90 protein-coding genes, 1 other RNA gene and 1 riboswitch (1 of these 92 only partly in view) are annotated in these 93,425 nt (G+C 37.0%); of the genes, 39 read left to right on the forward strand and 52 right to left on the reverse strand.

Annotated elements, in window-relative coordinates; genetic code table 11:
* The 7 genes from A9996_RS05495 to A9996_RS05525 all read right to left on the reverse strand — a co-directional run.
* Nucleotides 1–829 carry the 5' end (the start) of an NADP-dependent isocitrate dehydrogenase gene (locus A9996_RS05495; protein WP_066432013.1) on the reverse strand. The gene continues 1,409 nt to the left of window position 1, outside the view, so only the first 829 of its 2,238 coding nucleotides appear in the window; the start codon lies at nt 827–829; the stop codon falls past the left edge of the window.
* A 94-nt stretch (nt 830–923) separates the two neighbouring features.
* Nucleotides 924–1,496 carry a pentapeptide repeat-containing protein gene (locus A9996_RS05500; protein WP_066432015.1) on the reverse strand — a complete coding sequence of 191 codons (573 nt, stop codon included), beginning with the start codon at nt 1,494–1,496 and terminating at the stop codon, nt 924–926.
* 703 nt (nt 1,497–2,199) lie between these two features.
* Complete coding sequence (gene rplS / locus A9996_RS05505) at nt 2,200–2,550, reverse strand: 50S ribosomal protein L19 (protein WP_066432017.1); 351 nt, start codon at nt 2,548–2,550, stop codon at nt 2,200–2,202.
* Between the two features lie 194 nt (nt 2,551–2,744).
* Nucleotides 2,745–3,422 (reverse strand): tRNA (guanosine(37)-N1)-methyltransferase TrmD, encoded by a 678-nt coding sequence (gene trmD, locus A9996_RS05510; protein WP_066432203.1) that lies wholly within the window; start codon nt 3,420–3,422, stop codon nt 2,745–2,747.
* 103 nt (nt 3,423–3,525) lie between these two features.
* Nucleotides 3,526–4,143, reverse strand: a complete 618-nt coding sequence (locus tag A9996_RS05515; protein ID WP_066432021.1) for a tRNA (guanine-N1)-methyltransferase — start codon at nt 4,141–4,143, stop codon at nt 3,526–3,528.
* A 143-nt stretch (nt 4,144–4,286) separates the two neighbouring features.
* A complete protein-coding gene (locus tag A9996_RS05520; RefSeq protein ID WP_066432023.1) occupies nt 4,287–5,735 on the reverse strand; it encodes a glyceraldehyde-3-phosphate dehydrogenase in 1,449 nt (482 codons plus the stop codon).
* A 172-nt stretch (nt 5,736–5,907) separates the two neighbouring features.
* Nucleotides 5,908–7,323 carry a trypsin-like peptidase domain-containing protein gene (locus A9996_RS05525; RefSeq protein ID WP_066432025.1) on the reverse strand — a complete coding sequence of 472 codons (1,416 nt, stop codon included), beginning with the start codon at nt 7,321–7,323 and terminating at the stop codon, nt 5,908–5,910.
* A 177-nt stretch (nt 7,324–7,500) separates the two neighbouring features.
* Here A9996_RS05525 and dapF point away from each other — a divergent pair, with 177 nt between their 5' ends.
* From dapF to A9996_RS05550, 5 genes are all read left to right on the forward strand, one after another.
* A complete protein-coding gene (dapF, locus tag A9996_RS05530; protein ID WP_066432028.1) occupies nt 7,501–8,274 on the forward strand; it encodes a diaminopimelate epimerase in 774 nt (257 codons plus the stop codon).
* Nucleotides 8,274–8,798 carry a GNAT family N-acetyltransferase gene (locus A9996_RS05535; RefSeq protein ID WP_066432029.1) on the forward strand — a complete coding sequence of 175 codons (525 nt, stop codon included), beginning with the start codon at nt 8,274–8,276 and terminating at the stop codon, nt 8,796–8,798. Before dapF ends, A9996_RS05535 begins: the two co-directional genes overlap by 1 nt.
* Nucleotides 8,799–9,842, forward strand: a complete 1,044-nt coding sequence (gene mltG, locus A9996_RS05540) for an endolytic transglycosylase MltG (RefSeq protein WP_066432036.1) — start codon at nt 8,799–8,801, stop codon at nt 9,840–9,842.
* A 2-nt stretch (nt 9,843–9,844) separates the two neighbouring features.
* Nucleotides 9,845–10,756 carry a DUF2279 domain-containing protein gene (locus tag A9996_RS05545; protein WP_066432038.1) on the forward strand — a complete coding sequence of 304 codons (912 nt, stop codon included), beginning with the start codon at nt 9,845–9,847 and terminating at the stop codon, nt 10,754–10,756.
* A gap of 197 nt (nt 10,757–10,953) precedes the next feature.
* Nucleotides 10,954–11,532: a peptidoglycan-binding protein LysM gene (locus A9996_RS05550; RefSeq protein WP_248912321.1), complete on the forward strand. Its 579-nt coding sequence runs from the start codon at nt 10,954–10,956 to the stop codon at nt 11,530–11,532.
* Here the strand turns inward: A9996_RS05550 and A9996_RS05555 are convergent, their stop codons facing one another.
* From A9996_RS05555 to dnaA, 4 genes are all read right to left on the reverse strand, one after another.
* Nucleotides 11,533–12,249 carry an SAM-dependent methyltransferase gene (locus A9996_RS05555; RefSeq protein WP_066432044.1) on the reverse strand — a complete coding sequence of 239 codons (717 nt, stop codon included), beginning with the start codon at nt 12,247–12,249 and terminating at the stop codon, nt 11,533–11,535.
* Nucleotides 12,249–13,652, reverse strand: a complete 1,404-nt coding sequence (locus A9996_RS05560) for a PQQ-dependent sugar dehydrogenase (protein WP_066432048.1) — start codon at nt 13,650–13,652, stop codon at nt 12,249–12,251. The genes A9996_RS05555 and A9996_RS05560 overlap by 1 nt, the downstream gene beginning before the upstream one ends.
* Nucleotides 13,653–13,712: 60 nt before the next feature.
* A complete protein-coding gene (locus tag A9996_RS05565; RefSeq protein WP_066432050.1) occupies nt 13,713–14,165 on the reverse strand; it encodes a low molecular weight protein-tyrosine-phosphatase in 453 nt (150 codons plus the stop codon).
* Between the two features lie 98 nt (nt 14,166–14,263).
* Nucleotides 14,264–15,691, reverse strand: a complete 1,428-nt coding sequence (dnaA, locus tag A9996_RS05570) for a chromosomal replication initiator protein DnaA (protein ID WP_066432052.1) — start codon at nt 15,689–15,691, stop codon at nt 14,264–14,266.
* A gap of 191 nt (nt 15,692–15,882) precedes the next feature.
* On the opposite strand from dnaA, the gene A9996_RS05575 reads away from it, so the two are divergent.
* Complete coding sequence (locus A9996_RS05575) at nt 15,883–16,293, forward strand: acyl-CoA thioesterase (protein ID WP_066432053.1); 411 nt, start codon at nt 15,883–15,885, stop codon at nt 16,291–16,293.
* On the opposite strand, the gene A9996_RS05580 is transcribed toward A9996_RS05575, so the two are convergent.
* From A9996_RS05580 to ribD, 4 genes are read right to left on the reverse strand one after another with little or no spacing between them, the layout of a single operon-like run.
* On the reverse strand, nt 16,290–16,910 hold the full coding sequence (locus tag A9996_RS05580; RefSeq protein ID WP_066432055.1) for an IMPACT family protein: 621 nt from the start codon (nt 16,908–16,910) through the stop codon (nt 16,290–16,292). The two genes, A9996_RS05575 and A9996_RS05580, sit on opposite strands and share 4 nt — an antisense overlap.
* Before the next feature lies 1 nt (nt 16,911).
* Nucleotides 16,912–17,775: a DMT family transporter gene (locus tag A9996_RS05585; protein WP_066432057.1), complete on the reverse strand. Its 864-nt coding sequence runs from the start codon at nt 17,773–17,775 to the stop codon at nt 16,912–16,914.
* The gene (locus A9996_RS05590) at nt 17,772–18,383 is read right to left on the reverse strand and encodes an HAD family hydrolase (RefSeq protein WP_066432058.1); all 612 of its coding nucleotides are present in this window, start codon (nt 18,381–18,383) and stop codon (nt 17,772–17,774) included. The genes A9996_RS05585 and A9996_RS05590 overlap by 4 nt, the downstream gene beginning before the upstream one ends.
* Entirely contained in the window at nt 18,376–19,428 is a 1,053-nt protein-coding gene (ribD, locus tag A9996_RS05595) for a bifunctional diaminohydroxyphosphoribosylaminopyrimidine deaminase/5-amino-6-(5-phosphoribosylamino)uracil reductase RibD (protein WP_066432059.1), read from the reverse strand. Before ribD ends, A9996_RS05590 begins: the two co-directional genes overlap by 8 nt.
* 23 nt (nt 19,429–19,451) lie before the next feature.
* On the opposite strand from ribD, the gene A9996_RS05600 reads away from it, so the two are divergent.
* Together A9996_RS05600 and prmC are read left to right on the forward strand one after the other, a co-directional pair.
* Nucleotides 19,452–19,943: a GNAT family N-acetyltransferase gene (locus A9996_RS05600; protein ID WP_066432061.1), complete on the forward strand. Its 492-nt coding sequence runs from the start codon at nt 19,452–19,454 to the stop codon at nt 19,941–19,943.
* Complete coding sequence (gene prmC, locus A9996_RS05605; RefSeq protein WP_066432063.1) at nt 19,943–20,818, forward strand: peptide chain release factor N(5)-glutamine methyltransferase; 876 nt, start codon at nt 19,943–19,945, stop codon at nt 20,816–20,818. The genes A9996_RS05600 and prmC overlap by 1 nt, the downstream gene beginning before the upstream one ends.
* On the opposite strand, the gene A9996_RS05610 is transcribed toward prmC, so the two are convergent.
* Nucleotides 20,819–23,221 (reverse strand): beta-mannosidase, encoded by a 2,403-nt coding sequence (locus A9996_RS05610; protein ID WP_245905293.1) that lies wholly within the window; start codon nt 23,219–23,221, stop codon nt 20,819–20,821.
* A 439-nt stretch (nt 23,222–23,660) separates the two neighbouring features.
* Here A9996_RS05610 and ligA point away from each other — a divergent pair, with 439 nt between their 5' ends.
* The 3 genes from ligA to A9996_RS05625 all read left to right on the forward strand — a co-directional run bounded on the left by ligA (nt 23,661) and on the right by A9996_RS05625 (nt 27,654).
* Nucleotides 23,661–25,655 carry an NAD-dependent DNA ligase LigA gene (gene ligA, locus A9996_RS05615; RefSeq protein ID WP_066432067.1) on the forward strand — a complete coding sequence of 665 codons (1,995 nt, stop codon included), beginning with the start codon at nt 23,661–23,663 and terminating at the stop codon, nt 25,653–25,655.
* 125 nt (nt 25,656–25,780) lie between these two features.
* Nucleotides 25,781–26,332, forward strand: coding sequence for a hypothetical protein (locus A9996_RS05620; RefSeq protein ID WP_157487184.1), 552 nt, complete (start codon nt 25,781–25,783; stop codon nt 26,330–26,332).
* A gap of 563 nt (nt 26,333–26,895) precedes the next feature.
* Nucleotides 26,896–27,654 carry a hypothetical protein gene (locus A9996_RS05625; RefSeq protein ID WP_066432075.1) on the forward strand — a complete coding sequence of 253 codons (759 nt, stop codon included), beginning with the start codon at nt 26,896–26,898 and terminating at the stop codon, nt 27,652–27,654.
* A 7-nt stretch (nt 27,655–27,661) separates the two neighbouring features.
* On the opposite strand, the gene A9996_RS05630 is transcribed toward A9996_RS05625, so the two are convergent.
* The gene (locus tag A9996_RS05630) at nt 27,662–28,573 is read right to left on the reverse strand and encodes a bifunctional metallophosphatase/5'-nucleotidase (protein ID WP_066432076.1); all 912 of its coding nucleotides are present in this window, start codon (nt 28,571–28,573) and stop codon (nt 27,662–27,664) included.
* A gap of 33 nt (nt 28,574–28,606) precedes the next feature.
* Nucleotides 28,607–29,365 carry a 5'-nucleotidase C-terminal domain-containing protein gene (locus A9996_RS05635; RefSeq protein WP_066432079.1) on the reverse strand — a complete coding sequence of 253 codons (759 nt, stop codon included), beginning with the start codon at nt 29,363–29,365 and terminating at the stop codon, nt 28,607–28,609.
* 67 nt (nt 29,366–29,432) lie between these two features.
* On the opposite strand from A9996_RS05635, the gene A9996_RS05640 reads away from it, so the two are divergent.
* The 13 genes from A9996_RS05640 to A9996_RS05700 all read left to right on the forward strand — a co-directional run bounded on the left by A9996_RS05640 (nt 29,433) and on the right by A9996_RS05700 (nt 42,179).
* A complete protein-coding gene (locus A9996_RS05640; RefSeq protein WP_066432081.1) occupies nt 29,433–29,951 on the forward strand; it encodes a DUF6913 domain-containing protein in 519 nt (172 codons plus the stop codon).
* Complete coding sequence (gene dapA, locus A9996_RS05645; RefSeq protein WP_066432084.1) at nt 29,951–30,829, forward strand: 4-hydroxy-tetrahydrodipicolinate synthase; 879 nt, start codon at nt 29,951–29,953, stop codon at nt 30,827–30,829. The genes A9996_RS05640 and dapA overlap by 1 nt, the downstream gene beginning before the upstream one ends.
* Nucleotides 30,830–31,036: 207 nt before the next feature.
* Nucleotides 31,037–31,852, forward strand: a complete 816-nt coding sequence (locus A9996_RS05650; protein ID WP_066432204.1) for an outer membrane protein assembly factor BamD — start codon at nt 31,037–31,039, stop codon at nt 31,850–31,852.
* Between the two features lie 13 nt (nt 31,853–31,865).
* Complete coding sequence (locus A9996_RS05655; protein WP_066432087.1) at nt 31,866–32,198, forward strand: DNA-directed RNA polymerase subunit omega; 333 nt, start codon at nt 31,866–31,868, stop codon at nt 32,196–32,198.
* Between the two features lie 5 nt (nt 32,199–32,203).
* Nucleotides 32,204–33,415 (forward strand): bifunctional phosphopantothenoylcysteine decarboxylase/phosphopantothenate--cysteine ligase CoaBC, encoded by a 1,212-nt coding sequence (gene coaBC, locus A9996_RS05660; RefSeq protein WP_066432088.1) that lies wholly within the window; start codon nt 32,204–32,206, stop codon nt 33,413–33,415.
* The gene (porD, locus tag A9996_RS05665; protein ID WP_066432089.1) at nt 33,408–34,295 is read left to right on the forward strand and encodes a type IX secretion system protein PorD; all 888 of its coding nucleotides are present in this window, start codon (nt 33,408–33,410) and stop codon (nt 34,293–34,295) included. Before coaBC ends, porD begins: the two co-directional genes overlap by 8 nt.
* A 96-nt stretch (nt 34,296–34,391) precedes the next feature.
* Nucleotides 34,392–36,044 (forward strand): DNA repair protein RecN, encoded by a 1,653-nt coding sequence (gene recN / locus A9996_RS05670; protein WP_066432092.1) that lies wholly within the window; start codon nt 34,392–34,394, stop codon nt 36,042–36,044.
* Between the two features lie 247 nt (nt 36,045–36,291).
* Nucleotides 36,292–37,107 (forward strand): enoyl-ACP reductase FabI, encoded by an 816-nt coding sequence (locus A9996_RS05675; RefSeq protein ID WP_066432094.1) that lies wholly within the window; start codon nt 36,292–36,294, stop codon nt 37,105–37,107.
* 145 nt (nt 37,108–37,252) lie between these two features.
* Nucleotides 37,253–38,263 (forward strand): glycosyltransferase family 2 protein, encoded by a 1,011-nt coding sequence (locus tag A9996_RS05680; protein WP_066432096.1) that lies wholly within the window; start codon nt 37,253–37,255, stop codon nt 38,261–38,263.
* Entirely contained in the window at nt 38,253–39,224 is a 972-nt protein-coding gene (locus A9996_RS05685) for a YbbR-like domain-containing protein (RefSeq protein ID WP_083993861.1), read from the forward strand. The genes A9996_RS05680 and A9996_RS05685 overlap by 11 nt, the downstream gene beginning before the upstream one ends.
* Before the next feature lie 3 nt (nt 39,225–39,227).
* Nucleotides 39,228–39,821 (forward strand): dephospho-CoA kinase, encoded by a 594-nt coding sequence (gene coaE / locus A9996_RS05690; protein ID WP_066432098.1) that lies wholly within the window; start codon nt 39,228–39,230, stop codon nt 39,819–39,821.
* Between the two features lie 69 nt (nt 39,822–39,890).
* Nucleotides 39,891–41,465, forward strand: coding sequence for a sensor histidine kinase (locus A9996_RS05695; RefSeq protein ID WP_066432100.1), 1,575 nt, complete (start codon nt 39,891–39,893; stop codon nt 41,463–41,465).
* 3 nt (nt 41,466–41,468) lie between these two features.
* On the forward strand, nt 41,469–42,179 hold the full coding sequence (locus A9996_RS05700; RefSeq protein WP_066432102.1) for a response regulator transcription factor: 711 nt from the start codon (nt 41,469–41,471) through the stop codon (nt 42,177–42,179).
* Nucleotides 42,180–42,248: 69 nt separating this feature from the next.
* Here the strand turns inward: A9996_RS05700 and A9996_RS05705 are convergent, their stop codons facing one another.
* The 9 genes from A9996_RS05705 to A9996_RS05745 all read right to left on the reverse strand — a co-directional run bounded on the left by A9996_RS05705 (nt 42,249) and on the right by A9996_RS05745 (nt 51,921).
* Complete coding sequence (locus A9996_RS05705) at nt 42,249–42,440, reverse strand: cold-shock protein (RefSeq protein WP_066432104.1); 192 nt, start codon at nt 42,438–42,440, stop codon at nt 42,249–42,251.
* Nucleotides 42,441–42,551: 111 nt separating this feature from the next.
* Complete coding sequence (gene miaA, locus A9996_RS05710) at nt 42,552–43,460, reverse strand: tRNA (adenosine(37)-N6)-dimethylallyltransferase MiaA (protein ID WP_111625855.1); 909 nt, start codon at nt 43,458–43,460, stop codon at nt 42,552–42,554.
* Between the two features lie 24 nt (nt 43,461–43,484).
* Nucleotides 43,485–44,348 carry an ion transporter gene (locus tag A9996_RS05715; RefSeq protein ID WP_066432106.1) on the reverse strand — a complete coding sequence of 288 codons (864 nt, stop codon included), beginning with the start codon at nt 44,346–44,348 and terminating at the stop codon, nt 43,485–43,487.
* Nucleotides 44,349–44,372: 24 nt separating this feature from the next.
* Nucleotides 44,373–46,328 carry a DUF3858 domain-containing protein gene (locus A9996_RS05720; protein WP_066432107.1) on the reverse strand — a complete coding sequence of 652 codons (1,956 nt, stop codon included), beginning with the start codon at nt 46,326–46,328 and terminating at the stop codon, nt 44,373–44,375.
* A complete protein-coding gene (locus tag A9996_RS05725; protein ID WP_066432109.1) occupies nt 46,325–47,692 on the reverse strand; it encodes an exonuclease domain-containing protein in 1,368 nt (455 codons plus the stop codon). The genes A9996_RS05720 and A9996_RS05725 overlap by 4 nt, the downstream gene beginning before the upstream one ends.
* Nucleotides 47,693–47,827: 135 nt before the next feature.
* The gene (locus A9996_RS05730) at nt 47,828–48,496 is read right to left on the reverse strand and encodes a YggS family pyridoxal phosphate-dependent enzyme (protein WP_066432209.1); all 669 of its coding nucleotides are present in this window, start codon (nt 48,494–48,496) and stop codon (nt 47,828–47,830) included.
* A gap of 70 nt (nt 48,497–48,566) precedes the next feature.
* Nucleotides 48,567–49,805, reverse strand: coding sequence for a DUF1015 domain-containing protein (locus tag A9996_RS05735; RefSeq protein ID WP_066432112.1), 1,239 nt, complete (start codon nt 49,803–49,805; stop codon nt 48,567–48,569).
* A gap of 85 nt (nt 49,806–49,890) precedes the next feature.
* Complete coding sequence (locus tag A9996_RS05740) at nt 49,891–50,778, reverse strand: 3-hydroxybutyryl-CoA dehydrogenase (RefSeq protein WP_066432115.1); 888 nt, start codon at nt 50,776–50,778, stop codon at nt 49,891–49,893.
* Between the two features lie 183 nt (nt 50,779–50,961).
* Complete coding sequence (locus tag A9996_RS05745; protein WP_066432117.1) at nt 50,962–51,921, reverse strand: Gfo/Idh/MocA family protein; 960 nt, start codon at nt 51,919–51,921, stop codon at nt 50,962–50,964.
* 201 nt (nt 51,922–52,122) lie between these two features.
* On the opposite strand from A9996_RS05745, the gene A9996_RS05750 reads away from it, so the two are divergent.
* The gene (locus A9996_RS05750; protein WP_066432119.1) at nt 52,123–52,764 is read left to right on the forward strand and encodes a protein-L-isoaspartate(D-aspartate) O-methyltransferase; all 642 of its coding nucleotides are present in this window, start codon (nt 52,123–52,125) and stop codon (nt 52,762–52,764) included.
* A gap of 284 nt (nt 52,765–53,048) precedes the next feature.
* On the opposite strand, the gene A9996_RS05755 is transcribed toward A9996_RS05750, so the two are convergent.
* Complete coding sequence (locus A9996_RS05755; protein WP_066432121.1) at nt 53,049–55,529, reverse strand: DUF5686 and carboxypeptidase regulatory-like domain-containing protein; 2,481 nt, start codon at nt 55,527–55,529, stop codon at nt 53,049–53,051.
* A 226-nt stretch (nt 55,530–55,755) separates the two neighbouring features.
* A complete protein-coding gene (smpB, locus tag A9996_RS05760; protein WP_066432214.1) occupies nt 55,756–56,214 on the reverse strand; it encodes an SsrA-binding protein SmpB in 459 nt (152 codons plus the stop codon).
* Between the two features lie 89 nt (nt 56,215–56,303).
* Between smpB and A9996_RS05765 the strand changes: the two genes are divergently transcribed.
* Nucleotides 56,304–57,065 (forward strand): DUF6503 family protein, encoded by a 762-nt coding sequence (locus A9996_RS05765; protein ID WP_066432127.1) that lies wholly within the window; start codon nt 56,304–56,306, stop codon nt 57,063–57,065.
* On the opposite strand, the gene A9996_RS05770 is transcribed toward A9996_RS05765, so the two are convergent.
* The 5 genes from A9996_RS05770 to clpB all read right to left on the reverse strand — a co-directional run bounded on the left by A9996_RS05770 (nt 57,058) and on the right by clpB (nt 62,623).
* Nucleotides 57,058–57,567 carry a SixA phosphatase family protein gene (locus tag A9996_RS05770; RefSeq protein ID WP_083993862.1) on the reverse strand — a complete coding sequence of 170 codons (510 nt, stop codon included), beginning with the start codon at nt 57,565–57,567 and terminating at the stop codon, nt 57,058–57,060. The genes A9996_RS05765 and A9996_RS05770 overlap by 8 nt on opposite strands.
* 25 nt (nt 57,568–57,592) lie before the next feature.
* Nucleotides 57,593–58,291 (reverse strand): purine-nucleoside phosphorylase, encoded by a 699-nt coding sequence (deoD, locus tag A9996_RS05775; protein WP_066432130.1) that lies wholly within the window; start codon nt 58,289–58,291, stop codon nt 57,593–57,595.
* A 29-nt stretch (nt 58,292–58,320) separates the two neighbouring features.
* On the reverse strand, nt 58,321–58,983 hold the full coding sequence (deoC, locus tag A9996_RS05780; RefSeq protein ID WP_066432132.1) for a deoxyribose-phosphate aldolase: 663 nt from the start codon (nt 58,981–58,983) through the stop codon (nt 58,321–58,323).
* 464 nt (nt 58,984–59,447) lie between these two features.
* Entirely contained in the window at nt 59,448–59,831 is a 384-nt protein-coding gene (locus tag A9996_RS05785) for a hypothetical protein (protein WP_066432134.1), read from the reverse strand.
* A 182-nt stretch (nt 59,832–60,013) separates the two neighbouring features.
* Complete coding sequence (gene clpB, locus A9996_RS05790; RefSeq protein WP_066432135.1) at nt 60,014–62,623, reverse strand: ATP-dependent chaperone ClpB; 2,610 nt, start codon at nt 62,621–62,623, stop codon at nt 60,014–60,016.
* A gap of 344 nt (nt 62,624–62,967) precedes the next feature.
* Here clpB and ytxJ point away from each other — a divergent pair, with 344 nt between their 5' ends.
* Entirely contained in the window at nt 62,968–63,357 is a 390-nt protein-coding gene (ytxJ, locus tag A9996_RS05795) for a bacillithiol system redox-active protein YtxJ (protein ID WP_066432138.1), read from the forward strand.
* Nucleotides 63,358–63,508: 151 nt separating this feature from the next.
* Here ytxJ and A9996_RS05800 read toward each other — a convergent pair whose 3' ends face one another.
* Nucleotides 63,509–64,684, reverse strand: coding sequence for a hypothetical protein (locus A9996_RS05800; protein WP_066432144.1), 1,176 nt, complete (start codon nt 64,682–64,684; stop codon nt 63,509–63,511).
* 187 nt (nt 64,685–64,871) lie between these two features.
* Entirely contained in the window at nt 64,872–66,167 is a 1,296-nt protein-coding gene (gene fahA / locus A9996_RS05805; RefSeq protein ID WP_066432147.1) for a fumarylacetoacetase, read from the reverse strand.
* A gap of 235 nt (nt 66,168–66,402) precedes the next feature.
* Here fahA and A9996_RS05810 point away from each other — a divergent pair, with 235 nt between their 5' ends.
* The gene (locus A9996_RS05810; RefSeq protein WP_066432148.1) at nt 66,403–67,674 is read left to right on the forward strand and encodes a serine hydroxymethyltransferase; all 1,272 of its coding nucleotides are present in this window, start codon (nt 66,403–66,405) and stop codon (nt 67,672–67,674) included.
* A gap of 135 nt (nt 67,675–67,809) precedes the next feature.
* On the opposite strand, the gene A9996_RS05815 is transcribed toward A9996_RS05810, so the two are convergent.
* The 4 genes from A9996_RS05815 to A9996_RS05830 all read right to left on the reverse strand — a co-directional run bounded on the left by A9996_RS05815 (nt 67,810) and on the right by A9996_RS05830 (nt 71,926).
* A complete protein-coding gene (locus tag A9996_RS05815; protein WP_066432149.1) occupies nt 67,810–69,372 on the reverse strand; it encodes a hypothetical protein in 1,563 nt (520 codons plus the stop codon).
* Nucleotides 69,373–69,561: 189 nt separating this feature from the next.
* Entirely contained in the window at nt 69,562–70,272 is a 711-nt protein-coding gene (locus A9996_RS05820; protein ID WP_066432150.1) for a carboxypeptidase-like regulatory domain-containing protein, read from the reverse strand.
* A 134-nt stretch (nt 70,273–70,406) separates the two neighbouring features.
* Nucleotides 70,407–70,796, reverse strand: a complete 390-nt coding sequence (locus A9996_RS05825; RefSeq protein ID WP_066432152.1) for an acyl-CoA thioesterase — start codon at nt 70,794–70,796, stop codon at nt 70,407–70,409.
* 95 nt (nt 70,797–70,891) lie between these two features.
* Nucleotides 70,892–71,926: a glutaminyl-peptide cyclotransferase gene (locus tag A9996_RS05830; protein ID WP_066432154.1), complete on the reverse strand. Its 1,035-nt coding sequence runs from the start codon at nt 71,924–71,926 to the stop codon at nt 70,892–70,894.
* Between the two features lie 88 nt (nt 71,927–72,014).
* On the opposite strand from A9996_RS05830, the gene ffs reads away from it, so the two are divergent.
* The 4 genes from ffs (at nt 72,015) to fsa (ending at nt 74,202) form a co-directional block, all read left to right on the forward strand.
* An RNA gene (gene ffs / locus A9996_RS05835) (signal recognition particle sRNA small type) lies at nt 72,015–72,113 on the forward strand.
* A gap of 108 nt (nt 72,114–72,221) precedes the next feature.
* On the forward strand, nt 72,222–73,025 hold the full coding sequence (locus A9996_RS05840; protein ID WP_066432156.1) for an SDR family oxidoreductase: 804 nt from the start codon (nt 72,222–72,224) through the stop codon (nt 73,023–73,025).
* Complete coding sequence (locus A9996_RS05845) at nt 73,022–73,429, forward strand: putative Ig domain-containing protein (RefSeq protein ID WP_066432161.1); 408 nt, start codon at nt 73,022–73,024, stop codon at nt 73,427–73,429. Before A9996_RS05840 ends, A9996_RS05845 begins: the two co-directional genes overlap by 4 nt.
* 119 nt (nt 73,430–73,548) lie before the next feature.
* A complete protein-coding gene (fsa, locus tag A9996_RS05850) occupies nt 73,549–74,202 on the forward strand; it encodes a fructose-6-phosphate aldolase (RefSeq protein WP_066432163.1) in 654 nt (217 codons plus the stop codon).
* 53 nt (nt 74,203–74,255) lie between these two features.
* Here fsa and A9996_RS05855 read toward each other — a convergent pair whose 3' ends face one another.
* Nucleotides 74,256–75,683: a TlpA family protein disulfide reductase gene (locus A9996_RS05855; protein ID WP_066432216.1), complete on the reverse strand. Its 1,428-nt coding sequence runs from the start codon at nt 75,681–75,683 to the stop codon at nt 74,256–74,258.
* Nucleotides 75,684–75,922: 239 nt separating this feature from the next.
* Between A9996_RS05855 and A9996_RS05860 the strand changes: the two genes are divergently transcribed.
* A complete protein-coding gene (locus tag A9996_RS05860; protein ID WP_066432165.1) occupies nt 75,923–77,548 on the forward strand; it encodes an ABC-F family ATP-binding cassette domain-containing protein in 1,626 nt (541 codons plus the stop codon).
* 48 nt (nt 77,549–77,596) lie between these two features.
* On the opposite strand, the gene A9996_RS05865 is transcribed toward A9996_RS05860, so the two are convergent.
* Nucleotides 77,597–77,836: a putative signal transducing protein gene (locus tag A9996_RS05865; RefSeq protein WP_245905292.1), complete on the reverse strand. Its 240-nt coding sequence runs from the start codon at nt 77,834–77,836 to the stop codon at nt 77,597–77,599.
* A 191-nt stretch (nt 77,837–78,027) separates the two neighbouring features.
* Here A9996_RS05865 and A9996_RS05870 point away from each other — a divergent pair, with 191 nt between their 5' ends.
* Nucleotides 78,028–78,612 carry a fasciclin domain-containing protein gene (locus A9996_RS05870; RefSeq protein ID WP_066432168.1) on the forward strand — a complete coding sequence of 195 codons (585 nt, stop codon included), beginning with the start codon at nt 78,028–78,030 and terminating at the stop codon, nt 78,610–78,612.
* A gap of 204 nt (nt 78,613–78,816) precedes the next feature.
* Nucleotides 78,817–81,072 (forward strand): catalase/peroxidase HPI, encoded by a 2,256-nt coding sequence (gene katG / locus A9996_RS05875; RefSeq protein ID WP_066432170.1) that lies wholly within the window; start codon nt 78,817–78,819, stop codon nt 81,070–81,072.
* Nucleotides 81,073–81,234: 162 nt separating this feature from the next.
* Here katG and A9996_RS05880 read toward each other — a convergent pair whose 3' ends face one another.
* The 7 genes from A9996_RS05880 to A9996_RS05910 all read right to left on the reverse strand — a co-directional run bounded on the left by A9996_RS05880 (nt 81,235) and on the right by A9996_RS05910 (nt 87,223).
* A complete protein-coding gene (locus tag A9996_RS05880; protein WP_066432171.1) occupies nt 81,235–81,924 on the reverse strand; it encodes a T9SS type A sorting domain-containing protein in 690 nt (229 codons plus the stop codon).
* 37 nt (nt 81,925–81,961) lie between these two features.
* On the reverse strand, nt 81,962–82,546 hold the full coding sequence (locus A9996_RS05885; RefSeq protein ID WP_245905291.1) for a phage tail protein: 585 nt from the start codon (nt 82,544–82,546) through the stop codon (nt 81,962–81,964).
* A gap of 104 nt (nt 82,547–82,650) precedes the next feature.
* Entirely contained in the window at nt 82,651–82,908 is a 258-nt protein-coding gene (locus A9996_RS05890; RefSeq protein WP_066432174.1) for a DUF6952 family protein, read from the reverse strand.
* On the reverse strand, nt 82,889–83,203 hold the full coding sequence (locus tag A9996_RS05895) for a thioredoxin family protein (protein WP_066432176.1): 315 nt from the start codon (nt 83,201–83,203) through the stop codon (nt 82,889–82,891). The genes A9996_RS05890 and A9996_RS05895 overlap by 20 nt, the downstream gene beginning before the upstream one ends.
* A 93-nt stretch (nt 83,204–83,296) precedes the next feature.
* Nucleotides 83,297–83,941 (reverse strand): peroxiredoxin, encoded by a 645-nt coding sequence (locus tag A9996_RS05900; protein WP_066432177.1) that lies wholly within the window; start codon nt 83,939–83,941, stop codon nt 83,297–83,299.
* Nucleotides 83,942–84,123: 182 nt separating this feature from the next.
* Nucleotides 84,124–85,626, reverse strand: coding sequence for a Na+/H+ antiporter NhaC (nhaC, locus tag A9996_RS05905; RefSeq protein ID WP_066432178.1), 1,503 nt, complete (start codon nt 85,624–85,626; stop codon nt 84,124–84,126).
* A 394-nt stretch (nt 85,627–86,020) separates the two neighbouring features.
* Nucleotides 86,021–87,223, reverse strand: a complete 1,203-nt coding sequence (locus A9996_RS05910; protein WP_066432179.1) for an aminotransferase class I/II-fold pyridoxal phosphate-dependent enzyme — start codon at nt 87,221–87,223, stop codon at nt 86,021–86,023.
* Between the two features lie 167 nt (nt 87,224–87,390).
* On the opposite strand from A9996_RS05910, the gene A9996_RS05915 reads away from it, so the two are divergent.
* From A9996_RS05915 to lpdA, 3 genes are all read left to right on the forward strand, one after another.
* On the forward strand, nt 87,391–87,849 hold the full coding sequence (locus A9996_RS05915; protein ID WP_066432184.1) for an Lrp/AsnC family transcriptional regulator: 459 nt from the start codon (nt 87,391–87,393) through the stop codon (nt 87,847–87,849).
* Nucleotides 87,850–87,853: 4 nt separating this feature from the next.
* Nucleotides 87,854–88,480 (forward strand): CPBP family intramembrane glutamic endopeptidase, encoded by a 627-nt coding sequence (locus tag A9996_RS05920; RefSeq protein ID WP_066432186.1) that lies wholly within the window; start codon nt 87,854–87,856, stop codon nt 88,478–88,480.
* 117 nt (nt 88,481–88,597) lie between these two features.
* Nucleotides 88,598–89,998 carry a dihydrolipoyl dehydrogenase gene (gene lpdA, locus A9996_RS05925; protein ID WP_066432188.1) on the forward strand — a complete coding sequence of 467 codons (1,401 nt, stop codon included), beginning with the start codon at nt 88,598–88,600 and terminating at the stop codon, nt 89,996–89,998.
* 62 nt (nt 89,999–90,060) lie between these two features.
* Here the strand turns inward: lpdA and A9996_RS05930 are convergent, their stop codons facing one another.
* The 3 genes from A9996_RS05930 to A9996_RS05940 form a co-directional block, all read right to left on the reverse strand.
* Nucleotides 90,061–90,651: a hypothetical protein gene (locus A9996_RS05930; protein WP_066432190.1), complete on the reverse strand. Its 591-nt coding sequence runs from the start codon at nt 90,649–90,651 to the stop codon at nt 90,061–90,063.
* A gap of 134 nt (nt 90,652–90,785) precedes the next feature.
* The gene (locus A9996_RS05935; protein ID WP_245905290.1) at nt 90,786–91,502 is read right to left on the reverse strand and encodes a LytR/AlgR family response regulator transcription factor; all 717 of its coding nucleotides are present in this window, start codon (nt 91,500–91,502) and stop codon (nt 90,786–90,788) included.
* Nucleotides 91,503–92,555 carry a sensor histidine kinase gene (locus tag A9996_RS05940; protein WP_066432192.1) on the reverse strand — a complete coding sequence of 351 codons (1,053 nt, stop codon included), beginning with the start codon at nt 92,553–92,555 and terminating at the stop codon, nt 91,503–91,505.
* 191 nt (nt 92,556–92,746) lie between these two features.
* On the opposite strand from A9996_RS05940, the gene A9996_RS05945 reads away from it, so the two are divergent.
* Nucleotides 92,747–93,157, forward strand: a complete 411-nt coding sequence (locus tag A9996_RS05945; protein ID WP_066432193.1) for a MotA/TolQ/ExbB proton channel family protein — start codon at nt 92,747–92,749, stop codon at nt 93,155–93,157.
* A gap of 45 nt (nt 93,158–93,202) precedes the next feature.
* Nucleotides 93,203–93,295: riboswitch (TPP riboswitch) on the reverse strand.
* Between the last annotated feature and the right edge of the window lie 130 nt (nt 93,296–93,425).

Here is a 93,425-nt window from a genome sequence, read left to right on the forward strand (position 1 = left end):
TAAAAAATACTTCTACCGCATGACCAAATATGATAGGATCAGACACCTTCATCATAGTCGCCTTTAAATGCAAGGAATAGAGAATGCCTTTATCTTTAGCTTCTTTTACAGTGTCTTTTAAAAATGAAATTAGTGCTTTTTTGCTCATTATTGAGGCATCAATAATTTCGCCATCCTGCAATTTTAAATTGTCCTTTAAAACCTTTGAGTTGCCATCTTTTCCAATGAATTTTATGCTGACAGTATCTGCCTTTGATAGGGTCAAAGATTTTTCAGTATGAAAGAAATCCCCTTCAGCCATGGTCGCTACTTCAGTTTTTGAATTAGGAGACCATTCTCCCATAGAATGCGGATTTTTCTTGGCGTAATTTTTTACTGCCTTCGGGGCACGTCTGTCTGAGTTACCTTCACGGAGTACTGGATTGACGGCACTTCCTTTTATTTTATCATAACGTGATCTGATGTCTTTATCTTCCTCTGTTTTAATGTCATCAGGAAAGTTTGGGACATTAAATCCTTGAGATCTCAACTCAGCAATTGCTTCCTTAAGTTGTGGAACGGAAGCACTGATATTTGGCAATTTAATGATGTTTGCTTCAGGGTTTTTAGCAAGTTCTCCCAATTCGGCCAAAGCATTTGGTACTCTTTGATCGTCCTTTAAGAAATCAGGAAAAACGGCTAAAATACGTGCTGCCAAAGAAATGTCTTTAGAAACAATGTCAATGTTTGATGACGCCGTAAATGATTTTATGATTGGTAGTAACGAGCGTGTTGCCAATGCGGGTGCTTCGTCCGTTTTTGTGTAAATGATAGTGGAAGTTTTTGCCATAGTACTGTGAATTTAATTTTTAAGGATTCGCCCTAAATTAGGCTGTGCAAATATACAAAATTGAGATTAGCATATAAAGCCAAAAAGCAAGCAATTAAACAATACTAATTTGATACTGCTGCAGCAATCCCAAGACATTTTCTTTTGAAAATATGGCTTTTGTGATCGTATTTTTTTCCGGATGTATACTGAAGTTTTCTGAAGAGCTCAAATTGGCATTTTTTAGATTTGTTTTTTCAAATATGGCATGCTTAAAATCGCAGTTTTCGAATAGTGAACCCGTAAAATCTGCTTCCGTGACATTTGAATGATTTAGATTGCAGTTGATGAACTTGGTTTTCTTGAGTTTCAATTTGTAAAATGACGAGAATTGCAATTGGCAGTTTGAAAAGGTAAAGGACAATAAAAATGGATTGCAATCCTGAAATTGAAGTCCTATTAGTTTGCAATCGATAAAATCTGTTTGTCTTAATACAGTATGTTTTAAAGAGGCATTACTGAAGTTGCAGGTATCAAATTGGCATTCTACAAAAGTGATGTGCGACAGATCAGCATCTGTAAAGTTGCAGTTTGTAAACGTGCAGTTGTCATATTCTGCTTTTTGAAGTGGGTTCTCTGTAAAATCAGTAGTATTATAATCTTTCGAATCAATAAAGGGTAGTGTCATTGGTTGTAATAAAGGAATGTAAATGGAAAGTTAAGCGGAATGTATTTAAAAAACAAAAGCCATATCATTGTAGCTAAACTACCTTGACATGGCTTTCTTTGAAATAGTAACATGATCTTATTAGCATTTCTGCTAAATTAGCCGACTAAAACTCACATTTTACAATCGTCTTTTTCAATTCAAGATGTACTACTTCAATAAAACATTTTCTAACTGTCAAAATGTATTGAACTGTTAGTCAAATGTTTCAGTTTGACGTTTTTCTTGATGAATTCTCTTTTGCAATTCGCTTTCACAACTTACAAAATCCAATACATTGCTCCCTACATTAGTATTCACTTTCGTTGCTACCATCTTTGGAAACTTTCAACTTTATTAGTTACAACCTGCCTAAACATGTGGCACTTTTTAAAGTATCATGATTTTTTATCTGTACACGTTTGAACGTGACCTTTAAAAAACCTCAAAAAACAATCTATAAAGAACGTTACTTTAAGCGATTTAAATTAAGTTCAATTTTTGAGGTTGAAACCAACACTGGGGTTGTTATCAAATCGTTTTACTAATTTACAAAAATAGACCTATAATCCAAGGATTTCAAGATATTAGTTTCCAACAGGTTATGAACTTAGGTTATTAACATTTGTTCATAAAAAAAAGCCTTGATGATCTCAAGGCTTCTTTTACTGTATGTTTAAGGATTCTATCCTCTTCTTTCTTTAATTCTTGCTTTTTTACCAGTAAGACCTCTAAAGTAGTAAATACGTGCGCGTCTCACTTTACCTTTTTTGTTCACTTCAATTTTTTGAAGTGCAGGAAGGTTGATTGGGAAAATACGCTCAACACCAATTGTCCCTGACATTTTACGGATTGTAAACGTCTCTGAACTACCAGAACCTTTGCGTTGCAATACGACACCTTTAAAGAACTGTGTACGTTTCTTCTCGCCCTCTCTAATTTCGTAGTACACTGTGATTGTATCACCAGCGCCGAACTTAGGATATTCTTTTTTTTCTACAAATTCGTCTTGTACAAATCTTACTAAAGAATTCATTTTTTTAATTTTTAAGATTGATCCAAACCAACATTCACGGAGATCGCCAGAGGTTAATCTGAAAGTGGATGCAAAAGTAATGAATAATTGATAATTAACAATTAAGAATGAAAAAAAATTTTTGTTGTTTGATGTTAAGTTGGTCGATGGAAGACCGAAGACCGAAGACTGAAGACTGCCAACTGAAGACTAACTCAATCCTCTAACAAATCAGGACGTCGCTCTTTTGTGTGCTGATACGCTTGGTCCTCACGCCACTTTTCAATATTGGCAAAATGACCCGTGAATAAAATTTCAGGAACTTTCATGCCTTTATATTCCCGTGGTTTGGTATAAATGGGTGGTGCCAGTAAATTATCTTGAAAGGAATCTGTAAGTGCCGATGTTTCATTTCCCAAAACTCCAGGGATCAGTCTTATTATAGCATCACATAACACCGCTGCTCCCAATTCGCCACCAGAAAGCACGTAATCTCCAATGGAAATCTCTTTGGTGATAAGCAGATCTCTGACACGTTGATCTACGCCTTTATAATGTCCACAAAGGATAATAATATTTTCTTTTAACGATAGGGTATTGGCAATGCCTTGGTTTAACGTTTTGCCATCAGGAGTCATATAGATCACGTCATCATAGTCACGTTCTTGTTTCAACTTAGAAATACATTTGTCAATAGGTTCTATCATCATCACCATTCCTGCGCCACCGCCAAATTGCGTGTCATCAATAGATTTGTAATTGTCGGTAGTATAATCCCGTAGGTTATGAAAATGAACTTCTACTAAACCTGCTTCAATGGCACGTTTCAAGATAGAAGCCTCAAAAGGGCTTTTAAGTAACTCTGGTAAAACGGTAATAATATCTATGCGCATGGTATTGTATCTACGCTGCAAAGATGCGAAAAAAGTACTCAGTTTTTTGTGTTCAGTTGGCATAAAAAAATCTGCAAGGTTGATTGCAGTATTTTTTCGTAAATTACTTTGTAGTTTTTTGTTTATTGATTTCGTCCTGCAGTTGACGTCTTACTTTTTGTTCGCGCTCTAAGGCCGTGCGGCGATGTTCTTCAAATTCTTCTTCCGTTTCGACTAAAGTTACTTTTGCAAGTTTGGTCACTGAATTACTATTTCTAAATTTATAAATAAAGAACAGCAATAATGCAAACAATGCCCCAATAATACTCCACATTAATACATTGTAATTGCTTTTGCTCATCTGCAACCCGAACAAAGCCATATTATCCTTCTCTTCATTAGTATCTGTCAACGTGGATTTGGTCTCAGAGAGGTTGCTTTTTAAGCTGGTGATTTCCGTAGCCTGATTATTTACAATGGCCTGCGTGTCCAACAAATTCTTCTGGATTGCCTTTAAGGAATCTATAGTATGGGATTTTAAAGTATAAAGCCAAGTTTTCTTTACAACTTTATAATCTTGGTAGTCGTTAGATTTTTGAATCACATATTCAAACTGGTTGTCAATAGATCCTTCTGTCAAGGACAGTGTGTCATCTTGATCGTTTGCAGCTTCTTGCGCGTTTACAACGACAAAAATCAGGCATGAAACAAGGGTGAAGGTTAGTGTTTTTAAAGAATACATTCGATTTGATTTTCTGATAGGTTTAAATTTCGGACAAGATAAAAAATTAAATGTAGATGGTTGCTACTATTTAAAACAAATAGCCTCACGTTTAGGAGGCTATTTTATATACGATTGAAGTTTTAATTTAGATGTTCGGTTTATTAATAATATGTATAACGTCTCACTTTTGATATGTATTTTGCCAATCGGATGACTTGGTGGCTATAGCCATATTCATTATCATACCAAATGTACAGAATGGCATTTTTGCCATCAGGTCTTACAATCGTGGCCTTACTGTCATAAATTGAGGGGGCTGAACAGCCCACAATATCGCTAGACACTAACTCATCACTCAACTCATATTTTATTTGCTCTACAAGATGGCCTTCTAAAGCGTACTTTTTCATGATTTTATTGATTCCATCGATTGATGTTGGTTTTTCCAATACTAAATTCAAAATTGCCAAAGAGCCGTTCGGAACCGGGACACGAATAGCATTTGATGTCAATTTACCTTCCAGAGATGGCAATGCTTTTGCAACGGCACTTCCTGCACCGGTTTCAGTAATCACCATATTTAATCCTGCAGCGCGACCACGACGGTATTTGTCGTGAAAATTATCAACTAAATTCTGATCATTGGTATACGCGTGAATGGTTTCCAGATGGCCATATTTCACACCCAATGTCTCTTCAATGGCCTTCAATATTGGAGTGATTGCATTTGTTGTGCAAGATGCTGCTGAAAATATATCAATTTTATCAGGATCGTGCTCCAAATGATTCACACCGTGTACAATGTTGGGAATGCCTTTAGCGGGAGCTGTTAACAACACTTTACTAACACCTTTTGATTTAAGGTGTCTGCTCAACGCTTCATGATCCCTGAAGGCACCTGTATTGTCAATCACGAGCGCGTCTTTAATTCCGTATGCAGTATAATCAATATCTTCAGGAGCATTGGCTGAAATGATATTCACTGTAGTTCCATTAATTATTAGGGCACTATTTTCCAAATCGGCAGTTACAGTTCCAGAAAAGTCACCATGTACAGAATCGTTACGCAACAAGGAGGCTCTCTTTTCTAAAACGGTTTGGTCAATCTTCCCGCGGGTGACGATGGCTCTTAGTCGCATTTGACTGCCTTTACCAGTTTTGGTCATCAATTCTCTAGCTAACAATCTGCCAATCCTCCCAAACCCGTAAAGAACAACGTCTTTAGGTTTTATGGAGTCATTCTTACTAGCACCTTTAAGTTTGTCAGCTACAAAGGCGGTGGCATTGGAATATTTTTGATCTTCCAAATGGTACTCATACGTAAGTTTTCCAATATCTAATTTTGCAGGCGGTACATCTAGGGTTTTGATGGCCTGTGCAATTTCAACGGAATCGAAAATTGAAATTGGTTTTTGAACAAATTCACCTGCATATTCATGCAAATTTAGAATCTGACTGACATTCTTATCAATTAACTGATTTCTAAATAATACCAGCTCAATAGATTTGTCATACCAAAGGTCGCTTACTATTTTAATAAATTCAACTGTTGCCTTTCGTCTATCTGCTTGAAAAGCCAATTCGTTCTCATAAGTTCCGTTCAAACTCATTATGTAAAGATTTAGTGTCTGCGTTATTAACAGAGTGGTTGTTTGTCTCCCCCGAACTTTCGGGTGTGCAAAAGTAATATATTTCAATCGTTTTCGTAAAGTTTTCCTTCAATAAAAAACCCTTCGGAAACGTATTGTGCCAAAGGGTTTAAATTATCTAAGTGGGTGGAGCTTACCTAAAAATAAAACTTTCTTTTTGTCCTGAACTTGTTATAACAGATAGTTTTTTGATGTTCTCCTCCAAAGCGTCCCCATACTTAAGTTTTAGTTTCATTACATCATCTACATTTTTAATAGTCTGATCGTTGATTGCTGTAATAATATAACCTGTGTTGATTCCTAAATTCTTATAAAGTGCATAGTTTCCATTTTTGATAACCGCGACACCATTGCTGATATTACTGCTTTCTTTGACATCATTAGGAATGTTTCTCAGTTGCATTTCTAAAAATTCTATGGTGAGAATTTCGCTTTTAGACAAGGTTACCGGGATGTTCTTTTCGGATCCATTTCTTATGACCATCAAATTAACTACATCTTTAGGTCGTTTTGTGCTCAAATAACCGCTCAAATCAGAGAATTTTGAAATGGTAATATTATCAATTTTCTTGATGATATCTCCTTTCTTGATACCCGCTTTTTCTGCTCCAGAGCCTTCTTCAATTTCGCTTACATAAAAGCCTTGCGTAGCATTTACCTCAAAGGACTCAGCAGATTTACTATTCAGTTCACCACCTCTAACGCCCAAGATACCGTTTTGGACATTGCCAAACTCCATAATATCTTCAACAACTTTTCGCGCAATGTTACTAGGTACGGCAAAAGAATATCCTATGTAAGAGCCAGTTTGTGAGGATATGGCCGTATTGATGCCAATTAGCTCTCCACGTGTATTGACCAGTGCACCGCCTGAATTTCCTGGGTTTACGGCAGCATCTGTCTGTATAAAGGACTGCGAGTTGATACCTGATAAATCTCTAGATTTGGCACTAATAATTCCTGCAGTTACTGTAGAGGTTAAATTGAAAGGGTTTCCTACTGCCAGTACCCACTCACCAACTTTGGCCTGATCTGAATCTCCAAATGTTGCAAATGGTAAATCGTCTCCTGCGTCAATTTTCAATAATGCGATATCGGTTTTTTCATCGGTCCCAATAAGTTCAGCATTATAGATCTTATTATTATTTAAGGTGATGGAAAGCTGTTGAGATCCATTAATAACGTGGTTATTGGTAATAATATAGCCATCTGGTGAAATGATCACACCACTTCCTGTGCCCACTTGAGCGCGCTCTGGGCTTCTACCCATATATAAATCTTGTAGCGTCAATGGCGCTTTGCTAATTGTGGTATTCTTAACGTGCACCACGGCATGAACAGCATCCTCAGCAGCTACCGTGAAATCTGGAGCGGTCATGTTGCCATAAGTTGTTACCGCCTTGTTGCTTGTTTGAAAATAAGACAGTGCAGAATCAGAGTCGGTAACAGTTACAAGGCTATCTTGTTCTTCTAGAAACAATTTGTAGGTAGAGAGTGTCATGACTCCACCTAGTGCAGATGCTAAAATTAGGGTTAAAATTTTTTTCATTTTAAATATAGTTTACTAATGATTTATGAAATTAAGTGAATTTGAATGTCTATCGTTAACGATTAAAAATAATTTTTTATTGAGTGTCAATTCTTCTTTTAACGATATTTAACGCCAACTTTAACGCTGGTTTAACACTCCAAAAAACCATCAAGTTTTCTTATATTTGCCAAACTTATGAAACAGACCTTTTACAAATATCAAGGAACTGGAAATGATTTTGTGATGATTGATAATCGTCTCTTAACATTTGACAAAAACGATGCCAGACATGTTGCGTTTTTATGTGATAGACGATTCGGGATTGGTGGAGACGGTTTGATCCTCCTTGAAAACCATAGTGAGGTCGATTTTAAAATGGTTTACTTTAATGCAGATGGAAATCAGAGTTCTATGTGTGGCAATGGCGGAAGATGTATTGTGGCCTTTGCGAAATTTCTCGGTATCATTGAAAGCGCCACAACCTTTGAAGCTATTGATGGAAAGCATCACGCTGAGGTTGAGAAAGAAGCTGTAAAACTTCAAATGCAAGACGTGAAGGTGCTGGAAAAATTTGATTCGCATGTCTTTTTAAACACGGGATCGCCGCATCACGTGCAACTGGAAGATGATTTGCGAAATCTCGATATTAAGGCCATAGGCAGCAAGATTAGATATGGAGCCCCTTATAATACCGAAGGAAGTAATGTCAACTTTGTTTCCAAAATTTCAGAAGATGTCTTTTCTGTCAGAACATATGAACGCGGTGTTGAAGATGAAACATTATCTTGCGGCACTGGCGTAACCGCTGTAGCTTTAGCCATGAACTATATGGGGCAGACTGATAAGAATCTGATCACCCTCGAAACCGAAGGCGGAACGCTTGTGGTATCTTTTGAGAAAGTAGGACAAGGGTATAAGAATATTTGGTTAACTGGTCCTGCTGTTCAGGTGTTTAAAGGAGAGCTATAATGGAGACTTTAAAAGGAAAACAAATTTATTTACGTGCTTTGGAGCCTGAAGATTTAAGTTTTCTGCACAGTATTGAAAATGATGAACGGATTTGGGAACTGAGCAATACCCAAGTGCCATATTCGCACTATATCCTGAAACAGTATTTGTCAAATTCACATAAGGATATTTTTGAGGTGAAACAGTTACGTTTAATCATTTCAAACTATCAGGGAAAAGCTTTGGGGATGATTGATCTGTTTGATTTTGATTTTAAAAACAGTCGTGCAGGGGTTGGAATTTTGGTTCAGGAGCTTGAAGACAGACAGCAGGGTTATGGAAAGGAAGCCCTTCAGCTATTGATTGCCTACAGCTTTACACATCTTAATCTCCATCAACTCTATTGCAACATTACGGAAGACAATCAAGCCAGCATTGAATTATTTACCAATCAGGGATTTGAAATGATAGGGCTGAAAAAAGATTGGATTTTCAGTAATAAAACTTATAAAAACGAATACCTTTTCCAACTTATCAATAAATAAATGTATTTCAAAAAAATCTTTGTTGCCATCGCGCTTATCGGTTTAGTTGTGGCTGCCGTCATATCATACACCATCTATCAAACCATGTTTGTATCTAATACAGCCTTTAATAATGATAAGGCTTATGTGTATATCCCTACCAATTCCAATTATCAGGATGTGAGAGAACAATTAAAGCCTCTTCTAAAGGATATTGATAAGTTTGATGCACTTGCTAAACGTAAAAAGTATACAACCAATATCAAAGCCGGTAAATATGCCATTAAGAATGGTATGAATAATAATGATATTGTTAATTCTATCAGAAGTAATAATATTCCGGTCAAGCTGTCTTTCAATAACCAAGAATCGTTAGAACGTTTGGCAGGACGCGTCTCTATCCAAATTGAAGCCGATAGTTTAGAACTGTATAAAGTCATGTCTTCTCCTGAGTTTTTAAAGGCGAATAATTTTTCAGATAAGACAGCTTTGGGAATGTACATTCCGAATAGCTACGAATTTTTCTGGAATACCTCTGCAGAACAGTTTAGAGAACGCATGCTCAAAGAATATAATCGGTTTTGGAATGCTGAGCGTTTGGCAAAAGCAAAAACCATTGGGCTAACTCCTGAGAAGGTTATGACCATGGCGTCCATTGTGCAAAAGGAAACTGCCAAGGTAGATGAGCGTAAAAGAGTGGCTGGCGTATACATGAATAGAATAAATATTGGCATGCCGCTTCAGGCCGACCCGACGGTTATTTATGCCATCAAGCATACGTCAGGTGATTTTGACCAGATCATCAAACGTGTTCTATATAAAGACTTAGTTATAGATTCGCCTTATAACACCTACAAATATGCAGGATTGCCGCCGGGGTTGATTGCCATGCCGGATATTAGCTCCATTGACGCCGTGTTAAATTATGAAAAACACGATTATTTCTACTTTGTGGCCGATGTAAAGAACTTTGGCTATCATAAATTTGCAAAGACCTTATCGCAGCATAATGTCAATAGACAGGAATATGTACGCTGGATCAATCAGCAAGGTGTAAATAGGTAATAATGGTCCGGTTTAAATGCATTCTAATTGTCCTCCTAACCCTTGCCTCACAGGCCTTTTCCCAATCAAAATTTGAAAGTTTTCTCCAACCTAGTGACACCTTAAATACGTCAAGGAGAACTTCGGTTTACATCTCTGAAGCTGCTATTGGCGGTCTGACCTTAATAGGACTGCACCAATTGTGGTATGCAGATTATGAACAATCTGACTTCCATACGATAAATGATAGTAAAGAATGGCTACAGATGGATAAGATAGGCCATGTGTTTTCATCTTACCAATTGGGAAAAGTAGGGGCGAACGCCTTAAATTGGAGTGGCGCCAGTAAAAAAGAACAGCTGCTTTATGGGGCAACGCTTGGTTTTACATTCTTAACTGCCGTTGAGGTTTTTGATGGTTTTAGTAAAGAATGGGGTTTTTCTTGGGGAGATATGCTTGCCAATGCTTCAGGAACCGGACTTTATATTGGACAAGATTTGCTGTGGGAAGAACAGCGCATCACCTTGAAATATTCCTTTCATCAAACAAAATATGCAAGGTTGCGTCCTGATAAGTTGGGTGATGGATTTTTGGAAGAAGTTTTAAAAGATTACAACGGCCAAACCTATTGGCTCAGTTTTAATGTTCATTCCTTTATTAAATATGACCATATTCCTAAATGGTTGAACCTAGCCCTAGGCTATGGAGCAGATGGCATGGTCTTTGCTAACAGTGAGCCTGATAACATCTTTAGTGCCCGTAAAAACAGAAAACGACAGTTCTATTTGAGTTTGGATATAGATTTGTCGCGCATTGAAACACAATCACATGTGTTGAGATCCGTTTTTGATGTTTTGAACGTAATTAAAGTGCCTTTTCCAGCTTTGGAGTTTACCGATAAAAACGGCATAAAGTTCCACGGCATCTATTTTTAGAGAGCTTAAACGATTAATTTTGAGGGTTTAATAAATAGGGGTATCTTTGCAGGCTGAAATTTAAGTCTGTTTTGAAGATTAAAGGCTTTAAAAAAAATTAGGAAAAATAGTTAAAAAAGATCACTAATTATTTTGTCATCCCTTTTGCAATTTGTGTCATTTTAGTGACGGCACTTTTTCCAGAAAAAACGGTGGATATGACAAACTTCTCCACAGAAGGATTGGAATTAAACTATACAGTTTCTGAAGACATTGCACTTTTGGCTACCAACGAAACAATGGATCACAATATAAGTTACGATAGATACTTTCCGTATTTGGGCAAATCATACTTAGGGTTCAGAGAAGCACTCGCTTTTAAGGAGTCTCAAGGTAATTATTTTACGGTAAACGATTTGGGGTATTTAGGGAAATATCAGTTTGGTGCTGAAACCTTAAAGCTATTGGGGGTTTACAATCCTCAATTCTTTTTGTACACGCCGGAATTACAAGAAAAGGCATTTTTGGCAAATTCTGAGCGTAATAAATGGATCCTCAGGAAAGACATTTCTCGTTTTGTGGGTAAGGAAATCCACGGTATTACCGTTACCGAATCTGGAATTCTTGCTGCTGCCCATTTGGCGGGGCCTGGAAGTGTGAAGAAATTTTTAAGAAGCTTCGGAGAATATAATTTCTCTGATGCTTACGGTACTTCCATCTCTTCTTATATGAAGCGTTTTTCAGGTTATGATACGTCCTTCATAAAACCCAACCAAAAAGCTAAAGCCAATTTATAATCAGTCTTTGTGAATGATAAAAATGGCCGGGCGTTTGTGCAAGTCTACTTTGATATGCTGCCAATCGTTAGCTGAATAGGTTTTTATGTATTCTGATGGCAATGTAAGATCACATGCTACACAAATTCTGGTATGTGGATGCAGGGTAGCGTACAAATCTTCCAACATTTTATTATTCCGATAGGGAGTTTCAATAAAAAGCTGACTCTGGTTATGATCCTGTGACAGCTTTTCCAGACGTTTTATTTCTGATTTTCGTTCCTGTTTATCAATGGGCAAATAACCGTTAAAGGCAAAGCTTTGTCCGTTCATTCCTGAACCCATTAATGCCATTATAATTGAAGATGGACCAACCAGTGGCACCACTTGAATGTTATTCTGATGCGCCAGTTTTACAATATCAGATCCAGGATCAGCAACAGCAGGACATCCCGCTTCTGACAATAGGCCGATAGGTTTTCCATCCTTACAAGCGTCTAAAAACGATACTTTCTCAGAGTCTTCGGTAAATTTGTTGAGCAATAGTAACTTTAAAGAAGGTTGTGATTTTTCTGGATGGATCTGTTTTATAAAGCGACGCGCTGTTTTCTCATTTTCCACGATATAATCATCAGTGAAATCTATTATTTTTTTTATTGAAATAGGCAAAACCTCCCATACAGGGTTGTCACCTAAATCTGTTGGGATTAAATAAAGTTTACCTAATTGGTTTTCCATTAATTTTTGACGAATTTTCGGGTAGTTTTCTGTCCATCTGCATTATAAATCTCCATGAGATACATGCCCTTAGCCAAGTTCTCTGTGGAAATTTTTGACAAGTGGCTTTCAAAGGTAACCAATGTTTTTATTTGTTGTCCTTGAATGTTGTAAATATGCAATTTGGATATTGGGTTATTTTTACTTCCAAAATCTATAATAAGCTCTGCACCAGCAGGATTTGGATAAAGTTTCATATCAGGCAAGTCGGACTGCGCTATATGTAAATTAGGGTCTTTAATTTTGTATATTGATCCTGAATTGATAGCGCCAATATATAACTCGCCTTTGTTATCTTCTCCAAACGTCGTCCAGTTATTCCCTTGAAAGGCTTCAGAAAAAGCCATGGTCCATACACCTTCTTTTTCTGTAAGCATTCCTATTTCAGAACTGCAAAAATCAGCAAAAAAATAAATTCCTGTAAAATTAGGCTGAGCTACACCTCTATATCTATACCCCCCCGTAATAGAGCATTTTGGAACTCCACTGTTGATGTGTGAATATCCGGTAATGGGATACGTTAACGCGTCAACGTCTGAGCATTCTATGTCTGTATAAAATTCGTTTCCTTCGTAACAGGGCCATCCATAATTGAGGCCTCCTTCTGTAGCAGAAACGTTATTGATTTCTTCGGAATTGCTCTGTCCTACATCTGCAATCCAAAGTTCATTGGTGACGTGATCAATAGAAAATTTCCAAGGATTTCTCAGCCCATATGCCCAAATTTCATCCAAAGCGTCAGGGTTGCCTACATAGGGATTGGTGTCGGGAATGCCGTAATTTTTCCCATCTTCTGGTTTATCGACATCTATTCTCAAAATCTTTCCTAAAAATGAATTGAGGTTCTGTGCTTTTTTATCGGGATCACCATCACCTCCGCCATCACCAAGTGCGATGTAGAGCAGTCCATCAGCATTAAAAACCAATTCGCCACCATTATGATTGCTGTAAGGTTGTGGGATGATCATTAAAATGAGTTCTGAATTTGGGTCTGCCATTGAAGGATCTGCAGTGCTGCTAGTGAACCTGGAAATGATGGTTTCTAAATTTCCATTGACATAATTAACATAAAAATAACCGTTTGAGGTGTAATTGGGGTGAAAAGCCAAACCTAGCAGGCCGCGCTCATCTTGCGCATCACTTACCCTATCTTTGATATCTAAAAAGGGAGCGTCGTTGACTTTACCATCCTCATTGATGATGTAGATGAGACCACGGAGATCCACAATAAATAATCGAGAATCTCCCGCGTGCTTAATACTAACTGGATTAGGAACTCCCGAAACAAACAACTCAATTTCGATTTCCTGAGCAAAGCTATTAACACCACATAAAAAGCCAATAAGGAATATAATATTTTTCATAGTCTTAGTTTTTAAATAGTTAAGTCTAAGCTACAAAAAAAATTGACGATGAATAGAAAGTCACTGAGTTAAATTTTTTGCTATGTTTTCACAAGCATCATTCAAAAGCGTGAAGACCTCATCAAAATCTTCAGAAGTACCCCAATAAGGATCAGGAACCTCTTGTGAAGACGAGGAAACATATTTTAGAATCAACTGGACCTTTGAGATATCATCTGAGTTTCTTGCCAATTTCACCACATTGTCATAATTGGAGTGGTCCATGACATAAATAATATCATACGTGTCAAAATCTGATCGTTCAAATTGTCTACACCTTTGACCGGAAATATCGATGCCATTGGCTTTTGCTGTAGCAATAGAACGGTGGTCAGGTAATTGCCCTATATGATAATCTCCTGTACCAGCAGAGTCTACCGTAAATTTATCAGAAGAAAGTTTAGATTCAAGAATGCCATGTGCTAATGGAGATCGGCAGATATTACCCAAGCAAACCATTAGTATTTTTGTCATGATACTTTATTCTTTGTTAACGTTTAGAATCTATAGAAAATTGATGTTCACATAATAAGCGATGCACATAGGCCTCGGTTTTCATTCAATACTGTTTTCTAAAGGGCTAATTTTTTGGAAATATCCTCAACATATTTTCTAAACTGTTTGTCAGTAGAGGAGAGGTTGTCAACCGTTTTGCAGGCATGAAGTACTGTTGCATGATCACGTTTGCCAATTTGCGATCCGATACTCGCTAAAGATGCTTTTGTAAATTTTTTCGCAAAAAACATCGCTAACTGTCTTGCTTGAACAATGTGCCTTTTTCTGGTTTTGGATTGTAAAGTGTTGACATCCATTTGAAAGTAGTCAGAAACTACTTTTTGGATATAATCAATAGAAACTTCACGCTTAGTGTTCTTAACAAACTTCTCAACAATTTCCTTAGCAAGGTTTATCGTAATCTCTTTTTTGTTGAAAGACGATTGTGCTATTAAAGAAATAATGGCGCCTTCCAATTCCCTAACGTTGGTTTTGATGTGCTTGGCAACATATTCAATAATATCATCCTCCATTTCAACGCCATCACGATACAGTTTGTTTTTCAAAATAGACACGCGGGTCTCAAAATCAGGACTCTGTAATTCAGCTGAGAGTCCCCATTTGAATCGGGATAATAATCGCTGTTCAATATCCTGCATGTCTACAGGTGCCTTATCACTTGTTAAAATAACTTGTTTGCCGTTCTGGTGCAGGTGGTTAAAAATATGGAAGAATACGTCTTGCGTACCTGATTTTCCCGATAAAAATTGAACGTCGTCAATAATGAGGACATCAATAATTTGATAGAAATGAATAAAATCATTTCTGTTATTCTTCTTTACAGAATCGATATACTGTTGTGTGAATTTCTCAGCAGAGATATAAAGGACTGTTTTTTCAGGATATTTATCTTTGATATCAATACCAATGGCATGTGCCAAATGGGTTTTACCAAGACCAACACCACCAAAAATCAATAGGGGATTGAATGAAGTGCCACCAGGTTTGTTGGCTACCGCCAGTCCAGCATTTCTCGCCAAACGGTTGGAGTCACCTTCTAAAAAGTTTTCAAAACTGTAATTAGGATTGAGTTGCGACTCAATCTTTACGTTTCTGATACCCGGAATGACAAACGGATTCTTTAGTTCTGGATTCTTGTTCTTTAAAGGAATATCAACATCTTGTGATTTTAAGGTACTTCTATTTGAGCTTGGTATTTTTTCTGTAAACGGTTGCTTATTGCCATAAGTGTTTTCCATCTTAATAACATAAACCAGTTTTGCCGTCTCTCCAAGTTCTTTATTAAGGGATACTTTTAAGATCTTGACATAATGTTCTTCAAGCCATTCGTAAAAGAATTTACTAGGGACTTGAATACTTAAAGCGTTGTCAGTAAGTTTGACTGCTGTAATAGGTTCAAACCAAGTTTTGTATGCTTGGGGTTGTATATTGTCCTTTATAAAAGACAGACAATTATTCCAAACCGATTGCGCAGTTACCTCCATTATAAAAAGTTAATTTTTTGTTTGTAAGTCAGATTAGTAAAAAGAAGAGAAATTTGTGCTTTCCCTTGAATATTTTCTGAGACAAATATGTGAACAAAATTCTGAAAAAAAAAATCAAAAGCTATTGAATATCCAGTATTTTTTTCCCATGTTTAAATCTTGATGAAAGTACGAAAAATAAATTAAAAAAAATGTCAATTCCTTTATATTCCGATGAAATTGAACTTCGAGTTCGTTATGGTGAAACTGATCAAATGGGTGTCGTTTACCACGCTAATTACGCCCAATACTTTGAGGTTGGGCGTGTTGAATGGTTAAGGAAATTTGGAGTTTCTTACAAGCAAATGGAGGCCGACGGACTGATGCTGCCCGTGATAAAATTAGCTATAGAGTTCAAAAAGCCAGCCCTTTATGACGACTTAATTAAAGTGAAAACCCAATTGGTAAAATTGCCATCTGCCCGTATTGAATTTGACTATGAAATCACGAATAAATCTGGAGAAATTTTAACCTTGGGAAGCACCGTTTTGGTGTTTATGGATGTTAAACAGAATAGACCTACAAGATGCCCAAAATATCTTTTAGATAAACTGCAGAATTAATCGTTCAAAACTTTTGCATCAACCCCGAAAATGGCTTCAAAAGCTTTCAAAACATCTTTCGCTTTTTTTAATCGGACAGAAATATTGATCGTGCAATCCAATTCTAAAGTTTGATTTTTGATCTTTAATTTTTTTTCTTTGATGATTCGCATAACCTTATTCATGTCTTTGTATTCAAATTTCAGTTCTATGTCTTGATTTATAGTTCTTGTGACAATTTTTGAATGTTCCAAGGCCAATTGCGCTGCCGTTTTATACGCCGAGATAAGTCCACCAACACCCAATTTCACGCCTCCAAAATACCTGACCACAACAATCAGCACATTGGTGACTTCAAAGGATTGGATTTGTCCGTAAATAGGCATGCCTGCGCTATTGTTGGGCTCACCATCATCATTGACCCTAAATTGGTAGTGGTTTTCTTGGGTTCCAATTTGATAGGCATAACACCAATGTCTTGCAGAGTGGTGCTGCTTTTTGAGAGCTTCAAGATGAATTTTGACAGCATCTTCAGAGGTTACGGGAAATGCATAACCAAAAAACTTGCTGTTTTTTTCTTTGTACAAGACGTCATCAGAAGGTTTGGATAGGGTTTTATAGGTGTCTTTTTCTATCATCTTATGCAAACGTCACCAAATATATTGAAATTAAGGCTAAACCAATCCCAGCCCAATTTTTTTTGCTTAACTGTTCTTTGAAAATTAAAAGACCTATTAATGTGGAAACCATAACAATGGCAACATTGTTTATTGTAAAAAGCGTTGAGCTTTCTGTATTGGGTAAGTTGAGGGCTTTAATAATAAAAAACAGAGACGCATAATTGACAATGCCCAAAGCTATACCACCAAGAATACTTTTGGGGTCAAATTGAAATTCTTTTCTAAAGAATTGAACGGTCAGGATTCCAATTCCAACAACTGCTGCAATTAAGAAGATAGATGCTGAAAACAGAGAAATAGTATCTTCAGGAACATAATTATTCTGTAAATATTTGATGGAGGTATCAATAATTCCTGAGCCAAAAAAGAGTACCACAGGGAGCAGTAGATTTTTCTTGAAATTAACACTGGTCTTTGATTTTGCTGAGACTAGGTAAACGGAAATTAAAGCTAAAACAATTCCAATTATTTTCTGAAAGCCAATACTTTCCTCGTACAAATAGATGCCAAAAATAACAGGAATAATCACGCTCATCTTTGAAGCTACAGAAGCTACGGAAAGACCATTTTTTTGGGCGGTCCACGCCATAATATTAAAGATGCCTATAAACATGACTCCCAAAACAATACTGCCCAGAAACCATTGGGCTTCAAAAATACTTTGGATTGCTACAGGTTTTTGATTGATGAGCATACCACATGAAAAAGCCACTAAGTAATTAACCACAATGGATTGGAGCGTATTGACATTGAATTTCTCCAATAGTTTAAATACCACAAAAATCAGTAAGGAAGCAGTAATGCTGAGGATGAGGTATATCAAAACAATTCACTTTTAGCTGAAAACAGTGTGGTGATGTCTTCAGTTTCCGGATTAATATGCCAGGTGTGAATGCCTAATTTGGCAGCTGATAGGATGTTTTCTTCGGTATCATCAATAAATAAGGATTCCTCAGCGTTCATATTATTTTCCTTCAAAACGAATTCATAAATGTTCGCATTTGGTTTCCGTAATTGGATTTCGTGGGATAGGTAAAAAGCGTCAAAATTAGCTCTGAATTCTTCATAGAAACCTATATTTTCTTTGATCCAATTGATGTGCATTTCGTTGGTGTTGCTCAGTAAAATAAGTTTATACTTTTTATCGGCAGCCAGCTGTTGCACATATTCCAATCTGTGATTTGGAAAATCTCTCAAAATATAATTCCATGTACCAATAATTTCATCTCTGTCAAGGTTGGGGAAATTGTCCAAATAGAATTCCAGAAATTCGTCGGTAGACATCAATCCTTGTTCATAAAGTGCATTAATGGCATGAATTTCATCAGACAGCATATCCGTTCCAAATAGATTGAGTGCTCTGTCCAAGGCGCCTTTTTTATCAAGGTTAATGAACACATCGCCAAAATCAAATATCAAATTCTTAATCATTTACATATATTTTTAAAGTATCGTCTATAATTTTTTCCTCTGAAATCAAATGTCCTGCGCATTCGGGCGCTTTTGTGCCAGCACCAAATTTTGCAGGCCCTGTGAAAATCCTAGCTTCATCCCAAAGATTTTCATCAATAAAAGTTTGAAGCGTTTGACGACCACCTTCAATAATAACGGAAGTGATATCATTGTTAAACAGGATTGCACAGATTTGTTGGGCAATTTTTTCATTCGAATCCCAATTCAAAAAGTCAAAATTATAATCTAGCCTCTCCTTGTGTCTTGCATGGTGCCGATCACTTATTATGATTGTGGTTGCTTTTTGATCAAAAACAGCAGCATTCTTTGAGAGTCGTGAATTTTTATCCAAAACAATGCGTATGGGGTTTTTACCAGTCCAGTCCCTAACTGTCAAACTAGGATTATCTGCAATAACGGTGTTGGTCCCCACTAAAATGGATTGTTCTTCCGTACGCCATTTGTGAACCAATTGCCGAGAAATTCGATTGGTAATCCACACTGGCTTACGTTCATCTCTTGATTGAGGTGCAATAAAACCATCCGCAGTTTCTGCCCATTTTAAAATGATGTAGGGCCGTTTTTTATTGTGAAACGTAAAAAAACGCTTGTGGTGTGCTTTGACTTCATCTTCCAAAACGCCAACTATCACTTCACATCCTGAGGATTTTAATTTTTCAACGCCTTTTCCACCCACTTTACTGTGCGTATCAATAGTACCTATGACAACTTTTGGGATTTTAAATTTGAGTATGGCGTCAGCACAAGGTGGTGTTTTTCCAAAATGTGAACAGGGCTCTAAGGTGACGTAAAGTGTGGCCTGGTCCAATAACGATTTATTTTTGACATTATTGATAGCATTTACCTCGGCATGTGCGCCTCCATACGGACTAGTATATCCTTCGCCAACAATTTTTTGATCATGAACAATAACACAACCCACCATCGGATTTGGAGCTGTGGTGCCCAATCCATTTTTGCCAATGTCAATGCAGCGTTTTATGTATTTTTCATGTATATTCACGACTGCAAAAATAACATAATATCGTGAGCAAAAACCCTATCCTGATCAGAGAAATTAAAACTGAAGATGATGCACAAGTTGCACAGGTCATTCGTGATGTGTTGGTTGAAATGGGTGCCCCAAAAGTAGGTACTGCCTATGCCGACAAAGCGCTGGATGAAATGACAGCTACTTATAATAAGGACAATGCCACTTATTTTGTGGTAGCTGATGGCGGTAAAATCATCGGAGGTGCGGGTATAGCTCCACTGGAGAATTATGAAGGGAGTATTTGCGAGTTGCAAAAAATGTACTTTTTACCCGAAGCTAGAGCTAGAGGCTTAGGGGCTGAAATGATGGCGGTATGCTTAAAAAAAGCCAAAGCTCTTGGTTTTGAAAAATGCTATTTGGAAACCCTGCCGTATATGAAAGACGCCACAAAACTTTACGCTAAAACAGGTTTTGAAAATTTGGATGGCCCAATGGGAGATACAGGACATTATTCCTGCAATGTTTGGATGATAAAATCTTTATAATGCTATTAAAAACTCTACGCGACCAATTTTATACGGAATTAACGGAACACTATCCGGAAACGGAAATTCAGTCTTTTTTTAATTTATTATCCGAATGTTTTTTAAAAATGAAAGGTCACGAGGTGTCTTTAAATTTGTACGCCCCCATTTCAGGAAAGAAAACTGAAAAGTTTGAAAATGCTATCAAACGACTCAAAAAGCATGAGCCTATTCAATACATCATTGGTACTACTGAATTTTATGGACTACCTTTCAAAGTTACAGAAAGTACGTTAATACCCCGACCTGAAACGGAAGAGTTAGTACAGTGGGTGACAGACGTATCAACATCTAAAACTGAAAATTTTTCCATTCTTGATATTGGAACAGGATCAGGATGTATTGCTATTTCTCTAGCAAAAAGCAGCCCTAATGCCACCGTATACGCTATAGATGTCAGTAAAAAAGCGTTGATTATTGCTAAAACCAACGCAAAATTGAATAAGGTAGACGTGGAATTTGTTGAATTGGATATCCTGAATTGGCAAAATGAACCTTGGAATATGGAATTTGAAGATGTAAAATTCGACATCATTGTCTCCAATCCGCCGTACGTTAGACAATTGGAAAAAGCTCAAATGAGTGCCAATGTATTGCGGCATGAACCTGGTCTCGCATTGTATGTTGAAGATGATGAGCCACTTGTTTTTTATAAAACCATAGCTGAATTTGCAACAGCACATCTTAAAGACCAGGGGCAACTTTTTTTTGAGATCAACCAGTATTTAGGTACTGAAATGATTGAATTCCTCGAGGGCTCTAATTTCAAGGACGTTGTGCTCAAAAAAGATATCTTCGGAAATGACCGCATGGTTTCTGGAATCAAAATGTCTTGATTACAAATCCTCTTCTGGCTGTGTAAACTCATTCAACGTTTTAATTTTCAAATCTTTCAAAGAAGAGGCGTTGGTTTCAAAATCAATTTTCACTTTTTGATTAGGCAAAAGATCAAAAAAGTTATCGCTGAAGTGTCCTTTTTCTTTAGTGAATAGAAACACCCCTTTTTGAAGCGATGCAGAAGACAGTTCAATAGTAAATCCTTTCTCAGATTTCATAATTGTTTTTTGAACACTTGCTTTTCGGAGATGGAGATCTTTAGGTCTTGCTAAATAAAAATAAGAAGTTTCCTCATTGAATGTGGAAACAATCACAACACTATTCCTGTCCAATTGCAAACTGTTCAAATTTAAAACATGCTTGATTTCGCTACTGTTTTTAGTAACCTTGATCTCTTTTGAAACCGACCACAATTCATTCCCGTTAAAATCTAAAATTTGAATGTTGAGCTTGCCGTTTTGCGGCTTTAGTTCGTCATTGATGATAAAGGTTTGTAAGGTGTCATTTTTGACATAAGAAGAAATCAAGACATTTTCAAATGCTTTTCTCGCCGTGTAATGCAGCGCTTTCCAATTGCCTAAATAATCAAGACTTGCCCACGACACTGAAGGCCAAACATCATTGAGTTGCCAATATAGCGTACCCATGTTATAAGGTCGGGCACGCCTATGTGCTTCAAAACCTTTGTTCATTCCGTAGGCTTGCAATAATTGACTCATATACACATAATCTTCAGGTTGATCAGGCACGGGGAAGTCTCGTTGCATGTATTCTTTGATCAATTCAAAACCTTGGTTGTGCTTTTGATGGGATAAAAACCCAGTAGAAGAGATGCTAATGTCTTCCGATTGGTTAACAAAACGGATCGCTTCATAACTTGGAAATCCTTGAAACCCGAATTCGCTCATAAATCGCGGGACATTCTCTTCCAGATACTCAAACGGATACGCACTATGCCAAAGCCACCAATCATGTGCGTCACCTTCTGTTTTGTATAAAGGGTTGAGGCGTCCGTGTTTTGGTGAGCTTTCCCAATAATCTGTTTTTGTATAGTTTTTTACAATGTTTGGCAATAGGGTATCAAAAACTTTGAGGTAATTGTTCCATATTTCTGTTTTTTCCTGTGTTGATCTTCCAGCTTGCCAGCCCCAATTATGCCATGCTTCGTTGTTTTCATTATTGCAGCACCAGAGCGCTATGGACGCATGATTGCGTAACCGTTTGACATTGTCAATGGCTTCGTTTTTTACGTTTTCCAAAAATTCAGGATCACCAGGATACATAGCGCATGCAAACATGAAATCCTGCCAAACCAAGATGCCTTTTTCATCACATAAGTCATAAAAAATGTCATTCTCATAAATACCGCCGCCCCAAACGCGGAGCATGTTCATATTGGCATCCACAACGTTATTTATAATTTTTTCATAATCTGCTGTCGTCACCTGATCTTGTAAGCTGTGTTGTGGGATGTAATTGGCGCCTTTCATAAATACGTCTACACCGTTCACCTTAAAGTAAAACGATTGTCCAATACTGTCCTTTTCAGAAATAAGTGCGATGGTACGAATCCCTTTTTTTACTAAAATGGTATCTAAAATATCATTTTTTTGTTTTGCGATGATTTTGATATCATACAGATAAGGCGTGCCCAAATTATGAGGCCACCATAATTTGGGATGTTCTATTTGAAAGGTGATTTCTGAGGAATCACTTTTAGAAACTATAGCATTCAAGGTGTCGTTCACATAAATTTCATAGGATATTGGGGTTTTAATATCAGAAGAGACTTCCAAATCGACACTAAATGTTGCTAAATCTTCAGTGAGTTCTGTTTGCTCAATATAAGCATCACGTATTTTATAATCATTATAAGCGCTAAGGGTTATCGGTTTCCAAATTCCTGAGGTATTGAGCACGGGTCCCCAATCCCAACCATATTGAAACTGTGCTTTTCTTGTAAATATGCGGTTGCCTTCAGGAAGCTCATAAGGCAATTTAGCTTTTTCAATGGCTTCATAAGTGGACGTTTTCTCAAAAATGATGTGCAGATAATTGTCTTTTTTTAGAAGTTTCGTCACATCCACAGTAAACGTCCTGAACGCGTTGCTGGATTTAAGAATAATGCTGTCATTTAAATACACGGTGGCATAGGTGTCAAGCCCTTCAAAGTTGAGCTCAATATGTTTTTTACGCAACATTTTTTTAGGAATTTGAAATTCTGTTCTATATTCCCAATCAGTGTTAGAAATCCACTGTAACTCTAAGGCATTGCTGCCAATAAAAGGATCCTTGATTAAATTGTTCCTCAATAAATCAGAATGGACATTGCCTGGAACAATGGCTTTAGACCAAATAGAATCGGTATGGTTTTTAAATTCCCAGTGGTCGTGTAAGGTCAATGTTTGGGGTTGATTTTCTTTTTGACACCCATAACATACTAATAAACTGAGAAAAAAGGATAAGCGATTAATCATTGATGAGCTGGAGCATTGAGGTGATCATTTCTATATTGGAGGCCATCTCTTGGCCATTATTTAAAAACTTAGGGGTGTTCATAGGTATTGGAGCCGTCGTTTGAACTAGTGGCAAAAGTACGTCAGAACAATGGACTTCAGTAACCCCCCCCGCGCTTAAAAATTAAAAGAGTATTAGGGTTGACTCCAGATGCCGGAAGAATTAGGACCTTAGCCTCCGCCATCTTTTTTAAATGATTAAGGATTATTTAAAGGATTACAACGGCATAAAAACTATAAACGTGAGTGTTTTCTTGATAAGCATTTTAGTATATTAGAGCCCTTAAATATAACCCAAAGAGATAACTTACTCGTCAATAATTTAATGAATATACAACAACATATTTTACAGCTTCGCGACACCCTCACTCAGCATAATTACAATTATTACGTTCTAGATCAGCCCACTATTAGCGACTTTGATTTTGATGTTAAATTGAAAGAATTGCAAGCTTTGGAAGATGCGCATCCAGAATTTGCTGATGAGCATTCGCCAACCAAGAGGGTAGGCGGCGCAATTACTAAAAATTTTGAGACTGTAGTCCACGATCATCGCATGTATTCTTTAGACAACTCTTATTCCAAAGAAGATGTGTTGGACTGGGAGACCCGAGTAAAGAAAGTGATTGATGGCAAGGTGCAATTTGTGTGCGAATTGAAATATGACGGTGCTTCTATAAGTCTCACCTATGAAAATGGCATACTACTTAAAGCGGTGACAAGAGGTGATGGTGTGCAAGGTGATAATGTGACGGCAAATATCAAAACCATCCGGTCAGTGCCCTTGCGTTTAAAAGGCGATTATCCTCCAAAATTTGATATTAGAGGTGAGATTGTACTGCCTTTTGAAGGTTTTATTAAAATGAATGAAGAGCGTGTTGAGATAGGAGAGGAGCCTTACCGAAATCCGAGAAATACGGCCTCAGGAAGTTTGAAACTTCAGGACAGTGCTGAGGTATCCAAACGCCCTTTGGAATGTTTGCTTTACAACATCACCGGAAACAATTTAAATAGTGACACGCAGTTTGAAAGTTTGGAAAAGGCGCGAGCTTGGGGATTTAAAGTACCAAAGGCTGCGGCTTTAGTAAACTCGATAGACGATGTGTTCGAGTTTATTGACTATTGGAATATCCACAGACATGATTTGCCTTATGAAACCGATGGTGTGGTGGTCAAAATAAATGACTTGCATCAACAGGATGAATTGGGATATACAGCCAAATCGCCACGTTGGGCCATCGCTTATAAATTTAAGGCGGAACAAGTGTCTACACGGCTAAATGAAATCACCTACCAGGTTGGACGTACGGGTGCCATAACGCCGGTTGCCAATTTAGAGCCTGTGGAGTTGGCAGGCACTACTGTTAAGCGTGCGTCATTGCACAATGCTGATCAAATTGAAAAATTGGACATTAGGGAAGGGGATGAAGTTTTTGTTGAAAAAGGCGGTGAGATCATTCCTAAAATCATTGCGGTAGACTTGACAAAGCGTCCTGCTGATTCACGGCCCACCCATTATATTGAAAATTGCCCAGAATGTGGTACAGCACTCGTTAGAAATGACGGCGAAGCGCAACATTATTGTCCTAACTACAATGGTTGCCAACCTCAAATTATTGGTCGGATTCAGCATTTTATTTCGAGGAAGGCGATGGATATTGAGGGTTTGGGAGGAGAAACCGTCGCCTTGTTGGTCAAGGAAAATCTAATTACTGATTATTCAGATTTGTACACCCTTACTAAAGCAGACGTGATTCCTTTAGAACGTATGGCCGAAAAAAGTGCCGATAATTTAATCAATGGTATTGAAGCTTCTAAAGAAATTCCTTTTGAACGTGTGTTATACGCATTGGGTATTAGATATGTGGGTGAAACTGTTGCAAAAAAATTAGTAAAACATTTTAAGAGCATTACGAATATAGCAGACGCTACTTTGATTGATTTAGTAACTGTTGATGAAATAGGAATACGTATTGCTGAGAGTGTCGTCGATTTTTTCAACTCAGAGCAGAATCAAATAATTGTGGAGCAATTGAGGGACTGTGGAGTGCAAATGGAAATTTCTGCTGAAAAATTGGCAAATCAAACCAATAAACTGGAAGGACAGGCATTTGTAGTTTCTGGTGTTTTTGAATCGCTGTCAAGGGATGAACTGAAGAAAATGATAGAAGACAATGGCGGAAAGGTATCGAGCTCCATATCTTCAAAAACAAGTTATCTGATTGCAGGAGATAATATGGGACCGAGCAAAAGAACGAAAGCAGAAAAATTGCAGATTCCTATAATTTCAGAGGCTGAGTTTAAAAAAATATTGAAATAGAAATCTTACAAATCAATGAACTTCGTCGATTAAAAGCTTATTTAATCGCCTAATAGTTAAATTTATATATATTTGTCTGAGGAATAGATTCTTTAATATGATTTTAACCAAAAATTTTAATAAGCTTGTTGATCGCGCTTTCAGTGGTTTTTATTGGCTTGCAAGTGTATCAAATGGAAAATGAAGCGGCCGGTTTAAGAACATTATTATTTGTGCTTCTAACCACTCTCTACTATGTAAGGGTTAAAAATAAGCGCGTTTTTTTCTTTTCATTTTTGATAACGTTCACCATTGCCGAAATTTTGAATTTTCTGAGCTTTTTTGTTGATGTGCCACAATTGAACGACAGTGATACTATGTACTACCTAGTTAATTCTGTATATATCATAGCATATGCGCTACTTATAACTCAAATTTTGAGTGCAATGAATGTGATAGAGATGGTGAAGAAATATCCCTTTCACTTACTGATATTAATTGTACTTGATGTGTTTTGCGTGGTTGTAGTGACCAACACTGCCATTGGCAGATTGACTTATTACGCTTACTTTGTTGAACTTATTTACAATGCGGTAATTATGATTTTGTTGACGGTTACCTTAATTAATTATTTACATAGAGAAGATAAAAAAGCGATTAACTTGTTGATTGGTGCTATTTTTATATTTTTTTCTTGAGGTATTGCAATTGGCTTATTTTTACATTTCCAGTATCAATATCCTTAATGTTGCTTGTTCAATATGCTTGGTACTTGGATTTGCATTTTTCTATATGCAGTCAATATTGTCTTACGAATGGCGTGAAGAAATTTCATATAAGGACATAGCCGTCTAACCCGTGGTGTGAGTAATCCATATTTTTAAGTTTTAGTCTTTTAAAGCAGATGTGTCTCTTTGCAGATGATATATCTCTTCCCTTGCGTGCATTTCTATGCATTGATTCTTTCATTCAATTTTTTGCGATTCATTTGAATTTTACTTCTATGGATGCATCGTTTTACAAGTGATCTTACATTCCAAAGAGCAGACAGTCCTCTTACTTACTAGACTTCTTTATTGACATCAATAAAATTTCAATTGTAATGGCTATCAGATATATTGAAGGTTCCAAGATAATCAGAGGTCATAAAAGCATGATCTACAGTATTATTTTAACAATTAAATCGATGAAGCGCACGAAATATGCGTTTAAAGTCGTTTTTTTTTGTTATGTTTGTCATACCTACTTATACCAATCTATCATGAAAATATGGCACGCCTTAATGCCCAACTGGGTAATATCAGTACTGTTGGCCCTAATCATTTCGCTCAACCTTATTTCTTTCCTCAATGGATTTCCACTTTTATCTAAAGTGACGGCGTTGATTGTGATTCCAGTGCTATTGGTCTTTTATTTTTACAAACAAAAATTAATGGCGACGGTTTTTTTTACGATTTTAATGCTCGCTTTTCTCAGCATTCTTTTTAGATCTTTTGATGGGTATGACTTACTTTCTAAATTTTCTGAATCAAGCATTTTAGCGGCCTATGTGTTAATCATATTCGTTATGCTTGGGAAGTTTAAGGATATAAAGTTTGAAGGACTCGTGTCCTGGTATCTCGTGCTGATATTATTGGTAAATACCTACTTGATGTATGCCATGTTCTCCTCAGTTAAAGATAGCTTTCAGGATAGTGTCATTTTAACATTGACAGTTAGTAGAGGAGTTGCTTTATTGATCATGGGGTTTTTAGCTTTTGCCATTTATCTCAGCCAAGAGTCCGCGCAATCCATACTTTTCTTAACGGTAGTGTGCTGTTTTGTGTTTTCTGATGTGTTGGGCTTTATCACTACCATGTACGTTGATTTTTGGGCCTTTTCCGCAATACATGAAATTCTTCAAGCTACAGGACTTTTCCTCTTTGTGTTGTATGTCTACAATCATCAGCAAAAATCAAAAGTAACTGTAGCGAGTAATGAAGCAAACGTTACTGTTCCCGCTAATCACGTCACAACGTAAGGAAATCTTAAACTAAAATAGAAACGCCTTCTGCCGATGTGTTCTTGTTATTGCCAAAATAGAAGTCTATTTTACCAAGGTTAATCCCATAACAGCCCACTTGATTGACCAATACATTTTGATCCACACTATTTTTAACAATCGTAGGTTGTGGAAGAAAGGTATGTGTATGGCCTCCAATGAATAAATCAATATCCTTGGTGAGTTTAGCAAGTGAAAGATCACTAGGCTTGTCTTCATTATTTCGATAGTTATACCCTAAATGAGACAGACAGATAATCAAGTCACATTTTTCATATTCCTTCAAAACACGAGACATGTCTTGGGCAATTTCAACAGGATTGAGATACACCGTTTCCTTGTACATGTTTTTGTCAACTAAACCTGCAAGCTCTATTCCTAAACCAAAAACGCCTATTTTGATACCATTTTTTACAAAGGTCTTATACGGTTTTGCATGTGTATCCATTATGGTGTTTGAGAAATCATAATTGGCACTTACAAAATCAAACTTGGCATGTGGCAATTGTGCGTACAGCCCCTCAAGTCCATTATCAAAATCATGGTTTCCAATGGTTGCTGCATCATATTTGAGCATGCTCATCAGTTTGAATTCCAATTCTCCACCGTAATAATTGAAGTAGGGCGTGCCCTGAAAAATATCACCGGCATCCAATAACAAGGTGTTCGGGTTTTCAGCCCTAATACCTTCAATCAACGTCGCTCTTCTTGCAATACCACCTTGGTTTGGGTTTCTACCATCTTCAGGACCAAAAGGATCAATATGACTGTGCACATCGTTGGTATGTAAGATGGTAATTTTTTTTGGGGCGCTTGAAAATGATTGCAGGCCAAAACCTCCCAATCCAACCAATGCTGTGGCTGCCGTTGTTTGTTGAATGAATTCTCTTCTTTTCATAACTTCAAAAAATTTTGCTTCTAGGATGTGGAGTTAATCCTTTAATTGAATAAATCGGTCATCCATTACAGGGTTCAGAGTATCTGTTTTCATAAAATAATCAATTAATGCATTTCTTATTTTATAGTCCAACACAATCACCTCTTCGCTGGCCTTAAAAAAGTCCATCCCATCACCACCGTTAATAAGGTAGTCATTGGTGGCAATATAATAGGTCTTATTGAAATCTATCGGTAGTTTCTTTATAGAGCTCTCAACCACATTGGCATCTTTGTCCAAAACTATTTTCAGTTGGGAGATAGGATGTGCACGTTTGGCCTTAGCTAAATAGTCTAAAAGTTCCTTTACCTGAGCTCCTGGTAATTTTGAAACCACGATTGAGTTTTCAAAAGGCATCATTTCAAAAGCAGTTCTTTTGGTAATTGGTCCTTTAGATATAATAGAACGGATGCCACCATGATTTAATAGAACAAAGTCAATATGGGCTCCAGTTCTTTTAAAAAAGACAGGATCTGCTTCATCATAAACCACATCGGCCATCAAATTTCCTATAGCCGTGTTTAGATGTCCGTCACTTTTGGAATAGGTGTCTACTGCATAAGCTAAAATGCTATCCAGGTCTTTGTTAATATTTTCTCTGTACGGTTTGATGAAACTTTCAATACTCGGTTTAGCTTGTATACTATCATTGACATTTACGTTTTTACCTTCAATTTTGTAAACATCTGAAGGTGTTTTACAGGAGAAGCTTAAAAGCAGTCCCAAAACCAGAAAAATATTTTTAAATTTCATTGAATAACTCGTAAAATGTTAATGGATAAATGTAGCGTGTTTACTACCTTTGCCAAAACAAAAGTAAATGATTTTAGAGGCTTTTAAGGAAAAATCCAATCAAAAATTCATTAATAAACTGTTAAACTCTAAAAATGTTGCCATCAGTAACAGGAAATTAGAATCAGTTGGTGTTATTATTGATGCGAGTGAATTTTCTGACGCCGAAGCATTTAAACATTTTTTCAATGAATTGGGTGTTCAATTGCCAAAAATTAAAATCATCGTTTTTGTTGAAGACGAAAAAAAGACAGAGAAATTGTGGGGCAACTTTTTCAGCAAAAAAGATTTCGGATGGCGTGGTGCTATCAAACACGCCGAGCTGAAGATGTTTTTGGATACTGAATTTGATGCCCTTGTAAGCTTCCATAAAAATGACGCCTTAGAATTGAAAATGGCAGCAGCAGTCTCAAAAGCCAATTTCAAAATTGGACTATCCAATGTAGATGACAGATTGTATGATTTTATATTGGACGTGACCACCAAAGATTTTGACGTGTTTAAAACAGAACTAAAAAAGTACTTAACCATATTAAACAAAATATAATGACAAAATTTCTTGGAACAGGTGTTGCCCTAATTACACCGTTCAAATCTGATTTGAGTGTGGATCATGAAGCGCTTGCTGACATTGTTAATTACAATATTGACAATGGCACTGAGTATCTGGTTATTTGTGGAACTACTGCAGAAAGTGTGACGCTCACCAAACAGGAAAAGAAAGACGTTACCAGTACTATAAAGCAAGCAAATAATGGACGATTGCCATTGGTCTTTGGTATTGGAGGCAGCAATACTGCAGACATTATTGAAGAAATCAAGACTACAGATTTAGACGGAATAGATGCTATTTTATCAGTATCACCCTATTATACCAAGCCCACACAAGAAGGTATCTACCAGCATTTCAAAGCAATTTCAGAAGTGTCACCAAAACCGATCATCCTTTATAACGTTCCAGGGCGTACCGCCTCTAATATGTTGCCGGCAACCACCTTACGACTTGCCAATGACTTTGAAAACATTATTGGAATCAAAGAAGCAGGAAATAACGTGGGGCAATATTTACAATTATTGAAGCACAAACCAGATGGGTTTTTGATTATTTCAGGAGATGATGATTTGGCTTTAGGTGTTGTTTTGGCTGGTGGTGCAGGCGTAATTTCGGTACTGGGTCAAGCGTTCCCTAAGCAATTTAGCAAGATGATCCGTCTTGGATTGGAAGGCAACGCAAAGGAAGCATATCCAATTCATTTTAAGCTAATGGATGTAACAGCTCAAATATTTGAAGAAAACAATCCTGCCGGAATCAAGGCTGTTTTTGAGGCACTTCAACTGGCAATGGATACGGTGAGATTGCCCTTAGTTGTGGCTTCAGATGGCTTGAAGGAAAAAATCAGGAATAGTGTAGCGCGTCTCAAATAAAGCAAGAAACGTTAAATATTACTTAAACGTCCACTTAGCCTTAATGCATCTGTTATTTTAGCTTAAAATTTTTTGTTTTATAATACGTTATAAATGTGTACTTTTGCATTCTGTTTAAAAATGATCAAGTGCCATTAAAACATTCTATCTATGACTACATTTAATCAGGCATTCCATTTTAAAAACATAAAGAAGAACAATTTTTGGATGAAAAACATTTGTTATACGTTACTGATCGCTCTACTATTCTCCTCTTGTAGTGAATATCAAAAGGCCTTAAAATCTGAAGACATTGCCACGAAATTTAAAATGGGTACAGAACTTTTTGATGCTGGTAAATATAGTAAAGCCAATAAATTGTTTGCACAAATTGCACCACAATATAGAGGCAAGCCACAAGCAGAAAAATTGATGTACATGTATTCCACTTCATTTTACAAAATGAAGGATTATTATTTGGCCGGTTATCAATTTGAGCGCTTTGAAGATCAATATCCTAAAAGTGAAAAGGCTGAAGAAGCTGGTTTTTTAGGAGCGAAGAGCTTTTACTACTTGTCACCTGTTTACAGTAAAGAGCAAAAGGAAACCGTTACGGCCCTTGAAAAGCTGCAACTCTTTATCAATAAATATCCGGATTCAGAATATTTGCCTGAGGCCAATAAACTGATTCAGGAATTGGACTATAAATTGGAAAGGAAGGCTTTTGAAATTGCGAAACTTTACAATGAAATTGCCAATTTTGAGTCTGAAGATTATGAAGCGTCAATAAAAGCCTTTGATAACTTCCTTTTGGAGTATCCAGGAACAACTTTTAGGGAAGACGCCATGTACTACAGATTTGACGCTGCCTACAAATTAGGAATCAATAGTATTGAACGTAAGCGTCAAGACCGTTTAAATACAGCCTTAAAATATTACAATGCTTTTTATAAGGCATATCCAGAATCTCAGTACACTGCTGAGGCATCACTAATGAATACTGAATTGCAAACAGCAATTCAAAACTATACTACAAAAAGTTAATTTTATATACACGATGGATTTAAAAAAGACCAATGCTCCAGTAAGTTCTATAACTTACAACCGTAATGAAATTGATGAGCCAACAGGAAATATCTATGAGGCCATCTCTGTCATAGCCAGAAGAGCGGAACAAATCAATACAGACATCCGTAGAGAACTTGTTGATAAGCTTGAAGAATTTGCGACTTATAATGATAGCCTTGAAGAGATCTTTGAAAATAAAGAGCAAATTGAAGTGTCTAAATTTTATGAGAAATTGCCAAAACCACACGCGCTGGCAGTTCAGGAATGGATAGATGACAAAATTTATTTCAGAAATACTGAAGACGATATTACAGAAGCATAATTAACATGTCAATTTTAAGCGGCAAAAATATACTCGTAGGCGTTACTGCCGGTATTGCTGCTTATAAAACAGCAAACCTTGTTAGGTTATTTATAAAAGCAGGCGCTCACGTAAAGGTCGTGATGACGCCTGCTTCTAAAGACTTCATTACACCTTTAACACTTTCCACGTTATCTAAAAATCCCGTTTATTCTTCATTTGTCAATGACGATGATGAAAACGCCGTATGGAACAACCATGTTGAACTCGGGTTGTGGGCAGATCTTTTTATTATTGCACCTGCAACCGCAAATACCATGGCTAAAATGGCCAACGGCGTTTGTGATAATTTGTTAATGGCTACCTATCTTTCAGCTAAATGTCCTGTTTATTTTGCGCCTGCAATGGACTTGGACATGTACAAGCATCAAAGTACCATCGCTTCTTTTGAAATTTTAAAAAGTTTTGGTAATACCATGATTCCTGCAACTAGCGGTGAACTGGCAAGCGGTTTGGTGGGAGAAGGTAGAATGGCAGAACCTGAAGATATCGTGACTTTTATTGAACACGATGTTCTAGAGCAGTTGCCCTTAAAAGGAAAGAAAGTGCTGATTACTGCTGGCCCTACTTATGAAGCTATTGATCCGGTCCGTTTTATTGGTAATCATTCCAGTGGAAAAATGGGGTTTGAAATAGCTAAAGCAGCAGCCAATCTTGGTGCTGAGGTGATTTTAGTTTCTGGCCCAACACATGAAACAGTTGTACACAGTCTTATAAAAAGAATTGACGTTGTGAGTGCTTCACAAATGTATGAGACCGTACATGACCATTTTGATGTGGTTGACATTGCTATACTGTCTGCAGCAGTGGCTGATTATAGGCCTAAGAAAGTTTCAGACCTGAAAATTAAAAAGAAAGAGGCTACCTTTAGTATTGAGTTGGAGAAGACTCAAGACATTCTGAAGTCATTGGGAGCTATTAAATCACATCAATTTTTAGTTGGTTTTGCATTGGAAACCAATAATGAACTAGAGAATGCAAAAGGAAAATTAAATGCAAAGAATTTAAATTTAATTGTATTAAATTCGTTAAACGATCAAGGAGCCGGATTTGGAAGTTCAACCAATAAAGTGACTTTTATAACTGACGCACAGGAGATCATTCAACACGACTTGAAATCAAAAAGAGAAGTGGCGGCAGATTTAATGAATCAAATTATAAAACAAATCCATGCGTAAATTTATTTTCACACTTTTCTTAGTCTGCAATACCGTTGTTTTTTCTCAAGAATTGAATTGTAATTTAGTGGTTAATGCACAACAAACAGGAAATGAAAATGTACAGGTTTTTAAAACTTTAGAGCGGCAATTGACTGAGTTTGTCAATAACACACAATGGACAGATAAAATTTTTAAACCTCAGGAGCGTATAGATTGTAGCATTATCATTAATGTGATTGACTACAATAGTGATGTGTTCCAGGCTACCATTCAAGTGCAGTCTTCAAGACCTGTTTTTAATTCCTCCTATAGCACTCCAGTTTATAATTTTAATGATAAAAATTTCACCTTTCAATATCTGGAGTTTCAAAATTTAGTGTACAATCCCACACAATTTGAATCTAATTTGGTTTCAGTACTGGCGTATCATGTATTTATGATTTTAGGATTGGATGCGGATACCTTTGAATTGAACGGCGGAGATCCTTATTTTAAACAGGCGCAAACAATCACCAATTTCTCCCAGCAAGGAAATTTTAAAGGCTGGAAATTGGAAGACGGACAACAATCACGTTTCGCACTTATCGACAATGTGCTGTCTCCTACATTTAAAGAATTCAGAACGGTCATGTATAATTACCATCGGAAAGGTTTGGATGTCATGGCAGACAATGACAAAATTGGAAAAGAGGCCATTGCTGGAGTTTTTGACAATTTGAGTACTATGAACAACAGAAGGCCAAACTCATTTTTGATGCGTGTGTTTTTTGATGCCAAGGCCAATGAAATTCTCGATATTTTTAGCGATGGACCAAAAGTAAACGTCACGCAAATTAAAGATGTTCTTAATAAGATAGCGCCTACACATGCCGATAAATGGCGTGAAATCAACTTCTGATATGTAATGTAGAAGCACTTTGGTGTAATTCCAAAAACTAATTTTATTACTAAACTGATATCTCAAACCTCAAACCTCAAACCTCAAACCCAAAGCATGCTCATAGCACTTTCCATAAAAAATTATGCATTAATTGATAGCCTCCAGGTTAATTTCAATAATGGCTTGACCATTATTACTGGAGAGACCGGTGCTGGTAAATCTATCCTATTGGGTGGATTATCTCTTATTCTTGGTAAACGGGCGGATTTGAGTAGTGTTAAGAATGCATCGGAAAAATGTATTATTGAAGCCACTTTTGATATTGCGAATTATAATCTGGAAACACTGTTTAAAGCAGAAGATTTGGATTATGAGCCGCAGACCATCATCCGTAGGGAAATTTTGCCTTCAGGTAAGTCGAGAGCTTTTGTGAATGACACGCCCGTCAATTTAGATAGTTTGCAGGTGTTGGGAGAGCGGTTGTTGGATATTCATTCACAACATCAAACCTTGCAGTTGACCAATGATGATTTTCAGTTTCAGGTGATTGATGCTTTAGCTGACAATAGTAAGGTGCTCCAAGATTATGCTGAACAATTGCGGGCCTTCAAAGTGCTAAAATCAGAATTGAAAAAATTTCAGACTCAAAAAATTGAAGCGGCCAAAGAGTTGGATTACAACTTATTTTTGCTCAAAGAATTGGAAGAAGCGAATTTGTTAGATGGAGAGTTGGAATCACTAGAAGAAGAGTACGAAACCCTTAACAATATTGAAGAAATTGGTGAGCGTCTCACAACCACTCATGAGCTTTTGGGTAATCCAGAACTAGGTATAGTGACGCAGCTTACTGAGATTAAAAATCAATTGACAAAACTCGCACCTTATTCAGCCGATTATAAACTGGTTTCTGAGCGCGTTGTAAGCAGCTTAATTGAATTGGATGATATATTTGCAGAAATAGAAACACTCCAAGAGGCCTTGGAAGCTGACCCCAACAGATTAAACACGGTCAATGCAAAATTGCAGGTAATTAATAATCTTTTACAAAAACATGCTGTTGCTGAAGTTTCAGAGTTGATCCAAATAAAAAATGATCTCAGTGACAATGTATCATTCACAGAAAACTTGGATACGGTTATTGCAGATAAAGAAAAAGACTTGTTAAAAGTCGAAAATCAACTCAGCACATTCGCTACAAAAATCCATAACAATAGGGAAAAGGCAATTCCGGGTTTTATCAAACAGTTAGAAGTCCTTTTGGAAACGTTAGGCATGCCAAATGCGAGGTTCAATGTAGAATTGACCCATTCAGAAACCTTCTTAAGCAATGGTAATGATGAATTGAAGTTTTTGTTTTCGGCCAATAAAGGCGGACAATTCAATGAACTTAAAAAAGCAGCATCGGGAGGTGAGTTATCACGGATTATGTTGGCCATAAAATCTATTTTGACCAATTATACCCAACTCCCAACCATCATGTTCGATGAAATAGACACTGGGGTTTCTGGTGAAATTTCAAATAAAATGGCGTTGATAATGCAACAAATGAGTAAAACAATGCAGGTGTTTACCATCACGCATCTACCTCAAATTGCAGCAAAAGGAGATGTCCATTTTAAAGTCTTTAAGGAAGATGTGGAAGAGGTGACACAAACCCAATTAAAGCGTTTAAACCCTGAAGAGCGTATTGTGGAAATTGCCCAAATGTTAGGAGGCATCAACATGTCCAGTTCTGCTATTGAACATGCCAAACAATTGCTCAATTGATTCAATGGGTTTTAAGAGTGTTATAAACTATGGGTAATTATATATTTTTCAATAGTTAACAATGTTGATTAGGACAAGATGTGCACAGCTAAAAAATTTTCATTTGAGTACCTCTAACAAGGCAGTATCGGCTTGATAAAGTAAATTTTATAATGAAGATTTAGAAATCAAAACTGAACAATAAGTTCAAAGTTTTATTAACTTTGACTTTTAATTTGCTAGCATTAAATAAAAAACAATCAAAAACATGGCATACGATTTATTAAAAGGAAAACGAGGAATTATTTTTGGAGCTTTGGATGAAAACTCAATTGCTTGGAAAACTGCAGAACGCGTTCATGAAGAAGGCGGTACATTTGTGTTGACAAATGCGCCAATAGCAATGCGTATGGGACAAATTGATCAATTGGCAAAAAAGACCGGTTCTGAAATCATTCCTGCAGATGCTACTTCTGTTGAAGATTTGGAAAACTTAGTAGCCAAGTCGGTAGAAATCTTGGGAGGAAAAATTGATTTTGTACTCCATTCCATTGGCATGTCTATTAATGTAAGAAAGGGCAAGCATTATACAAATCAGAATTATGAATGGACCCAAAAGGGGACTGATGTTTCTGCAATGTCTTTCCATAAAGTGATGCAAACGCTTTATAAAGCCGATGCTATGAATGAATGGGGAAGTATTGTTGCGTTGACCTATATGGCTGCACAACGTGTATTTCCTGATTATAATGACATGGCAGACAATAAAGCCTATTTAGAAAGCATTGCCCGTAGTTTTGGATATTTCTTTGGGAAGGATAAAAAAGTAAGGGTCAATACCATTTCTCAGTCGCCAACTCCTACCACAGCAGGTCAAGGTGTAAAAGGTTTTGATGGATTTATTGCCTATGCTGATAAGATGTCGCCACTTGGTAACGCCACAGCATTAGACTGCGCCAATTATACGATAACCTTATTTAGTGACCTTACCAAACGAGTCACCCTTCAAAATCTCTATAATGATGGAGGTTTTAGCAATATGGGCGTCAGTGACCAAGTCATGGAAGCGTTTGTAAAAGAATAATTTTATACTAATTTTAGAATAGATCTAAGGACCCTTTCAAACTTTTGAAAGGGTCTTTTTTTGAAGTCATTATAGATCATGTTGTGTAATTTCAACGATCACCTCGAGGTCGCTTTTTTGTTTTGATTCCTTACCTTTGTATGTTATGAAGCCATTGCATTTTTCATTTATCATTCCTGTTTTCAATAGACCTCATGAAATTCATGAGCTTTTGGAGAGCTTTACAAAACTTAAAGGTGATTTTGATTACAGCATTTGCATTATTGAAGATGGTTCAACAGTGCCATCTGATAAGGTGATTGAGCAGTTTGATCAGCAGTTGAAAATCTCCTATCATGTTAAGGAAAATTCAGGTCCTGGAGATTCAAGAAATTACGGAATGGCACGAGCAAAAGGTGATTATTTTATTATTCTAGATTCAGATGTGCTACTGCCTGAAGATTATCTGCAAGTTGTTACAAAAAGATTGTCTGATAATTATACAGATTGTTATGGAGGTCCAGATGCTGCCCATGCATCTTTTTCAAAGCTTCAAAAAGCGATTAACTTTGTCATGACGTCTTTTATTACTACAGGAGGTATAAGAGGCGGGAAGGACTCAGAGAATTTTCAGCCAAGGAGTTTCAATATGGGACTTTCAAAAGAAGCGTTTCAGGCTTCCGGCGGTTTTGGAACGATTCATCCTGGCGAAGATCCTGACCTTTCACTGCGTCTTGCAAGTATGGGGTATAAAAGCCAACTTATAAAAGAAGCTTATGTGTATCACAAAAGGCGTATTTCTTGGTCAAAATTTTATCAGCAAGTTTATAAATTTGGTTTGGTAAGGCCTATCTTAAATAGATGGCACCCAAAGTCAGAGCGGTTAATTTTTTGGCTACCCACATTATTCTCGATGGGATTTGTGGTGAGTATCCTAATGTTAGCGTTTAATGTCATGTGGTTGTTGTACATTTATCTTATCTATATGACGGTAGCATTTATAATGGCGCTTCTCAGTTCAAAAAATGTGGTCATTGGCGTTTTGTCCGTTATCGCAATATTTGTTCAGTTTTTTGGTTATGGTTATGGATTTTTTAAATCAACCTTAGCTATAAAATTTTTAAAAGTAAATCCTGAAAAAAGATTTCCAAAATTGTTCTTTAAACATGTTCAATAAACTAAAAGCCACACTTTCTAAATCGATAAAAAGACAGAAAACTAAAATGTTTTTGGGTCTGTTTTTTTTGCTCTCTTTTTGTTTTTGGGCGTTGACAAAACTTTCAAAAAGCTACACCGAGACGATTACATTTGAAATTGTCTACAAAAACCTACCGGAACAGCATCATGTAGATATTGACAGCAGTAAAAAAATAAAAGTTGGCGTCAAGGCTTATGGCTTCAATTTGCTTAAATATTACTTTTTTACCCCCAAATTCCAGATTGACTTCAAATCTGATGTGGCGGTAAAAAATAAAATCTACGTATGGGATGCACGGCAAAATGCAACTAAGATCAATGAAAAGTTTAAAAATTCAATAGAGGTTATTTCTGTTCAACCAGATACAATACGCTTCCCTTATCAAGCCTTGGCAGTAAAGAAGGTTCCGGTTATAACGGATATTTCAATTGCCTACGCATCAGGATATGATACGTCATCAACAATAAAAGTGATTCCTGATTCCGTCAGAATTATCGGTTCAGAAAAACTGATTGCTAAGATAAAAGAGGTCACCACAAAAAAGGTGGAGTTAAAAGATATCAATTCAAATATTGAGAAATCTTTAGAAATTGAAATGACTGATCTGCTTAAACAGTTAAAAATATCTGATAGAAATGTCATTATTAAAGGTCAGGTTGAGAAGTTTACGGAAGGGACCTTTAATGTCCCCGTCACAATAATTAATCTACCGGCAGACACTAATATCAATTATTTTCCAAAAACAATTCCAGTAGCTTATAGCTTGAGTCTTGCTAATTTTAAATTGGTCAAACCCTCTGATTTTAGGATTGAGTGCGATTATAAAGACATTAATAATACTGAAAAAACCTTTTTGATCCCGAAGTTGGTGAAAGTGCCAGAGATTGTTAAAAGCGCACGTTTAAAACAACACAAAGTTGAATTCATTTTGATGCAATAGCTTATGAAAATTGTAGGATTAACAGGAGGAATAGGCAGCGGTAAAACTACGGTGGCCAAAATGTTTCAAGACTTGGGTGTGCCGTTATATATTGCAGATGAAAGAGCTAAAATATTGATGAATACTTCTAAAGATATCAAAAAACAACTCATAACATTGTTTGGAGACGAAGCTTATAACGACAAACAACTTAACCGTCCTTTCCTGGCATCTAAAATCTTTAAAAACCCCGATCTTTTAAAGCAGATGAATGCTATTGTCCATCCAAAAGTTGGGGATGATTTTACACAGTGGAAAGGGCAGCAAACGGCACCGTATGTGCTAAAAGAAGCGGCTATCATTTTTGAAAATGATTTGGCTTCGCACTATGATTTTATAATTACTGTGGTGGCAGATCTTGACCAGCGCCTAGCACGTGTAATGAAGAGAGACAGTACTACTGAAGACAAAATTATGGCCATTGTCAACAACCAATTAACCGATGATGAGAAAGCAAAACAATCAGATTTTGTGATCACCAACCACGATCTTGATCAGACCAAAGACCAAGTACTCATAATTCATCAACATCTTCTACAAACCTTTGCTAAAAATTAAAGCTTAGTAATGTGTTAAGGTAAGGTTAAACCAAGTTACTTCTAAATGTTAAAATCTTAAATTTGATTGATGGGCAGAAAGCTATTCATTTTGTTAGTTATTCTGATGAGTTTGTCGCTCATAGGAATAATTTTCGTACAGATATATTTTATTGACAATACTCTAAATAATGAGGAGAAGCAGTTTACTCTAAACGTCAAGCGTTCTCTGAGTAATGTTTCTAAATTAGTTGAAGATAGGGAGTTTAAGCTGTTTAGTGATAAGTATCAGGAAATGTTGAATAGCGGCAAAAGTCCTGATACCTCTAATATTAGGGGAATTCTGTTGTACAGTTATGATGATATTTCCAATGAAACTACCATCTACCAAAATGGAATCCTTGAAGAGAGTTTTAAAGTTCCATCGCTGTTCTTTGACATTGGAGGTTTGGATAGCCTTAATATAAGTAGGATTACAAACCAAAAAGAAGTTAGGGTTTTTAAAAAAAACACCTTCGAAAATAACATCAACATTGCGCCAGAAAAAACGGTAATGGAATACCGGAAAATGACGGAATTGGATAAGAAGATGTTTGAAATAAGTTATCGTGATCTTTTCAATAATTATCCAATTTACAAAAGAGTTTCTGATGATGATGTTGCGGCATATCTGTCCAGACAATTTAATGAGAATGGTATTGAAATTGATTTCGAATTCGCTATTTATGATAAGGATTTGGCTACAAAGGTGCAATCTAGTAATTTTGAATTAAATCCGGCAACAACTTATGGGGTACCTATGTTCCTTAATAATAACAATGAAAGTGACTTTAAACTTTATGTTAACTTTCCGGAACGTAGAAAATTTTTGTGGTCGTCCATTTTGACAATGACCGTATTATCAATAATTTTTACAGTGATCATCATTTTAGCGTATACAAATGCCATTTATCAAATTATAAAACAACGTCAGATATCTCAAATCAAAACAGACTTCATCAATAATATGACCCACGAATTCAAAACTCCTATTGCCACTATAAATTTGGCACTGGACGCAATGAAAAATCCTAAAATGATTAATGATAAGGAAAAGACAGCGCGTTATTTGAAGATGATCAAGGATGAAAATAAGCGTATGCATGCCCAAGTTGAAAATGTATTGAGAATATCCAAGTTAGAAAGAAATGAACTCAATATTAGCAAAGATAGGGTCAAACTTCACAACTTAATTGAAGATGCCGTGACACATGTGGAGTTAATTGTAGAGGATAGGCAAGGTTACGTCAAATGTCATTTAAACGCAGAGAAATCATCAGTATTGGCAAATGAAACGCACTTTACCAACGTGTTGGTTAATATCTTGGACAATGCCATAAAGTATTCAGATGATGCGCCAAAAATTGATATCACTACAGAAAATGTGGGGAATAATGTTTTAGTAAAAATTGCCGATCACGGTAACGGTATGTCAAAACAGGTTCAGAAGAGAGTATTTGAAAAGTTTTATAGAGAACATACAGGAAATGTACACAATGTTAAAGGTCATGGTTTAGGATTAGCCTATGTAAAGCGCATGGTTGATGATCACCAAGGACACGTAAGCGTTGAAAGTGAAAAAGGAAAAGGTAGCACTTTTATAATTAAACTACCATTAATATCATAAATTATGGAAGAACAAAACAAAAAGATTTTATTAGTAGAAGATGATCCAAACTTTGGAACTGTCCTAAAGGATTACCTTAACATGAACGATTATGATGTGGTTCATGCCAAAAACGGAATGGAAGGATTTGAAAAATTCAAAAAGGATGATTATGACCTTTGCATTTTGGATGTCATGATGCCATACAAAGATGGATTTACCTTAGCAAAAGAGATTAGGGAAAAAAACAGTGATGTTCCCATTATTTTCTTGACGGCAAAAGCCATGAAAGAAGATGTCTTAAAAGGTTATAAGGTAGGTGCAGATGATTATTTGAATAAACCTTTTGATAGTGAGGTGCTTTTAATGAAGATTAAAGCCATCATGCAACGCAAGGCTACAGATACCGTTGCCGACAGTAAACAGTTTGAATTTAAGATTGGCAACTTTGACTTGAACTCTAAATTGCGCTTTCTAAAGTTTAAGGATGAAGATGCTGTTAAGTTGTCTCCTAAAGAAAATGAACTGTTGCGCTTATTGGCATTGCATGAAAATGACTTGATGCCACGTGAATTGGCCTTGACCAAAATATGGAGAGATGATAATTATTTCACATCTAGAAGTATGGACGTGTATATTGCTAAATTGAGAAAATACTTGAAACCAGATGAGCATGTCGAAATTTTAAACATTCACGGAGAAGGATTCAGATTGGTAGTGAATCAAAAAGATTAGTTCACATAAGAGCAAAAAAGAAGCCTATCATCGTTGATAGGCTTTTTTCTTTTAAAAAAATTGAAGCGATTATATAACTTTTACGTTTACTGCGTTCAAACCTTTTTTTCCATCTGTAAGATCGAATTCAACTTCGTCGCCTTCACGAACTTCATCGATTAATCCAGAAATGTGTACAAAATGCTCTTTGTTGTTGCCTTCTTCAGTAATGAAACCAAAACCTTTGGCGTCATTGAAAAATTTTACGGTACCTTTAGTCATAATAAATATTAATGTTAATTAAGCAGCAAAGTTAAGATTAATTAATTGAAAAACAGGTCTTTTCAATAAAATTTTGATTTTTTTTGAACTTGGATTGGTGCTTGAGATTGTTTAAAGTATTTGTTGCGTGATGGTCTTTAAGATTTTTTCAAGAGGTGTTTGATAATCAAACCAAGTTGTGTCGGTTTGTTTTCCAAACCAGGTCAATTGTCTTTTAGCATATCGTCTCGTGTTTTTCTTGATTTCAGAAATGGCAAAATCCAAAGTCCATTCGCCGTTTAGAAATTTAAATAATTCACTATAGCCAACAGTATGAAGTGCATTCAAATATTGCAGATGTTGCAGGTTTTTGACTTCTTCCAATAAACCTTGTTGCATCATATTGTCCACTCGTTTATTGATACGACTATAGATAACTTCTCTGTCCGCCGTTAAACCGATGGTAATTGTCTTAAACCGTCGTTGCAATTTATCTTTATTTAAAAAAGAAGAATAGGGGTGGCCACTCCCAATAGAAATTTCCAATGCTCTGATCACGCGGTGCGGATTGTCTAGAGCAATGGTGTCAAAAGATGTCGGATCTGATGTTTTGAGTTTGTCCTGTAAATATTCCAAGCCATGTGTAGCGAGTTCCTGGTTTAGTGCTTTACGTATTTCGGGAGCTACTTGTGGAAAATAATCAAGCCCCTTTGTAACCGCATCAATATAAAGTCCTGAGCCTCCAGCCATGACCACGACATTATGTTCCTGGAAAAGATTTTCCAGAGTATGAAGCGCATCTTTTTCAAACGCGCCAACATTGTAATCTTCCAATACCGATTTGTGGTGGATAAAATGGTGCGGTGCTGCAGTAAGTTCTTCACTATTTGGAGCAGCAGTGCCTATTTGCAGCTCTTTGTAAAATTGTCGTGAATCGGCAGAAATAATTTCAGTATTGAAATGCTTCGCAAGGGCTATGCTTAGCGCAGTTTTACCTATCGCCGTAGGGCCAATAATACTGATAAGATATTTTTGATTCAAAACTTGCAGTTGTTATTGAGATGCTTAAGAATGAGGATTTAAGAGATGACCGCAATTATAACAAAATTTAGCTTTATCCTTATGTCTTTGAGCAGAGCAATTTGGACAAACTTCAGTGTTCATGTCAACCTCTGTATGAAGTGGCGCTTGAGGAACTCGGCCTTTGGTTTGAGACATATATTCTGCCGAGACAATTCCTGTAGGAACTGCAATAATGCCATAACCTAAAATCATAATAAGTGCGGCTATAAATTGTCCTAAAGGCGTGATGGGCGCGATATCTCCAAAGCCTACTGTGGTTAAGGTTACAATACACCAATACACACTTACCGGAATGCTTGTAAAACCACTTGGTTCTCCTTCAATAAAATACATAACGGTTCCAAAAATCACGCTGACAATCAATACCGCGAATAAAAAGACAAAAATTTTTGCTCTACTCGCCTTTAATGAATTGGCCAACAAATTGGATGCACCCACATATCTTGCCAATTTTAAGATTCTGAAAACTCTTAGAAGACGTAATGCGCGAAGTGCAATAAGCACTTGTGTACCTGCAAAAATTAGGGATAGATACATCGGGATGGTGGACAGCAAATCAATAATACCATAAAAGCTAAAAATATATTTAAATGGTTTTTTTACGGATATGATCCTTAGAATGTATTCAATACTAAAAATGATGGTAATGACCCATTCAGCGAAAACTAAGAAGTAATGGTAATCTTTATCAAATTCCTTGATACTCTCTAGCATCACAAAAACAATACTAGCGATAATTGCAATCAGAAGAATGACGTCAAACAGTTTGCCTGCAGGCGTATCAGCTTCATAAATGATTTCGTGAAGTTTGGCTCTCCAATTTTTTTTCGGCTGATTATCGTGCATAAGTCAAAAATACTAAAAGATTGGCTATTTCCTCTTTAATACCACTAATGAATTTCTTTGTACATCCAGCACTTTGTCAACATAGGCTTTGAATGTTCCATAATAATCAGCACTATATAAACTCTCCGTGAAATTCAACTTAAAAGTCAAGATCAATTTCTGCTCATTAACCGTCGTATATAAAATGATATCTCCGCCGTCATTAGGGATTTTGGCATTGACTTCTTTTGGCACTTCAACCAGTTCATAAGTATCTCCGAAATCTATTTGAACACTATAGAGATATGATTTTTTATATCCAAAATCGATAGGATACGTGCGTTGTTGAAGTTTGAAAGGATTTTCTTCAAAAGACTTGTAGATAAATGGATTGATATAGACCATATCATTGGTCGTGTTTTTATCATTTAATTCAATGTGATAGGTCTCGGCAAATTCTTCTGCATTTTTTTTAGTTACTTGAACCTCGTGATCGGTGATCGTGATTTCAGATTGAGCATTGGCAATGTGATCAATATAAGAGCTTTCATTTTCAAAATAATCCTTCTTTTTGTTTAATGCATCATATCCATAATATGTAGCCTTCACATTACCTTTGACCAATTGATCAGATATTTTCAGATCTACCTGATACTGTGAACCCGATGTTTTATTGGCCTCAATGGGAATCCATTCACTACCATTTTTGAAATCGAGTAAGCGCCCATATTGATTCAAACACCTAAAAGGCAATTCTCCAAAGCTCAAATAAGGATCCGTAGCATCTAACAAGTAGGATTCGGTGCCTATTTTTGCCTGAACAATAAGATAGTTAAATTCAGAAATGACAGGAAATAATTGGGTAGGCAGGCCATTATCTCTTGTAGACATTAATACGGGCTTTACTTCAATACCATGCTCTTCAAGAAGGTTGTGAAGTAAAAGATTAATTTCAGAGATTTTGCCAGACTTTGTCTTGATGAGGTTTTTGACAGAAACATCGCTGAATATTTTGTATTCCCCATTCCAGACATAATGCTGCTGCACATAATTATAAATATCTTTTGCCACAGCTAGCCCATTCGCTTTATCTGATAAGACGTCAGCAATCACTTCTTCTAAAGACGTGCCTTTTCCTATTTGTCTTCCTAAGCTTTCATCTGATTTAAGCTCTTTGTCAGCATCTTTCCAGGACTTTGTAATATTGTCCACGCTGCCATCAAAACCCCTAAACACCTTGAGTTCATATTCAAGTCTGGAGAGATAATTGTTTTTAGTAGTCATAAAATCTTCCTCGACAAAAGCAGGAATATTGGTCATGACATACGTTGTGTTGGCACAATCTGCAGAAGAACCATTGAAGGCATTCAGACATTTTTTTACCAACTTAGATTCGTTTTTATCCAATTTTTGTGTGCCCACCAATTTAATACTATATTCATAATTGCCAGGAATACTGGTATTGTATGCGCTGTATAATGTAGGGATCTCATCCTGAAATTCCCAAGGGTGAAACTTGTAGATAAAAGGAGATTCTAGGAGATAGCTGTAAGTCAATACTGAGCCTTCCTGAATGTTGGGGAGTGTAAATTTTATGATGGTATATTTGTCGTTGTATTTTTCTTCAAAGATATCATCAGATTTTAATTCTGTTTTGGTGATGGCACCATTTTCAATATTGTAAGTGGTTGCGAAAATACGCGATACCTTTTCTTTGCGTTTGCTGTCGCTATAGAGATAAATGCTGGTGGTAGCTCTATCAAAACCATGTCTTTTTAAAATTTTAATTTTTCTCTTGATCTCAGTTTTGAGCGTGTAGGTGTCTTTGTCAATGTAGCTGTTACCATCTTCATAGATAATCAATGCAGCCGCAGTGGAGTCTGTCTCAAAGGTATTGGTGGCAATGTCATTTCTACTTACTACATAAGTGTCAGAATTGAAAGACGATTGTGCAAAGGAGAATGCGGTAAGAAGTAGGGAGGCAAGATAGAGGTGTTTCATTTAATAAGTTCAATACGTTTAACCTGTTTATTTTTTCTGAGGTAACTTTGAATAATGTGTTGGGTATCTCTATTATTGTCCATAGGTGTGATAATAGTTTCCAACACTTTTTTATTGGTAATTTGATAATTGAGATTATAAAAGCCGAGACCTTTAAAAATCCCATCTTCTATAAGAAGCACACTATGTTCATCAATGGCTCTTCCTTTATCGATTATAACCATATCCTGATTGTCATAACTGTTTTTGGCGATCATTTCTTGTACGCGTATATTGTAGTCTAGTGCGCTTTCTTCCTCTATGCATGCCCCTTCACATTCTTTGACCTGGTATTTAAAACAACTTTTTTTAGCAGTGTCCAACCCCACTAATTTTGGACAGAGCTTAAAGTTATCAACGGCTTTAAACAGAAATTGCTTGCCGCTTTGGTAATTGGAAAATGTGGTAATGGGCATTTTTCTTCCGTCAGCACTGTCAATTTTCAAATTGAGATACCCATTTTCATCTGTAAAGCTATACAGCGCATGGGTAAATATGTTTCTTCTCATAGCCTTGTTAAAAGAAGGCTTGTTTCTTTTAATTTCAGCACTTTCCTTTAGCAGTGCCACTAATTCACTACCCGTAGCCTCATAAGTTACTGCGGCTACTTGATTTTGCATTTTTTTTGACTTGGGATTGGAACTCGTAAAATGCTGATTCACCCTATTTTTAATGTTTTTGCTTTTGCCTATGTAAATGATTTTTCCGAAGGTGTCATGTAAATAATATACGCCAGTAATGGAAGGCAAATCCTCCATGATGGTTTTGAGGTTGGTTGCCATTTTGTATGTTGGCTCTGCTCTTACGGCATCTTGAATGATATGTTTATCGAGATCTTTTGCCAATAGTATTTTGAACAATTTCACTGTGGCCAATGCATCTCCAGAAGCCCGATGCCTATCACTTACAGGAATACCAAGCGCTCTGGTAAGTTTGCCCAAACTATACGATTCTTGCTCTGGCATAATTTCTTTCGCCAACTCAACGGTGCAAAGCGTTTTTCGCTTAAACTCAAAGCCGAGTCTGCTAAATTCTGTGCGTAGAATACGGTAATCAAATTCAGAGTTATGCGCTACAACGATGCAATCTTCAGTAATTTCAACAATGCGCTTGGCAACCTCATAAAATTTGGGGGCGGTAATCAGCATTTTACTGTTTATGCCGGTTAAATTGACTACAAAGGGTTGTATTTCCCGCTCCGGATTGACAAGGCTGATGAATTGATCAACAACCGTATGACCGTCAAATTTATAAATAGCGACTTCAGTGATACCTTCCTCATTGAATTTGCCGCCAGTGGTTTCTATGTCTAATATTGCGTAAATGGGCTTATCTTTTGTTAGACTCTCTTTTTACTCTTCGAAATTAAAGCTTAAAAAAGAGTGATGATTTAATTTATAATATGTTTTTTACTGGAATCTCCATGCAACTCTCATAGATTTTACGACAGAAGGAATTGATCAATCGTAATTCCGTTCGCCAAAGATACTACTTCCAAGTCTAATCATGGTGCTGCCATTTTCAATAGCAATTTGATAATCGCCACTCATGCCCATACTTACAGTTTTTAGGTTGCAGTTTTCAGACTCCACTTTTTTGAGTTGTTCCCAAATTGCTGTCAATCGATTAAACTCTTGCTTAATTTGTTGTTCATCATCAGTAAATGTTGCCATCCCCATCACGCCAACAATACAGATGTTTTTTAATTCTGAAAATTCTTGAGATTGTAAAATTTCTTGAGCTTCTTTGGAGCTCATTCCAAATTTAGAATCTTCATCGGCAATTTTTATCTGAAGCAAACAATTGATCGTTCTGTCATGTTTATGGGCTTGTTTGTCAATTTCCTTCAACAGTTTAAGATTGTCAACACCGTGAATAAGGCTCACAAATTCTGCCATGTATTTGACTTTATTCCGCTGGACGTGGCCAATCATATGCCATTCGATATCTTTAGGCATTTGGGCTTCTTTCTCAACCATCTCTTGGATTTTATTTTCTCCAAAAATGCGTTGTCCGTCATCATAAGCTTCCATCAGATCGCTGACGGGTTTTGTTTTTGAAACTGCTACAAGCGTAACATGTTCTGGCAGCGAAGATTTTATATGTTGAAGATTTTCTTGTATACTCATGGTCATGTATTACTATTTTAATGTTTTTCGATCAGTTGTAATATTAACAAATCAAGAAAGAATTATCCTATTAAAACTCATAGATGGTGACGCCACATCTTAATTTTGGTTCAATAAATGTGCTTTTTGGGGGCATTTTGAGTCCGTCATCAGCAATAGTTTTCATTTCTTCTATAGAGACAGGAACCATGCCAAAGCCAACTCTATAGTGGCCATGATCAATGGCACTTTTCATGGATACAATGTCCTTTTTTCCGTTGATATAGCCAATTCGGTCTTCATTTCTCAAATCTTCAATTCCTAATATAGGTTGTAAAATGGTCTTGTACAAAATTTGAGAGTCCAACGCATCTAAAGACGTCTGAATTTCATAACTCTTTTTTCGCAAATAGAGGGAATAAAATTCGCCATCCAAATACATACTAAAATGATGGTTTTTAGAAGGATGATAAGGAAGTAGTCCCCTGTTTTCAATCCGATAGAGCGTATCTAACTGAATCAAGAACTCTTCTTTGGTCAGTCCGTTCAAATCTGTGATGACACGGTTAAATTCATGAATTTTCAAATCAGATTCAGGAATCAGGAAACTCATAAAAAAGTTATAAGGTTCCTTGCCAGTGTGCTCTGGATTATTAGCCTTTAAATCTTTGTACAGCAAATAAGAAGAGGCAGATCTGTGGTGGCCATCGGCAATATATAGGGTCTCCATGTTTTGAAACTCATGTGATATTTTTTGAATCAGCAGGTCATCTTCAACCTTCCAAAGCAAATGGGTGTCTCTGTAGGTTGTTGTGAATTCATATTCGGAACGCTCTTCTTGTACCTGTTCAATAATCTGGGCAATCACGTCATTATCTGGATAGGTGAGAAGCACGGGTTCAGCATTAAAGCCTACAGTTTTCAGATAGTCCTTAAAAATAATCTCGCGATATTCAATGGTGTCTTCATGTTTCTTGATACTGTCATTTTCATAATCTTCAGCGCTAGCCGCGGCAATAATACCATTGAAGACCTGGTGGTCTCGATCTTTAATTTGATACACATAATAACAAGGCTGCTCATCTTGAACAAAAATAGCATCCTCCTTAAATTCCAAATATCGGTTTCTTACAAGATTGTAGCGTGCCTCACCAGAAATTTGTTTGTCAAACTTGTAGCCAGGATTGACAATGTGCAAAAACGAAAACGGATTGTCCCTTAATCGCGACTCACGTTGCTCTAAAGTATAACTTTGATAGGAACGCGACGCTACCAAACTCACTTTGTCTCGCGTGGGTCTTACTGCTTTAAATGGGATGATGTTGGCCATGTTTTTGAGTCCTTAGTCTTCAGTATCCAGTCTTCATTCCTCAGAAGGAATTTGACTGCCTACTGAGGACTGAACACTGTGAAGATTACAAAAATTGTTTTGCTACATTTTCAGCCTTTCTGCTTTCTGAATAGTCATAAAAACCTTCCCCAGATTTTACACCTAATTTTCCAGCGCGTACCATATTGACAAGCAATGGACAAGGCGCGTATTTTGGGTTTTTGAACCCTTCATACATGACATTTAAAATGGAAAGGCAAACATCCAATCCAATAAAATCAGCCAATTGTAATGGTCCCATTGGGTGTGCCATTCCCAATTTCATTACGGTATCAATTTCGGTAACACCGGCAACACCGTTGTAAAGGGTTTCAATAGATTCGTTAAGCATTGGCATCAAAATTCTGTTGGCCACAAAACCTGGATAGTCGTTGACTTCAACAGGGTCTTTTCCTAGCGTTTTTGACAGTTCCATGATGGTTTTGGTAACTTCATCACTAGTGTTATACCCCCGAATGATTTCAACCAATTTCATAATCGGTACCGGATTCATAAAGTGCATTCCAATAACTTGCTTTGGTCGGGAAGTGACGGCTGCAATTTGGGTAATGGAAATAGAAGACGTATTGGTGGCCAAAATAGTGTCTTTGTCACAAACCTCGTCCAATTGCTTAAATATTTTGAGTTTTAAGTCGCTGTTTTCAGTAGCAGCTTCCACGACTAAATTGGCGTTTTTGACACCTTTAGGGATGTCTGTAAACGTGGTGATATTACTTAAGGTGTCATTTTTTTGAGCTTCTGTAATACGTTCTTTGGCAACCATCCGATCTAAATTTTTCGTGATGGTTTCTATTCCTTTATGGAGCGATGCTTCGCTAATATCAATTAATTGAACTTTAAAACCACTTTGTGCAAAGGTATGCGCAATGCCATTTCCCATGGTTCCTGCTCCAATTACGGCTATGTTTTTCATTGAAATTTAGTTTTTATTTTCTCGAAGGAGGGAATCTTATTCTTATCCTTAATCCTTTTCCTATCCTTAATCCTTTCCGAAGGAAAGGAAACTGTTATGTTACTATTTGTGTTTAATTATGTTCTTGCGTTAGTCTACTCCTCCAGAGCGTCTCCTTCCCTTTGGGCAGAGCTGGAGAATGGATCAAAACTGATCAATAATCATCGTCGCTACACGCAAGGCTTCTGTGCCATCATGAAGCGTGACAATTGGTTTTGTGTTTGTGTTAATGGCGTCTGCAAAAGTTTCCAATTCGTCCAAAATAGCGTTGTTATTGGAAATTTCTGGATTGTCAAAGTAGATTTGCTTCTTTACACCTTCGGCATTTTGAAGAATCATATCAAAATCTCCAGGCGTGCTCGGCGCGTCTTTCATCTTGACCACTTCACATTTTTTCTCCAGAAAATCGACTGAGATATAAGCGTCCTTTTGGAAAAATCGCGTTTTACGCATATTTTTTAATGAAATTCTGCTGGCAGTTAAATTGGCGACACAACCATTTACAAATTCAATACGCGCGTTAGCAATATCTGGGGTATCACTAATAACAGAAACCCCGCTTGCAGATATATTTTTGACTTTTGATTTCACGACACTTAATATAATGTCTATGTCATGGATCATCAAATCCAAAACGACGGGCACATCAGTCCCTCGTGGATTGAATTCTGCCAGTCTATGGCTTTCAATAAACATCGGATTTTGAATTTGGTCTTTTACCGCTTTAAACGCAGGATTGAAACGCTCCACATGACCAACTTGGCCCTTTACCTGATTTTCAGCAACGAGAGATCTTAGGGTTTCAGCTTCCTCCACAGTATTGGTTATTGGTTTTTCAATGAAAATGTGCTTGCCTTTGGAGATTGCTAATTTTGCACAGTCGTAATGAGACAGGGTGGGGGTTACAATATCCACAACATCTACAGCATCAATAAGAGCTTCAATAGAATCGAAATACTTGTATCCTAACTCGGCCTCAATTTTTTTGGCATTGGTTTCGTCAGCATCATAAAATCCGATCAATTCAAATTTTTCAGATTGGTTTAGAAGGCGTAAGTGAATTTTTCCAAGATGACCAGCACCAAGAACTCCTGCTTTTAACATGTGTAATACGTTTTATACAAAAATAGCTTTTTTTTAAGGCAGAAAAAAGAAAAAGTATATGGAAGTCCGAAGCTTGAAGTTGGAAGCATGGAGCCATAAGCGCGTATCAAGAAACGGAAAGATAAAGCACCAAACATCTCACTAAAATCCTTGTAACTTCCTTTTGTTTGGGTTAATTTAGCCTACAAACTCACCACCGCTTTGAAAGATACATTTAAACATAAGGGCTTGCGACAGCAACTTGTTGGCATTGTAAAAGATAAAGGAATAACTGATGAAAAAGTATTAAAGGCTATCGGTAAAATTCCGAGGCATCTTTTTATGGATTCCAGTTTTTTGGATCATGCTTATCAGGACAAGGCGTTTCCTATTGCTGCTGACCAAACTATTTCGCAACCTTATACCGTGGCGTTTCAAACAGAGCTTATGCAGGTCAAGCCTGGAGATACCGTGCTTGAAATTGGTACTGGAAGTGGCTATCAAACGGCCGTCTTATGCGATTTGGGCGCCAAAGTTTACAGTATAGAGCGCCAATTGGAGCTTTTTAAAATCACCAGTAAGTTTCTTCCTAAACTTGGGTATCGCCCTAAAAAACTAATTTTTGGAGATGGTTATAAAGGACTCAAGGAAGAAGCGCCTTTTGACAGTATTATCGTAACTGCCGGCGCGCCTTTTGTACCGAAATCTTTAATGAGTCAGCTTAAAATTGGTGGCCGATTGGTGATCCCCGTGGGAGATCAGGTGCAGACCATGACCTTGTTTATTAGAAAAGGACCAAAGGATTTTGAAAAGCATGAATACGGCGAGTTTCGATTTGTGCCTCTTCTGGAGGATAAAAACTAATTTACTCAATTTTAGTTTAGTGCAAACTATGTAAAGTTAAGAGCGCATTTTTTTTACCACTAATGTCACTAATTAGCACGAATAAATGAGCTGAGTTTATTTGAGATTCGTAGAATGATCAGCCGGAAATGATTACACTAATTTAAAAATCTAAAAATTTTTCAAAATTAGTGACTCTTCGAGTCACCCGCTTGAGCGGACGGACAGGATTGTGGCCAATTATGTTTAATCTATTTATTTATATTGAATAATGGAGAACATTGTGGTCAAAACACATCTACCGTTTATTCAATAATATTCAAAAATTTCAACCCGAAAATTACCGCATCACCCTGATATCCGTTTTGATAAGAACGCACATAATCTAGGCGTAAAAACCTGAATTTTTTAAATCCGATGTTGTCAATTCCAATCGAAAATTCTTGGTAAGGTTTCTGGTTTTCGGTTGCGAAAGCATGTGCACCAATCACCAAATTGTAATTGAGTTTGTTCAATAACGGCACGCGGCTTAAGAGAAAGCCTTTAAAGTCATGTTCCGCATGCATTTCCAAATACGAGGTGTTTGTACTTAGCGCATAATAAGGCAAGTTGTTGAACACGTTAAGATAGATGCTTGAGGTGCCCACATGGGTTTGGTTGCCATTTGGGTGGTAATAATCCATAAAACCGATGTCATCGGCGCCAAAGAATGTGCCCGCCTTGAGGTTATATTTAAAATCCCCTTTATTGCCCACATTAAAGCTTTGTGTCAAACGTGCTTTGAGCTGGTCAAAATTGTATTGGCCTTCTGAAGCTGCAAATCCTTTTTCATAGCCCAGAAAGAGCGTTGGATAGTCGCTGTTTGGAATGTTTATCTTGCTATCTGGGTAACTCAAATATTCCTGTCCAAAATTAAAACGGGCATTGAGGTTGAATTTCAAAATATTATGCGTGTCAAAACTGGGGATGCCAAAAGCGTTTTCGTTCAACGGATTGTTGCTTGTGTAAGCATCATCTTCGTCATTAAAAAACACTTGATCTGTAGTATTGACTAAAGCTTTTCTACGTTCATAAGCCAAGGAGCTGTAAATGTTGATACCGTTTGAAAGTTCTTGGGAGTAGCCTACTTCTGCAAAGCTCTTATCATAAATCTTCATATAATTATTTTCAAAAAACAAGGAACTTACGGAGTTGACCAAAGGCGAAATAGGCTGGGCTTCATTGAATTGCTGCGTTTCAACACCTCCTGAAAGTATTAAAAATGGCTTATTGATGTTGTTGAACTTATATCTAAAAGAAGCTGTCGCTCTGAGGCGTTCATCGGAAATGCCATATTGTAAAGCCGCATTGGCAGAGAAAAAGCGGCGGAATTCATCTTGATTTTTTCGATAATAAAAATTCAATTTTGAATTGTAGCCTTGGACAGTATTAAATTGAAAGTCGGAGAGTGGAGAGCTATAACCGATCGACCAATCTTCAAAGGAATTTTTATAATTGTAGCCGAACAGGATATCCTGGATTTTGAATGTATTGTTTTTGGCATCGATGGAATCCAGATATGGTCTCGACTCTCTAAGTGTCTGAATGCTGTCTTTTACTAAATAGTCGCTTATTTCTTCATCTGTTAAAGGGACAGGACGGATGCTGTTCCAATAGGTTGAATCCTTTTTGTTGGCTTCATCAACAAATGATAAAATCTCCTTGCCGAATGATTTTTTTGTCAGTTCAGGATTAAAATTATAATCGCTGTACACGGCAGTGTAACGCCCATCGCCTTTAAATCCTAAAAGAGAATAACTGAAATCAAGACCTTGGGATCTCAACACCCAAAGTTGGTCTGTGTCTGAATACGAAAAGGTCTGTTTGATGGTGATGACTTCCGCTGGCGGAATTTGTGCCTGAATGCCAGTGATATCCAATTCTAACGCATAAATGGTCCATTGGTTGTCCACAATATAAATATTTCCAGAGAAGATCCGATCATTTTCACGTCTCGGAATGACCTTGATTTTATTGATGAGGTTGCCTTTGTCATCATAAAAAATACCCTCTAATTTATAGGTGTAATAGTTGAACGCATAATCGGCAATTGGCGAAATGATTTGGTTGCCCAATTCAATGGTATTATTATAAAAATTGTAATCCACATCGCTTGCCGTATTAAAACTGAAGCCGTTATTGTCTCCGCTCACTTTTGAAGCGATAATCTTTTCCTTGAGCTTATCTGGACGCAGGTATTCAATTTCGGAAATGGTTTCAGACAAGTACAGAATACCACTGCGCGTAGAATCGAGTCCTACCATAAAGTCATCCAATTCCTGACCCAAAAACTTCTCCGGGGCGTTCTTGATGCGGATCAAACCGCGAGAATAAAAGTTGGCCTTAAATGCATCGATTTTCTCCAAATTTACCTTTCGAGAAGCGATGGCCTTTCTCATGATGATATCGGCAGGATTTTCATCAGAATTGATCACCACTTCATTTAGAGAGATTTCCTCTTCCATAAGCGTAGCATCCAATACATACGGAAATTTGGTGATGACAACTTCCTTTTTTACGGTTTTATAACCTAAAAACTGAAAAACTACGGTGTAGGTTTGTGGCTTTGTAATGTTGAGTTCATAGTAGCCTTCATCATTACTTGTAGTTCCGGTAAATGTATTTTCTAAATAGATATTGACAAAGGGGAGGGCTGCATTTTTCTGATCTGTAATGCGGCCTTTAATTTGTGAAAACGCTTGTAAACTGATGGTAATAAAAAGAAGAGCGAGTAAATTTTTAGTCATAAAGTTAGGTTTCTATTGTTATAGACGCATTTCATTATGGAATGGTTGCCTATACGCAATTCAAACTTAACTATAAAAATGACTTGTGATTGTTATAAGAATCCTAAAATAACGGATTTTGTCATTCAATAAAGAAAGCGCATTTCTAAAATTCAGGATTTATTTGAATTTGAAATTTTATTTTTTTGCTCCGGATAGCAAAGGGGATTGCTCCCTATTTAGGTCTTTAGTTGTAGATTTTCTTAACCCTATCGAGATTCCTCTTATTCTCACGGTCTCTAATGGTGTCCCGTTTATCATAGAGTTTTTTACCTTTACCTAAAGCTATTTCCACTTTGGCAAAACCTCTGTCATTAATAAACAAACGTAACGGTACAATTGACAATCCTTTAATTTGGACATCTTTGTGTAAAGATTTGAGCTCGCGCTTATTCAAGAGAAGTTTGCGCTCAGCCTTAGGCCTGTGGTTGTAGTAATTTCCAAATGCATACTCCTCAATATTCATGTTGATGACAAACAGCTCGCCCTTCGCATTAAACTCACAAAAACTTTCAGCAATGGAGGCTTTACTGTTTCTAATAGATTTTATCTCAGTACCTGTTAAAACAATGCCAGCCGTATATTTGTCCAATAGTTCATATTGAAACCGTGCTTTTCTGTTTTTTATATTGATGTTTTTCTGCATAGGAAGCCAAAGGTAAAACATTTAAGATAACTTTTAAAGAACACGCATCTGTAATCTTTAAATTTGCAAGTTCAAATAAAAATCATGTTATGTTTCGGAATGCTTTAATCTTAGTTGTGTTGCTGTCGTTTTTCAATTGTAAAGAAGAAGAAAAACAGACCTCTTCTCCAGAATCTGCTGAGGAGATCATTAAAAAGTCAATATCGGTTGCCGGCGGAGACGTGTTTGAGAGCTCAGACATTAGTTTTGATTTTAGGGATGTGCAATTTAAAGCAATTCGCAATAATGGGAAGTTTGAGCTAGAACGCCAATTTTTGGATTCACTAACAGAAATTAGGGATGTTTTAAAGAATTCCGGATTTGAACGTCATGAGAATGGCGAGCGTGTTGAGCTGACGGATTCTATACGCTCATTATATGCTGCCTCTGTTAATGCGGTACATTATTTCTCGGTACTGCCTTACGGATTAAACGGGAAGGCGGTTCACAAAACCTATCTGGGCACTAAAAACATAAAAGGCAAGGACTATCATAAAATAAAGATTACATTTTCTGAAGATGGTGGTGGTGAAGATTTCGAGGATGAATTTATATATTGGATTGACCCAACCTCTTATAAAGTAGATTATCTGGCGTATTCATATGAAGAAGTTGATGGCCAGGGATTTCGTTTTAGGGAAGCCTATAATCAAAGAATGGTCAACGGATTGCATTTTGCCGACTATAATAATTACAAACCTGCCTCGTCCACGATCAAACTTGAAGACTTGGATGCGCTGTTCAGTGCAGGAGAGCTGGAACTGCTTTCAAAAGTAGAACTCAAGAATGTAAAGGTTGAACACCTTAATTAATCGTAAGTACTACGTCTGTAGCCCTTCCCTCTGTAAGGGTTACAATGTAAAGATTGCCGTTGTTGGCATCATCAATATGCTCATACTTTTTACTCCCAATTGCCGCATTTACAAATTCCGGAATGGTATTGCTATGACCAACAATCAGAACGGTTTTTCCTTTGGTTGCTGATTCAAAAGTGCTATCAAAATAGGTATCCGCATTGTAGGTAATAATTTCGAGATTGTTTTTAGTCGCTGTTGGCTGGCATGTTTCTTTGGTTCTGTAATAGTTTGTGGCGTAGATGGCGTCAAACTGGATGTGTTGCAAAATTATACTCCAATCTTGTGCTCTCTTATGGCCTTCTCCTGTAAGATGCGGATCTTTTTCTGAAGTATCACTGCGATCCTTTTCCGCGTGACGAATGAAAAAATAGGTAGTGACTTCAGAATTTGGTTCCTTTTGTGCAAAAGAACTTATTGAGATTAGTGTGAAACAGATACTTATCAGATAGCGTGTCATTGATGATGTGTTTAGACAGTTTAGATTACGCCAATTCTAAGGCAATTTCAATCATCTCCTTAAAGGTCGTCTCTCTTTCTTGAGACGTGGTGTGTTCTCCAGTAACTAAAGAATCTGAAATGGTGAGGATGCTTAGGGCATTCACATTATGCTTGGCGGCCAGGGTGTAAAGACCGGCGCTTTCCATCTCAACGCACAGCACACCAAATTTTGACCATTTTTTATACGCTTCAATATCATCGCCATAAAACTCATCACTGGTCAATACGTTTCCTGCTTTTAATGCAATATTTTTAGCTTTGGCAGCGTCTACCGCTTTTTGAAAAAGGCCAAAATCGGCAGTAGGAGCAAAATCGGCGCCACCAAAACGCAATTCGTTTATGCCAGAAGTCGATGAGGCGGCCATGGCCAATACAATATCCCTTATCTTGACGTGTTGTTGGTAGGAGCCCGCACTCCCCACTCTGATGAGGTTTTTAACGCCGTAGTCAGTAATTAATTCATGTGCGTAAATGGAAATACTGGGTACGCCCATTCCCGTGCCCATAGTAGAAATAGGTTTGCCCTTGTACGTGCCTGTATACCCAAGCATGCCTCTGACGTTGTTAAAAAGTTTTGGATGATCAAAAAATGTATGTGCAATCCATTTGGCTCTCAATGGATCTCCGGGAAGAAGAATGGTTTCAGCAATCTCTCCTTTTTTAGCTTCAATATGTAGGCTCATTGGGTTGGTTTAAATACTAAAGATAAAGATTAATATTTATCTGAAGTAATTTTCTCTGTCATCATTGCAACCCCAGAAGAAGTGCCAATTCTGTCAGCGCCTGCATCAATATATTTTATGGCAGTCTCCAAATCTTTAATGCCGCCAGACGCTTTTATTTTAGCGTTGTCCCTTACAATTTTTTTGATGATCTTAACAGCTGTAAGTGTGGCGCCACCTTTTGAGAAGCCTGTAGAAGTTTTTATGAAATCGACCTTTGCATCGATGCAAATTTCACAAGCTTTGACGATTTCGTTTTTAGAAAGTTCACTAATTTCAAGTATCACTTTAAGAGGCACTTTACCAATCGCCATTTTAACATCAGAAAGGTCCTTAAATACTGCAACATAGTTTTTGCTTCTTAACATCCCAATGTTAATAACCATATCAATTTCATCAGCACCATTATTAATCGCGTTTTTAGCCTCAAAAACCTTAGCTTCTGTGGAAGGTGCTCCTAATGGAAACCCAATCACGGATACTATCTTGACCTCAGTGTTTGACAACAGTTGTTTGGCTAAGGTGACATAACAACCATTAACGCAAACAGCGTAAAAATTATATTTTTTTGCCTCATTGCACAAATCGATAATTTGTCTCTCAGTGGTACTTGGTTTTAGATGTGTGTGTTCTATAAATTGATTGATATTCATAACAATTTCATGGCTTAAGTGTCGCAAACCTACGATAAACGGCTATTTCATTCAAGATTAATTTCAATTATTAGATGAACGGTATAAAAGAAGTTTATTAATATTATTATTCATCTTAAAAAAAGATTGATAGAATTGGAACGGTTTCGAGATAGAGCGACATTAGAAAATATGTACGTTATGTTGTGGCAAAAAGACTACGACTTACTGGAAAATGGCCAAAATTTATGGTATGTTTAACATTATGATCATGTTTATAAACTGTCTCTGTATTCAAGAGATAACAGCCGAGATTTAATCTTTATTTTGGTTTCTAAATTTTTTTAAAAAGATAAGGGCGGATTGGCTATGGCTCAACAGGACTTAATACATATTCTCAATACAATTCAATAACATTATTAAGTGATATTTAGGAATTATATATTTTTGCCTATGGAATAATAGGACTCATTTTCAAGCGATGTTCAGCTTTCAGTTTTGGCTATAAGGCTATGCGCCCACTCGATCGCGTTAGTTAAGTTGTCAAAAATCTCATACGGTTTGTCGTAGAATTTCAATTCGTATTCAGCATTTTTTCTCATGATGTCTGTTTTAGGAATAATTGCTATGGCAATTAAGTTTGGGATTTTTTCAGCCTCCTTGTAAATTAGGGGATTTACCGAATAGGACTTTGCACGGTTTGAGATATAGACCATTTTTTTACCACTAAAATGTTTTTTTATACAGTCGTTTAAAAGGTCGTTATATTTTGGTTCAACAATAACCCCTTCTTTAAACTGATTGATAATGAATTCATCAAAAACAAATGCTTCACTCACCTCAAAATTGTAATATTCTATAATGTCCATACATCCTTATTTTTGAATTGACTTTTATATTACAAAATATAAACGATATCTCTTGATTTAATTTAAAAAAACAGCACTCCTCTTTTTCAAGACTTGTGCTGTTCCTAATTAACAAACCAACTATTATGAAAAATCCTCTCGGACTTTTTAAACGACGGCATTGAGAATGCCAACGTTTGCTGTTATTGGGCTTCGTCCACTAAGTTTCCTTGGTTTCTAAAGACCAATTTATCGTTGAAGGAATCCAACAAAATAATACTATCTGTTTTGATGTTGCCGGATAGCAGCTCCTTACTTAATTCATTCAATACTTCTTTTTGGATCACGCGCTTTACAGGTCTTGCGCCATATTCAGGATTGTATCCTTTTTCCGCTAAATAAGCCGTAGCTTCATTGGTAGCGTCAAAGGTGATGCCTTGTTTTGACAACATTCTTGTCAGACCTTTTAATTGTAAGCCTACAATTTCTACAATATTATCTTTTGATAAAGGTGTAAACATGATGATGTCGTCAATTCTGTTTAAGAACTCCGGACGAACACTTTGTTTCAATAACCCTAAAACCTCCACTTTTGCAGATTCCATGGCAGAATCAATATCTTTTGTGGCCTCAAAACGCTGTTGTATAATATCACTTCCCATGTTTGAAGTCATGATGATGATCGTATTTTTGAAATCGGCAACACGACCTTTATTATCTGTTAAGCGGCCTTCATCAAGAACTTGTAATAAGATGTTGAAGGTATCAGGATGTGCTTTTTCTATTTCGTCAAGTAGCACTACGGAATATGGTTTTCTTCTAACGGCTTCAGTTAACTGTCCACCTTCATCATAACCTACATAACCCGGAGGCGCACCAACCAAACGGCTCACGCTGTGGCGCTCCTGATATTCACTCATGTCAATACGAGTCATGGCATTTTCATCATCAAATAGATATTCTGCCAATGCTTTTGCCAGCTCTGTCTTACCAACGCCTGTGGTGCCTAAAAACAAGAAGGTGCCAATAGGTTTTTGTGCATTTTGTAATCCCGCCCGACTTCTTCTTACCGCATCACTGACTGCGATAATAGCTTCATCCTGTCCAACCACACGTTTGTGCAATTGATCTTCCAGTTTCAGTAGTTTTTCACGGTCGCTTTGTAGCATCTTGGTAACAGGAATTCCTGTCCATTTTGCCACAACTTCTGCAATGTCCTCATAGGTGACTTCCTCTTTGATCAAGGAGCTTCCAGATTGGTTTGCCTGTAACTCTTTCTGAAGTTTCTCAAGTTGCTCTTGGGCTTCCTTGATTTTTCCATAACGAATCTCAGCTACTTTGCCATAGTCGCCATCACGCTCTGCGCGCTCTGCTTCCAACTTAAAATCTTCAATGCTGGATTTTGCGTTTTGGATATTGTCCACAACCTCTTTTTCGCTTTTCCACTTGGCATTAATTTCGTTGCGTTCTTCTTTGATATTGGCAAGCTCAGAACGGAGTGTTTTCAATTTAGATTCATCCTTTTCACGTTTAATAGCTTCAATTTCAATTTCCAACTGCATGACCTTTCTGTCCAAAACATCAAGTTCTTCAGGTTTTGAATTGATTTCCATTCGCAATTTAGAAGCGGCTTCATCCATAAGATCAATCGCTTTATCTGGTAAAAATCTATTGGTTATATAGCGTTCCGACAATTCAACCGCGCCAATAATGGCTTCATCTTTAATACGTACTTTATGATGGGTTTCATACTTTTCCTTGATTCCACGAAGGATGGAGATTGCACTTTCAGTATCAGGCTCGTTCACCATTACTTTTTGGAAACGACGCTCTAATGCTTTATCCTTTTCAAAATATTTTTGGTACTCATCAAGTGTTGTTGCTCCAATAGCACGCAATTGGCCTCTTGCTAAAGCTGGTTTTAAAATGTTGGCCGCATCCATAGCGCCTTGTCCACCACCGGCGCCTACAAGGGTGTGAATTTCGTCAATAAATAAAACAATATCGCCTTCGCTGGAAGTGACTTCTTTTATAACGGCTTTCAGGCGTTCTTCAAATTCTCCTTTATATTTGGCACCAGCAATTAATGCGCCCATATCCAAAGCAAAAACTTGTTTGTTCTTTAAGTTTTCAGGAACGTCACCATCCACAATGCGGTGCGCCAACCCTTCAGCAATGGCGGTTTTACCTGTGCCAGGCTCCCCAACAAGAATGGGATTATTTTTGGTACGACGTGTAAGGATTTGAAGGATTCTTCTAATCTCTTCATCACGACCAATAACAGGATCCAATTTGCCATCCTTCGCCATTTGGTTGAGGTTTTTTGCGTACTTATTTAGGGCATTGTAGGTTTCTTCCTGACTTTGGGAGGTCACGCTTTCTCCTTTGCGCAATTCGTCAATGCCGGCGGTCAATGCTTTTTCAGTTACGCCCTGATCTTTCAGCATTTGCGCAATCTTACTGTCTGATTTAAAAACAGCCAGGATCAGATGTTCAATGGATACGTAATCGTCCTTCATCTTTTTAGCTATGATGGACGCTTCATTAAGCGTTTTGTTGGCTTCACGTGAGAGCATGATATCGCCCCCGGTAACCTTGGAATAGCTTTCCAATTGTTTGTCCAACGTCTGTTTTAATAAGTTTTCGTTGACGTTCAGTTTTTTAAGAAGAAACGGCAATACATTCTCGTCAACTTCAGAAATAGCTTTAAAAATATGCTCATTTTCTATTTGTTGATGCCCATGACTCTGCGCTAGCTGTTGTGCTTGCTGGATAGCCTCTTGTGATTTTATAGTATAATTGTTAAGATTCATAATATTGTCCCTAGAAACGGGTAGCTGTTTTATAGGTTAGTAACTTTTATTGTGGCTTTCTTATCTGTATTTGATAGAAGTTTTTTTAAATTCGTGGTTATTACTATATATAAGTCAATTACCTTACCAATAGCAAACGGACGACAAAAGGTCATCTAATCTCAGTAATAGCGTGACGTTCCGTCAGTTTGTAAGCTTTTAAATAGGTTGCGACTTATATTCTAAAGATAGTTAAAAACGAACTGTCCTTCCGTTAACGCAAGTTTAAAAACAAAGGTTATAACTTAAAAATTTCGCGCCAATCTGATCATGGACAGGTTCGGACAGATAAAAAATAGAAGACAATGGGATTATTTGATAAATTATTTAGTGGTTCAAACGAACCGAAACAAGAAGACGCCACACCTTGGATTGATTTGAATACTTTAGAACAATTGGAAATGATAAAGGAGCGTTCCAAAACAAAAACACAATTCGTTTTTAAGCACTCTACACGCTGCGGTATTAGCAGAATGGTCATTAGTCAATTTAAAAGAGATTATCAGCTTTCAGAAACTGAGGCTGATCTTTATTATTTGGATTTGTTGAATTACAGAGAAATTTCTTCTGCGATTGCTGAAACATTTAAGGTGATGCATGAATCGCCACAACTACTCATTATTAAGAATGGAGTAGTGGTAGCCAATAAAAGCCATGGCGGAATTAATGAGTTGGACTTGCAGAAGTTTGTTTGATGCAATTGTGATGATTGATAGTAGTGACTTAGAGACAGGACCTCAGGAATGATTATCTCATATAGGCTTTTAACATCATAAATTTTTAAAGAACATTGTATAAGAATACAAAAACTCCCAAATCAAATTTTGGGAGTTTCTCATTTTAGGCTCAAATTTTATAAGTACTGATAATCTGTTTTAGTTTCAGTTTTAGGTCTTCACCGGTATCATAAACCATATCGGCATCAGAAGGGAAGCGGAGACGCTTGTTTTGTAGTAAATCAAGATCGTTCTGGTTCAGCGCACGTTTGTCGCCCTTTACAATAGCATAGAAGTTTTCGAAAACGAATTCACTTGAAATTGGAAACACATCCAAAGTTTGGTTGTTTCTCAAGTCCAAATAGACGATATCTGCAATCACTTGGGTCGACTTCAATTGGTGATATTCAAAATATCTGGCTCTCGCCTGAACTATCTTGTCAATTTTGATGTCATTGCCCAGGCTGTCTTTGGCCACATTGCCAGCACGATCCAACTTGTAGTTCCAGCCGTCAACAAATTCCTTTTCTCTCAGTACTTCTTTTTCGTGAAGCTTTTCTGGAGACACATTGATGCGTTTTAGTTGTAGAACCATGGCATAATCGTAGTCAAGATCCTGTGCAGGATTAGCGTGATAAACCGTCCAAAATTGGTTCAAACCGTAAGTGTCAAAATTTAAGAGGTCATCTTCCAGTCGCTTTGGTATTATTTGGTCGGTTTGATTCTCAATGGTTACAATAATGTAGTCAGTTCCACGCTTGTGTGACGCTTCCATTAAATTGCGAGTGTCTTTATACTTAGGGTTGATGTGATCAATATATTGAAAGGTGCTGTACGCTTCCTTAAGATCGTCCTTAATGTCAGAATCTAGGAGGGCCAGTCCATTCTTGTACATATGCTCAGAAACTGCAAGGCGTGAATCAACAATAGCATTGCTGTAATCAGTAAAGCTAAATTGTATGTTTTTACCATTAACCTTTAATGGCAATACCGGTTTTATGGCTTCCTGACGTGCATCCAAATTCAGATAAAGGTCATAAATAGCTTTGTAATGTTCTGGATTGCCATCTTTTTTAAGGTGATTGATATTTTTTAGATCGCGTTCAGCAGCTTTTTCATAGGCAGTTTTAAGTAGTACTACAAAATCTTGCTTACGGTCTTTATCCTTGTTGTTTTCAAGTTTTCGTAACGCCTCCCCAATGGCTTGGTTATAATTTCCAGAATGAAGGGCCTGCGCAATTTGTTTTTTACCGCTACAAGAAACGAGCAGTGTTACAAGTAGTGTAAAGAGTAGAAATTTTTTCATAATTCTGGATTTAGTGGGGGTTTATTGATGGTGAAAACCAAAAGATGTGCCAAACGTGAAAAGTTAGGAAGCTTGACGCTTGAAGCCTGAAGTGTGGAGAGCGAAGAACAATTTAGTTAAAACAGAAAAAAGCACGAAAATAAGTTGCTACCAATCTTCGTGCTTCCAGCTTCTAACTTCTTTCTAATTACTTCTTCTTTTTCTTCTGATTATAAATGGGCAACAACTGTGTGGAGACTTCACCAAAACCAATTCTGGTGCCATCTTTTTCACAATGTCCCCTCATTATAACCGTGTCATAGTCATTGATAAATTTACGTTCTGAACCATCTTTCATTTTCAACGGTTTCTCGCCGCGCCAGGTCAATTCCAACATAGAACCAAAGGATTCTTCTGCAGGACCAGAAATGGTACCGCTACCCATCATATCACCTGAATTCACAGGACATCCATTCACGGTGTGGTGGGCCAATTGCTGTGACATATTCCAATACATATATTTGAAATTGGACTTGCTCACAATAGTTTCCTTCGCATTTTTTGGACGGATTGCGACCTCTAAATTGATATCATAACCTTTTTTTCCTTTAGATTGTAGATAAGGCAAAAGAGGTTTGATAGGCTTCGGACTCTCTACTTTGAAAGGCTCAATGGCATCAAGGGTTACAATCCAAGGCGACATGGAAGAGGCGAAATTTTTAGCCAAGAACGGTCCTAAAGGTACATATTCCCATTTTTGAATATCGCGTGCTGACCAATCGTTAAAAAGAACCAGTCCGAAGATATATTCTTCCGCTTCATTAACAGGAATTGGTTCACCCAAATCGTTGGCATCTGTGGTAATGAACGCCATCTCCAATTCGAAATCGACCAAATTGGAAGGCCCAAAAACAGGTTCTTTCGCACCATCGGGCATTGTTTGTCCCTGAGGCCTGTGTACAGGAATTCCCGAAGGAATAATTGAAGAACTACGGCCATGATATCCTACAGGAATGTGCAACCAGTTTGGCATGAGCGCATTTTCAGGATCTCTGAACATCGTCCCTACGTTTTTGGCATGTTCTATGCTCGAGTAAAAATCAGTGTAATCACCAATTTGAACAGGCAATTGCATTTCAATTTCATCCAATCTAAAACAAACGATTTCCTTTTGTTTGATATTATTTTTTAATGTGGTGTTGTTGCTGTCAAAAACTTCAGCGATTCTATCCCTAACGGCACGCCATGTTTTACGGCCATCGGCAATAAAATCATTTAAGGTGTCTTGAAGAAAAATATCGTCAGTAAGTGGGATACCCTCAAAATAACCAAGCTGATGTAAAGCACCAAGATCAATGGCGGTGTCACCAATACGTGTACCAATGGTAATGATGTCATCTCGAGTTAAAAAAACACCAAATGGGATGTTTTGTATAGGGAAATCTGAATTCTTTCCAACGTGAAGCCAAGATGTTCTATCGGGATTATTTGCTGATAAAGGCATAATGTTGCTGTTATTTAGTATTTATTAAATGAATTCAAACGTACATTATTTTTTTTAAATTTAAAAACTAAAAAAAGACTTAAAATTGCGTTGTTTTTGATCAAATTTCAATTCGATTATTTTCAGATAGAAAAAATCGTATTTTGTCTTAATTAAGTATTGTATTTAGTACTTTTGGAAAAAATAAAAGCATTTGTAAAATTACTTTTCAAGACGACTAAATAAACACACAATTATGCAACGCGACCAACAGATATTTGAGCTTATCGAGGCAGAAAAAGAAAGACAATTACACGGTTTAGAACTTATTGCTTCAGAAAATTTCGTCAGCGATCAGGTGATGGAAGCCGCAGGATCAGTTTTGACCAATAAATACGCCGAAGGGTATCCTGGAAAGCGTTATTATGGCGGTTGTGAAATTGTAGATGAGGTGGAGCAAATTGCTATTGACCGCGCCAAAACGTTATTTGGTGCCGCGTATGCCAACGTGCAACCACACTCGGGAAGTCAAGCAAACACTGCGGTGTACTCTATGTGCTTAAAACCTGGTGATAAAATTCTTGGATTTGATTTGTCCCACGGTGGGCATTTAACCCATGGGTCTCCCGTGAATTTTTCAGGTAAACTCTATAACCCTTCGTTCTATGGTGTTGATAAGGCCACAGGATTGATTGATTATGATCAATTGGAAGCGACTGCTAAAAAGGAAAAGCCTAAAATGATTATTGCCGGAGCATCTGCATATTCTCGTGATATGGATTTTAAAGTGTTCAGACAAATTGCGGATCAGGTAGGAGCTGTGTTGTTGGCAGACATTTCCCATCCTGCAGGTATGATTGCCAAGGGTATTTTGAATGATCCAATGCCGCATTGTCATGTGGTGACCACCACTACCCATAAAACCTTAAGAGGTCCTAGAGGTGGAATGATTATGATGGGAGAGGATTTTGAAAACCCATTCGGGATGAAAACTCCAAAAGGCGATTTGAGAATGATGTCTTCCGTTTTGGATTCTGGTGTTTTTCCTGGAAATCAAGGTGGACCTTTGGAGCACATTATTGCTGCAAAAGCGATTGCGTTTGGCGAGGCGTTGACCGATGAGTTTATGCATTATATGTTACAGGTTAAGAAAAATGCCGCTGCTATGGCAAAAGCATTTGTTGACAGAGACTATCACATCATCTCTGGCGGAACAGATAACCATATGATGTTGATCGATTTGAGAAACAAGAATATTACCGGGAAAGATGCGGAACAAGCTTTGGTAAAAGCAGATATTACGGTCAATAAAAATATGGTTCCTTTCGATGACAAATCCCCATTTGTGACTTCCGGAATCAGAATAGGAACGCCTGCAATTACAACTAGAGGATTGAAAGAAGCAGATATGGATACTATTGTTGGGTTGATTGATGAGGTGATCAAAAATCACGATAATAAAACCAAGCTCGATGCTGTTGGTGAAAAAGTGAATGCGATGATGAAAGGGATGCCTTTGTTTGCTTAGTTAGTAGCGTACGTCTTTCTAGAAAAAGAATAATAGTAGATCAAACCTTTCAGGTTTTAAAAACCTGAAAGGTTTTTTTATGTCCGGTTGTTCTAGCCATTTTAGAAGTCAATAAGAACCTTCGCAATTAGGTAATCATTCCTCAAAAACTACATGTTGGTATGCCCCCAAATCTGGAGAAGCGTTTCGAGATACTTTCAAAATATCAAACGGTACTTGATTTGAAAATACATTATTTCCAATCACATTTATAGCTGCAGATGCTTCTCCAATAATCAATTTGTTCTTTGAAGGGTCCTTAAAATTAGGATCTTCATTGAATACAATATTCTCATATAAAGCAGGATTGCTAAAATCATAATTGGGATCAGATCCAAACCTGTTGTTTGAATCTTGAAACCTGATCAAACTATTGGTGAATTTAAAGTTGAAATCGGCAGCTTCTTCCTGTTCTAAAAGAAACTCTGGATTGTCATTTCCATAAATGATGCAGTTGTTAAAGTTGGCTGCAGTTAGCGGATTGGTCACTACGGTTTCGTCTTCTAATATTAAGAAGTTGTTGAGGTAGAGCGCAGGAAACTGTCTAAAACTACTGGACCAGTAATTGGCAATCGTGCAATGGGTAAGATTGTATGCACCGCCATAAGTGCCTGCAAAAGATGATTGCCCAGCATTGTTAATCACTAGGTTTTCAGCAGTAATAGAAGTGGCACGCCCTAGAATTCCGAAATTACTTGAGTTATAAATTTTAGTATTGGTAATGGTGAGTTTTGGAATAACGGTATTCGGATTGTTCTCTGCTAAAATACCAATAGTAGCATTTTTGATGGTTGCAAAATTGATATCATTCTGTTTACTGCCCTGAAACAACCAAATCGTTCCCCATTGTCCCGGAATGTTTTCAAACAAGGGCTCCAGACGATCACTTTCAAAAATTACTTCATTTGCCAGAGACGTCTGGTCAGGACTAAATTGTCCGTTCACCTTTAAGGACGCATTTTTGGTAACCACTAAGCCTGAATTTGCATGAAAATGGACGCGGGCACCAGCATTAATAGTCAAGGTTTTATTTTCTCCAACGGCAGCATAGCCATAAATAACATACGGTTTCTCATTTGTAAAAGTGAGTTCATCATCTCTTAAAAACCGTCCCTGAATGCCTGTTTGGTCATCAGTACCATCGCCGTCTACATCAAAACTTAAGGTTTCCACGACACCCTCTGCATCTTTATTAGGATATATAAAAACAGCATCCTTCACCAAGGTGACGACCTCTACTTTTTGAAAATTGGATCCGCTGTCAAATTCTATGGCATCTGTATACAGAAATTGATTGTCTGCGGTGATCACGCTTTGGATGTCAATGGTGGTTTCTATAAAAATGTACACACTGTCTCTTGCCAAAATCTCCACATTTTGAAACTCCTTACCTGCAATACCATCCACATTGAGGCGGTAATTGGACGCTTGTCCTTGACTTAAACGCAATGTCGGAATGGAAATATCAGTATTACTGCGGTTATAAACTTTCAAATTATAGGTGCTGGAGCCAATATTTGTAAAAACCGTATCTAAGTATACGGTATCTTTTGAAAACTTCAAAGCGCCTTGGCTAGGTTGAAACTCGAAGTCTTTTCGGCACGAACTCCACAAAAGTAAAATGGAAATGGTAAAGATGAAGTATAGGCTTCTTTTCATTGTGTATTTCAATAGATATGAATTTCAAAAATATAACTTTTGAATTTATGAAGTTGTATGAAGCAGTTAATTAATTTATCGGTTCCCATGTTGATAAAAATGGTCAGTGGAATTTACGATGTACCACTATCTTCTTGTTCCATAAAATCGGTAGTTTCTAAACATTTTTAGACTTGAAAAGGCTATCTTCTACTGCTTTTGACTTTCAATTAAAATATCTCGAAAATCCTTGCTGTACTCCAAAAATTTATCAATGAGGTAGATTTTGTTGTCAGGACGTAAAAGCCGGGAAGATATTTCTTTCGTTTCACAATAGGCAAAAAAGAGATGCTTATAATCTTTGGTAATGTTCAAATCTAAAACCAAAAACGTGTCGGTGAAGAACTTGTCTTTTTTGAAGAGCGTATCGAGATCTTCTGAGGTAATATCAAATGCGACTGCCTCTGATTCTTTTGGGGTTTTACGTTTGAAAAGTTTTTTAATGCGCCTTCCAATTTCTAATATATCTATTGGTCCGCTGTTGGCATTGGGTCTTCTATATAAATGGGGGTTTTTCTCAACATCAGTTTTAAACTGCTGCTTTATTGTCTTTGTCGTTTCCTTCTCATCCATTTCTTTTGATGCGATGCGGGCTTGGAGATCAACTTCATCCAATTCATTCAATATTTTTTTGAGCTCAAACACTTGTGTTCCGTCTAAGTGTGATTCATTGACCACCAATTGTTTGGTGTGATGAAACAACGAGCTAAAAATGAGCGTATCATTAATTTTGGCATAGATGTCAAAGTTGCCATTGGCGTCAGTAGAGGTGATGCTCTTTGAGGTGACGTTCATGATTTTAGCTCCAGTGATCGGTGCTTCATCGTCATAGAGTGTACCAGAAATATTTTGTGAAAGCACAATTGTGGAACACAGGCAAAAGAGAAAGGTAATTTTAGTCACTAAGCGGTCGGATTGGTTGTCTTCAAATTAAACGAATTAAAGCCTTTAAAAATGTTTTGTTAAGAGACTTTAACAGCGCTTTTAATCAATATTTAACTAAAAAGGGTTCTGATTTCTTCGGTAATTCTAGAAGGTTTCATGGTTTTTTGAGAAATGAGGCACCAAGTTGTTTCTGAGGATGTTAAAAGTTTGTCGGTATTTTTATCATAAATCTCAACCATCCTAATACAAGTGACACCACCTGATTTTTTGATATAAGTTTTGAGTTTGAGCACATCACCTAAGATAGCGGGATTTTTATAGTCGATGTGGTGTTTGAGAAGGACCCAAAAGTAATCGTCAATAATTTCTTTGGTGGCTTTTGCATGCCAATGATGTTCTGCAATATCTTGCACCCATTGCACATAGCGGACATTATTGACATGATTGAGATTGTCTAAATCATCTTGGGCTACAATGATGTGTTCTTCGAAGGTTTTCATTTGATATGGATTAATCAATAAAAGTAAAGTTTATTCTTTCTTTCTAAAAACATTTATGGAATTTTAAAGAACTTTTACCTTTGAAGATTAAAAAACTATTTAACAAATACCTCTACCTCAAACATTTTATCCCAATCCTTTCCGGTCACAAAAATAGTCTTGGTATCTGGGTTGTAGGCAATACCGTTCAAGACGTCCAATTCTGGATGTTGTTTGACCAATTTTTGAAGTGGCGAAAAATCAATGACACCTTCCACAGCACCATTTTCAGGATTGATGATCAGTACCCCATTGCGTTGATAGATGTTGGCGTAGATTTTTCCGTTTATAAATTCCAATTCGTTCAAACCATCAATTTTCCCTGTGTTTGTGTAAATTTGGATATGGTCTTCTTCGGCAAGTGTTTCTGAGTTCAGTTTCCAAATGTTGTTGGTCCCGTCCGTTTTATAGATCACTTTTCCGTCGTTACCCAATCCCCAGCCTTCTTTGCTTTTCCCATAATTAAAGCTCCCGGTTTTTTCCAAAGTCTCCGTATCATAAATAAACCCGATATTTTCTTTCCAAGTGAGTTGATAGATCTTATCGTTCATAATAGTAAGTCCTTCACCAAAAAACTGAGTACCTAAATTCACATTTTTAAGAACTTCACCTGTTTTATAATCTATTTTTCTAAGTTTAGATTCGCCGTATTGTCCAGTGCTTTCATATAAAATACCGTTATAAAACTCTAATCCTTGAGTGTAGGACGTGATGTCATGTGGGTATTCATTCACTATTTTATAGCTGTAAATTTTAGGGGCAGCATTGTTCAAAATGGTCAATGTTGTTGATGCTTCCTCAGTTGTTTCGTCATAGGCAACAATTGCTGTAATGGTGTGCTTTCCGAGGGGCATGTCCTTCGTATTGAAATTCTCGTCAATTGGTTTTGCATCCAATTTATAACTTATGCTCTTGATGGTTTTGTTTTTTGGGTTTTGTACGGACAGTTTTATGGTTTCTCCCAGTGCGATAGTGTTGTTTTTAGCATCGGTTCCAATAGAAAAGATATTTTTTTTACCGTTCGGATTATCACCACACGTCCATAATGTAAGGCTTAAAGCGGTGATTATAAAAAGTTTAATTGCTGACATAGGTATTCTAAATTTTAAGGCAAGGTATTTAAATAAATTCAGTTTAGAAAATCATTGCAAAAGTAGTAAAAGATTGTATCTTTGCAGCTGGCAAGTCCTACACAACCAGCTCCTGCTGAATCCTCCAGGGCGGGAACGCAGCAAAGGTAAGTGGTCGTAGCGGTGTGATGTAGGTAGCTTGCCTTTTTTTATGCGCTATACTGAAATCCTTCTCACAGGAAACTTCTTTTAAATATCTTCTTCCTATTTTAGCTTTCAGAAAAGAATCATTTTTCATATTAATTAGTAATTCAGCATGTCTAAAGTTGTATTGATCACAGGCGGTTCTTCAGGAATTGGTAAATCTATTGGCGAATTTTTGACCCATAAGGGATTTGTCGTTTATGGTACCAGCCGAAATCCTGAGCGCTATCCCGAAACCAAGTTCAATCTGGTTAAATTAGATGTGTCTGATACAACAACCATAAAGGAAGCCATTGCAACAGTCATCGCGCAAAGCGGACGCCTAGATGTACTCATCAACAATGCAGGTGCAGGCATCACAGGGCCAATTGAAGAAATTCCTGATGCTGAAATACAGCGCAATTTTGAGACGAATTTTTTTGGTCCTATTCGCGTCATAAAAGCGGTATTGCCACAAATGCGAGTGCAAAACTCTGGACTCATTATCAATGTCACTTCAATTGCCGGTTACATGGGTTTGCCTTATAGAGGTGTTTACAGTGCAAGTAAAGGCGCTTTGGAATTGATTACTGAGGCATTTAGAATGGAAATCAAAGATTTTAACATTCATATGACCAATGTTGCTCCGGGAGATTTCGCTACTAATATTGCAGCAGGACGTTACCATGCTCCAGTTTTGGAACATTCCCCTTACAAAAAACCTTATGGAGATACGCTGAGCCTGATGGATGCACACGTAAGCGGAGGCAAGGATCCGCAGCTTATGGCGCAAGCTATCTACAAGGTTATTTCTACTGAAAAACCAAACATTCATTATAAAGTAGGGGAGTTTATGCAGAAATTCTCCATCGTTTTAAAACGCATTCTACCCGATAAGGTCTATGAGAATATGCTCATGAAGCACTACAAGTTATGAAAAATTTGTTATTTGTTTTAGCATTTGTATTATGCCTTAGTTGTGAAAATATCTTAGAGTGTATCATTAATAGAAGTCCTGAAATACCTGATACAGCTTTCGTTGTAGGTAACGTAGACAGCTACTATTACCAAGAGCTAACCTCAGAAATAAAAAATGAACCTCGTGACGAAGCTTATGGCTATAGTTACAGAATTTCTGGCAATTTACCGGATGGATTGGAAATGTATGCCAATAATAGAACGCTTTCAATTGAAGGAACGCCAAAAACTTCGGGGACTTTTACCTTCACGATTCATCTTTATGTGGATCCACCGGAATACTATGATGAAGATTCAGGCGAATACGAAGATGCTTTGTGCTCAAGATCTACTTCTAAAAAGTTTAGCATTATAATCAATTGACTATTGTTGATATATTCTGAAAAATTAGTCAATTAAAAGATTCTTAAAGTCGTAAATTTGCGCCAAAATAAAACACAACAGGATTCTCTTTTACAAGGGAAAGTTAAAACAAGATTTTTATGAAATTTTTTATCGATACCGCTAATTTAGAGCAAATTAAGGAAGCCCAAGACATGGGTATTTTAGATGGTGTAACCACCAATCCGTCATTGATGGCCAAAGAAGGCATTACAGGAACGGACAATATCATGAAACATTATGTCAACATTTGCAATTTGGTAGATGGTGATGTGAGTGCTGAGGTTATTGCTACAGATTTTGATGGCATGGTGAGAGAAGGGGAGGCTTTGGCTGAACTGCACGATCAAATTGTGGTCAAATTACCCATGATTAAAGATGGTGTGAAGGCTTGTAAGTATTTTAGCGATAAAGGCATCAAAACCAACATGACTTTGGTGTTTTCAGCAGGTCAGGCTTTATTGGCGGCAAAAGCAGGCGCTACCTATGTGTCTCCTTTTATTGGTCGTTTGGATGATATTTCTACAGATGGTCTTAACCTTATTGCTGAAATTAGAATGATTTATGATAATTACGGATTTGAAACTGAAATTTTAGCGGCTTCAGTGCGCCACACCATGCATGTTATAGATTGTGCAAAATTGGGCGCTGATGTGATGACTGGTCCTTTGAGCTCTATTACCGGCTTATTGAACCATCCACTTACTGATATTGGTCTAGAGAAATTCTTGGCAGATTATAAAAAAGGAAACTAAAATTCCTTAAGAGATAGAGATATAAAAAAGGCTCCTCATGTGGGAGCCTTTTTCTATTGATTTAGTTCTTTTAACTTGTCTTCAAACTTAGTGTGGAACATATTGTAGTAAGAGTCCACAATGCGCATGTCTTTATCCACAACAATCATTTTATAGACCGTATTGAGCACCAAGGTCTGTTTGGCGGTTATTGGATCTTTAAATTGATATTCGCTATCAGTAGGAAACTTAAATTCGTCTAAAGTCTTCTTCCAGTATTTCTTATCGTTATCATTAATGTTGATGGCAATAAATTGGATGGTTGGATACTTTTTCTTTAATTCTCCTATTTTGTAATGACTGTTTTTATAATGAATTTTTAAGTTGGAGGACCAAAAGTAAATGACTGTTGGCTGGGTAATTAACTCACTCAACGCTCGGGTTTCGTTATTGTAATTGACCAAATCCACCTCAGGCATGATTTTGCCTGGCTTTAATTTTTTGATTGAACTCGCTAATCTTTCAATGTAAACTTTGTCTTCAGGATTCGTGCTTTTTTGAAGATAGGAAGCAATAATTTCATTGACTGCAGTAGAATCTTCGCACATTGATATAAAATCGCGAGCTGTATTTTTTAGCAGTTTATTTTTTATGGTATCGTTTGAAATACGATCGTCCATTAACTTGAGCTTCTCTAAATTGTAAACGATAGAATTTTTATTGAATACAGAATCCTCGGGTGCATTGGCGTAAAATTCCTTTAATGCCATATTGTTGAAATGTGAATACAAAAATCTGTTGTAGATAAAGAAATCACTTAATATTCCAATATTGTAATCAATTTCATTCCGGAAGTCATAGAATTGCGGAGGTAAATTTTTATAATCCTTTAAATTCTTGTAGCCATAATACGCAAAAGGATACATTTCTTTAGTGCTGTAATAACTGTAATTGATACTGGTTTCTGCAATTTTATCAAAAAGTTTGGACAATTGCTTTTTATCAGAAAAAACAGAAAGTTCATCCAAGCGTTCTGTGCGGGAAGAATCAATATGCTGCTCAAATTTTTCTGGCTCCATTTGGGAGATGTTGATGAAATTGCTCTGATCAGCCTCATTTTCGAGGAAAATTTTAATCAGAAAATTATTCTTTTTTGCACCAGTACCAGTAAATACCAAAGATTCATCAAAATCATTAGTGTTCAGTCTTAGCATCACACTGTCTTGTGGTTCCAATAGCACCATTTGATACTGTCCACCATGAATAAACGTATAGAGTCCTGATTTTAAAGGGTCTAACTTGGTAAAAAACCGATTGTTGTTGTTTAAGAAGAGTGTATCCGAATTTTCTGATTGGGAATTGGGAGAGAACAACAGCACATAATCATTGGTAGGATTGATGATCTCCCCTCCAAAGTATGCAAGCCTATCAGCATCATTAGCATTTTTTTTGCAACTTAATAGCGTTGACAAAATCATAAATGACATAATGAAAGTTCTCATAAAGTAGAATATTACTGATTCGGGGTGTGTTGCTAACAAAAATAAAACTTGTTTATCCATGATGTTGTTAATGCGCTGTTAAATGTTTTACAAAGCGTTGTAGTAAACCTGCTAAGCTTTGATAAATACTCATATAGTGCGAGTTTCAACTGCCTTTTCAAGCAGATTAAATATAGGTCGGTAAGTTTCATAAAATGATAGTATTTTTTTACTTTTGCAGCCAATTCAAAACGTATAAAATGTTATCAGTTTCTAATCTTTCAGTCCAGTTTGGCAAACGGATCCTTTTTGATGAGGTCAGCACGACTTTCAATCAAGGTAATTGCTACGGTATTATTGGCGCCAATGGTGCAGGGAAGTCGACTTTTTTGAAAATATTAGCTGGAAAGATGGACCCAACCTCTGGGCATGTCCATTTAGAACCAGGCAAACGTATGTCGGTTTTAGAGCAGGAACACAATATGTATGATGAGCATACTGTTTTGGAGACAATCATCATGGGGAATAAACCCTTATTCAATTTGAAGTCTCAGTTAGATGCGCTCTATGCAGATTATTCAGATGAAAATGCGGATAAAATTGGAGAGTTGCAGGTACAATTTGAAGAGATGAACGGGTGGAATGCTGACAGTAACGCTGCAGCAATGCTATCAAATTTGGGTATCAAGGAAGAATACCACTATACCTTGATGAAAGATCTGGATGGAAAACAAAAGGTGCGTGTGCTTTTGGCTCAAGCTTTATTTGGAAATCCTGATGTGCTCATTATGGATGAGCCTACCAATGACTTGGATTATGAAACGATTTCTTGGTTGGAAAACTTTTTGGCCAATTATGAAAATTGCGTAATTGTAGTGTCTCACGACAGGCACTTTTTAGATTCTGTTTGTACCCATATTTCTGATATTGATTTTGGAAAGATCAACCATTATTCTGGGAACTATACATTTTGGTATGAGTCCTCTCAATTGGCTGCAAGACAACGTTCTCAGCAAAACAAAAAAGCCGAAGAGAAAAAGAAGGAACTGGAAGAATTTATTCGTCGTTTTTCTGCCAACGTTGCGAAGTCTAAACAAGCTACGAGCAGAAAAAAGATGATTGAGAAATTGAACATTTCTGATATTAAACCATCTAGCCGTCGCTATCCAGCTATCATATTTGAACGAGATAGAGAGGCTGGTGACCAGATATTGAATATTACCGGACTTTCAGCCTCTTTGGAGAGTGAGATCCTTTTTCAAAATGTGGATATCAATTTAGCAAAAGGTGATAAGGTAGTAGTCTATTCGAAGGATTCTAGAGCTACAACTGCTTTTTATCAAATTCTTAATGGCAATGAAAAAGCAGATAAAGGTGAGTACAACTGGGGGATAACTACGGCACAATCTTATTTGCCATTGGATAACAGTGAGTTTTTTGAAAACAAATTAACGCTTGTAGACTGGTTACGCCAATGGACATCAACAGAGGAGGAGCGTGAAGAAGTCCATATTCGAGGCTTTTTGGGCAAAATGATCTTTAGTGGGGAAGAAGCGTTAAAAACTTCAAATGTATTGTCAGGAGGAGAGAAAGTACGTTGTATGCTCAGTAGGATGATGATGATGAGAGCCAACGTATTGATGCTTGATGAACCAACAAATCACTTGGATCTCGAAAGTATTACGGCGTTCAATAACTCCTTATCCAATTTTAAAGGGACGGTACTGTTTACAACTCATGATCATGAGTTTGCACAAACCGTTGCTAACCGTGTTATCGAGCTAACACCTAGCGGAGCGATTGATCGTTACATGACCTTTGATGAGTATATGGACGATAAGAAAATTAAGGAAATGAGAGATAAAATGTATGGGGTTACAGCATAACCTCTTTTCATATAAAACAAATCACCCTGAATTAATTTCAGGGTTTTTTTATGCTTGTAATTCAGATTTTATAGTTTCTACAATGGGAATGGCCTGTTTCAATTCTTCCTTAGAAACATAAATTTCTTGAAAACCTATAATGGAAGATGCGAAACCTGCCAATCTTCCTGATTCAGATTCATCTTTCACGATGGCATTGATCCCAACCCTTTCCAACCGATCCAAAACCATTTGGGCGAATATGAAGTTACCAGAAAAAACTTTTATATAATCGTCATCTAACATCATATGAAATTTATCAATTGAACATTCTAAAAAGGAAAATACAAAAATATACCATATATCTTGTTGAAATATCTTCAATTTGATACCGCTATTAAATAGAAGGCGTATTAAATATAAAAAAAGTAAAATAAAAAAAACCACTACGTCATTAATGACGTAAATGTCCCCAAATAATAATTTAAAAATTTACAATTATGAAAATGACACAATTATTTAGTATGGCCCTTTTAGTAGGTTCAATTTTTATGGGACAATCAGTTTCTGCGCAAGAAAAAATGATGAAGCAAGAAACCAAAATGGTAGGAGGTGCCGAGATGTATCCTACTAAGAACATTGTAGAAAACGCGGTAAACTCAAAAGACCATACCACTTTGGTTGCTGCAGTTAAAGCCGCAGATTTAGTTGATGTGTTGTCTAGCGAAGGACCATTTACAGTGTTTGCACCTACCAATGCGGCTTTTGATAAATTGCCAAAAGGAACGGTTGAAACTTTAGTTAAGCCAGAGAATAAAGAACAATTACAATCAATTTTAACTTACCACGTTGTTGCGGGTAAAATCCTTGCTCAGGATATTGTAAAATTAATTAAGGACAGTAAAGGAAAAGCGTTAATAAAAACTGTTAGTGGAGGAAATCTTACTGCCTGGAGAAAAGGAAAAGATGTGTATGTTACTGATGAAAATGGCAACTCAGCTAAAGTGACCATTGCTGATGTTAATCAATCTAACGGGGTAATTCATGTTATTGACGCAGTACTTTTACCAGGTATGTCGAAATAAATCGTTCTCAAGTTAGAAAAAGAAACCCCATCAGCATAAAAATTGTTGATGGGGTTTTTGCATGCGATTTATATTAAAATCAATAGTTTAATAAATTCGCTCAATTAATGCATAATTTATAAGAATATATATTTAATGCTATTTATTGAGTAATTTGTAAATTAGTTTTTTGAGAATTTAATAAAAATCAAATAACTTTTAATTATGGAAAATAACACACATTCTAGTGGAGCTGGAGATGGAAATGTTTGGGAAGTTAATGAATCTAGTGCTAAATGTCCGTTCTTAAACGGAGAAATGAACCACGCTGCTGGTGGAGGGACTACTCCAAGAGAATGGTGGCCCAACCTGCTCAAGTTGAATATTCTGAGGCAACATTCTTCGTTATCTGATCCAATGGACAAAGGTTTCAACTACGCAGAAGAATTTAAAAAATTAGATTTACCAGCGGTCAAAAATGATCTTTACGAATTAATGACCACTAGTCAAGATTGGTGGCCAGCAGATTATGGACATTATGGACCGTTCTTTATCAGAATGGCGTGGCATGCAGCGGGCACATACCGTATTCAAGATGGTAGAGGGGGTGCGGGATCTGGAAATCAGCGTTTTGCTCCACTCAACAGTTGGCCCGATAATGCCAACCTAGATAAGGCACGTTTGCTCTTATGGCCAATTAAAAAGAAATACGGAAAACAATTATCTTGGGCTGATTTATTGGTCTTGGCAGGAAATTGCGCACATGAATCCATGGGATTAAAAATGTTCGGTTATGCTGGTGGAAGAGAAGATATTTGGGAACCAGAACAAGATGTATATTGGGGTTCTGAGTCCGAATGGTTAGGTAATAAAGAACGTTATGCTGAAAATGGAGAACTTGAAAATCCATTGGCTGCCTCCCATATGGGGTTAATTTACGTGAATCCAGAAGGTCCAAACGGAAAACCTGATCCAATCGGCTCTGCACATGATATTCGAGTAACCTTTGGGCGTATGGCTATGGATGACTATGAGACCGTTGCACTAATTGCAGGCGGACACACGTTCGGAAAAACCCATGGTGCAGCTGATCCCAATCAATATGTGGGAAAAGAGCCAGCATCAGGATCAATAGTAGAGCAAGGTTTGGGTTGGAAAAATTCTTTTGGCACAGGTCATTCAGCAGATACAATTACCAGTGGATTGGAAGGCGCGTGGACAGATCAACCAACCCGTTGGACGCATAAATACTTTGAAAACTTATTTGGTTTTGAATGGGAGTTAACAAAAAGTCCAGCAGGTGCGCACCAATGGAAACCGAAAAATAATGAGGGCGCAGAAACCGTGCCTGATGCGCATGACCCGAGCATTAAACATGCACCTTTTATGCTGACTACGGATCTCTCTTTGAGAATGGATCCTGCTTATGAGAAAATATCAAGACACTTTTTGGAAAACCCTGAAGAGTTTGCTGATGCGTATTCACGTGCTTGGTTTAAACTGACGCATCGTGATATGGGGCCAATAGAACGCTATTTAGGACCTGAAGTGCCTCAAGAAGAATTAATTTGGCAAGACCCCATCCCAAAAGTGGATTATGAAATTATAAACGACCAAGACCTCAAAATATTAAAATCAAAAATCTTGGATTCGGGCCTTACTATCTCCCAATTGGTGTCTACTGCATGGGCTTCGGCTTCTACTTACAGAGATTCTGATAAACGAGGCGGGGCAAATGGCGCTCGTATTCGTTTGGCACCTCAGAACTCTTGGCAGGTTAACAATCCGAAACAGTTGAACACTGTTTTGAATACACTTGACCGTATTCAAAAGGAATTTAATGACGACCAATCTGGCAACAAAAAAGTGTCATTGGCCGATTTGATTGTTTTGGCTGGCTGTGCAGCAATTGAAAAAGCTGCCAACAATGCAGGACATGAGATAAACGTACCTTTTTCACCAGGACGTGCAGATGCGAGTAAAGAACAAACAGATGCAGAGGCGTTTGATGCGCTTGAGCCTAGAGCTGACGGTTTCCGCAATTATGTTTATGACGACCACAATGCCACTGCCGAAGAACTTTTGGTGGATAAAGCCCAATTAATGAAACTTACAGTGCCAGAAATGACCGTTTTAATTGGAGGCATGAGAGTCATGAACACTAATTTTGACAATTCTAATCATGGGGTTTTAACCAATAACCCTGAAACATTGACCAATGACTTCTTTGTGAATCTATTGGATATGGAAACGACTTGGAGAGCCACGTCAGATGCAGAAAGGATATTTGTGGGAAGCAATCGTAAATCAGGAGATATAAAGTGGACAGGGACTCGAGTAGACTTAGTTTTTGGTTCTAATTCTGAATTGAGATCTTATGCTGAAGTTTATGCATCAGAGGATTCTAAAGAAAAGTTTGTAAAGGATTTTGTTGCCGCTTGGAACAAAGTGATGAATTTGGATCGATTTGATTTAAAATAAATCGAAAAATAAAGGAAAAAAAGAAGGAATCTCAAAACCAAAACAAGTCCTTGAGAATTGGTATTTGAGATATGTTCTCCCGCAGTAGTCCAAATGTAAAACAGAAAAAGAGGCTATTTCATGAGTTATGAGATAGCCTCTTTTTAAATATTATAACATGACTTACTGCTTAATTAATTTTTTAATAAATGTGCTTTCGTCTCCAAATAATTTCACGAAATACAAGCCATCTGTCAAATAGGAAATGTTGATAGCATTCTTTACGCTTGATTCTTTCAATATCAGCTTACCGCTTATATCATAAATTTCAAGTCTCAAGATCTTGTTTTCAGAATCAGACAATGATACGTAATCATGTGCCGGATTTGGTGATAATTGAATGTTTGCACTTAAATTATTATCAGCAAATGATAACGTGGTGTCTTGAACATCTCCAATAAGTACGGCATTGGATGCCGTTAAGTTACCTTCGCAACCACCATCAGTAATATTTACTTCTTCAACCCAAGTTCCTAATGTCAAACTAGGAGGGTTGGGCGTTGATGGATTGGTGTTTGTAAATATTAAATACGGGTCGATAAAGTCACCATTGCCACTATCAGCTGTAAATTCCCACTGATTATTACTTTCGCTCCAGTAAATTCGGAATTCGCATGTTCCCAATCCCCCACAGCTTTGATCACCATTGATAGGCGTGGTTTCAAAGATGTTTCTTCCTGTTGCGTCCGAACCTATATTGGTAAAGGTGAAATTTTGATTTTCAAACCATGGATGACATCCATTAAAAGTTATTTGAGAATAGCCGAGATAAGAAAGCAACAAAAATGTCAGTACTACGTATTTTTTTTTCATTTGGTTAAGTTTTAATATGGGTACTTTGGGGTTTTAATTATTGTCTAGATGGATATATGCCTTGTATTGCAATGATATATGTAACAGTTTGAAAAGGTTGCATATTATTTATGGGTTCATTGCTGCCCGTGCTCCCTATCATTCCAGCATTCATGGCTGTTGCTGTGCCATTTGAGGCGTACTCTTTATCTAGCAACTTAGTATTTGCAGGATAATTATTTGTAGGAGAATCACTATTTCCTTCTTCAACAACGCCATTAACTTGATGATTGTGAGAGGGTAAATTAGCCACCGTTAGATTAGTGGTTGCACTTCCTCCTTTTTCACCTATTTCGTAAGCAGGTAAACCTGGACCTGTACCATTATGCATTGGTACGCGACCTCTCAGGTCTGGTAGAGCAAAAGTTGTATGGCCATCACCGCCATATATCGTGCCCAGTATCGAAAATAGAGCTGAGTTTTGTGAGATTTGTAATAATTGTCCATCACATTTTGCCCAGCCTACTGGTGCATAAGTCCCTCCGAACATTCTTATTTCTCCGATGAAAGCTTCTTGTGCGTTAGCTGTAGAACAAAGGCTCAAGCAAAAAAATAAAGATAAAATTGTAAATGTTTTTTTCATTATAAGTAGGTTTTTAGATTATAGGGGATGAATATAGATATAAATTTCAAAGTTTAAAACAAAAAAAAAGTGCCGAAGCACTTTTCTGTTTTAAAACTATATTGTTATTTATCTATTGACCCCAGTACACGGGACATAAAAGTATTTAGTGCCTCTTTTTTGGGAGTACCGTCTTTAACCATTTTATGAACTTCTAATGCACCATACATGTTGGAGATTAATTCTCCAATAACATCTAGTTCTTCATCCTTCAAAGAAGGGACTTCAGTCAGATTTTCCAATGTAACAATGGTTTCAACTACAAAATCTTCATCATTCTCCTCAATAAATTGAGTGAGGTGTTTAATTACTGGTAACTTCATTTACTAAATCTTTTAAAACTTCAAATTTGTTGGTCTGTACTTGATTTACAAAAGCTCCATTTTTAAAAATCGCAAAAGTAGGTAAGTTATCTACGGTGGCTAATTTTCTTGATTCTGGAAATTTTTCAGCATCGGCCATGACAAAAGTCATGTTTTCATTTTCTGTTGCTAATTTTTTAAATTTTGGTTTCATAATTCTACAATTACCACACCAACTAGCAGAATATTGGACAACTACAGTATCAGTGTCTGATATCAATTGTCCTAAATTGTCTTGTTCTAATTCCTTTACCATAATTCTAATTGTCTAATTTATAAAATCCAAATTCCAAATTAGTTTTATGGACTACTTCGGAATTTGGTGTTTAAAATATGTTTTTCTAAACTCTTAGTTTAAGTGTGCTTTCAAATACTCAGCAGTACCCTTAGCATTAGCTTGCATTGCATCTTGGCCTTCTTCCCAGTTTGCAGGACAAACTTCTCCTTTTTCTTGAACATGTGTGTAAGCATCAATTAAACGAAGATACTCCTTAACGTTTCTACCTAATGGCATATGGTTGATACCTTCATGAACCACTGTTCCTTCTTCATCAATGATATAGGTAGCTCTATAAGTTACGTTATCACCGTCAACAGTTACAATACCAGTTTCTTCATTATAGGTTTCGTTTGTAATATCCAAAATGCCTAATGTTGAGGCCAAGTTTCTGTTAGAATCGGCCAATATTGGGTAGGTTACACCTTGAATTCCACCGTTATCTTTTTCAGTATTTAACCATGCAAAATGAACTTCTGCAGTGTCGCAAGACGCGCCAATAACGATCGTGTTACGTTTTTCGAATTCTGGTAAAGCTTGTTGAAAGGCGTGCAACTCTGTTGGACATACAAAAGTGAAATCTTTTGGGTACCAAAACAGAACTACTTTTTTGTTGTTTTTTGTTGCTTCTTCAAGAACGTTAAGGCTAAAAGTGTCGCCCATTTCATTCATTGCGTTAACGTTTAAGTTTGGAAATTTTTTTCCTACAAATGCCATATTATTTAATTTTAAGATTAATATTTATTTCTACTGCAAAACTAGCTCTATCCTCCGCGTATAACTATAGAAATTTATTATATAAAATTATATTAGCATAAGTTTAATCAATGATCCAAGTGGGGCACAATACACCTATTGATTTACAAAAAGTAGCGGAATGCAACTTTTCGTTAACCTTATTATTGCTTAACAACTTCTGATTTAGGAGTAGCGAGCTGGCGGATTTTTATTCTAAATCCGGCGAACAATAGGGTCATAAAAGGGCTCAACCAATTAAAAATAGCATAACCGGCATAATGCATCGTGTCCACTCCCAACACACCACTATGATAGGCGCCACATGTATTCCATGGCACTAACACCGAGGTCACGGTTCCACTATCTTCCAAGGTTCTAGAAAGGTTTTCAGGAGCCAGACCTTTATCTTTATAAGCTTGCGCATACATTTTTCCAGGAACTACAATGGCGAGATATTGGTCGCTGGCAGTTAAATTCAAAGCCAAACAGCTGGCCACGGTACTCGCAAAAAGTCCGAAAGTTGTGTGGAACAATTTTAAAAGTGCTTTACTGATTGCAGACAAAGCGCCAATGGCATCCATGATGCCACCAAATACCATAGCGCAAAGAATCAACCATACTGTACCCAACATGCTCGACATTCCCCCGGATGAGAAAAGACCTTTTAAGGCTTCATTATCAGTAGGTATTGAGGTGTCCACCGTTATAGCATCCATGAGTCCTTTGTAAGCTGTACTAAATGTTAAGGAGGTTCCGCCTCCTATGGATGCTACAATATGAGGTTGAAAAATGAGTGCAGCCGCAGCGGCTAACAAAGTGCCTATTAAAAGCGCCACAAGCGGGGGTGTTTTCTTAACGATCAAAACAATCACAAGAACTGGCACTACAAATAACCATGGGCTCACATTAATTGCTTCATCCACAGCTTTTATGATACCGTCAGTGTTAGCTGCCCCTGTAGTGTCTATATTTAAACCAATAATGATGAAAACGGTCAGGGTGACAATTAAAGTTGGTACTGTGGTGTAAAGCATGTATCTGATGTGCGTAAACAAGTCTGTTCCAGCCATGGCTGGGGCTAGATTGGTGGTATCGCTCATTGGCGAAATTTTATCTCCAAAATATGCTCCTGAGAGAATCGCACCAGCGGTCATCCCTAGTGAGATGCCTAATGCATCCGCAATACCGACAAGCGCAATCCCAACGGTTGCAGATGTGGTCCAGCTGCTCCCTGTTGCTACGGAAATAATGGCGCAGATAATGACACATGCCGCTAAAAAGATTGTAGGATTCAATATTTGAAGTCCGTAGTAAATCATCGTTGGTATAATACCGCTAATGAGCCAAGTACCCGCAAGCGCACCTACCATAAGAAGGATCAAGATGGCACCACCGGTAGATTTTATATTTTCTGAAACTTCTTCGATCATCTGATCAAAGGAAACTTTATTGAAAACACCTACAATAGCAGCAACAGCACCTCCCAATAACAATATAAACTGATTGGATCCTTCTAAGGCGTCGCCTCCATAAACGTATACATTATAAGCAAGCATAGCTACCAGAGCAAACACAGGAATTAGTGCTTCCCAAATATTCAGTTCTTTATTTTCAACAATATGTTCATCCTGAGGTACTCTTGGTTTAATGTCTTGGCTTTCCATTAAGAAGGGCGTTAGTTGGTTTGATTTTTATTCTAATACGTAATGTTACGATTTTAGACAAACCTATGCAAATCAAATTAAGGCCATGCGTGAATGGGATTGGGTTTTTGCTGAAAAGGTGTATTTAGTTTGAGGGTAGTGGTGTTCTCTGACGTGTATTGTCATTTTTAAGAAACCCATGCCATAAATGAAAATACACTTGTTTTTTTATGGCCTTTATTATGGAGTAGCACATATGGGAACAGAGTGCTTAAAAGTTTGGTTTTAAGCGCTCAACCCATTATTTATTTTGATAGACTGCAGTGAAACTTGAGATATATTTGAAACGAATTTCAGCAATTGAAAAAAGACCTAATTGGAATTTGGTACTTTATTATTGGTAACTTTAAAGGACTTATTTTAAAATGTTAAGCGCCTTCATACAGGATTTCATCATGTCATAAGTTCTTTCAATATCGGCGTCCAATCCAATAGAAAAACGAATGAGGCCATCACTCAAGCCCATTTCTTTTTGTTCTTCTTCCGGGATTTCAGAAGACGTTGAACTTCCAGGTGCAGAAAATAAAGTTTTGTAAAACCCTAGACTTACCGCAAGATAGCCTAAGTTTTGTTTTTGCATCAGTTCCATTAACGCATTGGCTTTGTCCAGAGAACCAACGTCAATGGTTAACATGCCTCCAAACCCGTATTTTTCATTCATCATTGATTTGAACAAGTCATGCGATGGATGTGAAGCAAGCCCTGGATAGACCGTTTTTAAACCGTCTTTTTCGAATCTGTCTGCCAAATACGTGGCATTCAAACTGTGTTGTTGCATCCTGATGTGTAGCGTGCGCAGGTTCTTCAAAATGGATGCAGCCCTTAAACTGTCCATCGTTGAGCCTAATAGCATACAGGCGCCGTCGTTGACATTTCGTAGATCGTCAATAAATTCCTGAGTCCCACAGATGACCCCACCAACGGTGTCACTAGAACCATTGATAAATTTTGTTAAACTATGGATCACAATATCCGCACCCAATTGTGCAGGGGAAATAGACAAGGGTGAGAACGTGTTGTCAACCACCAGTTTCAGATTGTGTTTTTTTGCCAATTTTGAGAGTGCTTCAATGTCGGCAACTTCCAATAATGGGTTACTTACAGATTCACAGTACAGTACTTTGGTCTTTGGTGTAATGGCTGCTTCAACGGCTTCTAATTTGGTGATATCCACAAACGATGTCTCTATATTAAAGCGTGGGGTAAAGTTTTTAAGAAAGGCGTATGTGCCGCCATAGATGGTCCGGCTTGATACTATATGGTCTCCCGCGCCACAAAGTTGCATCAAAACGGCTGTAATAGCACCCATTCCAGATGCTGTTACATTCGCAGTTTCAGTACCTTCCATAGCGGCCAAAGCTTTTCCTAAATAGAGGTTGGAAGGTGTAGAGTGGCGTGAATACAAATAGCAACCATCAGCATTTCCCTCAAAAGTGTCGAACATAGTCTTTGCAGAAAGAAAGGTGTAGGTGGAGGAATCAGAAATGGAAGGGTTGACGCCTCCAAATTCTCCAAAGTATTGTAAATCCTGTATATTATTTGCTGGTTTAAATGCCATAACTGTAATTGTGAATGAGTTTATATATGTTCAAATGTCTTATTTTTTAGACGATATATCAATAGATGTGCTTTAAGTTAGATTATAAATCTATGTTTTATTAATTTTACAGATATCTATTCTATATTTAGTCTTTTAAATTTGTTTCATCAGAAAAATTTTCTCCTATGAATTTTGATCCCATCGATAAAAAACTTTTAAAACTGCTCCAAGTTAACAGCAAGCAGACAAATAAGGAACTTTCCAGCAAATTAAACCTATCCGTTACCGCTGTTTATGAACGTATAAAGAAACTGGAGAAGGAAGGTGTTATTTCAAATTATGTCGCTTTAATACAGAAGGAAAAGATTAACAAGAATTTTGTGGCCTTTTGCCATATTAAATTGGTGCAACATACACAGGATTACGTTATTAAATTTGAAAAAGAGGTCGCTAATCTTGCAGAAGTGATGGAATGTTACCATATTAGTGGTGATTATGACTATCTCTTAAAGGTAATTGTTTCTGATATGGAAGCTTTTAGGGAATTTATGGTCAACAAACTAACATCTATCAACCATATCGGTAGTACACATAGCATGTTTGTCATCAATGAAGTCAAACATACCACTGCCATAAACATGTAGGTTCATGCAATCGGTCACTTACAAACTCACAGAATTCTTCTTGATTTTTATAATCTTGCCAGTGAGTTTTGCGCTACATTATCCCTTTTTGATTAAAGCATGTCTTGCTATCTCTGGTTTTATTTATGTCATTTATGTTCTGGTCAAAGTGGAAGGGAACCAATTTAAATTAGCTCCAAATATCCGATGGATGTCATTTTGGAGAGCTGTTTTTGTCAAATTTCTGGTCATTGCATGTTTGACAATTGGTTATATGCTGTTGACAGCCAAAGCAGAATTATTTCATGTGCTCTATCAACAACCCAAACTTTGGGTGATTATGTTATTTGCGTATGCCATGTTTTCAGTGTATCCGCAGGAATTGATTTTTCGCACCTTATATTTTCAACGGTACGCTTCCTTATTTACCAGCAGGTCACTTTTTGTGTTTATCAACGCCACGGTATTTTCTCTAGCGCACATTTTTTATAGAAACCCTTTGGTTTTATTGATTACCTTTTTGGGGGGTATTCTTTTCGCACTAACTTATGACAAAACCAAATCAACACTTCTCGTATCCATTGAACATGCTATCTATGGCTGTTGGTTATTTACGGTAGGCATGGGGCACATGCTAGGTTTTCCGGGGTAAGATTTCAACTTAGAATTGGAGATCAAAGTTTTTTAAAATCCTAGGTTGTAATTCGTGAAACGCAAATCAAAATCGTATTTTTGTAATCGAATTTAACAAACATCAAAAAACAATTTTATGAATTCATATGATGTAGCCATAATTGGCTCTGGTCCTGGAGGATATGTAGCGGCAATTCGTTGCGCACAATTAGGCATGAAAACTGCAATTATTGAAAAATATGCAACACTTGGTGGTACTTGCCTCAATGTGGGCTGTATTCCCAGCAAAGCGCTTCTAGATTCTTCACATCATTATGAAGATGCCGTTAAGCATTTTGAAGAACATGGCATTGATATCCCTGGAGATATCAAGGTGAACTTAAAACAGATGATTGCACGCAAGCAAGCCGTTGTTGATCAAACAACTGGTGGTATTGATTTCTTGATGAAGAAAAACAAAATTGACGTTTATCAAGGGTTGGGTGCTTTTAAAGATGCAACTCACATTACGGTTACAGGTGAAAAAACTGAAGAAATTGAAGCGAAAAACATAATCATCGCCACAGGAAGTAAACCGGCCAACTTGCCATTCATCACTTTGGATAAAGAGCGCGTTATCACGTCAACCGAAGCCTTAAAACTTAAAGAAATCCCAAAACATCTTATCGTTATTGGTGGTGGTGTCATTGGTTTGGAGCTTGGTCAGGTATATGGAAGATTAGGTGCTGAAGTGACCGTTATTGAATATATGGATCGCATTATCCCAAGCATGGATGCTGGATTATCAAAAGAGTTGAACAAAGTTTTCAAAAAAGCCAAATTCAACATTAACGTGTCGCACAAAGTAAAATCTGTGGAACGCAAAGGTGATGAGGTCATTGTTAAAGCCGATAACAAAAAAGGTGAGGAAGTTGAATTTAAGGGAGACTATTGTTTGGTATCGGTTGGTCGTCGTCCTTATACCGATGGATTGAATGCTGAAGCTGCAGGAGTAAAACTGACTGATAGAGGTCAAATTGAAGTGAATGAACATTTGCAAACCAACGTTAAGAATATTTATGCTCTTGGGGATGTTGTTAAAGGTGCCATGTTAGCTCATAAAGCATCTGAAGAAGGTTCATTTGTTGCAGAAATTATAGCTGGACAAAAACCACATATTGATTATAATTTGATTCCTGGAGTGGTTTATACATGGCCAGAAGTTGCTTCCGTTGGTAAGACAGAAGAGGAATTAAAGGATGCAGGCGTTGCGTACAAAACAGGCCAGTTCCCAATGCGCGCCCTAGGTAGAAGTAGAGCGAGTATGGATTTGGATGGCTTTGTAAAAATTCTAGCAGACAAGGAGACTGATGAAGTTCTTGGAGTTCATATGATTGGTGCCCGTGCAGCAGATATGATTGCTGAAGTGGTAGTGGCCATGGAGTTTAGAGCTTCCGCAGAAGATATCTCACGTATGTCTCATGCACATCCAACATTTGCTGAAGCAACTAAGGAAGCTGCTTTGGCAGCTACCGGGGACAGAGCGTTACACATCTAATAGAAGAAATTTATAAAATTAAGTAAAGAAAAAGGCAGGCGAATATCGTTTGCCTTTTTTATTTAAAGTTCTTGAAGGATATCCTTAATGCGAAGTTTTTTGCTATAATCGGACTCATTGACATCTCTCACTAAACAGTAAGCGTTTATCGCATTCGTTTTCACCTTCTCAACAAGCTCTTTCATGGTGTAAGGACCATATTCCTTAAAACGTTGAATATAATAAAACTGATGATCTGAAATTAGCTCTGTTGCTTTTTTGAGGTATTTTTCTTTGAGATACTTTTGAATGTCCTCTTTTGTATTTATTGTGATGTCGTAATCGCTACTATTGATAAAGAACGCATAGTCCTCGGACGCTTTCTGATTTAAGACCAAGGTGTCTTTGTCTTTGTAAAATGCTTTGATGAGAACAATCCCGTCTTCTGTAGTAATAGAGAGAAAGTTGGAATTTATAAAGCTCCATCGGGTCTTGGTCACATGATCATTTTCAGAAATGAACAATTCATTGTTCGGTTTGAACAGGTACATCGCCTTAGCATCTTCTATACCATTGATCAGCACCCATTCTTGATTGATAAATTGCGTATCATGGTGCAACGAATAATCAAAGGGTTCTAACTTGGGGACAATATGATGTAAGATGTCTGTCAATTGAAAGAATGTAGGTTAAATTAAAACAAAAGGTGTTTAATCATTTCAACTTAAAAATACAAGATTTGGTTCTAACCGACACCATTTGAACGATATCAGGACGCTTTTTTAGACGAAATGAAAAATATAAGAACTTAATAGTGTTCAAGTTGCCTTAAAACATCTTTCTTATAACTTCTGCTTATAGTTAAAGCTTTGTCGTTCACAACGACGTGTTCATTAGTAAAAGCGCTAATATTTGCCGTTGCAACAATGAACGATCTATGAATTCTGATAAATTGGTTTCTGGGTAATTTTGCTTCTATCGCGGTAATGGTCTCTCTCGTAACGATAGTGTCATTGGCGAGATGAATTTTTAAATAGTCGCTGTAACTTTCTATATATACAATGGAGTGAAAATCAATTTTTATCATGCGTCGCTCTGATCGTACAAACATAAACGTCGTAACATCTGAACGTAATGGTGGGTTAGTTTGTGGTTTTGAATAAACTTCAAAATAAGTGTTTACAGCTTTGAGGAGGCGCTCAAAGGAAATGGGCTTTAGTAAATAGTCTACTGCCTGCAACTCGAAACCTTCAACAGCATAATCCCGATACGCTGTTGTAAAAATGATCTTGATATCTCTGTTAATAGATTTGGCAAAAGAAATTCCTGATACTTCAGGCATATTAATGTCAAGAAAGACCAAATCTATTTTGTTGTTATTGATGACATCAAACGCATCCATAGTCTTACTACAACTGGCAACAATGGTAATGTTATTGATTTTTGACAGATGGGTGGCTATAATTTCTCTAGCAATGATCTCGTCATCTACAATAATGCATGATATGTTTTTGGTGCGTTGCAATTAGTTGTGGTTTAATTCTAGATGGACCTTGAATATCCCCTTGGTATGTTGAATATTTAAATCGTAGTTATTATTATATAATAAATCCAATCGTTTTTTGATGTTTTCCAATCCTATGCCTTTTGAACCGGTATCGTTTGCAGAACTTGTGTTTTCGATCGAAAAGGTGATTTTATCTAAGGCACTGGTCAAATCAATTGAAATATGTAATACGCCATTAGTCAAACTTCCATGTTTAAAACTATTTTCAACAAACGGAATGAGTAACATAGGTGCAATTTTATCTGACTCCGAAGTATTGATGTGGTTGAAAACGACATTGAGGGTATTATTAAAGCGCAGGTGTTCAAGTGCAATGTAATCTTTTATATGTTGGATTTCTTCTGTTAAAAGTACAAAAGGTTTATCAGCTTGATAGAGTAAATAATCCAGTAGATTAGATAGTTTTAAAATCATTTCAGGGGTTTCATCCGCCTTTTTTAAAGAAAACCCATAAATGGTGTTTAGCGTGTTGAATAAGAAATGTGGGTGGATTTGCATTTTCAAATAATTGAGCTCCTGTTCTTTCAGCTGTAATTGAGTTGCCAGGATCTTGGTTTCCAATTTCTTTTTTTGTTCAGATTGCTTCAAATTCAGCTTTAATAATTTGAATGCGCTAACAACCAAAGTGACCATATATACAGCGATCATTACAAAAAAGAGATTTCTGCTAATTGGTGGCATATTTCTATACTGAAAATTTGACAAATATATCAGCCCATAAAATACAGAAACGACGATTAAATACCCCGACACGATCACCGTATAGAGACTATAAAGACCAAACAAAAAGTATCTCTTTTTAATCAGGTACTCTGGAATCAGCTTATAAATGGAGAGGTAAGTGGTAGCCATTGTTATTGGCATTAAAAACGATGAAAACGACAGGATAAAGTTAAAATCATTGCTATCAAAACCAAAAAAGTACATAAAAAACAGAAGAACGCCACACCAAAAAAGGACATGAAGTATAACTCTTATTGATATTTTTATAAAGTTTTTTTTGTTGAACATCCAAAGTAATTATATACAATAGTACTATAATTTTAATGCTAAATTTAAAATTGTAGATGAATGACAGCTTTAGCGCCTGTTTTGGCAGAATCGTTATTTAAGGACCTCAATTGGTTATCTGTCTCATTTTAATAATTTCGTTATAAATGCGACCTATGTTTGTGCCATGTTTAATTTAACACTCAATTCTTATGTTTTTAAAATTAGTATTTCAGAATTCATTTTTAATGATCAATCCATTTGTAGATAGGTTTAATGAAGGCGGACCCTTTATGATGACGCTTATTTTAACATGTCTAATCCTGTCCTTGGTTTTTATGGTTATAGGGTTTAGAAATCTCAAAAAAGACCCAGCGCATTCAAAAAAAATGACGCGGTTAATTGCAGATGTTAGTCTATTAGGTTTGGTATTGGGCTTTTTCGGTTCCATATTAGGAATGATTGAAGCCTTTGATGCGATTGAAGGATTCAATGATTCTGTGAACTCAACAATGATAGCAGGAGGTTTAAAAGTGTCTTTTCTTACCATACTATTTGGATGCTTTGTCTTTATAATTTCTAGGATAGGAATCTTGATATTAAAAGGACTTCAAAAACCTTAAGAAAAGAAAATAACAAAGGGAACAACAACTTTAAAATCGTTTGTTCCCTTTGCCTATTGTATTCCTTTTACTGGCATTATCCAGCAAGTTCAATGGGTATAATCTCAGCTAACTAATTAAGCACCCCAATACTATTTTAAAGATAGGTTTTTTTTTTGGATTTTTTAGAGGATTTAGAAACATTTAACATTATAAAAGATGGGTGAACTCGTTTATCGGAATGGAGGTGATAGCTTTTTAGTAAAAAAAAAAAACCTTTCTAGATGAC

This window comes from Gelidibacter algens (genome assembly GCF_001678675.1).
Taxonomy (GTDB): Bacteria; Bacteroidota; Bacteroidia; order Flavobacteriales; family Flavobacteriaceae; genus Gelidibacter; species Gelidibacter algens.

What these genes read in the sequence shown, in the direction of transcription:
- A9996_RS05500 (WP_066432015.1), bottom strand. Translation starts at nt 1,496, where the DNA reads ATGACACTACCCTTTATTGATTCGAAAGATTATAATACTACTGATTTT.
- rplS (WP_066432017.1), bottom strand. Translation starts at nt 2,550, where the DNA reads ATGAATTCTTTAGTAAGATTTGTACAAGACGAATTTGTAGAAAAAAAA.
- trmD (WP_066432203.1), bottom strand. Translation starts at nt 3,422, where the DNA reads ATGCGCATAGATATTATTACCGTTTTACCAGAGTTACTTAAAAGCCCT.
- A9996_RS05515 (WP_066432021.1), bottom strand. Translation starts at nt 4,143, where the DNA reads ATGTATTCTTTAAAAACACTAACCTTCACCCTTGTTTCATGCCTGATT.
- A9996_RS05520 (WP_066432023.1), bottom strand. Translation starts at nt 5,735, where the DNA reads ATGAGTTTGAACGGAACTTATGAGAACGAATTGGCTTTTCAAGCAGAT.
- A9996_RS05525 (WP_066432025.1), bottom strand. Translation starts at nt 7,323, where the DNA reads ATGAAAAAAATTTTAACCCTAATTTTAGCATCTGCACTAGGTGGAGTC.
- dapF (WP_066432028.1), top strand. Translation starts at nt 7,501, where the DNA reads ATGAAACAGACCTTTTACAAATATCAAGGAACTGGAAATGATTTTGTG.
- A9996_RS05535 (WP_066432029.1), top strand. Translation starts at nt 8,274, where the DNA reads ATGGAGACTTTAAAAGGAAAACAAATTTATTTACGTGCTTTGGAGCCT.
- mltG (WP_066432036.1), top strand. Translation starts at nt 8,799, where the DNA reads ATGTATTTCAAAAAAATCTTTGTTGCCATCGCGCTTATCGGTTTAGTT.
- A9996_RS05545 (WP_066432038.1), top strand. Translation starts at nt 9,845, where the DNA reads ATGGTCCGGTTTAAATGCATTCTAATTGTCCTCCTAACCCTTGCCTCA.
- A9996_RS05550 (WP_248912321.1), top strand. Translation starts at nt 10,954, where the DNA reads ATGACAAACTTCTCCACAGAAGGATTGGAATTAAACTATACAGTTTCT.
- A9996_RS05555 (WP_066432044.1), bottom strand. Translation starts at nt 12,249, where the DNA reads ATGGAAAACCAATTAGGTAAACTTTATTTAATCCCAACAGATTTAGGT.
- A9996_RS05560 (WP_066432048.1), bottom strand. Translation starts at nt 13,652, where the DNA reads ATGAAAAATATTATATTCCTTATTGGCTTTTTATGTGGTGTTAATAGC.
- A9996_RS05565 (WP_066432050.1), bottom strand. Translation starts at nt 14,165, where the DNA reads ATGACAAAAATACTAATGGTTTGCTTGGGTAATATCTGCCGATCTCCA.
- dnaA (WP_066432052.1), bottom strand. Translation starts at nt 15,691, where the DNA reads ATGGAGGTAACTGCGCAATCGGTTTGGAATAATTGTCTGTCTTTTATA.
- A9996_RS05575 (WP_066432053.1), top strand. Translation starts at nt 15,883, where the DNA reads ATGTCAATTCCTTTATATTCCGATGAAATTGAACTTCGAGTTCGTTAT.
- A9996_RS05580 (WP_066432055.1), bottom strand. Translation starts at nt 16,910, where the DNA reads ATGATAGAAAAAGACACCTATAAAACCCTATCCAAACCTTCTGATGAC.
- A9996_RS05590 (WP_066432058.1), bottom strand. Translation starts at nt 18,383, where the DNA reads ATGATTAAGAATTTGATATTTGATTTTGGCGATGTGTTCATTAACCTT.
- prmC (WP_066432063.1), top strand. Translation starts at nt 19,943, where the DNA reads ATGCTATTAAAAACTCTACGCGACCAATTTTATACGGAATTAACGGAA.
- ligA (WP_066432067.1), top strand. Translation starts at nt 23,661, where the DNA reads ATGAATATACAACAACATATTTTACAGCTTCGCGACACCCTCACTCAG.
- A9996_RS05625 (WP_066432075.1), top strand. Translation starts at nt 26,896, where the DNA reads ATGAAAATATGGCACGCCTTAATGCCCAACTGGGTAATATCAGTACTG.
- A9996_RS05630 (WP_066432076.1), bottom strand. Translation starts at nt 28,573, where the DNA reads ATGAAAAGAAGAGAATTCATTCAACAAACAACGGCAGCCACAGCATTG.
- A9996_RS05635 (WP_066432079.1), bottom strand. Translation starts at nt 29,365, where the DNA reads ATGAAATTTAAAAATATTTTTCTGGTTTTGGGACTGCTTTTAAGCTTC.
- A9996_RS05640 (WP_066432081.1), top strand. Translation starts at nt 29,433, where the DNA reads ATGATTTTAGAGGCTTTTAAGGAAAAATCCAATCAAAAATTCATTAAT.
- dapA (WP_066432084.1), top strand. Translation starts at nt 29,951, where the DNA reads ATGACAAAATTTCTTGGAACAGGTGTTGCCCTAATTACACCGTTCAAA.
- A9996_RS05650 (WP_066432204.1), top strand. Translation starts at nt 31,037, where the DNA reads ATGAAAAACATTTGTTATACGTTACTGATCGCTCTACTATTCTCCTCT.
- A9996_RS05655 (WP_066432087.1), top strand. Translation starts at nt 31,866, where the DNA reads ATGGATTTAAAAAAGACCAATGCTCCAGTAAGTTCTATAACTTACAAC.
- coaBC (WP_066432088.1), top strand. Translation starts at nt 32,204, where the DNA reads ATGTCAATTTTAAGCGGCAAAAATATACTCGTAGGCGTTACTGCCGGT.
- porD (WP_066432089.1), top strand. Translation starts at nt 33,408, where the DNA reads ATGCGTAAATTTATTTTCACACTTTTCTTAGTCTGCAATACCGTTGTT.
- recN (WP_066432092.1), top strand. Translation starts at nt 34,392, where the DNA reads ATGCTCATAGCACTTTCCATAAAAAATTATGCATTAATTGATAGCCTC.
- A9996_RS05675 (WP_066432094.1), top strand. Translation starts at nt 36,292, where the DNA reads ATGGCATACGATTTATTAAAAGGAAAACGAGGAATTATTTTTGGAGCT.
- A9996_RS05680 (WP_066432096.1), top strand. Translation starts at nt 37,253, where the DNA reads ATGAAGCCATTGCATTTTTCATTTATCATTCCTGTTTTCAATAGACCT.
- A9996_RS05685 (WP_083993861.1), top strand. Translation starts at nt 38,253, where the DNA reads ATGTTCAATAAACTAAAAGCCACACTTTCTAAATCGATAAAAAGACAG.
- coaE (WP_066432098.1), top strand. Translation starts at nt 39,228, where the DNA reads ATGAAAATTGTAGGATTAACAGGAGGAATAGGCAGCGGTAAAACTACG.
- A9996_RS05695 (WP_066432100.1), top strand. Translation starts at nt 39,891, where the DNA reads ATGGGCAGAAAGCTATTCATTTTGTTAGTTATTCTGATGAGTTTGTCG.
- A9996_RS05700 (WP_066432102.1), top strand. Translation starts at nt 41,469, where the DNA reads ATGGAAGAACAAAACAAAAAGATTTTATTAGTAGAAGATGATCCAAAC.
- A9996_RS05705 (WP_066432104.1), bottom strand. Translation starts at nt 42,440, where the DNA reads ATGACTAAAGGTACCGTAAAATTTTTCAATGACGCCAAAGGTTTTGGT.
- A9996_RS05715 (WP_066432106.1), bottom strand. Translation starts at nt 44,348, where the DNA reads ATGCACGATAATCAGCCGAAAAAAAATTGGAGAGCCAAACTTCACGAA.
- A9996_RS05720 (WP_066432107.1), bottom strand. Translation starts at nt 46,328, where the DNA reads ATGAAACACCTCTATCTTGCCTCCCTACTTCTTACCGCATTCTCCTTT.
- A9996_RS05730 (WP_066432209.1), bottom strand. Translation starts at nt 48,496, where the DNA reads ATGAGTATACAAGAAAATCTTCAACATATAAAATCTTCGCTGCCAGAA.
- A9996_RS05735 (WP_066432112.1), bottom strand. Translation starts at nt 49,805, where the DNA reads ATGGCCAACATCATCCCATTTAAAGCAGTAAGACCCACGCGAGACAAA.
- A9996_RS05740 (WP_066432115.1), bottom strand. Translation starts at nt 50,778, where the DNA reads ATGAAAAACATAGCCGTAATTGGAGCAGGAACCATGGGAAATGGCATT.
- A9996_RS05745 (WP_066432117.1), bottom strand. Translation starts at nt 51,921, where the DNA reads ATGTTAAAAGCAGGAGTTCTTGGTGCTGGTCATCTTGGAAAAATTCAC.
- A9996_RS05755 (WP_066432121.1), bottom strand. Translation starts at nt 55,529, where the DNA reads ATGACTAAAAATTTACTCGCTCTTCTTTTTATTACCATCAGTTTACAA.
- smpB (WP_066432214.1), bottom strand. Translation starts at nt 56,214, where the DNA reads ATGCAGAAAAACATCAATATAAAAAACAGAAAAGCACGGTTTCAATAT.
- A9996_RS05765 (WP_066432127.1), top strand. Translation starts at nt 56,304, where the DNA reads ATGTTTCGGAATGCTTTAATCTTAGTTGTGTTGCTGTCGTTTTTCAAT.
- A9996_RS05770 (WP_083993862.1), bottom strand. Translation starts at nt 57,567, where the DNA reads ATGACACGCTATCTGATAAGTATCTGTTTCACACTAATCTCAATAAGT.
- deoD (WP_066432130.1), bottom strand. Translation starts at nt 58,291, where the DNA reads ATGAGCCTACATATTGAAGCTAAAAAAGGAGAGATTGCTGAAACCATT.
- deoC (WP_066432132.1), bottom strand. Translation starts at nt 58,983, where the DNA reads ATGAATATCAATCAATTTATAGAACACACACATCTAAAACCAAGTACC.
- A9996_RS05785 (WP_066432134.1), bottom strand. Translation starts at nt 59,831, where the DNA reads ATGGACATTATAGAATATTACAATTTTGAGGTGAGTGAAGCATTTGTT.
- clpB (WP_066432135.1), bottom strand. Translation starts at nt 62,623, where the DNA reads ATGAATCTTAACAATTATACTATAAAATCACAAGAGGCTATCCAGCAA.
- ytxJ (WP_066432138.1), top strand. Translation starts at nt 62,968, where the DNA reads ATGGGATTATTTGATAAATTATTTAGTGGTTCAAACGAACCGAAACAA.
- A9996_RS05800 (WP_066432144.1), bottom strand. Translation starts at nt 64,684, where the DNA reads ATGAAAAAATTTCTACTCTTTACACTACTTGTAACACTGCTCGTTTCT.
- fahA (WP_066432147.1), bottom strand. Translation starts at nt 66,167, where the DNA reads ATGCCTTTATCAGCAAATAATCCCGATAGAACATCTTGGCTTCACGTT.
- A9996_RS05810 (WP_066432148.1), top strand. Translation starts at nt 66,403, where the DNA reads ATGCAACGCGACCAACAGATATTTGAGCTTATCGAGGCAGAAAAAGAA.
- A9996_RS05815 (WP_066432149.1), bottom strand. Translation starts at nt 69,372, where the DNA reads ATGAAAAGAAGCCTATACTTCATCTTTACCATTTCCATTTTACTTTTG.
- A9996_RS05825 (WP_066432152.1), bottom strand. Translation starts at nt 70,796, where the DNA reads ATGAAAACCTTCGAAGAACACATCATTGTAGCCCAAGATGATTTAGAC.
- A9996_RS05830 (WP_066432154.1), bottom strand. Translation starts at nt 71,926, where the DNA reads ATGTCAGCAATTAAACTTTTTATAATCACCGCTTTAAGCCTTACATTA.
- A9996_RS05840 (WP_066432156.1), top strand. Translation starts at nt 72,222, where the DNA reads ATGTCTAAAGTTGTATTGATCACAGGCGGTTCTTCAGGAATTGGTAAA.
- A9996_RS05845 (WP_066432161.1), top strand. Translation starts at nt 73,022, where the DNA reads ATGAAAAATTTGTTATTTGTTTTAGCATTTGTATTATGCCTTAGTTGT.
- fsa (WP_066432163.1), top strand. Translation starts at nt 73,549, where the DNA reads ATGAAATTTTTTATCGATACCGCTAATTTAGAGCAAATTAAGGAAGCC.
- A9996_RS05855 (WP_066432216.1), bottom strand. Translation starts at nt 75,683, where the DNA reads ATGAGAACTTTCATTATGTCATTTATGATTTTGTCAACGCTATTAAGT.
- A9996_RS05860 (WP_066432165.1), top strand. Translation starts at nt 75,923, where the DNA reads ATGTTATCAGTTTCTAATCTTTCAGTCCAGTTTGGCAAACGGATCCTT.
- A9996_RS05865 (WP_245905292.1), bottom strand. Translation starts at nt 77,836, where the DNA reads ATGATGTTAGATGACGATTATATAAAAGTTTTTTCTGGTAACTTCATA.
- A9996_RS05870 (WP_066432168.1), top strand. Translation starts at nt 78,028, where the DNA reads ATGAAAATGACACAATTATTTAGTATGGCCCTTTTAGTAGGTTCAATT.
- katG (WP_066432170.1), top strand. Translation starts at nt 78,817, where the DNA reads ATGGAAAATAACACACATTCTAGTGGAGCTGGAGATGGAAATGTTTGG.
- A9996_RS05880 (WP_066432171.1), bottom strand. Translation starts at nt 81,924, where the DNA reads ATGAAAAAAAAATACGTAGTACTGACATTTTTGTTGCTTTCTTATCTC.
- A9996_RS05885 (WP_245905291.1), bottom strand. Translation starts at nt 82,546, where the DNA reads ATGAAAAAAACATTTACAATTTTATCTTTATTTTTTTGCTTGAGCCTT.
- A9996_RS05890 (WP_066432174.1), bottom strand. Translation starts at nt 82,908, where the DNA reads ATGAAGTTACCAGTAATTAAACACCTCACTCAATTTATTGAGGAGAAT.
- A9996_RS05895 (WP_066432176.1), bottom strand. Translation starts at nt 83,203, where the DNA reads ATGGTAAAGGAATTAGAACAAGACAATTTAGGACAATTGATATCAGAC.
- A9996_RS05900 (WP_066432177.1), bottom strand. Translation starts at nt 83,941, where the DNA reads ATGGCATTTGTAGGAAAAAAATTTCCAAACTTAAACGTTAACGCAATG.
- nhaC (WP_066432178.1), bottom strand. Translation starts at nt 85,626, where the DNA reads ATGGAAAGCCAAGACATTAAACCAAGAGTACCTCAGGATGAACATATT.
- A9996_RS05910 (WP_066432179.1), bottom strand. Translation starts at nt 87,223, where the DNA reads ATGGCATTTAAACCAGCAAATAATATACAGGATTTACAATACTTTGGA.
- A9996_RS05915 (WP_066432184.1), top strand. Translation starts at nt 87,391, where the DNA reads ATGAATTTTGATCCCATCGATAAAAAACTTTTAAAACTGCTCCAAGTT.
- A9996_RS05920 (WP_066432186.1), top strand. Translation starts at nt 87,854, where the DNA reads ATGCAATCGGTCACTTACAAACTCACAGAATTCTTCTTGATTTTTATA.
- lpdA (WP_066432188.1), top strand. Translation starts at nt 88,598, where the DNA reads ATGAATTCATATGATGTAGCCATAATTGGCTCTGGTCCTGGAGGATAT.
- A9996_RS05940 (WP_066432192.1), bottom strand. Translation starts at nt 92,555, where the DNA reads ATGTTCAACAAAAAAAACTTTATAAAAATATCAATAAGAGTTATACTT.
- A9996_RS05945 (WP_066432193.1), top strand. Translation starts at nt 92,747, where the DNA reads ATGTTTTTAAAATTAGTATTTCAGAATTCATTTTTAATGATCAATCCA.